Origin of the sequence: Cellulosimicrobium sp. CpK407, assembly GCF_051844275.1 — a bacterium.
GTDB lineage: Bacteria > Actinomycetota > Actinomycetes > Actinomycetales > Cellulomonadaceae > Cellulosimicrobium > Cellulosimicrobium cellulans_G.
In genome coordinates this window covers 1-112,743 of record NZ_JBGNYC010000003.1, presented here as the reverse complement: position 1 = coordinate 112,743, position 112,743 = coordinate 1, and the positions used below count along the sequence as shown (strand labels likewise).

103 protein-coding genes, 4 tRNA genes and 4 riboswitches (1 of these 111 only partly in view) are annotated in these 112,743 nt (G+C 74.1%); of the genes, 68 read left to right on the top strand and 39 right to left on the bottom strand.

The features are described 5' to 3' along the window. Window positions 1-551, top strand: the 3' portion of a protein-coding gene (locus ABWU78_RS02500) for an ABC transporter permease (protein ID WP_253055175.1). The gene continues 238 nt to the left of window position 1, outside the view; 551 of the gene's 789 nt are visible here — the last part of the coding sequence; the start codon falls outside the window, past its left edge; it ends in the stop codon at window positions 549-551. A gap of 52 nt (window positions 552-603) precedes the next feature. Here ABWU78_RS02500 and ABWU78_RS02495 read toward each other — a convergent pair whose 3' ends face one another. Next, window positions 604-2,088, bottom strand: a complete 1,485-nt coding sequence (locus ABWU78_RS02495; protein ID WP_253055176.1) for an APC family permease — start codon at window positions 2,086-2,088, stop codon at window positions 604-606. A 62-nt stretch (window positions 2,089-2,150) separates the two neighbouring features. Next, window positions 2,151-3,290 carry an EamA family transporter gene (locus ABWU78_RS02490; protein ID WP_439157467.1) on the bottom strand — a complete coding sequence of 380 codons (1,140 nt, stop codon included), beginning with the start codon at window positions 3,288-3,290 and terminating at the stop codon, window positions 2,151-2,153. 90 nt (window positions 3,291-3,380) lie between these two features. Between ABWU78_RS02490 and ABWU78_RS02485 the strand changes: the two genes are divergently transcribed. The 5 genes from ABWU78_RS02485 to ABWU78_RS02465 all read left to right on the top strand — a co-directional run bounded on the left by ABWU78_RS02485 (window position 3,381) and on the right by ABWU78_RS02465 (window position 9,281). After that, window positions 3,381-4,277 carry a LysR family transcriptional regulator gene (locus ABWU78_RS02485; protein ID WP_439157466.1) on the top strand — a complete coding sequence of 299 codons (897 nt, stop codon included), beginning with the start codon at window positions 3,381-3,383 and terminating at the stop codon, window positions 4,275-4,277. Between the two features lie 167 nt (window positions 4,278-4,444). Beyond that, window positions 4,445-5,020: a hypothetical protein gene (locus ABWU78_RS02480; protein WP_439157465.1), complete on the top strand. Its 576-nt coding sequence runs from the start codon at window positions 4,445-4,447 to the stop codon at window positions 5,018-5,020. A 73-nt stretch (window positions 5,021-5,093) separates the two neighbouring features. Continuing rightward, complete coding sequence (locus ABWU78_RS02475) at window positions 5,094-5,480, top strand: DUF1304 domain-containing protein (protein WP_439157464.1); 387 nt, start codon at window positions 5,094-5,096, stop codon at window positions 5,478-5,480. 171 nt (window positions 5,481-5,651) lie between these two features. Beyond that, the gene (gene purL, locus ABWU78_RS02470) at window positions 5,652-8,027 is read left to right on the top strand and encodes a phosphoribosylformylglycinamidine synthase subunit PurL (protein WP_439157463.1); all 2,376 of its coding nucleotides are present in this window, start codon (window positions 5,652-5,654) and stop codon (window positions 8,025-8,027) included. Window positions 8,028-8,273: 246 nt separating this feature from the next. Continuing rightward, complete coding sequence (locus ABWU78_RS02465; protein WP_439157462.1) at window positions 8,274-9,281, top strand: endonuclease/exonuclease/phosphatase family protein; 1,008 nt, start codon at window positions 8,274-8,276, stop codon at window positions 9,279-9,281. 72 nt (window positions 9,282-9,353) lie between these two features. Here the strand turns inward: ABWU78_RS02465 and ABWU78_RS02460 are convergent, their stop codons facing one another. After that, window positions 9,354-11,978 (bottom strand): MMPL family transporter, encoded by a 2,625-nt coding sequence (locus ABWU78_RS02460; protein ID WP_439157461.1) that lies wholly within the window; start codon window positions 11,976-11,978, stop codon window positions 9,354-9,356. Window positions 11,979-12,077: 99 nt separating this feature from the next. After that, on the bottom strand, window positions 12,078-12,776 hold the full coding sequence (locus ABWU78_RS02455) for a TetR/AcrR family transcriptional regulator (protein ID WP_353707479.1): 699 nt from the start codon (window positions 12,774-12,776) through the stop codon (window positions 12,078-12,080). A gap of 171 nt (window positions 12,777-12,947) precedes the next feature. Beyond that, window positions 12,948-13,057, top strand: a riboswitch (SAM riboswitch). A 344-nt stretch (window positions 13,058-13,401) separates the two neighbouring features. Here ABWU78_RS02455 and ABWU78_RS02450 point away from each other — a divergent pair. The 19 genes from ABWU78_RS02450 to ABWU78_RS02360 all read left to right on the top strand — a co-directional run bounded on the left by ABWU78_RS02450 (window position 13,402) and on the right by ABWU78_RS02360 (window position 36,037). Continuing rightward, window positions 13,402-14,556 (top strand): LLM class flavin-dependent oxidoreductase, encoded by a 1,155-nt coding sequence (locus ABWU78_RS02450; protein ID WP_353707480.1) that lies wholly within the window; start codon window positions 13,402-13,404, stop codon window positions 14,554-14,556. Window positions 14,557-14,575: 19 nt separating this feature from the next. Then, entirely contained in the window at window positions 14,576-15,982 is a 1,407-nt protein-coding gene (locus ABWU78_RS02445) for an NtaA/DmoA family FMN-dependent monooxygenase (protein ID WP_439157460.1), read from the top strand. A gap of 55 nt (window positions 15,983-16,037) precedes the next feature. Continuing rightward, complete coding sequence (locus ABWU78_RS02440) at window positions 16,038-16,952, top strand: DUF1684 domain-containing protein (RefSeq protein WP_439157459.1); 915 nt, start codon at window positions 16,038-16,040, stop codon at window positions 16,950-16,952. Continuing rightward, the gene (locus tag ABWU78_RS02435; protein ID WP_439157458.1) at window positions 16,949-17,542 is read left to right on the top strand and encodes a GNAT family N-acetyltransferase; all 594 of its coding nucleotides are present in this window, start codon (window positions 16,949-16,951) and stop codon (window positions 17,540-17,542) included. The genes ABWU78_RS02440 and ABWU78_RS02435 overlap by 4 nt, the downstream gene beginning before the upstream one ends. Next, window positions 17,539-18,630 (top strand): amino acid ABC transporter permease, encoded by a 1,092-nt coding sequence (locus ABWU78_RS02430; protein WP_353707483.1) that lies wholly within the window; start codon window positions 17,539-17,541, stop codon window positions 18,628-18,630. The genes ABWU78_RS02435 and ABWU78_RS02430 overlap by 4 nt, the downstream gene beginning before the upstream one ends. Then, on the top strand, window positions 18,627-19,421 hold the full coding sequence (locus ABWU78_RS02425; protein WP_253055189.1) for an amino acid ABC transporter ATP-binding protein: 795 nt from the start codon (window positions 18,627-18,629) through the stop codon (window positions 19,419-19,421). The genes ABWU78_RS02430 and ABWU78_RS02425 overlap by 4 nt, the downstream gene beginning before the upstream one ends. Before the next feature lie 151 nt (window positions 19,422-19,572). After that, a complete protein-coding gene (locus ABWU78_RS02420; protein WP_439157457.1) occupies window positions 19,573-20,595 on the top strand; it encodes an ABC transporter substrate-binding protein in 1,023 nt (340 codons plus the stop codon). 7 nt (window positions 20,596-20,602) lie between these two features. Further along, entirely contained in the window at window positions 20,603-21,784 is a 1,182-nt protein-coding gene (locus ABWU78_RS02415) for an FAD-dependent oxidoreductase (RefSeq protein ID WP_353707484.1), read from the top strand. Next, on the top strand, window positions 21,781-22,797 hold the full coding sequence (locus ABWU78_RS02410; RefSeq protein ID WP_353707485.1) for an NADPH-dependent oxidoreductase: 1,017 nt from the start codon (window positions 21,781-21,783) through the stop codon (window positions 22,795-22,797). Before ABWU78_RS02415 ends, ABWU78_RS02410 begins: the two co-directional genes overlap by 4 nt. A 110-nt stretch (window positions 22,798-22,907) precedes the next feature. After that, on the top strand, window positions 22,908-24,161 hold the full coding sequence (locus tag ABWU78_RS02405) for an LLM class flavin-dependent oxidoreductase (RefSeq protein WP_353707486.1): 1,254 nt from the start codon (window positions 22,908-22,910) through the stop codon (window positions 24,159-24,161). Window positions 24,162-24,256: 95 nt separating this feature from the next. Continuing rightward, window positions 24,257-24,664 (top strand): rhodanese-like domain-containing protein, encoded by a 408-nt coding sequence (locus ABWU78_RS02400; protein ID WP_253055194.1) that lies wholly within the window; start codon window positions 24,257-24,259, stop codon window positions 24,662-24,664. A 100-nt stretch (window positions 24,665-24,764) separates the two neighbouring features. Beyond that, entirely contained in the window at window positions 24,765-25,880 is a 1,116-nt protein-coding gene (locus ABWU78_RS02395) for an LLM class flavin-dependent oxidoreductase (protein ID WP_439157456.1), read from the top strand. A gap of 151 nt (window positions 25,881-26,031) precedes the next feature. Then, window positions 26,032-27,129 carry an LLM class flavin-dependent oxidoreductase gene (locus tag ABWU78_RS02390; RefSeq protein ID WP_439157455.1) on the top strand — a complete coding sequence of 366 codons (1,098 nt, stop codon included), beginning with the start codon at window positions 26,032-26,034 and terminating at the stop codon, window positions 27,127-27,129. Window positions 27,130-27,309: 180 nt separating this feature from the next. Continuing rightward, window positions 27,310-27,423, top strand: a riboswitch (SAM riboswitch). Window positions 27,424-27,524: 101 nt separating this feature from the next. Beyond that, the gene (locus ABWU78_RS02385) at window positions 27,525-29,150 is read left to right on the top strand and encodes an ABC transporter substrate-binding protein (protein WP_439157454.1); all 1,626 of its coding nucleotides are present in this window, start codon (window positions 27,525-27,527) and stop codon (window positions 29,148-29,150) included. A 70-nt stretch (window positions 29,151-29,220) separates the two neighbouring features. Then, a complete protein-coding gene (locus ABWU78_RS02380; RefSeq protein ID WP_439157453.1) occupies window positions 29,221-30,174 on the top strand; it encodes an ABC transporter permease in 954 nt (317 codons plus the stop codon). Then, window positions 30,171-31,244 carry an ABC transporter permease gene (locus ABWU78_RS02375; RefSeq protein WP_253055199.1) on the top strand — a complete coding sequence of 358 codons (1,074 nt, stop codon included), beginning with the start codon at window positions 30,171-30,173 and terminating at the stop codon, window positions 31,242-31,244. Before ABWU78_RS02380 ends, ABWU78_RS02375 begins: the two co-directional genes overlap by 4 nt. After that, complete coding sequence (locus tag ABWU78_RS02370) at window positions 31,241-33,058, top strand: dipeptide ABC transporter ATP-binding protein (RefSeq protein ID WP_439157452.1); 1,818 nt, start codon at window positions 31,241-31,243, stop codon at window positions 33,056-33,058. The genes ABWU78_RS02375 and ABWU78_RS02370 overlap by 4 nt, the downstream gene beginning before the upstream one ends. Next, window positions 33,055-34,473 carry a M20/M25/M40 family metallo-hydrolase gene (locus ABWU78_RS02365; protein ID WP_439157451.1) on the top strand — a complete coding sequence of 473 codons (1,419 nt, stop codon included), beginning with the start codon at window positions 33,055-33,057 and terminating at the stop codon, window positions 34,471-34,473. The genes ABWU78_RS02370 and ABWU78_RS02365 overlap by 4 nt, the downstream gene beginning before the upstream one ends. 25 nt (window positions 34,474-34,498) lie before the next feature. Next, on the top strand, window positions 34,499-36,037 hold the full coding sequence (locus ABWU78_RS02360; RefSeq protein WP_439157450.1) for an MFS transporter: 1,539 nt from the start codon (window positions 34,499-34,501) through the stop codon (window positions 36,035-36,037). A 78-nt stretch (window positions 36,038-36,115) separates the two neighbouring features. Here the strand turns inward: ABWU78_RS02360 and ABWU78_RS02355 are convergent, their stop codons facing one another. Then, window positions 36,116-36,601 (bottom strand): Dps family protein, encoded by a 486-nt coding sequence (locus ABWU78_RS02355; RefSeq protein WP_253055203.1) that lies wholly within the window; start codon window positions 36,599-36,601, stop codon window positions 36,116-36,118. A gap of 260 nt (window positions 36,602-36,861) precedes the next feature. On the opposite strand from ABWU78_RS02355, the gene ABWU78_RS02350 reads away from it, so the two are divergent. The 8 genes from ABWU78_RS02350 to ABWU78_RS02315 all read left to right on the top strand — a co-directional run bounded on the left by ABWU78_RS02350 (window position 36,862) and on the right by ABWU78_RS02315 (window position 45,955). Next, window positions 36,862-37,893 (top strand): aldo/keto reductase, encoded by a 1,032-nt coding sequence (locus ABWU78_RS02350; RefSeq protein WP_439157449.1) that lies wholly within the window; start codon window positions 36,862-36,864, stop codon window positions 37,891-37,893. After that, the gene (locus tag ABWU78_RS02345; RefSeq protein WP_439157448.1) at window positions 37,890-39,122 is read left to right on the top strand and encodes an LLM class flavin-dependent oxidoreductase; all 1,233 of its coding nucleotides are present in this window, start codon (window positions 37,890-37,892) and stop codon (window positions 39,120-39,122) included. Before ABWU78_RS02350 ends, ABWU78_RS02345 begins: the two co-directional genes overlap by 4 nt. A gap of 176 nt (window positions 39,123-39,298) precedes the next feature. Next, a riboswitch (SAM riboswitch) is annotated at window positions 39,299-39,424 on the top strand. Window positions 39,425-39,497: 73 nt separating this feature from the next. After that, window positions 39,498-40,655, top strand: coding sequence for an ABC transporter substrate-binding protein (locus ABWU78_RS02340; RefSeq protein ID WP_439157447.1), 1,158 nt, complete (start codon window positions 39,498-39,500; stop codon window positions 40,653-40,655). Then, a complete protein-coding gene (locus ABWU78_RS02335) occupies window positions 40,652-41,764 on the top strand; it encodes a FecCD family ABC transporter permease (RefSeq protein WP_439157446.1) in 1,113 nt (370 codons plus the stop codon). The genes ABWU78_RS02340 and ABWU78_RS02335 overlap by 4 nt, the downstream gene beginning before the upstream one ends. Then, on the top strand, window positions 41,761-42,570 hold the full coding sequence (locus tag ABWU78_RS02330; RefSeq protein ID WP_439157445.1) for an ABC transporter ATP-binding protein: 810 nt from the start codon (window positions 41,761-41,763) through the stop codon (window positions 42,568-42,570). The genes ABWU78_RS02335 and ABWU78_RS02330 overlap by 4 nt, the downstream gene beginning before the upstream one ends. 36 nt (window positions 42,571-42,606) lie before the next feature. After that, entirely contained in the window at window positions 42,607-43,941 is a 1,335-nt protein-coding gene (locus ABWU78_RS02325) for an NtaA/DmoA family FMN-dependent monooxygenase (RefSeq protein ID WP_439157444.1), read from the top strand. After that, window positions 43,938-44,717, top strand: coding sequence for a class II aldolase/adducin family protein (locus tag ABWU78_RS02320; protein ID WP_439157443.1), 780 nt, complete (start codon window positions 43,938-43,940; stop codon window positions 44,715-44,717). The genes ABWU78_RS02325 and ABWU78_RS02320 overlap by 4 nt, the downstream gene beginning before the upstream one ends. After that, entirely contained in the window at window positions 44,714-45,955 is a 1,242-nt protein-coding gene (locus ABWU78_RS02315) for a PLP-dependent aminotransferase family protein (protein WP_439157442.1), read from the top strand. The genes ABWU78_RS02320 and ABWU78_RS02315 overlap by 4 nt, the downstream gene beginning before the upstream one ends. A gap of 28 nt (window positions 45,956-45,983) precedes the next feature. On the opposite strand, the gene ABWU78_RS02310 is transcribed toward ABWU78_RS02315, so the two are convergent. After that, on the bottom strand, window positions 45,984-46,445 hold the full coding sequence (locus tag ABWU78_RS02310) for a hypothetical protein (protein WP_439157441.1): 462 nt from the start codon (window positions 46,443-46,445) through the stop codon (window positions 45,984-45,986). Window positions 46,446-46,608: 163 nt separating this feature from the next. Between ABWU78_RS02310 and ABWU78_RS02305 the strand changes: the two genes are divergently transcribed. Further along, the gene (locus tag ABWU78_RS02305) at window positions 46,609-47,013 is read left to right on the top strand and encodes a hypothetical protein (protein ID WP_439157440.1); all 405 of its coding nucleotides are present in this window, start codon (window positions 46,609-46,611) and stop codon (window positions 47,011-47,013) included. A gap of 55 nt (window positions 47,014-47,068) precedes the next feature. Here the strand turns inward: ABWU78_RS02305 and ABWU78_RS02300 are convergent, their stop codons facing one another. Together ABWU78_RS02300 and ABWU78_RS02295 are read right to left on the bottom strand one after the other, a co-directional pair. Next, on the bottom strand, window positions 47,069-47,641 hold the full coding sequence (locus tag ABWU78_RS02300; RefSeq protein ID WP_253055214.1) for a flavin reductase family protein: 573 nt from the start codon (window positions 47,639-47,641) through the stop codon (window positions 47,069-47,071). Further along, window positions 47,638-48,228, bottom strand: a complete 591-nt coding sequence (locus ABWU78_RS02295; protein ID WP_253055215.1) for an NADPH-dependent FMN reductase — start codon at window positions 48,226-48,228, stop codon at window positions 47,638-47,640. Before ABWU78_RS02295 ends, ABWU78_RS02300 begins: the two co-directional genes overlap by 4 nt. Before the next feature lie 20 nt (window positions 48,229-48,248). After that, window positions 48,249-48,382, bottom strand: a riboswitch (SAM riboswitch). A 273-nt stretch (window positions 48,383-48,655) separates the two neighbouring features. Between ABWU78_RS02295 and gdhA the strand changes: the two genes are divergently transcribed. The 11 genes from gdhA (at window position 48,656) to ABWU78_RS02240 (ending at window position 64,728) form a co-directional block, all read left to right on the top strand. Continuing rightward, window positions 48,656-49,993: an NADP-specific glutamate dehydrogenase gene (gene gdhA / locus ABWU78_RS02290; RefSeq protein ID WP_353707498.1), complete on the top strand. Its 1,338-nt coding sequence runs from the start codon at window positions 48,656-48,658 to the stop codon at window positions 49,991-49,993. Window positions 49,994-50,075: 82 nt separating this feature from the next. Next, the gene (locus ABWU78_RS02285) at window positions 50,076-50,870 is read left to right on the top strand and encodes a copper homeostasis protein CutC (RefSeq protein ID WP_439157439.1); all 795 of its coding nucleotides are present in this window, start codon (window positions 50,076-50,078) and stop codon (window positions 50,868-50,870) included. A gap of 252 nt (window positions 50,871-51,122) precedes the next feature. Then, window positions 51,123-52,802 carry an ABC transporter substrate-binding protein gene (locus ABWU78_RS02280; RefSeq protein ID WP_353707500.1) on the top strand — a complete coding sequence of 560 codons (1,680 nt, stop codon included), beginning with the start codon at window positions 51,123-51,125 and terminating at the stop codon, window positions 52,800-52,802. Between the two features lie 46 nt (window positions 52,803-52,848). Beyond that, complete coding sequence (locus ABWU78_RS02275; RefSeq protein WP_047231353.1) at window positions 52,849-53,847, top strand: ABC transporter permease; 999 nt, start codon at window positions 52,849-52,851, stop codon at window positions 53,845-53,847. Further along, a complete protein-coding gene (locus ABWU78_RS02270; protein ID WP_439157438.1) occupies window positions 53,840-55,006 on the top strand; it encodes an ABC transporter permease in 1,167 nt (388 codons plus the stop codon). The genes ABWU78_RS02275 and ABWU78_RS02270 overlap by 8 nt, the downstream gene beginning before the upstream one ends. After that, window positions 55,003-55,932 (top strand): ABC transporter ATP-binding protein, encoded by a 930-nt coding sequence (locus tag ABWU78_RS02265; RefSeq protein ID WP_439157437.1) that lies wholly within the window; start codon window positions 55,003-55,005, stop codon window positions 55,930-55,932. The genes ABWU78_RS02270 and ABWU78_RS02265 overlap by 4 nt, the downstream gene beginning before the upstream one ends. Continuing rightward, a complete protein-coding gene (locus ABWU78_RS02260) occupies window positions 55,929-56,813 on the top strand; it encodes an ABC transporter ATP-binding protein (protein WP_253055221.1) in 885 nt (294 codons plus the stop codon). The genes ABWU78_RS02265 and ABWU78_RS02260 overlap by 4 nt, the downstream gene beginning before the upstream one ends. 216 nt (window positions 56,814-57,029) lie before the next feature. Beyond that, on the top strand, window positions 57,030-58,604 hold the full coding sequence (locus ABWU78_RS02255; RefSeq protein WP_439157436.1) for an RNB domain-containing ribonuclease: 1,575 nt from the start codon (window positions 57,030-57,032) through the stop codon (window positions 58,602-58,604). A 29-nt stretch (window positions 58,605-58,633) separates the two neighbouring features. Then, on the top strand, window positions 58,634-59,005 hold the full coding sequence (locus tag ABWU78_RS02250; RefSeq protein WP_253055222.1) for a sterol carrier family protein: 372 nt from the start codon (window positions 58,634-58,636) through the stop codon (window positions 59,003-59,005). A gap of 300 nt (window positions 59,006-59,305) precedes the next feature. Beyond that, entirely contained in the window at window positions 59,306-64,066 is a 4,761-nt protein-coding gene (locus tag ABWU78_RS02245) for an ExeM/NucH family extracellular endonuclease (protein WP_439157435.1), read from the top strand. 176 nt (window positions 64,067-64,242) lie between these two features. Beyond that, window positions 64,243-64,728, top strand: a complete 486-nt coding sequence (locus tag ABWU78_RS02240; protein WP_439157434.1) for a hypothetical protein — start codon at window positions 64,243-64,245, stop codon at window positions 64,726-64,728. A gap of 32 nt (window positions 64,729-64,760) precedes the next feature. Here the strand turns inward: ABWU78_RS02240 and ABWU78_RS02235 are convergent, their stop codons facing one another. Genes ABWU78_RS02235 through ABWU78_RS02215 form a run of 5 tightly spaced genes read right to left on the bottom strand, consistent with a single transcriptional unit; the run spans window position 64,761 to window position 69,989 of the window. Further along, on the bottom strand, window positions 64,761-66,083 hold the full coding sequence (locus tag ABWU78_RS02235) for a hypothetical protein (protein ID WP_439157433.1): 1,323 nt from the start codon (window positions 66,081-66,083) through the stop codon (window positions 64,761-64,763). Window positions 66,084-66,143: 60 nt separating this feature from the next. Further along, window positions 66,144-67,175, bottom strand: coding sequence for a sulfate/molybdate ABC transporter ATP-binding protein (locus ABWU78_RS02230; protein ID WP_353707506.1), 1,032 nt, complete (start codon window positions 67,173-67,175; stop codon window positions 66,144-66,146). Next, window positions 67,172-68,032 (bottom strand): sulfate ABC transporter permease, encoded by an 861-nt coding sequence (locus tag ABWU78_RS02225; RefSeq protein ID WP_253055227.1) that lies wholly within the window; start codon window positions 68,030-68,032, stop codon window positions 67,172-67,174. The genes ABWU78_RS02230 and ABWU78_RS02225 overlap by 4 nt, the downstream gene beginning before the upstream one ends. Next, window positions 68,025-68,924 carry a sulfate ABC transporter permease subunit CysT gene (gene cysT / locus ABWU78_RS02220; protein WP_253055228.1) on the bottom strand — a complete coding sequence of 300 codons (900 nt, stop codon included), beginning with the start codon at window positions 68,922-68,924 and terminating at the stop codon, window positions 68,025-68,027. Before cysT ends, ABWU78_RS02225 begins: the two co-directional genes overlap by 8 nt. A gap of 3 nt (window positions 68,925-68,927) precedes the next feature. Continuing rightward, a complete protein-coding gene (locus tag ABWU78_RS02215; RefSeq protein ID WP_253055229.1) occupies window positions 68,928-69,989 on the bottom strand; it encodes a sulfate ABC transporter substrate-binding protein in 1,062 nt (353 codons plus the stop codon). Between the two features lie 309 nt (window positions 69,990-70,298). Here ABWU78_RS02215 and purF point away from each other — a divergent pair, with 309 nt between their 5' ends. Together purF and purM are read left to right on the top strand one after the other, a co-directional pair. Then, entirely contained in the window at window positions 70,299-71,846 is a 1,548-nt protein-coding gene (gene purF / locus ABWU78_RS02210; RefSeq protein WP_253055230.1) for an amidophosphoribosyltransferase, read from the top strand. 82 nt (window positions 71,847-71,928) lie between these two features. After that, window positions 71,929-73,062: a phosphoribosylformylglycinamidine cyclo-ligase gene (purM, locus tag ABWU78_RS02205; protein ID WP_253055231.1), complete on the top strand. Its 1,134-nt coding sequence runs from the start codon at window positions 71,929-71,931 to the stop codon at window positions 73,060-73,062. Between the two features lie 279 nt (window positions 73,063-73,341). Here purM and ABWU78_RS02200 read toward each other — a convergent pair whose 3' ends face one another. Further along, entirely contained in the window at window positions 73,342-73,551 is a 210-nt protein-coding gene (locus tag ABWU78_RS02200) for a DUF3073 domain-containing protein (RefSeq protein WP_047231363.1), read from the bottom strand. Window positions 73,552-73,948: 397 nt separating this feature from the next. Between ABWU78_RS02200 and ABWU78_RS02195 the strand changes: the two genes are divergently transcribed. Continuing rightward, window positions 73,949-74,161, top strand: coding sequence for a BldC family transcriptional regulator (locus ABWU78_RS02195; RefSeq protein WP_024839011.1), 213 nt, complete (start codon window positions 73,949-73,951; stop codon window positions 74,159-74,161). A 100-nt stretch (window positions 74,162-74,261) separates the two neighbouring features. Here the strand turns inward: ABWU78_RS02195 and ABWU78_RS02190 are convergent, their stop codons facing one another. The 5 genes from ABWU78_RS02190 to ABWU78_RS02170 all read right to left on the bottom strand — a co-directional run bounded on the left by ABWU78_RS02190 (window position 74,262) and on the right by ABWU78_RS02170 (window position 75,581). Next, complete coding sequence (locus ABWU78_RS02190) at window positions 74,262-74,570, bottom strand: DUF3618 domain-containing protein (protein WP_353707508.1); 309 nt, start codon at window positions 74,568-74,570, stop codon at window positions 74,262-74,264. Continuing rightward, complete coding sequence (locus ABWU78_RS02185) at window positions 74,567-74,989, bottom strand: phage holin family protein (RefSeq protein ID WP_353707509.1); 423 nt, start codon at window positions 74,987-74,989, stop codon at window positions 74,567-74,569. Before ABWU78_RS02185 ends, ABWU78_RS02190 begins: the two co-directional genes overlap by 4 nt. Before the next feature lie 159 nt (window positions 74,990-75,148). Then, a tRNA-Phe gene (locus ABWU78_RS02180) sits at window positions 75,149-75,221 on the bottom strand. Window positions 75,222-75,271: 50 nt separating this feature from the next. Next, window positions 75,272-75,345: transfer RNA gene (locus ABWU78_RS02175), tRNA-Asp, on the bottom strand. Between the two features lie 163 nt (window positions 75,346-75,508). Further along, a tRNA-Glu gene (locus ABWU78_RS02170) sits at window positions 75,509-75,581 on the bottom strand. A 186-nt stretch (window positions 75,582-75,767) separates the two neighbouring features. Here ABWU78_RS02170 and ABWU78_RS02165 point away from each other — a divergent pair. The 9 genes from ABWU78_RS02165 to ABWU78_RS02125 all read left to right on the top strand — a co-directional run bounded on the left by ABWU78_RS02165 (window position 75,768) and on the right by ABWU78_RS02125 (window position 82,784). After that, window positions 75,768-76,112: a metallopeptidase family protein gene (locus ABWU78_RS02165; RefSeq protein ID WP_170227325.1), complete on the top strand. Its 345-nt coding sequence runs from the start codon at window positions 75,768-75,770 to the stop codon at window positions 76,110-76,112. Window positions 76,113-76,152: 40 nt separating this feature from the next. After that, window positions 76,153-76,470 carry an ArsR/SmtB family transcription factor gene (locus tag ABWU78_RS02160; RefSeq protein ID WP_204539642.1) on the top strand — a complete coding sequence of 106 codons (318 nt, stop codon included), beginning with the start codon at window positions 76,153-76,155 and terminating at the stop codon, window positions 76,468-76,470. A gap of 92 nt (window positions 76,471-76,562) precedes the next feature. Next, complete coding sequence (locus ABWU78_RS02155) at window positions 76,563-77,486, top strand: cation diffusion facilitator family transporter (RefSeq protein ID WP_353707510.1); 924 nt, start codon at window positions 76,563-76,565, stop codon at window positions 77,484-77,486. Window positions 77,487-77,552: 66 nt separating this feature from the next. Next, window positions 77,553-78,572 (top strand): UDP-glucose 4-epimerase GalE, encoded by a 1,020-nt coding sequence (galE, locus tag ABWU78_RS02150; RefSeq protein WP_439157432.1) that lies wholly within the window; start codon window positions 77,553-77,555, stop codon window positions 78,570-78,572. Window positions 78,573-78,660: 88 nt separating this feature from the next. After that, window positions 78,661-79,575, top strand: a complete 915-nt coding sequence (locus tag ABWU78_RS02145; protein ID WP_353707511.1) for a phytoene/squalene synthase family protein — start codon at window positions 78,661-78,663, stop codon at window positions 79,573-79,575. Further along, window positions 79,572-81,248, top strand: coding sequence for a phytoene desaturase family protein (gene crtI, locus ABWU78_RS02140; RefSeq protein WP_439157431.1), 1,677 nt, complete (start codon window positions 79,572-79,574; stop codon window positions 81,246-81,248). The genes ABWU78_RS02145 and crtI overlap by 4 nt, the downstream gene beginning before the upstream one ends. Continuing rightward, entirely contained in the window at window positions 81,245-81,586 is a 342-nt protein-coding gene (locus ABWU78_RS02135; protein ID WP_253055238.1) for a lycopene cyclase domain-containing protein, read from the top strand. The genes crtI and ABWU78_RS02135 overlap by 4 nt, the downstream gene beginning before the upstream one ends. Next, the gene (locus ABWU78_RS02130; RefSeq protein WP_439157430.1) at window positions 81,583-81,918 is read left to right on the top strand and encodes a lycopene cyclase domain-containing protein; all 336 of its coding nucleotides are present in this window, start codon (window positions 81,583-81,585) and stop codon (window positions 81,916-81,918) included. The genes ABWU78_RS02135 and ABWU78_RS02130 overlap by 4 nt, the downstream gene beginning before the upstream one ends. Further along, complete coding sequence (locus ABWU78_RS02125; protein ID WP_439157429.1) at window positions 81,915-82,784, top strand: prenyltransferase; 870 nt, start codon at window positions 81,915-81,917, stop codon at window positions 82,782-82,784. Before ABWU78_RS02130 ends, ABWU78_RS02125 begins: the two co-directional genes overlap by 4 nt. Before the next feature lie 87 nt (window positions 82,785-82,871). Here ABWU78_RS02125 and ABWU78_RS02120 read toward each other — a convergent pair whose 3' ends face one another. The 3 genes from ABWU78_RS02120 to ABWU78_RS02110 form a co-directional block, all read right to left on the bottom strand. Further along, window positions 82,872-84,335, bottom strand: a complete 1,464-nt coding sequence (locus tag ABWU78_RS02120; RefSeq protein WP_439157428.1) for a M15 family metallopeptidase — start codon at window positions 84,333-84,335, stop codon at window positions 82,872-82,874. A gap of 357 nt (window positions 84,336-84,692) precedes the next feature. After that, complete coding sequence (locus ABWU78_RS02115) at window positions 84,693-85,994, bottom strand: threonine/serine ThrE exporter family protein (RefSeq protein WP_353707517.1); 1,302 nt, start codon at window positions 85,992-85,994, stop codon at window positions 84,693-84,695. A 32-nt stretch (window positions 85,995-86,026) separates the two neighbouring features. Beyond that, the gene (locus tag ABWU78_RS02110) at window positions 86,027-86,443 is read right to left on the bottom strand and encodes a hypothetical protein (RefSeq protein ID WP_353707518.1); all 417 of its coding nucleotides are present in this window, start codon (window positions 86,441-86,443) and stop codon (window positions 86,027-86,029) included. An 85-nt stretch (window positions 86,444-86,528) separates the two neighbouring features. On the opposite strand from ABWU78_RS02110, the gene ABWU78_RS02105 reads away from it, so the two are divergent. Then, window positions 86,529-88,184, top strand: a complete 1,656-nt coding sequence (locus ABWU78_RS02105; protein ID WP_353707519.1) for a mechanosensitive ion channel domain-containing protein — start codon at window positions 86,529-86,531, stop codon at window positions 88,182-88,184. 45 nt (window positions 88,185-88,229) lie between these two features. Here the strand turns inward: ABWU78_RS02105 and surE are convergent, their stop codons facing one another. The 5 genes from surE to ABWU78_RS02080 all read right to left on the bottom strand — a co-directional run bounded on the left by surE (window position 88,230) and on the right by ABWU78_RS02080 (window position 92,807). Next, window positions 88,230-88,997 carry a 5'/3'-nucleotidase SurE gene (gene surE, locus ABWU78_RS02100; protein WP_353707520.1) on the bottom strand — a complete coding sequence of 256 codons (768 nt, stop codon included), beginning with the start codon at window positions 88,995-88,997 and terminating at the stop codon, window positions 88,230-88,232. Window positions 88,998-89,069: 72 nt separating this feature from the next. Further along, entirely contained in the window at window positions 89,070-90,080 is a 1,011-nt protein-coding gene (locus ABWU78_RS02095) for a 1-phosphofructokinase family hexose kinase (RefSeq protein ID WP_353707521.1), read from the bottom strand. 9 nt (window positions 90,081-90,089) lie between these two features. Beyond that, window positions 90,090-90,953: a glycerophosphodiester phosphodiesterase gene (locus tag ABWU78_RS02090; RefSeq protein WP_439157427.1), complete on the bottom strand. Its 864-nt coding sequence runs from the start codon at window positions 90,951-90,953 to the stop codon at window positions 90,090-90,092. 91 nt (window positions 90,954-91,044) lie between these two features. Then, on the bottom strand, window positions 91,045-91,608 hold the full coding sequence (locus ABWU78_RS02085) for a TIGR03086 family metal-binding protein (protein ID WP_353707523.1): 564 nt from the start codon (window positions 91,606-91,608) through the stop codon (window positions 91,045-91,047). Window positions 91,609-91,748: 140 nt separating this feature from the next. Then, entirely contained in the window at window positions 91,749-92,807 is a 1,059-nt protein-coding gene (locus ABWU78_RS02080; protein ID WP_353707524.1) for a 2,3-butanediol dehydrogenase, read from the bottom strand. A gap of 307 nt (window positions 92,808-93,114) precedes the next feature. Between ABWU78_RS02080 and ABWU78_RS02075 the strand changes: the two genes are divergently transcribed. Then, complete coding sequence (locus ABWU78_RS02075) at window positions 93,115-94,260, top strand: VanZ family protein (RefSeq protein ID WP_353707525.1); 1,146 nt, start codon at window positions 93,115-93,117, stop codon at window positions 94,258-94,260. On the opposite strand, the gene ABWU78_RS02070 is transcribed toward ABWU78_RS02075, so the two are convergent. Beyond that, window positions 94,247-94,429: a hypothetical protein gene (locus ABWU78_RS02070; protein WP_353707526.1), complete on the bottom strand. Its 183-nt coding sequence runs from the start codon at window positions 94,427-94,429 to the stop codon at window positions 94,247-94,249. The genes ABWU78_RS02075 and ABWU78_RS02070 overlap by 14 nt on opposite strands. Before the next feature lie 211 nt (window positions 94,430-94,640). Between ABWU78_RS02070 and ABWU78_RS02065 the strand changes: the two genes are divergently transcribed. Together ABWU78_RS02065 and ABWU78_RS02060 are read left to right on the top strand one after the other, a co-directional pair. Then, window positions 94,641-96,251, top strand: a complete 1,611-nt coding sequence (locus ABWU78_RS02065; RefSeq protein WP_439157426.1) for a class I SAM-dependent methyltransferase — start codon at window positions 94,641-94,643, stop codon at window positions 96,249-96,251. Window positions 96,252-96,410: 159 nt separating this feature from the next. Next, the gene (locus tag ABWU78_RS02060) at window positions 96,411-97,007 is read left to right on the top strand and encodes an ASCH domain-containing protein (RefSeq protein WP_353707528.1); all 597 of its coding nucleotides are present in this window, start codon (window positions 96,411-96,413) and stop codon (window positions 97,005-97,007) included. Between the two features lie 43 nt (window positions 97,008-97,050). Here ABWU78_RS02060 and ABWU78_RS02055 read toward each other — a convergent pair whose 3' ends face one another. Further along, window positions 97,051-97,677, bottom strand: coding sequence for a pyridoxamine 5'-phosphate oxidase family protein (locus ABWU78_RS02055; protein ID WP_353707529.1), 627 nt, complete (start codon window positions 97,675-97,677; stop codon window positions 97,051-97,053). Between the two features lie 48 nt (window positions 97,678-97,725). Here ABWU78_RS02055 and ABWU78_RS02050 point away from each other — a divergent pair, with 48 nt between their 5' ends. Then, window positions 97,726-98,340 (top strand): DinB family protein, encoded by a 615-nt coding sequence (locus ABWU78_RS02050; protein ID WP_353707530.1) that lies wholly within the window; start codon window positions 97,726-97,728, stop codon window positions 98,338-98,340. A 107-nt stretch (window positions 98,341-98,447) separates the two neighbouring features. On the opposite strand, the gene rlmC is transcribed toward ABWU78_RS02050, so the two are convergent. Continuing rightward, window positions 98,448-99,572 carry a 23S rRNA (uracil(747)-C(5))-methyltransferase RlmC gene (rlmC, locus tag ABWU78_RS02045; RefSeq protein WP_439157425.1) on the bottom strand — a complete coding sequence of 375 codons (1,125 nt, stop codon included), beginning with the start codon at window positions 99,570-99,572 and terminating at the stop codon, window positions 98,448-98,450. A 197-nt stretch (window positions 99,573-99,769) separates the two neighbouring features. On the opposite strand from rlmC, the gene ABWU78_RS02040 reads away from it, so the two are divergent. Next, a complete protein-coding gene (locus ABWU78_RS02040; protein WP_439157424.1) occupies window positions 99,770-101,419 on the top strand; it encodes a glycoside hydrolase family 64 protein in 1,650 nt (549 codons plus the stop codon). Between the two features lie 171 nt (window positions 101,420-101,590). Here the strand turns inward: ABWU78_RS02040 and ABWU78_RS02035 are convergent, their stop codons facing one another. Beyond that, a complete protein-coding gene (locus ABWU78_RS02035; protein WP_353707533.1) occupies window positions 101,591-101,878 on the bottom strand; it encodes a DUF4287 domain-containing protein in 288 nt (95 codons plus the stop codon). A 73-nt stretch (window positions 101,879-101,951) separates the two neighbouring features. After that, window positions 101,952-102,191, bottom strand: a complete 240-nt coding sequence (locus ABWU78_RS02030) for a three-helix bundle dimerization domain-containing protein (protein WP_439157423.1) — start codon at window positions 102,189-102,191, stop codon at window positions 101,952-101,954. A 114-nt stretch (window positions 102,192-102,305) separates the two neighbouring features. On the opposite strand from ABWU78_RS02030, the gene ABWU78_RS02025 reads away from it, so the two are divergent. Continuing rightward, a complete protein-coding gene (locus tag ABWU78_RS02025) occupies window positions 102,306-102,656 on the top strand; it encodes a hypothetical protein (protein WP_253055259.1) in 351 nt (116 codons plus the stop codon). Window positions 102,657-102,694: 38 nt separating this feature from the next. On the opposite strand, the gene ABWU78_RS02020 is transcribed toward ABWU78_RS02025, so the two are convergent. Beyond that, window positions 102,695-102,767, bottom strand: a tRNA-Lys gene (locus ABWU78_RS02020). A 368-nt stretch (window positions 102,768-103,135) separates the two neighbouring features. On the opposite strand from ABWU78_RS02020, the gene ABWU78_RS02015 reads away from it, so the two are divergent. Next, entirely contained in the window at window positions 103,136-103,417 is a 282-nt protein-coding gene (locus tag ABWU78_RS02015) for a HesB/IscA family protein (protein ID WP_253055260.1), read from the top strand. Window positions 103,418-103,564: 147 nt separating this feature from the next. Here ABWU78_RS02015 and ABWU78_RS02010 read toward each other — a convergent pair whose 3' ends face one another. Beyond that, on the bottom strand, window positions 103,565-104,281 hold the full coding sequence (locus ABWU78_RS02010) for a M50 family metallopeptidase (protein WP_439157493.1): 717 nt from the start codon (window positions 104,279-104,281) through the stop codon (window positions 103,565-103,567). Window positions 104,282-104,656: 375 nt separating this feature from the next. Here ABWU78_RS02010 and ABWU78_RS02005 point away from each other — a divergent pair, with 375 nt between their 5' ends. Together ABWU78_RS02005 and msrB are read left to right on the top strand one after the other, a co-directional pair. Beyond that, on the top strand, window positions 104,657-106,168 hold the full coding sequence (locus ABWU78_RS02005; RefSeq protein ID WP_439157422.1) for a DEAD/DEAH box helicase: 1,512 nt from the start codon (window positions 104,657-104,659) through the stop codon (window positions 106,166-106,168). Window positions 106,169-106,305: 137 nt separating this feature from the next. Next, a complete protein-coding gene (gene msrB / locus ABWU78_RS02000) occupies window positions 106,306-106,734 on the top strand; it encodes a peptide-methionine (R)-S-oxide reductase MsrB (RefSeq protein WP_253055262.1) in 429 nt (142 codons plus the stop codon). On the opposite strand, the gene ABWU78_RS01995 is transcribed toward msrB, so the two are convergent. From ABWU78_RS01995 to ABWU78_RS01975, 5 genes are all read right to left on the bottom strand, one after another. Beyond that, on the bottom strand, window positions 106,703-107,167 hold the full coding sequence (locus tag ABWU78_RS01995) for a DUF2809 domain-containing protein (RefSeq protein WP_353707548.1): 465 nt from the start codon (window positions 107,165-107,167) through the stop codon (window positions 106,703-106,705). The genes msrB and ABWU78_RS01995 overlap by 32 nt on opposite strands. A 19-nt stretch (window positions 107,168-107,186) precedes the next feature. Continuing rightward, window positions 107,187-107,690: a MarR family winged helix-turn-helix transcriptional regulator gene (locus tag ABWU78_RS01990; RefSeq protein ID WP_253055264.1), complete on the bottom strand. Its 504-nt coding sequence runs from the start codon at window positions 107,688-107,690 to the stop codon at window positions 107,187-107,189. A gap of 151 nt (window positions 107,691-107,841) precedes the next feature. Then, window positions 107,842-109,551: an MDR family MFS transporter gene (locus ABWU78_RS01985; protein ID WP_439157421.1), complete on the bottom strand. Its 1,710-nt coding sequence runs from the start codon at window positions 109,549-109,551 to the stop codon at window positions 107,842-107,844. 151 nt (window positions 109,552-109,702) lie between these two features. After that, window positions 109,703-110,203: a MarR family winged helix-turn-helix transcriptional regulator gene (locus tag ABWU78_RS01980; RefSeq protein WP_439157420.1), complete on the bottom strand. Its 501-nt coding sequence runs from the start codon at window positions 110,201-110,203 to the stop codon at window positions 109,703-109,705. A 172-nt stretch (window positions 110,204-110,375) separates the two neighbouring features. Next, the gene (locus ABWU78_RS01975) at window positions 110,376-111,830 is read right to left on the bottom strand and encodes a sugar porter family MFS transporter (RefSeq protein WP_439157419.1); all 1,455 of its coding nucleotides are present in this window, start codon (window positions 111,828-111,830) and stop codon (window positions 110,376-110,378) included. A 265-nt stretch (window positions 111,831-112,095) separates the two neighbouring features. Between ABWU78_RS01975 and ABWU78_RS01970 the strand changes: the two genes are divergently transcribed. Then, window positions 112,096-112,695, top strand: coding sequence for a hypothetical protein (locus tag ABWU78_RS01970; RefSeq protein ID WP_253055328.1), 600 nt, complete (start codon window positions 112,096-112,098; stop codon window positions 112,693-112,695). Window positions 112,696-112,743: the final 48 nt, after the last annotated feature.

The following is a 112,743-nucleotide window of genomic DNA, read 5'->3' as shown; positions in this document are numbered from 1 at the left end:
CGTCGTACGTGCAGGACATGGACCGCGGCGTCATGGACCGCTTCCTCACGTCGCCGGCGTCGCGCGGCGCGCTCATGGCGTCGACGATGATCTACCAGGCCGTCATCGCGGTCGGGCAGGCGCTCGTCGTGCTCGCGGTCGCGTGGCTGTGCGGCGCGCGGTTCGGCAGCACGCCCGGCGAGACGACGCTCGGCGTCCTCGCGTTGCTGCTCGCCGTCGTGCTGCTCACGGCCCTCTTCTCGGCCCTGAGCAACGCCATGGCCCTGCTCACCGGGCAGCAGGAGGCGCTCATCGGCATCTCGCAGCTCATCACGCTGCCGCTCATGTTCCTGTCGTCCGCCGTGATGGACACGCGTCTGTCCGCGGACTGGGTGGCCGACGTCGCGCGGTACAACCCGTTCGACTGGGCCGTCGTCGCGGGGCGCGAGGCGCTCGCCGCCTCGCCGGACTGGGGCGTGGTGTGGGGTCGGCTCGGGCTGCTCGCGCTCGCGGCGGTCGTCATGGGCTGGCTCGCGACGCAGGCCTTCCGCACCCGCCAGCGCTCGGCCTGACGCCGCGCACGACGTCCGCCCGAGGCCCACGGCCCCGGGCGGACGTCGTCGCTCACCGGGAGCCGTCGTCGTCGGACTCGTCCGGGACCTCGTCCTCCAGGCGCGACACGTCGGAGAACGCGATCTGGCGGTGCCGCACCGAGCGGTTGTACAGCCACGTGACGAACGAGAGCAGGACCCCCAGGCCGACGAGCGCGCCCGCGATGACGTACTGCTCCTGCTGCTCGGCGCTGCGCGCCCACGGGCCGGCGAGGTACGCGCACGTGAGCGCGCCGAGGACCGCGAGCCACGTGCGGGTGCGGAAGTGCTGGTGGTCGACGCGGTCGCGGCGCAGCACGAGGAGCGCGACGTTGACGATCGTGAACACGACGAGCAGGAGCAGCGACGTCGTGCCGCCGAGCAGCGCGATCGCGTTGGTGCCCGCCTCGGTCCCCGACTGCCGCACGACGTACACGATGAGCGCGAACGCGATGGCCGTCGTCACGAGGATCGACACCCACGGCGTCCGGCGGAACGGGTGCACCTGGCCGAACGCGCGAGGCAGCACGCCCTGGTTCGCCATGCCGTAGAGCAGGCGCGACGCCATGAGCATGTTGATGAGCGCCGAGTTCGCGACCGCGAACATGCCGATGAACGGGAAGATCGTGTCGAACGGCAGGTTCGGCGCCCCCGCCGCGACGACCTGCGTGAGCGCGGACCCCTTCGAGTCGTCCACGAGGTCGCCGACGGGCACGAGCGCGACGGCCGTGATCGCGACGAGCACGTAGATCGCGCCCGTGATCGACAGCCCGGTGAGCATCATGCGCGGGAAGTCGCGCACGGGGTTCTTGCACTCCTCGGCCATGTTCACCGAGTCCTCGAAGCCCACCATGGCGAAGAACGCGAGCGTCGTCGCGGCCGTCACGGCGAGGAACACGCTCTTGTCGTCCGCGCTCTCGAACACCACGACGCGGGAGAAGTCGGCGCGGCCCTGCGTCGTCGCCCACAGCCCGACGAAGATCACGAGCAGCAGGCCGGACAGCTCGACGAGCGACAGCACGACGTTCGCCCGGACGCTCTCGCCGACGCCCCGGAAGTTGACGAGCGCGACGAGGGCCATGAAGCCGAGCGCGATGAGGAGCCTGCCGTCGCCGCCCGTCGGGAGGGCCAGCCCGAAGCCGTCGGAGACGAACCCGGCGAACGCGTTGGACGCCGTCGACGCCGACGTGATGCCCGAGCTCATGACCATGAACGCGACCACGAACGTCAGCAGGTGGATGCCGAACGCCTTGTGCGTGTAGAGCGCCGCGCCGGCGGCGCTCGGGTACTTGGTGACGAGCTCGAGGTAGGAGAACGCGGTGATCGTCGCGACGACGAACGCGAGCAGGAACGGCAGCCACGCCGCCCCGCCGACCTCGCCCGCGACCTGGCCCGTGAGCGCGTACACGCCCGTGCCGAGGATGTCCCCGACGATGAACAGGAGCAGGAGCCTGGGCCCCATGACCCGCTTGAGCTCCGGCTGCTGCCGTTCCTCCGTGCGACCCGCGGTCTGGCTCATGAGAGGCTCCCTCGCGTCTCGACGTCCCGAACCTCCATGGAACCCCCGGCCGCGGCCTCGTGTCAGCGCGAACGCGCGCGTGTCGCCTCCGGCCCGCCGAACCCGGGGTCGCTCCCCAGGTCGGCCGGCGGGTGGGGAGTGATCCCGGGCTCGGCGGACGTCGGGCGTGCGCTGGTGGCGTGACGCGGACGTCGGCGCAGGACGCCCGTCGTCGTCGCGACGCCCAGCAGGAGCACGACGCCGCCCAGCAGCTCGGCCGCGTTCGGCACCTCGTCGAGCACGACCCACGCCGCGAGCATCCCCACGGGCGGCACGAGCATCGTGAACGGCACCACCGCCGACGCCGGATACCGGGCGAGCAGCGTGTTCCAGATCCCGTAGCCCACGAGGCTCGCGAGCCACGCGGTGTACAGGGTCGACAGGACCGGCGCGAGCGTGAGGTGCGTGAGCGCGTGCCCGACGGCGTCCGGCCCGTCGAGCGCGAGCGACAGCCCGAGCATGGGGACCGGGACGACGAGCGCCGACCACACCGTCATCGACAACCCGTCCAGCCCGGGCCGCGAGGAAACGCCCCGGCCCGCCGAGGTAGAACCCTGGTCGGCCGAGGTAGAGCCCTGGTCGGCCGGGGTGGAGCCCTGGTCTCGCGAGGTAGAGCCCTGGTCGGCCGGGGTGGAGCCCTGGTCTCGCGAGGTAGAGCCGTGGTCGCGTCGGCCGGCCCGGCGCGCGACGACGTTGCCCACCGCCCACGACGCCGCGGCGGCGAGGGTCACGACGAACGCGAGCGCCGGCGTCGACGCGCTGCGCCCCGCGCCGACGACGACGAGCCCGGCGGCACCCACCAGGACGCCGACGAGCTGCGAGCGCGTCGGCACCTCGCGCAGTGCGGCGGCGGCGAACAGGACGGTGAGCCCGACCTGCGCCTGGAGCACGAGCGACGCGAGCCCGGCGGGCATGCCGAGCGCGAGCGCGGTGTAGAGCAGGCCGAACTGGCCGAGGCTCATGAACGTGCCGACGAGCAGCACGTCCCGCCAGCGCGCGCGGGGCCGGGGGACGAGGAAGATCGCCGGGACGAGCACGACGAGGAAGCGCAGGGCGACGAACAGCGTGGGCGGCACGTCGCCCAGGCCGAGGTCGATGACGACGAAGTTCACGCCCCACAGGACGGCGACGAGGACGGCGAGAAGGGACGAGCGCAGGGGCATGGGTACGAGGGTGCGCCGTGGTCATCGTGCACGTCCAGCGCACGGTCGTGCACAGTTCTCGGTAGCTCTGCTAACCGATAGCCTGGGGTCATGATCGACCTCGCCGCCGTGGACGCGCTGCTCGCCGTCGAACGCACCGGGACCGTGCACGCCGCGGCGCGCGACCTCGGGTACACGCCGTCCGCCGTCTCGCAGCAGGTCAAGCGCCTGGAGCGCGACCTCGGCGCGCGCCTGCTCGACCGCGAGGGGCGCGGCGTCGTCCTCACGGCCGCCGGCCGGCGCGTGGTCGAGGAGGGACGCGCGCTGCGCGAGCAGGTCGAGTCGCTGCGGGCCCGCCTGCACGACGCCGGCGCCCGCCCCACGGGGACCGTGCGCCTCGGGTCGTTCTCGACGGCGGTGCGCGGCGTCGTTGCGCCGCTCGTCGCGCGCGTGCGGGACGACGTCCCGGACCTGCGGCTCGTCGTCGAGGAGACCGAGCCGTGGGACGCGGTCGCGGCCGTCGCGGCGGGGACCCTCGACCTCGCGCTCGTGCACCACTGGGAGGGCGTCGGCCTCGCGCTCCCGCCGAGCCTGCGCGCCGAGGAGCTGTTCCGCGACGAGGCCGACGTCCTGGTGCACGCGTCGAGCCCGCTCGCGGGCCGGGCCGCGCTCACGCCGTCGGACCTGCTCGACGAGACGTGGGTCTGCACGCCCGACGGCACCATCTGCTACGAGTGGTTCTGCCACATGTTCGCGCGCGAGCCGCGCGTCCCGCGCATCGACTTCCGGTGCCTCGAGTTCGCGTCGCAGGTCGAGGTCGTCGCGCAGGACCTCGCCGTCGCGCTCGTCCCGCGACTGGGCCGGGGACCTCTGCCGTCCGACGTCGTCGCGGTGCCCGTGCGCGAGCCCGTCCCGACCCGCCCGGTGACGGTCGTGTGGCGCGCGACCATGACCGACGCCCCCGCGGTCCGCTACCTCCGCGAGCGCCTGCGCGCCGTCGCGCCCTGACCAGGCGCCGAGCCCGGGATCGCTCCTCACCCTCGGCCGTGCGTGGGGAGAGACCCCGGGTTCGGCGGCACCAAGGGCGAGGGGTCCGCCGCCGGAACTTCGTGGGCGCGTGGTCCGTTGAGGTCGGCGAGCGCGTCAGCGCCGCACCCGTCCGACGAAGGGGCCCGATGACCGAGCACGAGCCGACCCGGCGGTCCGCCGACCCGCGCGCCGTGGCGATCGCGGGCCTGATGACCGTCGCCTGGTACGCCGTGCCCGACGTCGTCCGGCCGCGCTGGGCCCGTGCGCTCGCCAAGACCGCGGTCGCGACGGCGGGTGCCGTGCTCACGGTGACCTCGACCGCGGAGGGTCGCGACGCGCGCGAGGGCGTCCGGTCGCTGCGCGACGCCGTCCGGTCGCCCGACGACGCCGGCGACCTTGTCGCGGCGGCGAGCACCGGGACGACCGGCGGGCCCGGGGCCGAGCCGGCGGACGGCGCCGCGCGCGAGGACAACACGTACGTGCCGGACCGCGAGGAGCCGACACCGGTCCCGCCCGGCGTCGTCGCGGCCGGAACGATCGGGGGAGTCGCGCTCGCGACGACGCTCGCCGTCGCCGGGGAGAAGTGGGTCTACCGCCGCGGGGAGCGGCTGCGCGCACGGGGCGTCCGGCTCCCGCACACGCGCGTCGGGCTCGTGCTCGGCGCGCTGGCCGTGGCGCTCGCGGCGGCGGAGCCGCTCCTGTGGAACGCTGAGGACCGCTGAGGCAGCGACCCGGGCCGGCCCGCCGGCGGGAGGTCGTGCACCGTGCGGCCTCGCGGACCGGGAGGGGCCGAGGATGATCGGGTTCGGGCTGGCGCTCGCGGGGGTCGCCGCGGCGATCCACGGGTACATCTTCGTCATGGAGTCGCTCACGTGGACGAGCGCGCGCACGCGCGCGACCTTCGGCACGTCGCGCGAGGAGGCCGCGGCGACGAAGGAGCTCGCGTTCAACCAGGGCTTCTACAACCTGTTCCTCGCGGTGCTCGTCGTGCTCGGGATCGTCCTGTACGCGACGGGCCGGCACGACGTGGGCCTCACGCTCGTCCTCGCGGGCGTCGGGTCGATGGTCGCCGCCGGGCTCGTGCTGATCCTCTCGTCGCCGTCCAAGGCGCGCGCCGCGCTGGTGCAGCTCGTCCCGCCGCTGCTGGGCGTCGTGGGGGTCGTCGTCGGCCTCGTCTCCTGACACCCGCCTGCTGGGGCCACCCACGTGGTCGGCCCCGGGCGGGACCGGGACGGGGGACGACGGGGACGCCGACCGGAGGGCGGACGGGACCACGAGGCCCGGCGACCCGCCGGTAGACTGGGCCCCGCGCCGTCGTGCGCTCCCCGCATCAGCGCCCACCCGAGGGAAACGATGACCGCCCCCGCACCCCAGGCTTCCGCACGCTCCGACGCTCGTCCCGCCGCAGGACCGACGCTGGACACCGTCGAGCACGCCGCCGCCACCCCCGACGAGGTCCAGCCGTACGCCGAGCTCGGCCTCAAGCCCGACGAGTACCAGCGCATCCGCGACATCCTGGGGCGCCGCCCCACGGCCGCGGAGCTCGCGATGTACTCGGTCATGTGGTCCGAGCACTGCTCGTACAAGTCGTCCAAGGTCCACCTGTCGAAGTTCGGCGCGGCCACCACGGACGAGATGAAGAAGCACCTGCTCGTCGGCATCGGCGAGAACGCGGGCGTCGTCGACATCGGCGACGGCTGGGCCGTGACGTTCAAGGTCGAGTCGCACAACCACCCGTCGTTCGTCGAGCCCTACCAGGGCGCCGCGACGGGTGTCGGCGGCATCGTGCGCGACATCATCTCGATGGGCGCGCGCCCCGTCGCCGTCATGGACCAGCTCCGCTTCGGCGCCGTCGACCACCCGGACACGGCGCGCGTCGTGCACGGCGTCGTGAGCGGCGTCGGCGGCTACGGCAACAGCCTCGGCCTGCCGAACATCGGCGGCGAGCTCGTCTTCGACTCCTCGTACCAGGGCAACCCCCTCGTCAACGCGCTGTGCCTCGGCGTGCTGCGCCACGAGGACATCCACCTCGCCAACGCCTCGGGCGTCGGCAACAAGGTCGTGCTGTTCGGCGCCCGCACGGGCGGCGACGGCATCGGCGGCGCCTCGATCCTCGCCTCGGAGACGTTCGAGGACGGCGTGCCCGCCAAGCGCCCGAGCGTCCAGGTGGGCGACCCCTTCATGGAGAAGGTCCTCATCGAGTGCTGCCTCGAGCTGTACGCGGCGCAGGTCGTGGAGGGCATCCAGGACCTCGGCGCCGCCGGCATCTCGTGCGCGACGTCGGAGCTCGCCTCGAACGGCGACGGCGGCATGCACGTGTGGCTCGACGACGTCCTGCTGCGCGACCCGACGCTCAACGCGGGCGAGATCCTCATGTCCGAGTCGCAGGAGCGCATGATGGCGGTCGTCGCGCCGGAGAAGCTCGACGAGTTCCTCGCGATCACCCGCAAGTGGGACGTCGAGACCGCCGTGATCGGCGAGGTCAACGACTCCGGGCGCCTGACGATCGACCACCACGGCGAGCGCATCGTCGACGTCGACCCCCGGACGGTCGCGCACGAGGGCCCGGTCTACCACCGCCCGTACGCGCGCCCGTCGTGGCAGGACGGGCTCAACGCCCGCACCGTCGAGGCCGACGCGCTCGCCCGCCCCGAGAGCGGGGACGAGCTCCGCGCGACGGCCCTGCGCCTCCTCGCGTCGCCCAACCTCGCGTCCAAGGAGTGGGTGACGAACCAGTACGACCGGTTCGTCCAGGGCAACACCGCGCTCGCGCAGCCCGACGACTCGGGCGTGGTCCGCGTCGACGAGTCCACCGGCCTCGGCGTCGCGCTCGCGACGGACGCGAACGGCCGCTACGGCAAGCTCGACCCGCGCACGGGCGCCCGCCTCGCGCTCGCCGAGGCGTACCGCAACGTCGCGACGACGGGCGCCCGCCCGCTCGCCGTGACCGACTGCCTCAACTTCGGCTCGCCCGAGGACCCCGACTCGATGTGGCAGCTCGTCGAGGCGATCGAGGGCCTCGCGGACGCGTGCCGCGAGCTCGGCGTGCCGGTGACGGGCGGCAACGTGTCGCTCTACAACGGGACCGGCGAGCCGGGCCAGATCGACTCCTCCATCCACCCGACCCCGGTCGTGGGCGTGCTCGGCGTGCTCGACGACGTCGCGCACGCCACGCCGTCGGGCTGGCGCGAGACGGGGGAGAGCATCTACCTCCTCGGCACCACGCGTGCGGAGCTCGACGGGTCGGCGTGGGCCGACGTCGAGCACGGCCACCTGGGCGGCGTGCCCCCGCAGGTCGACCTCGCGGCCGAGAAGGCGCTCGCCGGCGTCCTCGTCAACGCGAGCCGCGACGACCTCGTGTCGGCCGCGCACGACCTCTCCGAGGGCGGGCTCGCGCAGGCGCTCCTCGAGGCGTCGCTGCGCTTCGGCGTCGGGGCCACCGTGTCGCTCGACGCGCTGACCGAGCGCGACGGCGTCACCCCGTTCGAGGCGCTGTTCTCCGAGTCGACGGCCCGCGCGCTCGTCGCGGTGCCCCGCGGCGAGGAGTCCAAGCTCGTCGACGCGTGCGTCGCGCGCGGCGTCCCCGTCCTGAAGATCGGCGAGACGGGCACCGAGCCCGGCGCCGTCGCCGAGTCGGGCGAGGCGCTCGACGTCGCGGGCCTGTTCACCGTCCCGCTCAGCGAGGCGGACGCGGCCTTCCGCGGCACGCTGCCGTCCATCTTCGGCTGACACCCGCACCACCGACGCCCCGGTCACCGCACAGGTGACCGGGGCGTCGTCGTCTCCTGACCCCCGCCGCCCGGACCGGGCCGCCGAGCACGACCCTCCGCGCGGTCGACCACGGGGTCGCTGTCGGAAAGAGCCCGAGAACGACAGCAACGTCGTGTTCGGCGGGTGGGCGGGTTCGGTGGAGGTCGGCGGGCGAGGTGGTGCGGCGGGTCGCGGTGCGTGCCGCGACGGTGTCAGAGTCCGGGCATGACCTCGGCGACCACGAGCCTCCCGCCCGCGCGCGTCACCGCCCGACGGCGGCTCGGCGGTCCGGTGCTCACGGTGCTGCTCTCCGTCGGGACCGTGGTGGGCGTCCTGCTGACGCTCGTGCGGGCGGTGCCGTACGACGCGGTGACGCCGCTCGCACAGGTCGTCGGGTTCACGCCGTTCGTCGCGGCGGCGACCGTCGTCGGCCTCGTGGTCACGCTCGTCGCGCGCCGGTGGGTCCTCGCGGCGCTGCTCGCTGTGTGCGTCGCCGCGCAGGCGGTGTGGCTCGTGCCGGCGTTCGTGCCCGGTCCGGCGCCGCCCGACGACGCGGCCTCCATGCGTGTGATGGGCGCCAACGCGTGGCTCGGGTCGGCGGACGCCGAGGCGCTGGTCGACCTCGTGCGCGAGCAGGACGTCCAGGTGCTCGCGGTGCTGGAGCTGACGACCGACCTGCGCGAGCGCCTCGTCGCGGCGGGCATCGAGGACGTGCTCCCGTACAGCGCCGACGCGAAGGTCGGGTCCGGGGCGCTCGGCAGCGGGCTGTGGAGCGCGCTGCCGCTCGACGACGTCGACCTCGAGCCGTTCTCCAACGACGCGATGCCGTCCGCGACCGTCGAGGTCGACGGCGTGCCCGTGCGGGTCACCGCCGTGCACCCGATCCCGCCGATCCCGGAGTACGTGCGGGTCTGGGGCGAGGAGACGGCCGCGCTCGCCGAGCGGGCGGCGGCGGACCCCCTCCCGCAGGTGCTCGTCGGCGACTTCAACGCGACCCACGACCACGCGACGTTCCGGCGGCTCCTGGGCGACCGGTTCCACGACGCGAGCCGCGCGTCGGGCGGCGGGCTCGACCTGTCGTGGTCGCCGCGCCCGGGCACCGTCCCGCCGGTGCTCAACCTCGACCACGTGGTGACGGATCGGGAGAACGTCGTGACCGACGTCGACTCCCTGCACGTGCCCGGCAGCGACCACCGCGCGATCGTCGCGACGGTCCACGTGCCCCGCCCCTGACGTCGAACCCGGGGTCGTTCCCCACGCGTGGCTCACGGTGGGGAACGACCCCGGGTTCGACGCCGGAAAGGGTCAGCCGCGCGCGGGCTCCGGGGTATCGACGGAGGTCTCGTGGTGCGGGTGGCGGCGCTCCAGGGCGGCGCCCTCGACGTCGACGTCGGGCAGGATGCGGTCGAGCCAGCGGGGGAGCCACCACGCCTTGTCGCCCACGAGGTGCATGAGCGCCGGGACGAGCAGCATGCGCACGACGAACGCGTCGACCAGCACGCCGAACGCGAGCGCGAACCCGATGGGCCGGATCATCGCGCTGTGCGAGAAGACGAACCCGCCGAAGACGGAGATCATGATGATCGCCGCGGCCGTCACCACGGCCCGGCCCGCGCGCACGCCCTGGACGATCGCGACGCGCGCCGGGGCGCCGTGCGCGTACGCCTCGCGCATCCCCGAGCCGAGGAAGAGCTGGTAGTCCATCGCGAGGCCGAACAGGATGCCGACGAGGATCGTGGGCAGGAAGTTGAGGATCGGGCCCGGCGTCTCGACGCCGAACACCCCCGAGAGCCAGCCCCACTGGTAGATCGCGACGACCCCGCCGAGCGCGGCGAAGTAGGACAGGATGAACCCGAGCGTCGCGACGACCGGCACGAAGATCGACCGGAACACCAGCACGAGGATGACGAGCGACAGCCCGACGACGACCGCGAGGTAGATCGGCAGCGCCTGCGCCAGCTTGTCGGAGATGTCGATGTTGCCGCTGGCCGAGCCGGCGACGCCCAGCGTCACGTCCCCGTGGAGGGGCTCGAGGGCGCGCAGGTCGTGCACGAGCTCCTCCGTCGACGCGCTCGTGGGCCCCTCGGCGGGGATCACCTGGAACGCGGCGACCGTACGGTCCGCGGAGGTCCCGACCGGGGCGACCGCGACGACGTCGTCGAGCGCGAAGAGCGACCGCGCGACCTGCACCTGGTACTCCAGCGCCTCCGCCTCGGTGGGCTCGCCCGGGAGGTCGGCGACGACGAGCAGCGGGCCGTTGGTGCCCTCGCCGAACTGCTCGGCGATCGTCGAGTACGCGCGGTACTGCGTGGAGTCGTGCGCCTCCGACGACCCGTCGGGCAGGTTGGTCCGCAGGTCGAGCGCGGGGAGCGCGATCACCCCGAGCGCCACGACGGCGAGGATCGCCGTGCCCACGGCGCGCAGCGTGGACATCGGGCGGACGGGCTTCGTCCCGTCCAGAGCGGTCGTGCCCGACGGCGCGGCGTCGGTCGCGGCGCCCGGCTCGCCCGGAGCCTGGGTCTCGGCGAGCGCGGCGCGCTCGCGGCGGCTGAGGATGCGCGTCCCGATCATGCTCAGCAGGGCGGGCGTGAGGGTGACGGCGATGAGCACGGCGATCGCGACGCAGAGCGCGCCGACGGTCCCCATGAGGCCGAGGAACGGGATGCCGGTGACGTTGAGCGCGAGGAGTGCGATGAGCACCGTGGCGCCGGCGAACACCACGGCGTTGCCCGACGTGCCGTTCGCGAGCGCGATCGACTCCTGGACGTCGTCGCCCTGCTTGAGCTGGCGGCGGTGCCGGTTGACGATGAACAGCGAGTAGTCGATCCCGACCGCGAGCCCGAGCATGAGGCCGAGCACGGGGGTCACCGACGACATCTCGACCACGCCGGAGAGCGACATCGCGGCGAGCGCACCGATGCCGACCCCGATGAGCGCGGTGAGGATCGGGAGCCCGGCGCCGACGAGCGTGCCGAGCATGACGACCAGCACGATCGCCGCGACGACGAGGCCGATCGCCTCGCCCACGCCGAAGACCTGGGGGACGCCCTGCGTGATGTCGGACGAGAAGTCCGTCTGGACACCCTCGACCGGGTCGTCGGTGAAGACCGCGACGAGGTCGTCCTTGGTCTGCTGCTCGATGCTCATGTTCGGCTCGGTGAACGCGACGCTCGCGACGGCGGCGCTCCCGTCCTCGGACACCATGCGGATCTCCGACGCCATCTCGAGCAGCGGCGCGGAGGCCTCGAGCTGGGCGGACTGCTCCTCGAGCGTCGTGCTCTGGTCCTCCAGCGCGGTCATTTGCTTGTCGAGCGCCGCGGCCTGGGCGTCGAGCTCGGCGCGCCCGGCGTCGAGCTCGGCCTGCTGCGCGTCGAGCTGGGGCGCCACCTGGTCGAGCGCGCCCGCGGCCTGGGCCTGCGCGCGTGCCGCGTCGAGCTGGGCCTGGCCCTCGTCGAGCTGGGTCCGCGCGGCGTCGAGCTGCTCCTGGCCCGCGGCGAGCTGCGTGCGACCGTCCTCGAGCTGCGTGCGCCCGGCCTCGATCTGGGTGCGGCCGTCCTCGACCTGCTGACGCTGGTCCGCGAGCTCGGCCTGCGTGGCGAACGGGTCGACGGCCGTCTCGACGCCGTCGACCTCCTCGGCCGCGGCGAGGCGGTCGGAGATCGCCGCCTCCTGCTCGGGCGTGAACGCCGAGCCGTCCTCCGTGGCGAAGACGACGGTGCCGCTCCCGCCCGATGCCTCCGGGAGCGCCGTCTGCAGGCGCTCCGTCACCTCGGCGGTCGGGGTGCCGGGGATGGAGAAGCTGCTCGCGAGCGAGCCGCCGAACGCGACGAACGCCGCGCCGGCCAGCACGAGCACCGCGAGCCACGCGGCGAGGACGGTCCGCGCCCGGCGCGCGCACGCGCGCCCGAGGCGGTAGAGGAGTTCAGCCATGAGGATCCTTCGGGTGGGAGTCCGGTGCGGTCCGGGAGGCGGTCCGGGTGGGGTGGTCGGTGCCGGCGGCCGGGTGGCCGGGCGGGGAGGTGGCAGGCGTCAGGCGGGGCTCGCCCAGCCCGCGCGCACGCGGTCGACGAGGCGGTCGAGGAGGTCGGCCCACACGCGGCGCGAGGCGTCGTCGTCGGTGGCGCCGGTCGCGGCCCACCAGCGGCGCTGGATCACCAGGACGCCGGCCATGAGCGCGCCGACGAGCATCTCGATCTCGAGCGGGTCGACGTCGGGGTGCCGCCGCGTGGTCTCGGCGACCAGGCGCTCGGCGAGGTGGGTGAACGTGCGCACGACCATCGTCGTGACACGCGGGGTGGGCTCGGTCGCGGTGCCGCCGAGGGCGCGCGTGAGGTAGGCCATCGGGCCGACGAGGTCCGTGCCGCGGAGCGCCGCGGTGACGTCGTCGAGCGGGGTCGTGCGGTCGGTCCCGGGATCGGCCGCGCTCGCCCCGAGCGCGTCGACCACGGTGCCCAGCACGTCCTCGCACACCTCGACGACGACGTCGTCCAAGGAGGCGAAGTGGTTGAAGATCGTGCGCCGCGCGACGTCGGCGCGTGCGGCCAGGTCGTCGACCGTGAACCGGGCGCCCCCGTTCTCCTCCATGAGCGACGCGGCGGCATCGACGATCGCGCGGCGGTGCCGCGCGCGCAGCGCGGCGCGGCGATCGGTCGCGGGGCCGGTCGCAGGGTCGGTCGCCAGGTCGGGCGCGGGCACGCCCGACGGCTCGGTCGCGGAGGGGAGGGGCACGTCATGACACTAAGTGCATCGATGCACTCGGTGCAAACAGCGTCGTGGGTGCTCAAAGTTGACCGATCGAGTCCAGTATGTGGGAAGGTCTCCTCGGTGCGTTGACACCCCGCGGTGGCCGCTCGTAAGTTCCCGCGCAACCGAGGTCGACGCACCCCGGTCACAGGACATGGTCATGAGCTCCGACGCCAAGCCCCGGCTCGTCGGACGGCAACCCTCCCGCGCGGTGGGGTGCCCCGGGTGAGGACCAGGTCCCGCGTCGCGCGGACCACGCGCGGCGCGGGGCAACGACGCGGAGCCCGGCGACGGGCACGAAGGAGACGGACGATGGATCGGCGAATGTCGAGCACCGCGGTGAGCACCGCGCACGTGTCGACGTGCCCCTGTCCGTTCGCGGGCGCCCCCGGCGCCCCCGCCCTCGGGGCCACGGGTCCCGCGCGCGTCGCCTGTTGTCGCTGACGACGACCCGTCCCTGACACCCCGCGCCACCCGCGCGCGGTCCGGGTCCCTCCCGGCTTCCCCAGCCCGTCCTGCCGCCGCGCGCGGCCGGACCGCCCTGCCCACCCTCCGGCACCCCGCCGCGCCCTGAGCGCGCCGTCGGCTCAACTGAGAACGGATCCTCGCGATGTCCGACCCCCGCCCCGCCCGCACCCTCCACCTCGGCGTCGACCTCACCGACGCCGGCGCGCACCCCGCCGCCTGGCGGACCGTGGGCTCCCAGGCCCAGCGACTCTTCGACGCCAAGCGCCTCGTCGAGCTCGTGGCCACGGCCCAGCGCGGCCAGCTCGACCTCGTCACGCTCGACGACGCGTTCACGCTCCAGCCGAGCCGCAACGGGTCCGTGCGGGGCCGCCTCGACGCCGCGCTCGTCGCGTCCCGGCTCGCGCCCCGCAGCGCGGGCATCGGCCTCGTCCCGACCGTCACCACCACGCACACCGAGCCGTTCCACGTGTCCAAGGCGATCGCGACGATCGACCACGTGAGCTCCGGGCGCGCGGGGTGGCAGGTCGGGTGGTCCACGACCCCGGCCGAGGCCGCGGCCTTCGGGCGCAAGGGCGCCCAGGACGAGCCCGACGCCGTGGCCGAGGCGGACGAGGCGGTCGAGGTCGTCACGCGCCTCTGGGACTCGTGGGAGGACGACGCCGAGATCCGCGACGTCGCGACGGGCCGGTTCGTGGACCGCGAGAAGCTCCACTACGTCGACCACGAGGGCATCCGGTTCGCCGTCAAGGGGCCGTCGATCACGCCGCGCCCGCCGCAGGGCCAGCCGCCCGTCGTCGTGCGGGCGGACACGCCCGCGTCGCTCGACCTCGCGGCCCGCCGGGCCGACGTCGTCCGGGTCCGCGCGGCGACCCGCGACGAGGCCGTCGCGCTCCGGTCGCAGGTGCGCGACGCGGCCGCGGACGCCGGGCGCGACCCCGACGCGCTGCGGGTCCTCGTCGACGCCTACGTCGTCGTCGGCGACACGCGCGCGAGCGCGCAGGCCCGCCTCGACCTGCTCGAGGACCTCGAGGGCGTCTCGTGGGACACCGACTCGCTCACGCACGTCGGCACGGCGCGCGACCTCGCCGTCACGGTCGAGGAGTGGGTGCACGCCGGTGCCGCCGACGGCTTCCTGCTGCGGCCGTCGTCGCTGAGCACGGACCTCGACGCGATCGTCGACGGCGTGGTGCCGCTGCTCCAGGGCGCGGGCCTGTTCCGCACCGCCTACCCCGGGACGACGCTGCGCGACACGCTCGGCCTCCCGCTCCCCGCCAACCGCTACGCGGCGATCGCCTGACCCCGGACGGACCGACGACATGAGCACGCGCCCCCGCAAGCAGATCCACCTCGGCGCCCACTTCCCGGGCGTCAACAACACCACCGTCTGGAGCGACCCCCGCTCGCGCAGCCAGATCGACTTCGCCTCGTTCGAGCACCTCGCCCGCCGCGCCGAGGACGCCAAGCTCGACTTCTTCTTCCTCGCCGAGGGCCTGCGCCTGCGCGAGCACAAGGGCCGCATCCACGACCTCGACGTCGTGGGTCGCCCCGACACGCTGCCCGTGCTCGCCGCGCTCGCGGCCGTCACGGACCGCCTCGGCCTCGCGGGCACGATCAACACGACCTTCAACGAGCCGTGGGAGCTCGCGAAGCAGTTCGCGACGCTCGACCTGCTCTCCGAGGGTCGTGCGGCATGGAACCTCGTGACGAGCCCCGACGCCTTCACGGGCGCCAACTTCCGCCGCGGCGGGTACCTGCCCTACCCCGAGCGCTACGCCCGGGCGGCCGAGGTCGTCGAGGTCGCGCGCGCCCTGTGGGACTCGTGGGACGACGGCGCCGTGCTGGCCGACCGGATCGCGGGCGAGTTCCTGCGCCCCGGGTCGGTGCGGCCGGTCGCGCACCACGGCACGTACGCGGACGTCGTCGGGCTGTTCGAGACGCCGCGCGGACCGCAGGGGCACCCCGTCCTGTTCCAGGCCGGCGACTCCGCCGACGGGCGCGACTTCGCCGCCGCGACCGCCGACGTCGTGTTCTCCGCGCACTCGACGTTCGACGCCGGGCGCGCGTTCTACGAGGACGTCAAGGGACGGCTCGCGGCCCACGGGCGCGAGCGCGACTCCCTGAAGATCCTGCCCGCGACCGTCGTTGTGCTGGGCGACACGCCCGCCGAGGCCGAGGAGCGCGCTCGCGAGATCCGGCTCCAGCAGGTCTCCGGGCCGACGGCCATCGCGTTCCTCGAGCAGGTCTGGGGCCGCGACCTCGAGGCGTACGACCCCGAGGGGCCGCTGCCCGACGTCGAGCCCGACACGGAGAACCTGTCGATCACGCGGGGCCGCGTGCGGCACGCGAAGGACCCGGCGGCGGTCGCCGCGGCGTGGCGCGAGCAGGCCGAGGCGAACGGCTGGTCGATCCGCGAGCTCGTCATCCAGGTGACGTCGCGCGGCGGGTTCGTCGGCACGCCGCAGCAGGTCGCGGACGACATCGACCGCCACGTCCAGGAGGACGCGTCCGACGGCTTCATCCTCGTCCCGCACCTCACGCCGGGCGGGCTCGACGACGTGTTCGACCAGGTCGTCCCGCTGCTCCAGGAGCGCGGCTCGTTCCGCACCGAGTACGAGGGCACGACCCTGCGCGAGCACCTCGGCCTCGCGCGGCCCGGCACCGCGCCGCGCGCCGCCGACCCCGAGCCCTCGGCGGCCTCCGCCGAGCTCGTCGGCCGACCGTAGCCGTCCCGCACGCACCCGCACCGCAGACCTGCACCGTACCGACCTCGGAGGACCCATGAGCCAGAGCACGCTGACCGCCACGGGCACCGTGGCCGACGACCCCGCCGCCCCCGGGACGGCGGACGAGGCGCACGAGGCCGCCGCGTGGGCGGCATGGCACGCCGAGCGCGAGGAGGGGCTCCGGCCGCCGCACGGCTGGCTGAGCCTCGTCGCGTACCACTGGCTCCCGGCCGAGCCCGCCGCGCTGCCCGGCGTGCCCGGGCTCTGGTGGGCCGACGCCGACGGCGCGCACCACCGCGCGGACGAGGGCGGCGCCGTCCGGGCGACGACGGGCGACTCCGTCGGGACCGTGGTCGTCACGGAGGGTGGGTCCTCGGTCGCGGGCACGTTCCTGCCGGACGGCCGGGACGCGGGCGACCCGGCGGACGGGGGCGAGACGCGCGAGGTCGCGGTGGAGGTCGTGCGCCGCACGGGCCGGTACGCCGTCCGGCTGCGCGACCCGCTCGCTCCGGCCCGGACGGGGTTCGACGGCGTCCCGACGTTCGCCTACGACCCCGCCTGGGTCGTGGACGCGGCGGTGCGCTGGTACGACGCGCCGCGGCCCGTCGTCGTCGGCGCCGCGCGCCCCGGGCTGGTGCACCACGTGAGCACGGTCGGCGAGGTCGACCTCGTGGTCGAGCGTGACGGGGTCTCCCACCGCGCGACGCTCGTCCTCACGGGCAAGGCCGGCGGCGCGGTGACGCTGCTGTTCAGCGACGAGGCCCTGCACCTCGACGAGGCCGTCGCGCCCTGGCGCGTGCTGTGGGTGGACGCCGACGTGGCGCCCGGCGCCGAGGGGCGCGTGCGCCTCGACCTCAACCGGGCGATCAACCTCCCGTACGCGTTCAGCGACTTCGGGACCTGCCCGGCGCCGGTCGAGGGCAACCACGTGCCGTTCGCCGTCACCGCGGGCGAGAGGGCACCCCGGTGACCGCGGTCGCCGCGCGCCCCACCGGGCGGGGAACGCGCGAGGTCCGGTCCGTCGCGATGCACGACCCGCTCGTGCGGCCGCTGCTCGACGAGCTCTCCCACGAGTACTGGACGCGGTACCAGCGCGTGCTGAGCGCCGAGGAGCTCCGCGCCGAGATGGAGCACTACCCCGCGCAGGACTTCGCGGCGCCGCACGGCGAGCTCGTGCTGGTGCTGGAGGACGGCGAGCCGGTCGCGGGCGGCGCGTTCCGCCGTCGGACCGAGCAGGAGCTCGGTGACCCGGCACGCCTCGCCCGGCAGTCCGCGCGGCGCAGCGACGGGTCGCCCGCCGTGCGCACCGCCGAGCTCAAGCGGATCTGGACGCACTCGGCGCACCGGCGCCGCGGGCTGGCGCGCCTCGTGCTGGCGGAGCTGGAGCGCCGCGCCGTCGAGCGCGGCTACCGGCGCGTGTACCTCACGACGGGCCCGCGCCAGCCCGAGGCCGCCGGCCTGTACCTCGCGACCGGCTACACGCCCCTGTTCGACACCGGGACCGATCCCGAGGAGATCGGCCCGCTCGCCTTCGAGAAGTGGTTGGAGGTCGCGTCATGAGCACCGTGTCGCTCCCGCAGGACGAGTCCCGGCAGCTCGCGCCGCCGTCGGGCCGGCACCCCGCCGACCGGAGCGGCGGTGTCGAGGACGCGCTGCCGCTCGAGAGCCTGCGCATCGTCCCCGCGCGGCACCCGGGCCGCTGGGCCGCGACGGCCGGCGTCGCGGTGCTGCTCGCCATGGTCGTCAGCTCGCTCGTGACGAACGACCGCTGGGAGTGGGGCGTCGTCGCGCAGTACCTCACGTGGCCGTCGATCCTCGAGGGCGCGTGGGCGACGATCCGGCTCACGCTCGTCGCGTCGGTCGTCGGGTTCGCGCTCGGCACGGTCCTCGCGCTCATGCGCCTCTCGCGCTCGCCGCTCCTCCAGTCGGTGTCGTGGACGTACACGTGGGTGTTCCGGTCGGTGCCGCTGCTGCTGCAGCTCCTGCTCTGGTACAACCTCGCGTACCTCTACCCGTACCTCAGCGTCGGCATCCCCTTCGGGCCCGAGTTCCTGTACTTCGACACGCTGTCCGTGATCGACAAGTTCTGGGCCGCGATCCTCGGGCTCGGGCTCTCGCAGGCCGCGTACTCGGCGGAGATCGTGCGGGCCGGGATCCTCTCGGTCGACCAGGGGCAGCAGGAGGCCGCCGCGTCGCTCGGCATCCCCAAGCGGCGCCAGGTGAGCCGCATCATCCTGCCGCAGGCGATGCGCTCCATCATCCCGACGGCCGTCAACGAGGTGATCGGGCTGCTCAAGGGCACGTCGATCGTCTACGTGCTGGCGTACGGCGAGCTGTTCTACATCGTCAGCGTCATCTACGGCCGCAACGGCCGCGTCGTGCCGCTGCTCATCGTCGCGTCGATCTGGTACCTCGTGCTCACCACGCTCATCACGGTCGTCCAGTACTACGTCGAGCGGCACTACGCGAAGGGTGCCGTACGCACGCTGCCGCCGACGCCGCTGCAGAAGGCGCGCTGGACCGTCCTGGTCTGGGCGTCGCGGCTCTCCGGCCGGCCCGTGCCCGACTCCGTCCCGCCCGCGTACGCGGCCCGCGCCCGCGTGGGCGTGCTGACGCGCACCGCGCGCACGGCGGGAGGTGCGGCATGAGCGCCGTCGTCGCGACCACCGACGTCGCGACCGCCGGGCTCGTCGAGATCCACGGCGTCCACAAGAGCTTCGGCACCCTCGAGGTGCTGCGCGACGTGTCGCTCACCGTCCCGCCCGGGTCCGTGACGGTCGTGCTCGGCCCGTCCGGCTCCGGGAAGTCGACGCTGCTGCGCGCGATCAACCACCTGGAGAAGGTCGACAAGGGGTTCATCTCGCTCGACGGCGAGCTCATCGGGTACCGCCGCAAGGGCAACACCCTGCGCGAGCTCAAGGAGCGCGAGATCCTCGGCCAGCGCACCCAGATCGGGTTCGTCTTCCAGAGCTTCAACCTGTTCCCGCACCTCACCGCGCTCGAGAACGTCGTCGAGGCGCCGGTCTCGGCGCAGCGGCGCCGCCGCGAGGACGTCGAGCCCGAGGCCCGCGCGCTGCTCGAGCGCGTCGGGCTCGCGGACAAGGCCGACGCGCGGCCGCGCCAGCTCTCCGGCGGGCAACAGCAGCGCGTCGCCATCGCCCGCGCGCTCGCGCTGCGGCCCAAGGTGCTGCTGTTCGACGAGCCGACCTCGGCGCTCGACCCCGAGCTCGTGGGGGAGGTGCTCGAGGTCATCAAGGACGTCGCGAGCACCGGCACGACGCTCGTCGTCGTCACGCACGAGATCGGCTTCGCCCGCGAGGTCGCCGACACCGTCGTGTTCATGGACGACGGCGTCGTCGTGGAGCAGGGCACGCCCGCCGAGGTGCTCGACCACCCGCGCCACGACCGCACCCGGGCCTTCCTCCAGAAGGTCCTCTGACCCGGGGCGAGCCGGGGTCCTCGACCCGCAGCCGCCCCGCGTACCGCGCCCACCACCGCTTCCCGACGTCGTCACCCGCGACCGGCCGCCCGGCCGTCCCGCACCGCACTCCCGCGTCACCCCGACGCACCACCCGAGAGGTAGGACACCCGTGACCGCAACGACCACCCGCGCCCGCGCCCCCCGCGCGCTCGCCGCCCTCGCCGTCGTGCCCCTGCTGGCGCTCGCGGCCTGCTCCGGGGTGAGCACCGAGGCCCCGGCCGCCGCGGAGGAGGACGCGGCCACCGAGGAGAGCACGACGTCCGTGTCGGACGCCCTCGACGTGAGCACGAGCCCGGACCAGGACCGCATCCGCACCACCGAGTCGGCCGAGGCCGTCGCGCTCCTCCCGGACGCCTGGAAGGACAAGGACGAGCTCGTCGTCGCGATCTCCGCGGGCGCGGCGCCGCCGCTCGGCTTCCTCGCCGACGACGACGAGACGCCCATCGGCAACGAGACCGACATCGCGCAGCTCGTCGCCGACGCGCTCGGCAAGGACCTACGCCTGGAGGTCAAGGCCTGGGCGGACTGGCCGCTCGCGCTCGGCTCAGGCGACGTCGACGCCGTGATCTCCAACGTCACGGTGACCGAGGAGCGCAAGGAGACCATCGACTTCTCCACGTACCGCAACGACGAGCTCGGCTGGCTCGTGGGCGCCGACTCCGACATCACGTCGATCACGAAGCGCGAGGACATCGCGGGCAAGGTCGTCGCCGTCGGCTCCGGGACGAACCAGGAGAAGATCGTGCTCGAGTGGGACCGCCTCAACCAGGAGGACGGCCTCGAGCCCATCCAGGGCCCCGAGTACTACGAGCAGTTCTCCGACGTCCTGCTCGCGCTCCAGTCCGGGCGCATCGAGACGTACGTCGGGCCCAACGCGTCGCTCGCGTACCAGGCGGCGATCTCCCCGCAGGACTTCAGGGTCGTCGGCACGCTCAACGGCGGCTGGCCCGACACCGCGCAGATCGCCGTCGCCACGAAGAAGGGCAACGAGGTGGCCCCGGCCATCACCGCCGCGATCAACCACGCCATCGAGGACGGCACGTACCTCCAGGTGCTGCAGCGGTGGGGCCTGGAGTCCGAGGCCGTCGAGGAGTCGCAGACCAACCCGCCCGGCCTCCCGAAGACGGAGTGACCCGCGCATGACCACCAGCACCCAGCACGTCGACCACCTCGTGGTCGGGGGCGGCGTCATGGGCTCGGCCGCCGCGTGGCAGCTCGCCCGGCGCGGGCGCGACGTCCTGCTGCTCGAGCGCTTCGCCCCCGGGCACGCGCACGGTGCCTCCCACGGGACGTCGCGCATCTACCGCACGACGTACGCCGAGCCCGAGTACCTCGACCTCGCGCAGGAGGCGCTCCGCCTGTGGCGCGAGGTCGAGGACGAGACCGGGACCGAGCTGCTCACGGTCACGGGCGGCGTCAGCCACGGGCGGCGCGACGGCGCGGCCGAGCGCCGCGCGGACGCGATCGGTGCGGCGTTCGCGGCCCGCGGGATCGAGCACGAGTGGCTCGACCCCGCGGCCGCGGCCGAGCGCTGGCCGGGGCTGCGGTTCGAGGGCCGGGTGCTGCACGAGGTCGCGACGGCCGGGCGGCTCCACGCCGACCGCGCCGTCGCGGCCCTCCAGGGCGCGGCCGCCGCGAGCGGCGCCGACGTCCGCCACGAGACCGCCGTCCGGCACGTCGAGCGCGTCCCGGAGGGCGTGCGCGTCGTCACCGACGGCGGCGACGTCGTCGCGCGGGTCGTCGTCGTGACGGTCGGGGCGTGGAGCGCCGGCCTGCTCGGCGGTCCCACCGGCGGGCTGCTGGGGCAGGAGCTCCCGCTCGTCGTCACGCAGGAGCAGCCCGCGCACTTCGCGCTCGCCCTGGGCGCGTCCCCGCAGGGGTGGCCGGCGTTCACGCACGACGTCGGTCCCGGCACCGCGTGGCCGAGCGGCGTCTACGGGCTCGCGACCCCGGGCGAGGGCGTCAAGGTCGGCTTCCACGGGGTCGGGCCCGTCGTCGACCCCGACCGGCGCTCCTACCGGCCCGAGCCGGGTCAGCTCGCCGCGCTGCGCGACTACGTCCGCACGTGGCTGCCCGGCCTCGACCCCGACGCCTACGTCCCCGTGAGCTGCACCTACACGACGACGCCGGACCACGACTTCGTGCTCGACCGGCGCGGTCCGGTCGTCGTCGGCGCCGGGTTCTCCGGCCACGGCTTCAAGTTCGCCCCGGCGGTCGGCCGCGTGCTCGCCGACCTCGCCACCCGTCCCGACGACGCGCTCGCGGCCGAGCGGTTCGCGCTCGCCCGCCTCTCCGCACTCCCCGAGAGGACCGCCTCATGACGTCCACACCCGTCACCGTCCCGGCCGTCGTGCGTCCGGCCCGCCGCGACGGCGACCCGCGCGACCTGGAGAGCGACCTGACCGACGTGCCCACCGGTGCCCGGCCCGACGCCGTCGTGCCCGACGGTGCGGTGCTCGACGGCGCGCGCGCCGCGGTCGGGGCGCGCTACGGCGTCGCGCCGGACGTCGCGGACGTCGCCGCGCCCGGTGCCGCCGTCGGGCTGGCACGCCGTGCCGCGGCCGGCCGGGCGCGCGACGCGGGCCGCCCCGCGGACGTGCTCGGCACCGTGCTCGGGCACCGCAGCGTGCGTCGCTACCGCACCGACCCGCTCGCCGACCACGTCGTCCCGACGCTCGTCGCCGCCGCGCAGTCCGCACCGACGTCGTCGAACCTCCAGCTCTGGAGCGTCGTCGCCGTCACCGACGCCGCGCGCAAGGACCGGCTCGCGGCGCTCGCGGGCGACCAGGAGCACGTCCGCACCGCGCCGCTGCTGCTCGTCTGGCTCGCCGACGTCGCCCGGGCGCGCGCCCTCGGCGAGCGCGAGGGCGTCCGGCTCGAGGCGACCGACTACCTCGAGACGACGGTCGTGGCGTTCCTCGACGCCGCGCTCGCCGCGCAGAACGCGGTCGTCGCCGCCGAGTCGCTCGGGCTCGGCACCGTGTACATCGGCGCGCTGCGCAACCACCCGGCCCAGGTCGCGGCCGAGCTCGGCCTGCCCGAGGGCGTCGTCGCGGTCGTGGGGCTCGTCGTCGGGCACCCCGACCCTGCGGGCGGCGAGCGCGTCAAGCCCCGGCTGCCGCAGGCGGCGGTGCTGCACCCCGAGCGCTACCACGGCGACCAGGCGGAGCACGTCGCGGCGTACGAGCAGCGCATCGCGCCCTTCTACCGCGAGGAGGGGCTCGACGGCGGCTGGCGCGACCGCGTCGTCGACCGCCTGCGCGTCCCCGGCGCGCTGCGCGGGCGCGCCCACCTGCGACCCACGCTCGCTGCGCTCGGGTTCCCGTCCAAGTAGGAGCCCCGGTCCCGTCCCGCCGCCGGGAGCAGTCGGGACCCACCGCTCCACCGGCCGCTGCGCCGCCACCGGCCGCCGCACCACGACCAGTCGCACCACCGAAGGAAGCCATGTCCTCCCACCCGCACCCGACCGCCACCCCCGGCGGTCCGCGACCGGCGTCCGGCCGCGTCCCGCTGTCCGTCCTCGACCTCGCGATCGTTCCCGAGGGGGCGACGGGCCAGGACGCGGTGCGCCGCGCCGTCGGGCTCGCGCGCGACCTCGACCGGCTCGGCTACCACCGCGTCTGGTACGCCGAGCACCACCTGTCGCCCGGTGTCGGCTCCGCATCGCCCGCCGTGCTCGCCGCGGCCGTCGCGGCCCGGACCGAGCGCATCCGCGTCGGCAGCGGCGCGGTGCTGCTGAGCACGACGAGCCCGCTCGTCGCCGCCGAGCAGTTCGGGACGATCGCCGCGCTGCACCCGGGCCGGGTCGACCTCGGGCTGGGCCGGGCGTTCACCCCGCCGAAGGACGCGACGGGTTCGCAGGGCAGCACGCAGGGCACGGACGGCCCGCTGCGCGCCGCGCGGTCCGGCGCGACCGGGCCGCGCGTCGTCGAGGGGCTCTACGTCCCCGGCGCGCCGCCGTCGAACCTCAACGACTCCGTGCTGCGCGAGCGGATCCTCGCGCAGAAGCGGATCGTCGGGGCGTCGCGCACGCCCGTCAGCTTCCGCGACGAGCTGGACCTCGTGCTCGGCCTGCGTGCCGGGACGTACCGCGACGAGCACGGGACGCCGTACGTGAGCCCGCCCGTCGAGGGTGCCGACTGGGACCTGTGGGTCCTCGCGTCGAGCCCCGGCGAGAGCGCGCGCGTCGCGGGCGAGCTCGGGCTGCCGATCGCCGCGAACTACCACGTGGCGCCGTCGGCGACGATCGACACCGTCGCCGCCTACCGCGCGGCGTTCCGGCCGGGCGTGCTCGACGAGCCGTACGTCGTCGTGTCCGCCGACGTGCTCGTCGCCGACACGATCGAGCGCGCCCGGGAGCTCGCGACACCGTTCGCGGACTGGGTGCTCTCCATCCGCCGCGGCGCCGACGGCGCGATCGCATACCCCGAGCCGGGTACGTCGCCCGCGTGGGAGGACCGCCCGGAGGCCGAGCGCGCGCTCGTCGCGGACCGCGTCGACACGCGCATCGTCGGCGACCCGGAGACGGTCGTGCAGCGGCTCGAGACGCTGCGCCGCGCGACGGGTGCCGACGAGCTGCTCGTCACCACCGCGACCCACGACGCCGACGACGCCCGTCGCTCGTTCGAGCTGCTCGCCGAGCACTGGTTCGCGGGAAGCCCCGCCCCCGCCACACCCGCACTCGCCACCACCCCCTAACGCGAGATCGACCCGCGCGTCGCCAGATCGACCTCCTGAGGGTCGATCTCGGACGTGCGGGTCGATCTCGCGACGACCCCTCGAAGGAGAAACCCATGACGACCACCCCACCCCTCCAGGCCGCGACCGACGCCGCGGCCAAGGTCGCCGACGGCGCGCTGCTCATCGACGTGCGCTCCGCCGGCGGCCGCGCCGCGCACGGCGAGATCCCCGGCGCCACGCTCGCCGACCGCCACGACCTCGACGCCCTGTTCGGTCCCGCCGAGAACCCGGCGATCTCGCTCGACACGCCCGTCGTCGTCGTGTGCGGGTCGCCGAACGGCTCCGGACCCGTCGCCGAGGCGCTCGCCGAGCGCGGGTACACGAACGTCTCGCACGTCGACGGCGGCTTCCCGGCCTGGAAGGACGCCGGCCTCCCGGCGTCGGAGCCGGTCGAGGCGTCGCCCGCGACGTCTCCGGAGTCGACGGCGTCCCCGGACCCGACGGCGCCCGCCCGGTCCTGAGCGGCCGACCGGACCGCACCACGTCCGCCCGGCTCGCGCAGCACCGGCACCGCGAACCCGCACCCGCGCACCATCCACGACGACACCCACGGAGATCCTCATGCCCGTCGAGTTCCTCGGCATCGCCACGACCAACGACGCGTCGGAGACCACCGAGCGCACGACCGCCGCGTTCGACCCTGCCTACCTCGAGCGCCTCGTGCGTGCGCACGAGGACAACGGCTGGACGCGCGTCCTCTTCGCGTACGGCTCCTCCGGCCCGGAGCCCGCCGCGCTCGCTGCCTACACCGCCGCTCGCCTGCAGTCGATCGAGCTGCTGCTCGCGCACCGGCCCAACGTGTCCTACCCGACGTACGCCGCCAAGACGTTCGCGACGCTCGACCAGCTCTCCGGCGGGCGGCTCTCCGTGCACTTCATCACCGGCGGCAACGACCACGAGCAGGGCCGCGAGGGCGACACGCTGACCAAGGACGAGCGGTACGCGCGCACCCACGAGTACATCCAGATCGTCAAGCAGGCCTGGTCGAGCGCCGAGCCGTTCGACCACCACGGGCCGTTCTACGACTTCGACGACTTCGTGCTCGACGCCAAGCCGTTCGAGGGCCGCACCCCGACCATCTCGTTCGGCGGGTCGTCGGACGCCGCGTTCCGCGTCGGCGCGGCCGAGGCCGACATCTACGCCGTCTGGGGCGAGCCGCTCGACCGCACGGCCGAGCAGATCGCGCGCGTGCACGCCGAGGCCGCCGCCGCGGGCCGGGCCACCCCGCCGCGCATCCACGCCGCGTTCCGGCCGATCGTCGCGCCGACCGAGGAGCTCGCCTGGGAGAAGGCGCACCGCATCCTCGACCGGATCGAGGCGCGCAAGGCCGCCGCGGGTGGACAGCTCAGCCGTCGGCACCCGATCGACAAGCCCGAGAACGCGGGTTCCCAGCGCCTGCTCGAGATCGCCGCCCAGGGCGAGCGCTTCGACACCGCCCTGTGGACAGCGACCGCGAAGGCGACCGGCGGCGCCGGCAACTCCAACGCGCTCGTCGGCACGCCCGAGCAGGTCGCCGAGGCGCTGCTCGCGTACTACGACCTCGGCGTCCGCGTCATCTCGGCCCGCGGCTACGACCTGCTCGACGACGCGATCGACTTCGGCCGGTACGTCATCCCGATCGTCCGCGAGGAGGTCGCGAAGCGCGACGCCGCGACCGCGGAGGCCGCCGCGGCCTGACGGGCCCGGGACCGAGATCGGCAGAGAAGGACGAGATCGGCAGCCCCGGCCGAGATCGGCGCGTGCAGGTGCCGACCTCGGCCGGCGCTGCCGATCTCGCTGGCGGGCCCGCCCGGCCCGACCACGGACGACGACAGCAAGGAGCAGGACCGTGCGGTTCCAGGTACTCGACATCGTGTTCAACCCGCCCCACCCCGTGACCGGGGAGGCGGTCGCGCCGTCCGACCGGTTGAACCGGGTGGTGGAGACGGCGGTGCTGGCGGAGGAGCTCGGCTTCGACTCGTTCGCGTTGGGGGAGCGGCACGCGGGGGAGGTGCTGTCGTCGGCGCCGACGGTGATCCTCGGTGCGGTCGCGGCGCGGACGTCGCGCATCCTGCTGAGCACGGGCGTCACCGTGCTGTCGCTGCTCGACCCGATCCGGGTCGCCGAGGACCTCGCGACGGTGGACCAGCTCAGCCGCGGGCGGCTGGAGATCGTCATCGGCAAGGGCAACGAGGTGCTCCAGTACCCGCTGCTGGGGCTCGACATCGACAAGCAGTACGAGTACCTCCAGGAGAACTACGAGCTGCTGCGCCTGCTGCTGTCGGAGGAGGACGTGAGCTGGAGCGGGCGGCACCGGCACGCCCTGGAGCACGCGACGACGCTGCCGCGGCCGTTCGCGGGGCCGTTCCGCATCTGGCACGGGTCGGCGACGTCGCGCTTCGCGGTGGACCTCGCGGCCCGGTACGGGGACCCGATCGTCAGCGCCAACGCGTTGCAGCCGCGCGAGAACTACCAGGTGCTCATCGACCGGTACCGCGAGCAGTACGCGGCGCACGGGCACGACCCGGCGTACGGGTTCGTCGGGTCGGGCTCGGGCGGGCTGTTCCTCGCCGACACGACGGAGGAGGCTATCGAGCAGTACCGCCCGATCTACGAGGGCCAGGTCGCGGCGGCGGCGCGTCGGGGCTACGGGCCGGACGCCGTCGGGAAGGCGCCGAGCTTCCGGACGGTCGAGGACGCCGTCGAGCGCGGTCCGGCGCTGGTGGGCTCGCCGGAGCGCGTCGCGGAGAAGATCCTCGACTATCACGCGTCCTACGGGCACGACCTCCAGTCCGTCTCGGTCAACCATCTGATCCCCGCGGCGCAGCAGGAGGACGTGCTGCGCCGGTTCGCGGAGGAGGTCGTGCCCGTCGTGCAGGCCGAGGTGAAGACCGACCTGTGGAGCCCGGCCGACGCCCGCCGCGCGGCGGGGTTCACCGCGGCCTGAGCGATCCCGCCGGACCGGAGGGGAGGGCCCCGTCTCGCCCGGCGAGGCGGGCCCTCGCCGTGCTCGTGGCAGCCCCGCCGACGGGTCACGACGTCGCGGAGCAGGAAACAACCGTCCGCCTGGCGGGACGACCGTCTCGATACTTGACTCAACCGGTCGAGATTGTCTTTCCTGCTCCCAGGTGACGAGCGTCAGCACGCAGGCCCGGCTCGCTGACCAGCAACCCTTCGACGTGACGGGGTGCTCCGGGAACGACCTGACCGCGTGGCTCCCGCCGCGCGGTAAGCACGGCACCCCGGTGGGTTCCCCCGCCGCGCCGGCCCTCGGCCCGGCGCGGACGACCACCGGCGCCGGACGACCGCCGGTCCTCAGCCGGCACACGAGGAGAGCACGACATGATCCCCACACCTCACCGACGCCGGTCCCTGACCGCCGCCGCGGCCGCCGCCGCGACGGGTCTCCTGCTCGCCGCGTGCGGTGGCGGCACCGGCACCTCCGACGACGACGGGTCGCCCAGCCCGTCCGGCGAGCCGGTCGCGGGCGGCGACCTGACCTTCGCGATCACCGTCGACTCGCACTGCATCGACCCGCAGCAGGTCGGCAACAACGACGCCATCGCGGCGGCCCGCCAGACCGTCGCCTCCCTCACCGCGCAGGACCCGGAGACGGGCGAGATCCTGCCGTGGCTCGCGGAGAGCTGGGAGGTGAACGAGGACGCGTCGAGCTACACGTTCCACCTGCGCGACGACGCGACCTACGCCGACGGCACGCCGATCGACGCCGAGTCGGTCAAGACGAACTTCGACGCGATCGTCGCGCTCGGCGCGACGGCGTCGCTCGGGTCGCAGTACCTCGTCGGCTACGAGGGCACGACGGTCACGGACCCGCAGACCCTCACGGTCGACTTCGCGGCGCCGAGCGCCCAGTTCCTCCAGGCGACCTCGACGTTCTCGCTCGGCCTCCTCGCGCCGTCGTCGGCCGACCTGAGCGTCGAGGACCGCTGCGCCGGCAAGTTCGTCGGGTCCGGCCCGTTCTCCGTCAAGTCCTACACGCAGGACCAGGAGATCGTGCTCGAGAAGGTCGCGGGCTACGCGTGGGGCTCGGAGGCCAACGACCACCAGGGCGAGGCCTACCTCGACACGGTGACGTTCAAGGTCATCCCCGAGGCGAGCGTGCGCAGCGGCAGCCTGCAGTCCGGGCAGATCGACGCCACGGCCGCGATCTCGACCGTCGACCTCCCGCAGTTCGACGGGAACGGGTTCTGGCTCGAGTACCGCGCCAACCCGGGCGTCGTGTTCAACCTCTTCCCCAACGAGTCGAGCCCGCTCGCGGGCGACGAGGCCGTGCGGACGGCGATCCTCAAGGGCATCGACCGCGAGCAGATCGCGGACACCGTGCTCAGCGAGCAGGACGAGCCGGCCACGAGCGTGCTCTCGCACTCGACGCCGCTCTACGAGAGCGTCGCGGACGAGCTCGCCTACGACCCCGAGGGCGCGAAGAAGATCCTCGACGACGCGGGCTGGGTCGAGGGCGCCGACGGCGTGCGGGAGAAGGACGGCCAGAAGCTCTCCACGACCGTGACGTTCTGGCAGGTGCCGGAGCCGCTCGAGCTGGTCCAGCAGCAGCTCGCGCAGATCGGCGTGGACCTCCAGCTCCAGCACGTGACCGTCGCCGAGTCGCAGGCGATCAAGGAGAGCGGCGACTTCGACTTCGACTACTACAACCTCACACGCTCCGACCCGGACGTGCTGCGCACGATCTTCTCGGCGAATGCGCGCAACATCAACCAGCGCGACGCGGAGGAGGTCGACGACCTGCTCGACGCGTCGGCCGCGGCGACCGACCCGGCCGAGCGCCAGGAGCTCGTCACGGAGGCGTCGCGCCTGCTCGTGCAGAAGGGGCACGCGATCCCGGTCTACGAGCTCTCGACGACCATCGCGGCCGCCGACACGGTCCACGGCCTGACGTTCGAGGCGTCGTCGCGCCTCGACTTCTACGACGCCTGGGTCACCCAGGGCTGACCCGCCGGGCCCGCCTGCCCGACATCGCGGCGTCGGGCAGGCGGGCATCCCCCACGGAAGGAGGCCGACCATGGGCTGGTACGTCCTGCGTCGCGCCGGGCAGGGCCTGTTCGTGCTCTGGGCGGCGTTCACCATCTCGTTCTTCGTCCTCTACCTGCTGCCCAGCGACCCGGCCGCGCTCATGGCGAGCGGCGGGGGCGAGGCGGACCAGGTGGACCCCGCGCTGCTCGACGCCCTGCGCGCCCAGTACGGCCTCGACCGGCCCGTGCTCGTGCAGTACGCCGACGCGCTGTGGCACGCGCTGCGGCTCGACTTCGGGACGTCGTACGCGTCGGGCGCGCCTGCGACCCAGCTCGTGCTCCAGGCGCTCCCCGAGACGCTCCGGCTCACGGCCGCGGCGCTCGTCCTCGCCGTCGTGGCGGGCGCCGGCATCGCGATCGCGAGCACGTTCCCGCGCGCGGCGTGGCTGCGCCACGCGCTCGCGTCGCTCCCGCCGCTCGGCGTCGCCCTGCCGCCGTTCTGGCTGGGCCTGCTCCTGCTGCAGTGGTTCTCCTTCCAGCTCCCGCTGTTCCCCGCGATCGGCAACGAGGGCGCGATCAGCCTCGTGCTGCCGGCGATCACGCTCGCCGTCCCGGCGAGCGCCGCGCTCGCCCAGGTGCTCGCGCGGAGCCTGCGCGGGACGCTCGGTGAGCCGTACGTCGAGACGGCGCGCGCGAAGGGCGCGAGCCGGGCGCGCGTGCACTTCGGCCACGCGCTGCGCAACGCCGCGATCCCCGCGCTGACCGTCCTGGGGGTCGTCGTGGGCGGGCTGCTCGGCGGCACGGTCGTCACGGAGACGGTGTTCTCGCGCGCGGGCCTCGGGCGACTCACGGTCACGTCCGTGGACGCGCAGGACATCCCCGTCGTGCAAGCGGTCGTCGTGCTCTCCGCGCTCGTGTTCGTGGTCGTCACGCTCGTGGTCGACCTGCTCTACCCCCTGCTCGACCCCCGGATCGACGCACGACAGAAGGCGGTGGCTGCATGAGCACCAGGCCAGGGGTGCGCATCGTGCTCCGCGACGCGGTCGAGGTCCCGACGACCGCGAGCGACCGCGCGACCGCTCCGACGCGAGACGTCCCGCGGACGGACGTCCCGCCGTCGGGCGACGCGCGGCCGGGGAGCCCGGAGGTCCCCGAGCCGCGGGCGCCCGAGGAGATCGAGGTCGAGGACCGCGAGGACGCGCGCGCGATCCTCCGGCACGGCCGCGTGCGGACCCAGGGCACGGCGGGCCGGTGGCGGCGCGGGGTGCGGTACGCCGTGCGGCGTCCCGGGCTGGTCGTCGCCGTGCTCGTCGTCCTGCTCGTCACGGCGTGGGCGGTCGTCCCACAGCTCTTCACGGCGTACGACCCGCTGACGGGCGTGCCCGCGGACCGGCTCCAGCCGCCGTCCGGCGCGCACCTGTTCGGCACCGATCACCTGGGGCGCGACGTGTACGCGCGCGTCGTCCACGGCGCGTCGGCGTCGCTCAGCGCGACCGTCATCGCGGTCGCGGTCGGGCTCGTCGCCGGGTCGTTGCTCGGCCTGCTCGCGGGGTTCGTGCGCGGGTGGGTGGACGACGTCGTCGGCCGGTTCGTCGACGTGCTGCTCGCGATCCCGAGCATCCTGCTCTCGCTCGCGATCATCACGGCGCTCGGGTTCGGGACGGTCAAGGTCGCGATCGCCGTCGGCATCACGAGCGTCGCGACGTTCGCACGCGTCATGCGGGCCGAGGTCCTGCGGACCTCGACGTCGGTGTACGTCGAGGCGGCCCGTGCGTCGGGCGTGCGCTGGTACGGCGTGCTCGGACGCCACGTGCTGCCCAACTCGACGGGACCGGTGCTCGCGCTCGTCGCGCTCGAGCTCGGGACGGCCGTGCTCGCCATCTCGGCGCTGAGCTTCCTCGGCTACGGGACGCCGCCGCCCGCGCCCGAGTGGGGGTCGCTCGTCTCGGGCGGGCGCGACTACCTGGCCACCGCGTGGTGGCTCACGACCATGCCGGGCCTCGTGATCGTCGCCGTCGTGCTGTCGGCGAACCGCATCGCGCGGGCCCTGGAACGGACCGGAGGGGACGCATGACCGCCACGACGCCGACCACCCAGGAGCGTCCCGGCCCGACGTCGGGCGAGGCGCCCGCACTCGAGATCCGCGGGCTCGAGGTCGCCTACCGCACGCGCGACGGCGGCTCGTACGCCGCCGTCCGCGGCGTCGACCTCACGGTCGGTGCGGGCGAGGTCGTCGCGCTCGTGGGCGAGTCCGGGTCGGGCAAGAGCACGACGGCCCACGCGGCGCTGCACCTGCTCTCGCGCGGGGGAGCGGTGACGGGCGGGACCATCCGGCTCGGCGGGCGCGACGTCGGACGCCTCTCCGAGAAGGAGTGGCAGCAGGTGCGGGGCCGCGACGTCGGGCTCGTGCCGCAGGACCCGACGGTGTCGCTCAACCCCGTCACGCGCGTGGGCGACCAGGTCGCGGAGGTGCTCGTCATCCACGGGCTCGCGCGGCGCAAGGAGGCGCGCGAGCGCGCGGTCGAGCTGCTGCGCCAGGCCGGGATCGACGACCCGGAGGCCCGAGCGCGGCAGTACCCGTCGCAGCTCTCCGGCGGGATGCGCCAGCGCGTGCTCATCGCGATCGCCGTCGCGGCGCGGCCGCGCCTCGTCGTCGCGGACGAGCCCACGAGTGCGCTCGACGTGACGGTCCAGCGCCGCATCCTCGACCACCTCGACGGCCTCGTGCGCGACCTGGGCACCGCGGTCCTGCTCATCACGCACGACCTCGGCGTCGCGGCGGACCGCGCCGACCGGATCGTCGTGCTCGAGCGCGGGGTCGTCGTCGAGGAGGGCACCGCGGACCAGGTGCTGCACGACCCGCGCCACCCCTACACCCAGCAGCTCATCGCCGCGGCGCCGAGCCTCGCGAGCTCGCGCCTCGTCGCGGGCGGCACGCCGGAGACGGCGCCGGACGACGGCGTCGTCCCGCGCGCCGACGCGAGCCGCGCCGCGGTCGCGAGCCGCGCCGACGGTCAGGGGACCGCGGTGCCCGACGGCGCCGGCCCGGACACCGCGAGCGTGCCCGTCCTCGCGGTGCGGGACCTGCGCAAGGAGTTCACGCTGCCGCGCGGGTCGGCGCACCGGACGCTCGTCGCCGTGGACGGCGTGAGCTTCGCCGTCGGGCGCGGCGAGACGTACGCGCTCGTGGGGGAGTCGGGGTCGGGCAAGAGCACGACGGCGCGCCTCGCCCTCCGGCTCGAGCGGCCCACCGCGGGCACGGTGGAGTTCGCGGGCGAGGACATCACGACGGCGCGCGGCGAGCGGCTGCGGTCGCTGCGGCGCGGGTTCCAGGTCGTCTACCAGTCCCCGTACGCGTCGCTCGACCCGCGGTTCACCGTCGAGCAGATCGTCACCGAGCCGCTCCGGGCGTACCGGGTCGGGTCGCCGTCCGAGCGGGCGGACCGGGCACGTGCGCTCGTCGAGGACGTCGCGCTCCCGCCCGACGTGCTCCGACGGGGACCGCGCGAGCTCTCGGGCGGGCAGCGCCAGCGCGTCGCCATCGCGCGGGCGCTCGCCCTGAACCCGGCGCTCGTCGTCCTCGACGAGCCCGTCTCGGCGCTCGACGTGTCCGTGCAGGCGCAGATCCTCGAGCTGCTCGTGCGGCTCCAGGCCGAGCACGGGCTCGCGTACCTGTTCATCTCGCACGACCTCGCGGTCGTGCGGCAGGTGTCCGACCACGTCGGCGTCATGCACCGCGGGCGCGTCGTCGAGCAGGGCCCGGCCGAGCAGATCCTGCTCGACCCGCAGGAGGAGTACACGCGCGAGCTCGTCGCGGCCATCCCCGGCCGCCGCGCGCTCCAGGACGCGCCCCGGGCGTCGTCCACGACAGCAGGGAGGGCACGATGACCGTCACCGCACGACCCGCAGCACCCGGCGCCCGGCCCGGGACCAGGGCGACGCCCGGGCCGCGCGTGCTCGCGGAGCCCGCCCCCGCGCCGTCGCGCACCGAGCTCGCGGGCCGCACCACCGAGCTGCTCCAGGCGATGATCCGCAACGCGTGCGTCAACGACGGCACCGTCGGCTCGGGGCAGGAAGTGCGCAACGCGCGCGCCGTCGCCGACGCGCTCGACGGCCTCGACCTCGAGGTCGAGTGGGTCGAGCCGCGCCCCGGCCGCACGTCGCTCGTCGCGCGCCTGCGCGGCACGGACCCGGAGGCGCCCTCGCTCGCGCTCGTCGGGCACACCGACGTCGTGCCCGTCGAGCCGGAGGGGTGGACGCGCGACCCGTTCGGCGGCGAGCTCGTCGACGGCTGGGTCTGGGGTCGGGGCGCGATCGACATGCTCGGGCTCACGTCCGCGTTCACGGTCGTCACGCGCGCGATCGCGGAGAGCGGGCGGCGGCTGCGCGGCGACCTCGTGCTCGCCGCCGTCGCCGACGAGGAGCACGGCAGCACGTGGGGCGTCGACTGGATCACCCAGCACCGGTACGACCTCGTGGACGTCGACGCGGTGCTCACGGAGTCGGGTGGGGTCCCGCTCGGCTCCCGCGGGAGCCGCACGATCGCGGTCGGGGAGAAGGGCGGCGCCGGGCGCCGGCTGCGTGTCGTCGGGCGGCCCGGGCACGGGTCGGGGCCGTACGGGTCGCTCAACGCGATCGTGCTCGCGGCCGAGGCCGTGCGGCGGATCACCGCGCACCGCGGGCCGGTCGTCATCGGCCACCTGTGGCGCCGCTACGTCGACGCGCTCGACCTCGCGCCCGACGTGCGGGCCGCGCTGCTCGACCCCGCCCGGATCGACGACGCGCTGCCCGCGCTCGGCGCGCTCGCGTCCGTCGCGCACGCCACGACGCACACGACCGTCGCGCCGACCGTGCTGCACGCCGGGTCGAAGCCCAACGTCATCCCCGGGCTCGCGGAGGTCACGCTCGACATCCGCGTCCTCCCGGGCGCGACCCCGCAGGACGTGGCCGACCTGCTCGACGACGCGCTCGGCGACCTGCGCGAGCACGTGCACGTCGAGGGTGACTGGTTCGGCGAGGCGTCGCAGTCGCCCACCGACGGCGCGGCGTACGCGGCGATCGAGCGGGCAGTGCGCGCGCACGCGGGCGCCGACGTCGTGCCGGTCCTCGGGACCGGCGGCACGGACGGGCGCTTCTTCCGTCGCCGCGGCGTGCCGGCCTACGGGTTCGGCCTGCTCAGCGAGCAGTGGGACCCGGGGGTGTTCCGTTCGCTGTTCCACGGGAACGACGAGCGCGTCGACGTCGAGTCGCTCGGGCTCACCGCCACCGCGCTGCACGACGTCGTCACGAGCTACCTCGGGTGAACGGTCATCCGGATGACGGCTTGCCGTGGCGGTGACGACGGACGGTCGGGCGTCGCGGGCCGTTCTGCGGGTCTGCCTCGCGACCGGGTTCGTCACGCTGCTGGACTCGGCGATCCTCACCGTCGCGGCACCGGCGCTGCGCAGCGAGCTCGGGGCGACGACCGCGCAGCTCCAGTGGATCCTCGCCGGGTACTCCCTGACCTTCGGGCTCGCGCTCGTCCCGGCGGGCCGCCTCGGCGACCGGCTCGGGCGCGGTGGCCCGCTCGCCATCGGGCTCGCGCTGTTCGCCGTGGGGAGCCTCGTCGGCGCGACGGCCTCCGACGCCGACGTGCTCGTCACCGCGCGACTGCTCCAAGGAGTCGGCGCCGGGACCGCGAACCCGCAGGTCATCGGCCTGCTCCAGGACCACTACGCCGGGCCGGCCCGCGCGCGTGCGCTCGGGGCGTACGCCTCGACGGGCGCGTTCGCCATGGTCGTGTCCCCGCTCGTCGGCGGCGGGATCCTGTCCCTCCTCGGGCCGGCGGCGGGGTGGCGCGCCGCCGTCGGGCTCGCCGCGCCCCTGGGGCTCGCCGTGGCCGTCGTCGCCCTGCGCGTGCTGCGTCGCGGCTCGACGCGAGCGGGTGGCCTGACCCCGCGCGGCGCGCCCGGTCGCGACGGCGGTGCCGGGGAGGGCCGGGCAGCAGGCCGTCCGGCCGGCGAGGGCCTGTCCGCGAGCCGCGCCCGCGGTGGCCGCGTCGGCGGCGGGTTCGACGCCGTCGGGCTGGTGCTCGTCACGCTCGTGACGCTCGGGCTGCTCGTCCCGTTCGTCGCCGAGGGGCCGCGAGCCGTCGTGCTGCCGCTGTCGCTCGGGGTGCTCGTGGCCGCCGTCGGGGCGCTCGTCGTGTGGGAACCGCGCTACGCACGGCGCGGTCGGACGCCCGTTCTCGCCCCGGCGCTCCTGCGTTCCCCGACCTACGTGCTCGGCTGCGTCGTCGCGGCCTTCAGCTTCGGGGCGGCGCTCGGGTACTCCGCCGTCCTCATGCTCTTCCTCCAGGACGGCGCGGGCCTCAGCCCGGTCCAGGCAGGCCTGGTTACGACGCCGGGCGCGATCGCCTCGGTCGTGGCGGCGAACCTCTCGTGGCGGCTGTTCCGCCGGTTCGGCCGCCGCGGCGTGACCGTGGCCGTCGGCGCGAAGGCGCTCGTCGCCGCCGGCACGGCCCTCGCGGTGGCGGTCGCGCCCACGGCCACGGTGGTCGCCGTGCTCGTCCTGTCGCAGGTGCTGACGGGCGTCGTCGCGGGACTGACGATCTCGCCCAACCAGACGCTCACGCTCGAGGGTGCCCCCGGCACGGAGCGCGGCGTCGCCGGCGCGGCGCTCCAGCTCGTGCAGCGCGTCGCCGCGACGGTCTGCATCGCCGCGATGACGGGCACGTTCGTGGGCCGGACCGACGGCGCGGTCCCGGGCGTCCTCGACGCCCATCGCGACGGACTCGTCGTCGTGAGCGCCGCCGTCGCGGCACTGGCGCTCGTCGCGTGGGCGGCGTCCCTGCTCGACGAACGGCTCGCCCGCCCCGCCGCGAGGTAGAGCCGCAGGTCGCGAGGTAGAACACCAGGGGTTCTACCTCGCGACCTGCGGCTCTCCCTCGCGGCGGGGCGGGCTGGATCAGGCCTCGCGGTTCTCCGACGAGAGGAACCAGGCCTGCTTCTCCAGGTCGGCGATGATCTCGTGCAGGATGTCGGCGGTCGTCGGGTCCTCGGCGTCGACGGCGTCGTGCACCTCGCGCACGACCTCGACGGTCTGGGCGATGCGCTCGACGATCGCGTCGACCGTGTCGCCGACGGACACGAGGCCGGCCGGGTACGGGGAGAGGTCCGTCGTGGTCGCGACGGTCTCGGTGCGGCCGTCGGGCACGACCTGGAGCGCGCGCATGCGCTCGGCGACGGTGTCGCTGTGCTCGCGCGCGACGTCCACGACGTCGTCGAGCTGGAGGTGCAGGTCGCGGAACCCGCGGCCCGTGACGTTCCAGTGGGCCTGCTTGCCCTGGACGTGCAGGTCGACGAGCGCGACGAGCACGCGCTGGAGGTGCGAGCGGAGCGCCTCCGACGCCTCGAAGCGTGCGGTGGCGCGGTGGATGGTGGGTGCGGACATGGTGCTCCTCGCTCTCTCGGGGGTCTCCCGGAACGTGCGGCGGTCACCCGGCTTCCGTCGGTGCCGACTCGTGACTCGTTCTCTTGAACGATTCCAGACTAGGCACCATTCCGCGTCCCCGCCAGCAAGGACAGGCGTGCCTGACCTGCGGTGACACGTCGGCGGCACCCGCCGCGACGAGACCCGTCACGTTCGCTCGCCAGGTGAGAGGACCGGCCCTCGCTCTTGCCGCGGGGCGCTCGCGGTGGTCCGCTGGCGGCATGACCGACGACCGTCACCCCGCCGCTCCCGCCCCCGCACGCCCGACCGCACGCACGCTCGGTACGGGCGACGCCGCGCTCACCGTCTCCGCCCTCGGGTTCGGCGGCATGTCCGTCACGGACGCGTACGGACCCGCGGACGTCGGCGAGGCGGAGGCCGTGCTGCGCCGGGCGCTCGAGCTCGGCGTCACGCTCGTCGACACCGCCGACGTCTACGGCCACGGGCGCAACGAGGAGCTCATCGGTCGCGTGCTGGGCGCCCACCGGGACGAGATCGTCCTCGCGTCGAAGTTCGGGCTCCCGCCCGCGGGCGGCCACCCCGACGGCCGCCGGGTCGACGGGCGCCCCGAGTACGTGCGCTCGGCGGTCGACGCGAGCCTGCGCCGACTCGGCACCGACCGGCTCGACCTGTACTACCTGCACCGCATCGACCCGCAGGTCCCGATCGAGGAGACCGTCGGGGCGCTCGCGGAGCTCGTCGAGGCGGGCAAGGTCCGGACGATCGGGCTCTCGGAGCCCTCGGCGGCCACCGTGAGCCGCGCGCACACGGTGCACCCGATCACCGCCGTGCAGAGCGAGTACTCGCTGTGGACGCGCGACCCGGAGGACGAGGTGCTGCCCGTGCTGCGCGAGCTCGGCATCGGGTTCGTGCCCTTCTCGCCCTTGGGCCGCGGCATCCTCACGGGCACCGTGGACGCGACCGACGGCTTCGCCGAGGACGACGTGCGCCGTTCCCACGCGCGCTACGCCGGCGAGGCGTTCGAGCACAACCGCGGCCTGGTCCGCTCGCTCGAGCAGCTCGCCGCCGAGCGTGGCGTCACGACGGCGCAGCTCGCGCTCGCGTGGCTCCTCGCCCAAGGTGACGACATCGTCCCGATCCCCGGCACCAAGCGCCTCGCGTACCTCGAGCAGAACGTCGCGGCCGCCTCGGTCGAGCTCACCCCGGACGACGTCGCGGCGATCGGAGCGGCCATCCCGCGCGGGGCCGTGCAGGGCGTCCGCCACCCGCAGCCGGACCTGCTCGCGGGATGAGCGCCGACGCAGCGGCCGAGCCCGCGACACCTGCGTCCCCGCCCGACGAGGCGGCCGCCCGCCGCCCGCTCGCCGTGCACTGGTTCCTGCCGACGTCGGGCGACGCACGCGGGATCGTCGACGGCGCGCACGCGAAGGACACGCCCGGCCGGGCGACCGGGTTCCGCGCGCCGTCGCTCGACTACCTGGAGCAGGTCGCGGTCGCTGCCGACCGCCTCGGCTACGAGGGCGTGCTCACACCGACGGGGACGTGGTGCGAGGACGCGTGGCTCGTCACGTCCGCGCTGATCCGCAGCACGGAGCGGCTGAAGTTCCTCGTCGCGTTCCGCCCGGGCCTCGTCTCGCCGACGCTCGCGGCGCAGATGGCCGCGACCTTCCAGCGCCTGTCCGGTGGACGGCTGCTCCTCAACGTCGTCACGGGCGGCGACGAGAACGAGATGCGCAGGTTCGGCGACTGGCTCGAGCACGACGAGCGGTACGACCGCACGCGCGAGTTCCTCGAGGTCGTGCGCGGCGTGTGGGAGGAGGCGCCGCTCTCGTACGAGGGCACGCACTACCGGATCGCCGACGCCCGGACGTCCGCGCCGCCGGACCCGCGCCCCGAGATCTTCTTCGGCGGATCGTCGGAGGCCGCGCTGCCCGTCGCGGCGGCCCAGGCCGACGTCTACCTCACGTGGGGCGAGCCGCCCGCGCAGGCGCGCGAGAAGATCGAGCGCGTGCGCGAGCTCGCCGTCGCGCAGGGACGCACGATCCGCTTCGGGGTGCGCCTGCACGTCATCACGCGCGACCGGTCGGCCGACGCGTGGGACGTCGCGCAGCGGTTCCTCGACGACCTCACGCCCGAGCAGATCGCGGGCGCCCAGCGGCTCCTGGGCTCGTCCGGGTCGGTCGGGCAGCAGCGCATGGTCGCGCTCCACGGCGGCGGTGACCTCGCGGCCACCCGGCGCGCGCGGGACCTCGAGATCCACCCCGGGCTGTGGGCAGGCGTGGGGCTCGTGCGCGGCGGCGCCGGGACGGCGCTCGTCGGCAGCCACGAAGAGGTCGCCGACCTGGTCGAGGAGTACCGCGCGGCCGGGTTCGACGAGCTCGTCCTCTCGGGTTACCCGCACCTCGAGGAGGCGTACTGGTTCGCGGAGGGCGTCCGCCCGCTCCTCGACGCGCGGGGGCTCACGGCGCCCGCCGCCCGCCACGGCGCGAGCACGGCTCGCACGCACGCCGTGCCCTTCTGACGGGCGCTCGCCCGAAGGCCTCTGCGGCCGACGCTCGCCCACGCCGCACGACGCGTACGGGCGGCGCTGCCGCGCGCCCTCTCGGCGACGTATCCCTGAGACACATTGTCTCGGGATGAGAGATTTCTGCGCGGACCGTTCCCACCCGTCGGCGGGCCTCGGTAGACATCTCGCACGGTCAAGAGCACCAGCGCCAAGCCCCGGCTCGCTGGTCAGCAACCCCCTCGTCACGGCGGGGTGCTCCGGGAGATGACCTGGCCTACCGGCACGGAGACGTCCTGCCGGAACGGCAAGCGTGTACGACCTTCCGCCCGGCGACCCGGTGCGCCTCAGAGCGCCCGCGTCCGGGCACCGAGAAACAAGGAGCGTCTCCCCATGGCTTCGTCGAAGCTTCGATCTCTCGCTGCCGCGGGCCTCGTGCTCGCCGCGCTCGCGTTGTCCGCGTGCGCGGGGACCGCGGACGCGAAACCACCGGATCCTGACAGCACGGCGTCGGGCGGAGAGCGGGAGACCGTCACCGTCACGGACGAGCTCGGGCGCGAGGTGGAGCTCACCGTCCCGGTCCAGTCGGTCGCCATCGGCTACAACTGGTACAACATCGAGCTCGTCCGCGGGGTCGGGGCCGGTGACCGCGTCGTCGGTGTGAGCGCCGAGGGCGTCGAGGACACCCCGGGCAACGCTCCCTACTGGGAGTCCGTGCCGGGTACCGAGACCATCGTCTCGCGAGCCGCCGAGTTCAACTACGACGAGATCATCGCCGCCGGGCCCGAGCTCTTCATCACGCTCAGCAACTCTCCTTACGAGGAGGCGATCGAGAAGCTCGAGCCGTTCGGCATCCCCGTCCTCGTCGTGACGGCGTGGGAGCCGCGGCTCTTCGAGCAGAACGTCGAGCTGCTCGGCACGGTGTTCGGCACCGAGGAGCGTGCCGCGGAGTTCGCGGGGCTGTACCGCGAGGTGGCCGACCTCCTCGACGAGCGGACCGCTCACCTCCCCGACGACCAGCGCAAGAGCGTCTACTTCGAGAACGGCGAGGCGAACGTCACGGGCGTCCCCGGGTCGGGCTGGCACGACATCATCGAGATCGCCGGAGGCACCAACGTCTTCGGGGACATCGACTTCGCCTCCGACCCCAACCGCGGGGGCACCGTCCACACGACTCCTGTCGACCCCGCCGACGTCCTCGAGCGGGATCCCGACCTGGTCCTGCGGCACGGCATCGACGGGCTCGTCGCCGGCTACGAGCCGTTCCCCGAGGACGCCGCCGCGACTCTCGCCGACGAGCTCGTCGCCCGCCCCGGCTGGTCCGAGCTGACCGCGGTGCGCAACGGCGACGTCTTCGTGGCGAACAACTTCTGGACGAGCGCGCTCGCGAAGGAGATCGGCGCCCTGGGGCTCGCCACCTGGCTGCACCCCGAGCTCTTCGAGGACGTGGACACGGAGGAGTTCTTCCGTCGCTGGGTGGAGGACTTCCAGCAGACGCCCTACGAGCACACCGCGGACGAGTACGTCTACCGGTGGGGTGACCACCGATGAGCGCGCCCGCACTCGACGACGCGGAGATCGAGCAGATCGCGGAGATCGAGCGAGGCCTCGCCCGAGGACGTCGTCGCCACGGGCTGGGAAAGCTGCTCGTGCTGGGAGGCGCGGTGGCGGTGACCCTCGTGGTCACGGTCCTCACCCTCCAGATCGGTGCCGGCGGCATCACCCCGCAGGTCGTCGTCGACGCCCTCGTCGCGAAGGCGACCGGTGTCGCGCCGTCCGACGCGCAGGAGCTGCGGCTGTTCACGACCGTGTGGGAGCTGCGCGTCCCCCGTGCGGGCCTCGCCCTGCTCGGCGGTGGTGCGCTGGCGATCGCCGGCGTCCTGTTCCAGGGTCTCCTGCGCAACCCGCTCGTCAGCCCTTTCACGCTGGGCATCGCCCCTGCTGCCGCGTTCGGCGCCGCGCTCGCGCTCCTCTTCGTCCAGGGGCAGGGCGCCTCCACGACGTCGGCGCTCGTCGGCGGTGCGCTCGTGACCGGGCTCGGCTGCGCGGCGATCGTCCTGGGTCTGGCGGCGACGAAGAAGATGCAGCCCACGACCCTGATCCTCCTGGGCATCGCGCTCACCCAGCTCTTCACCGCGCTCACCGCCGGGCTCCAGTACATCGCGAACGAGGAGACGCTGGCGGCGATCGTGCGCTGGACCTGGGGAACGGTGAACGGGGCGGTCTGGTACCAGGTCGTGACGCTCGCGGTCCTGCTGGTCGTCGCCGTCCCGTACGTGCAGTGGCGCAGCTCCGCGGTCAACGCGATCGCCTTCGCCGGCGACGACGCCGCTCGGAGCCTCGGTGTCCCCGTCAGCCGGGTGCGGATCGAGCTGATCTTCGTCGCCGTGCTCATCACCTCGGTGACGATCAGCTTCACGGGCATCATCGGCTTCGTCGGTCTCGTCGGGCCGCACATCGCGCGTCTCGTGATCGGCGCGGACCACCGGTTCCTCCTGCCGTTCTCGGCGCTCGTCGGGGGACTCCTGCTCGTCGTGGCCGACGCCGTGGGCCGGATCGTCCTCGCGCCGGCCCTCGTGCCGGTGGGCATCGTCGACGCTCTCGTCGGTGCTCCCGTGTTCCTCTACCTGATCCTCGCGCGGAAGAGGTCGTTCGGATGAGCCTCCAGATCACCGGCCTGGACGTCGGCTACGGGCGACGACAGGTGCTCAGCGGCCTGGACCTGTCGGTCGCCCGGGGCAGCGTCCTCGGTCTGCTCGGCCCGAACGGCTCGGGCAAGTCGACGCTCATCAAGTCGGTCAGCCGGATCGTCCGGCCGTCGGGCGGGCGGATCACGTGGGACGGCGCCGATCTGGCGGCGCTGTCGCGGCGGGACCTCGCGCGCGTCGTCGCGTACGTCCCCCAGTCCATCGAGCTCTCGTTCTCGCTCTCGGTGCGCGAGGCGGTCCTGCTCGGCCGGACGCCGCACTTCGGGTCGCGTCCGCGGCGAGCCGACTGGGAGCGCGTCGAGGAGGCGATCGTGCGCCTCGGGCTGACCGAGCTCGCCGACCGGAGCGTCACGGAGCTCTCCGGCGGCCAGGCCCAGCGGGTCCTCATCGCACGAGCGCTCGCGCAGGAGCCGCAGGTGCTGCTTCTCGACGAGCCCACGTCGGCGCTCGACCTGCGCTACCAGCTGCAGACCCTGCACCTCGCGCACCAGGTGGCTCGCACCCGCGGGATCGCGGTCGTGGTCTCGATCCACGACCTGAACCACGCGGCGCGGTTCTGCGACGAGGTCGCCTTCCTGCTCGACGGGCGCATCCTGCGGCACGGCACCGCGCACGAGGTCTACGACCCCGAGCTCATCCGACGCGTCTACGACGTCGACGTGGACCTCACCGAGCACGACGGCATCGTCGAGGTGCGCCCCCGCCTGCGGGCGGAACGCCTGGTCCTCGCGGCCCCGGCGGTCGCCGGACGCTCCTGAGACTCGCACGACCAACCCGGACACGAGGAGAGACACATGACGACCGGACGGACGACGGAGAGCCGAGGCGGAGGGCTCCTGCTCGGGCTCCTGCTCGGCGGCGCAGCCCGCGCGTGGCGCAAACCGTGGAGCAGAGCGGACGAGGTCGTCGACCTCGCCCTGTACTCCGACCTCACGCAGCAGGCCGAGGCGGCGAAGCTCCACACGATCTTCCTGGCGGACGGCGTCGCGACCGACGTCGCCGACCCGCAGCCCGGGCTCGAGCCCGTGACGTTGCTCAGCGCGCTGGCCGCCCGGACGGAGCGGATCGGGCTGGTCGGCTCGGTGTCGACGTCGTTCTCCGCGCCGTACAACGTGGCGCGGCAGATCGCCTCGCTCGACCACATCTCCCGTGGTCGCGCAGGGTGGAACATCGTGACGTCCGCGTGGGGCGGGGAGAACTTCGGCATCGAGCTGCCGCCGCACGACGAGCGCTACGCGATCGCCGAGGAGTTCACGCGGGTCGTCGAGGAGCTGTGGTCCTCCTGGGAGCCGGGCGCGATCGTGCGAGACCTCGAGCGCAACCTCTTCGTCGACCCCGCGAAGGTCCGGCAGATCGACTGGACGTCCGAGCACTTCTCGGTCCGTGGTCCCCTCAACGTGCCGCGCACGCCGCAGGGGCGTCCGATCCTCGCGCAGGCGGGCTCGTCCGAGGCCGGCAAGGCCTTCGGCGCGCGGCACGCAGACCTGATCTTCACGACCGGGCTCGTCGACCTCGCGGAGTCGCAGGAGCTGTACGACGACGTGCGCAAGCGCGCCGCCGACGCGGGGCGGCACCCCGGGAGCATCAAGATCCTCCCGGGCGTCGCCCCCGTCATCGGGTCCTCCGACGCGGAGGCGCGACGCATCTGGGAGGAGTCGCACGAGCACCTCGACCTCGTGCGGGCCCGTGGGTCCTTGTCGAAGCAGTTCGGCGGCATCGATCTCTCGGGGTACGAGTGGGACCAGCCGGTCCTGGTCTCGGAGCTGCCCGAGGAAGAGGCCGTCGAGGGCCGACGCTCGCGCTACGGCGTCCTGCGGAGGCTGCTGGCCACCGGGGAGCTCACGACGCTCCGCGACCTGGTGCTGTATCACGCGAGCGCCGCGGGGCACTGGTTCCCGGTGGGATCGGTCGAGCGTGTCGCGGACGCGCTCCAGGAGCGCTACGAGAGCGGTGCGGCGGACGGCTTCAACATCCTGCCCTTCTTCCTCGAGTATCCCGGCGGTCTGGACGCCGTGACGGAGGGCCTCGTCCCGGAGCTGCAGCGCCGCGGACTCTTCCACACCGAGTACGAGCACGAGACGCTGCGCGAGAACCTCGGTCTCGCGCCCATCGACGAGGAGACGGCATGAGCATCACCACGAGCACCTCACCGCAGGTCGGCGCGGAGCCCTCGGCACGCACGACGGGAACCCTCGACCCCCTGCCGGACGTCCCCGAGCCGCCGGCGCGTGACGTGCGCTGGGAGCTGGCTGCGGCCCTGCGCACCTTCGGGCGTGCCGGCTACGAGTTCGGCTTCAACGGACACGTGTCCGCACGCGCGCCCGAGGTGCCGGGCCACTACTGGGTCAACCCGTTCGGTCTCTCCATCTCGTCGGTCACGCCTCGCGACCTCGTCCTCGTGGACGACGACGGGCAGGTCGTGGACCCCCGGGTCTCGGCCGCCATCAACGGCTTCGCGGGGAACCTCCGGCTGCACCGCGAGATCGACGACGCCGCGGTCGTCGTCCACCTGCACACGCCGAGCGGTTTCGCGTGGTCGTCTCTCGGACGGCCGCTCGAGCCGGTGACCACCGACGCGGCGCTCGTCGCGGGCCTCCAGGGCCTGACGACGTCGATCTGGGACGGGGCCACCTCGCCGTCGGCCGTCGAGCACGCGCGGGCAGGTGCCCGCGTGATCCTGCAGCGCGGGCACGGCTTCGTCACGCTCGGTCGCTCCGTCGGCGAGGCGGCGTTCTACCTCCTCGCCGCGGAGCGCGCGGCCGCGGCGAACCTCGCCCTCGTGGGGGTGCCTGACAAGGGCGTGCTCCCACCGGAGGTGGTCGAGCGGTGGACCCTTCGCCCGGAGCTCGCGCGGGCGCACTTCGAGAACGCCTTCACCCTCGTCGAGGCGGAGGGGCTGCGATGACCGCCACCGAGCTCGTGCGCGGTCGCGCGGCCGGGACCGGTCCGGCCGAGCCGCTCACCCTGTCCACGCTCGCCGCCGCGCTGACGGCACCCCGGGGCTTCGGGGACCAGAGCCTGCTCTCGCCGCGGCCGGACTCGATCCGTCTCCTGGGAGGAATCCCCGATCCCGGCGCGCTGCCGGTCGACGAGCTGCGCGACGCGCTCGGCGAGGTGTGGGACGCGGGCGGCGGCGTCGCCTCGCTGCAGTACTCCGGGACCCAGGGTCTCGCCGGGCTCCGGGAATGGACCGCGGAGCGCGAGGGCGTCGACGCGTCGCGGGTCGTCATCACGAGCGGCGGGCTGCACGGCCTGTCGCTCACCGTGCAGGCGCTGGTCGAGCGGGGCGCGACGGTTGCCGTCGACAACCCCGTCTTCCCGATCTTCCTCCGGGTGCTCGAGCTCGTGGACGCCCGGACGCTCCCCGTCCCGGTCGAGGCGGACGGGCTCGACGTCGCGCATCTCGCGCGGCGTCTCGCCGACGGTGAACGCGTCGCGGCCGTGTACACGGTTCCCGACTTCCACAACCCGACCCAGGGCACCCTCTCCGCGGACAAGCGAGCTGCCCTCGTGGCGCTCGCGGAGCGGTACGGCTTCGTGGTCATCGCGGACGACCCCTACCGCGAGCTGCGCTTCGCCGGGGTGGACCAGGGCCGCCGCACCTTCTTCGACTCGGAGCACGTGGTGCACGTCAACACGTTCACCAAGACGCTGGGCCCGGGCCTGCGGCTCGGGTGGCTCGTCCTCCCGGAGTCGCTCGTCACGCCGGTCGTCCGGTTGCGCAACAGGCAGGACTCCCACTCGTCGACGTTCGTCCAGACGCTCGTCGAGCACCTCCTCCTCTCCCGCGCCGGCTGGTTCGACGACACTCTCGCCCGGGCGAACGCGCTCTACGAGCACCGGGCCCGAGTGCTCGTCGACGAGCTCGAGGACCAGCTCCCCGGCGCGTTCGAGATCACCGCGCCGGAGGGAGGGTTCTTCCTGTGGCCACGCCTGGTCGACGACTCCGTGGACACGCACGAGCTGCACCGGCACGCGACGGCTGAAGGGGTCGACTACCAGCAGGGCGAGTTCTTCGCGACGGGCCCGGGGACCGACTCGGCCCGGCGCCTGCGCCTGGCCTACGGGGACCGCACCGACGCCGAGCTGCGCGCCGCCGTCGGGCGGTTGTCCGTCGCGTACCGTGCGGCGACGAGGGTCTGAGGGCGACGTCAGGGCCCAGGGCCGCGGGTCACGCCTCCGCAGGAGTCGGCGCCGCGGCCCTGCGGCGTGCTCGCACGCCGGTGAGCGCCAGGGTCAGCTGCGCGACCCAGAGCACGAGGACCGCGGGCACGACGACGGCGCTCGCGACCTCAGCGGCGTGATAGCCGCGCGGGACCGGGACGGCCACCGGTATCGGCTGGGTGTACGTCAGGAGGAACCCGACGGGGATCGCCACGATCCACAGCGCGACGGTCACGACGGCGTAGGGGAGCGGGACGTCGTCGGCGGATCGCATGCGCCCGACCCACGTCCCTAGCAGGGGAGCGAGCGCGAGCAGGCCGGCGACCGGGATCGCCGCGACCACGAACCCTGCCAGGAGCAGTCCGCCGCCCGCAGCGACGGCCCCGGCCACGAAGCACAGCGGGAGCACGAGCGCTGCCCAGAGCTGGCCGCGGAACGCGGTCCTCCGCAGCCGTCGTGCTGTCGCCATCGGTCGCCCCCTCGTCGCCCTGACCCGCGTCGTCGCGCGCCGTCGTCGGCATCGTACGGCGGCGCGGTCGTCCAGGGGATGGTGCGCGCGACCCATGGCTCGCGGCGGCGTGCGGACCTAGACTGGAGGTGTCTTGTGGTCTCTCGCGCAGAGGTCGGCTCCGATGTCGTGGCTGCTGATGGTCTGGTGCGCGGCGGCGTGCACGGTCGCCGCCGTGCGGTGGGTGCTGCGCCGCGCCGGCCGACCCCCGAGCCACCGGACGACCGGCCGACCGCACCTGCTGCGCCGCCGCCCGACGCCCCCCGACCCGCTCGCCACGCTCGCGCTCCAGGTGCGGCTGAGCGAGCTCGCGGCGGAGATGCGGCGCATCGAGGCGGACCCGGACGTCTACGCCCGTGCCCACCACTACCTCGCGGTCCAGGGCGCCTACGACGCCTTGCTCCGGGAGGCGTGCCGGCTCACGGGTCTCTCGGTCGAGGACGCTCCGCTGCGGGCCGGCTTCCGCACGGGCGACGACGAGCGGTTCCGCGAGGAGCTCGAGCTGAGCGCGCGCGGCTGGAGCTGGTGACCGGTCCACCCGTGAGGGGCGGCACGGGACGGGCGAGGGGCTGCTGGGTTCGCTCTCAGAGCGCCGAGTGGTCCCCGATCCGGTGGTACGTGCGGTCGTGGTAGACGAGCGGCGACGGGGTGCCGGCCACCTCGTCGCGCCGGGGGCCCGCACCCGTGCCGACGCTCGACGCGAGCGCTCGCAGCGAGACGAGGTAGGAGTCGCCCACCGGCGTGCGCTGTACCACGCGGCCCCGGACCCACGAGAGGGCCCCGTCGATGACGGGTTCCCCGGTGCCGAGGCGCGACCAGCCGCCGTCGGCGAACCGGTCGATGCCGCTCGTGGCGAAGCGCGCCGAGACGTCGTCCTGGTGGTCGGCGAGGAAGCTCACCGCGAGCGTCCGTGCCGCCGACACGGCGGGCCACGACGACGACGTCGACGCGAGCGAGAACGCGAGCAGCGGCGGTGCGGCCGAGACGGAGATGACCGACGTCGCGGTGAACCCGACGAGGCGGCCGTCGTGCTCGAGCGCGATCACGGCGACGCCCGCGGGGTGGCCGCGGAACACGGCCTTGTACTCGTCGGGGGAGAGCTGCGGCTCGTCCTGCTCCGCCAGGAGGGCCTCCAGGTGGGTGAGCTCGGCGGTCATCGGGCCACCCCCGCGAACGCGTCGGCGACGGCGTGGTCGGCGGGCGCCGGGCCGTCCGCGGGGAGGGGCGTCGCGGCGCGACGGAGGGTGTCGCCCTCGCGGGCGAGCCACGCGTCCACGACCGGGCCCAGGTCCGCGAGCTGTGGCTCGGTGACCGTGAGGGAGCGGGTCGGGACGACGGCGCCGAGCTCGACGAGCACGGGCCGCAGGTGCACCTCGCCGACGAGCGCGTGGGCGGGGTTGCCCGACACGACGAGCGGCACGACGACGACGCCCGCGAGCCCGTCCGGGCCGTAGAGGTCGAGGAACGCCTTGAGGAGCCCGGTGTACGACGCCTTGTAGACCGGCGTCGCCACGACGGCGACGGTCGCCGTGGCCAGCCGGTCGCGCGCGGCGTCCGCCGCGGGGCGCTCGGGACCGAGGATCTCGGCGGCGAAGGCCGCGAGGTCGATCGTCGCGACGTCGGTCGTGCCGAGGAGGCTCGCGACACGGTGCGCCACGGTCTCGGCCGCGTCCAGCGTCCGTGAGCCGGGGCGCGGGTTGCCGGAGACGGCGAGGACCGTCGAGGAGGGGGAGCGGTGGGTCATGTGTACCTCGCAGTAGTCGTCGATCACGCTTGCCGCGCGGCCGTCCCGCGGGTGCGGGGCCGGTCGCGCGCGGCCTGGTCATCTCCCGGAGCACCCCGCCGTGACAGGGGGTTGCCGACCAGCGAGCCGGGGCTTGGCGCTGGTGCTCGTGACCTGGGGACGGGTATAACAACGGCTCCGCGAAAACCGCACCGAAGTAGTCGGATTTCTCAGTGGGTGGACGGTTGTGTCGTCCGGGGGTGCCTGCGGCCGTGCCCACGACGGGCCCACGACGTGCCCGGGGAGGCGTGCCGGAGCCCGGGGGCGACCGGTGCGAGGCCCGTGCGAGGCCCGACGAGATGCGCAGGGAGTGAGACGGCGGTACGGGAACTTCTGGCACAGGCGTACCGTCAGCAGGAGTTTCCGTCCGCCCAGACGAGGAGAGCCCATGGACAGCCGACTGCAGTCCGTCTACGACGAGGTCCTGCGTCGCAACCCCGGCGAGGCCGAGTTCCACCAGGCCGTGCGCGAGGTCTTCGACTCGCTCGGCCCCGTGCTGCGCAAGCACCCGCGCTACGTCGAGGCGGCCGTCCTCGAGCGTGTCTGCGAGCCCGAGCGCCAGATCATCTTCCGGGTCCCGTGGGTGGACGACACGGGCCGCGTGCAGATCAACCGCGGCTTCCGCGTCGAGTTCAACTCCGCGCTCGGCCCGTACAAGGGCGGCCTGCGGTTCCACCCGTCGGTCTACCTCGGGATCGTGAAGTTCCTCGGCTTCGAGCAGATCTTCAAGAACTCGCTCACGGGCATGCCGATCGGCGGCGGCAAGGGCGGGTCGGACTTCGACCCCCGCGGCCGCTCCGACGGCGAGGTCATGCGGTTCTGCCAGTCGTTCATGACCGAGCTCTACCGGCACATCGGCGAGAACACCGACGTCCCGGCCGGCGACATCGGCGTGGGCGGTCGTGAGATCGGGTACCTGTTCGGGCAGTACAAGCGCATCACCAACCGCTACGAGTCCGGCGTCCTCACGGGCAAGGGCATCTCCTGGGGCGGTTCGCTCGTGCGCACCGAGGCGACGGGCTACGGCACCGTGCTCTTCGCGCAGAGCATGCTGGAGACGCGCGGGCAGGACCTCGACGGCCGGCGCGTCGTGGTCTCGGGCTCGGGCAACGTCGCGATCTACGCGACCGCCAAGGCGCAGCAGCTCGGCGCGAACGTCGTCGCCTTCTCCGACTCCTCCGGCTACGTCGTCGACGAGGCGGGTGTCGACCTCGACCTGCTGCGCCAGATCAAGGAGGTCGAGCGCGGCCGCGTCGCCGACTACGCGGCTCGTCGACCCGGGGCGCGCGTCGTCACCGACGGGTCCATCTGGGACGTGCCGTGCGACGTCGCGCTGCCGTGCGCGACGCAGAACGAGCTCGACGAGGGTGCGGCCAAGCAGCTCGTCGCGAACGGCGTCGTCGCGGTCGCCGAGGGCGCCAACATGCCGACGACGCCCTCCGCCGTCGCGCTCCTCCAGGAGGCGGGCGTGCTGTTCGCGCCCGGCAAGGCCGCGAACGCGGGCGGCGTCGCGACCTCGGCGCTCGAGATGCAGCAGAACGCGTCGCGCGACGCGTGGTCGTTCGAGTACACGGAGGAGCGGCTCGCGCAGATCATGGCGGGGATCCACGACCGGTGCGTCGAGACGGCCGACGAGTACGGCGCGCCCGGCAACTACGTGCTCGGCGCCAACATCGCGGGCTTCACCAAGGTCGCCGACGCGATCCTCGCGCTCGGCGTCATCTGACCGTCGTCTACCCTGGCCGACGGCCGCCGTCGCGCACGCCGCGCGACGCGACGGCCGTCGGACCGGACGACGGGAGAACGCAGTGACGACCACCGACCCCGAGGGCCCCGCCGTGCGCGCGAGCCGTGACGTCGTGCTCGAGCTCGCGGTGCAGGATCCCGAGGGCGTGCGGGTGGCCGCGTCCGTGGGCGCTCGGCGGGTCGAGCTGTGCGTCGGACTGGGCGCGACCGGCGGGCTCACGCCGAGCGCCGGTCTCGTCGAGGCGGCCGTCGTGGCGGCCGCCGACGCCGCAGGACGTGCACCCGTGGAGGTGCACGTCCTCGTGCGTCCGCGCCCGGGAGGGTTCGTCCTCTCGGCAGCCGACCTCGACGTGCAGGTCCGCGACGTCCGGGCCGCGGTCGCGGCGGGTGCAGCGGGCGTCGTGGTGGGCGCCCTGACCCCGGACGGCGTCGTGGACGTCGCCGCCGTGCGCGCCCTCGTCGAGGCCGCCGACGGCCGCGAGGTGACGTTCCACCGCGCGGTCGACGTCGTGGCCGACCCGCTCGCAGCGCTCGACGCGCTCGCGGGCGTCGGCGTGCGGCGCGTGCTCACGTCGGGCGGCGCCTCCCGCAGCATCGACGGCGTCGATCGCCTGCGCAACATGTCCGTGCACGCCCGCGGACCCCTGGGCGGCCGCGTCGAGGTCATGGCGGGTGGGGGCGTGCGGCCCCAGGACGTCGGCGCGCTCGTGGCCGCCGGCGTGGACGCCGTGCACCTCTCCGCGAAGCGGGTCGTCGCGGACGACGCCGGGCCCGGGGGCGGCGGGGACGCCGGCTACGAGGTCACGGACCCGGAGGTCGCCGCGGCCGCGCGCGCGGCGCTCGACGCCACGCGCTGACGGCCCGGCTCGCCCCGCGCTCCGGCGCGCGCGAGCCGTCCACGGTACGGCGTCTCGACGGCCGGCCCCTGCCCACGCGGGGGTCGGCCGTCGTCGTCTCAGGTGCGCGTCGATGGCTCATGTCTCAGTTAGGTAACTTTCCTGTCGTATTAGGGAGCGGCGCGGGATCGATTAGTTAGTGTTCCTGCCACACGCCTCCGGGCGCCACGACGAACGACGCGACGACGCGTCGTCCACGCGAAAGGACCGATGATGATTCGAAGCACGGCGCGCAAGCGTCTGCTCACGGCGGTTGCGCTCGTGACCGGCGTGACCCTGATGGCGACGGGCTGCTCCGGCTCCGGGAACGGCGACGGCGACGAGACCGCCGACGGTGGGCGCACGCTCAACGTGTGGGCCGGTACGCAGACGCCGATCGTCGCGAACTTCAACCCGTACTCGCCGAACCCGCTGCACGCGGCCAACGGCGCGATCTACGAGCCGCTCTTCTACTACAACAAGGCGCAGGCCAGCGACCCCGAGCCCCGTCTCGGCGAGTCCTTCGAGTGGTCCGAGGACGGCACCGAGCTCACGGTGAAGCTCCGCGAGGGCGTCAAGTGGACCGACGGCGAGGACTTCGACGCCGACGACGTCGTGTTCTCGCACACCAACGAGGCCGCCAAGCGCGACTTCGTCGTCTCGGTCGAGGCCGTCGACCCGTACACCGTGAAGTGGACGTTCGACTCCCCGCAGTTCACGTCCGAGGTCCAGCTTCTCGGTACGTCGCTCGTCGTGCCGGAGCACATCTGGTCCGAGGTCGACGACCTCGTGACGTTCGCCAACGAGAACCCGGTCGGCACCGGTCCGTACAAGGCCGACGCGGTCACCGAGGCGGCCTACACGGTCGTCGCGAACGAGGACTACTGGGCCGGCGCGCCCAAGGTCAAGAAGGTCCGCTACCTCGGCATCGACCAGAACCAGAGCGCCGAGGACCTCATGACGACGGGCAAGGTCGACTGGACGGCCATGTTCGTGGCCGACCCCGACCGCATCACCGCGGACGGGCGCCTGAGCATGATCAACACGCCGCAGGACCCGACGACGATCTACACCTGCGTGTCGGTCGACCTCGGCTGCACCGGCCCGCAGACCGACGTCGCGGTGCGCCAGGCGATCAACCTCGCCATGGACCGCACCGAGATCAACGAGAAGGCGTTCGCCGGCCTCGCCGCGACCGCGTCCCCGACGTTCGCGCTGCTCGGCCGCGACGACCGCTGGATCTCGCCCGACGTCGAGGCGGAGAGCCCGCAGACGGCCGACGCCGCGGCCGCGTCGAAGGTCCTCGAGGACGCCGGCTACACCAAGGGCGCGGACGGCATCTACGAGAAGGACGGCCAGAAGGTCGAGATGACCCTCATCACGGTCGACGGCTGGAACGACTACAACGCGGTCGGCGACCTGCTCGTCGAGCAGGCGAAGGCCGCCGGCATCTCGATCGTCCACAACAAGATCACGCAGCAGGAGATGTCGGACGCGCGCGTCGCGGGCACCTACCAGCTCATGGTCGGGGGCATCACGGGCCCGTCGCTGGACGACCCGTTCAGCATCTACCGCCAGTGGATGACGACGGACTACACGCGTCCGGTCGGCGAGGTCATGGAGTCCGGCCTCTTCAACTACGTGCGCTACACCAACCCCACGGTCGACGCCGCGGTCGAGGCGGCCGCCTCGACGAACGACGAGGCCGCGAAGCAGGAGCAGTACGCGATCATCCAGGAGGAGATCGTCCGTGACCTGCCCTACATCCCGGTGGTCGTGAACGCCTCGCAGACGTTCATGGACACGAAGGACTTCACGGGCTGGCCGACCGAGGACGACCTCTACGCCTTCCCGCCGTCGTGGAGCACGGTCTCGCTGGGCGTCGTGCTCTCGAAGCTCGAGCCGGCGAGCTGATGCGGCCGCGCCGAGGAGGAGGAACGGGGAACGAGGGACACGCATCATGAGGTACTACGCACGACGGATCACGTTCTACGTGATCACCCTCTGGGCAGCGGTCTCGCTGAACTTCCTCATCCCGAAGCTCATGCCTGGTGACCCCAAGCAGATCTTCATCGACAAGTTCCTGCGCAAGGGCGGCGAGCTGACGCCCCAGATGCAGAACAGCATCGACCTCCTCTTCGGCGCGGACGGCGACGCCTCCCTGTGGGACCAGTACGTGGACTACTGGGGGCGCCTGTTCCAGGGAGATCTCGGGATCTCCATCACGTACTACCCCCAGCCCGTCACCGAGCTGATCGGCCAGGCCCTCCCCTGGACGGTCGGGCTCGTGGGACTCGCGACGATCATCTCGTTCGTCCTGGGTGTCGGGCTGGGGGCGTGGGCCGGCTGGAAGCGCGGCACGTGGGTGGACAGCATCATCCCCGCGTCGACCCTGCTCCAGGCGGTGCCCTACTTCTGGCTCGCCCTCATCCTCGTCTCGGTCTTCTCGGTCTCGACCGGATGGTTCCCGCGGATCGGCAGCTACGACATCTTCGGCTTCGACAACGGACCGGAGTGGTCGTGGGCGTTCGTCGGCAGCGTGATCTACCACGGGTTCCTGCCCGCGCTGACGATCGTGCTCTCGTCGGTGGGGGGCTGGCTGCTCGGGATGCGCAACATGATGGTGTCCACGCTGTCCGAGGACTACGTCACGACGGCCGAGGCCAAGGGCCTGCGCCGCATGCGCGTGGCGATCACCTACGCGACCCGCAACGCCGCGCTCCCGTCGTTCGCCGGGTTCGGCGTCGCGCTCGGGTTCGTCGTGGCCGGGTCGGTCGTCATGGAGCAGGTCTTCAGCTACCCGGGCCTGGGCAAGCTCCTGTTCAACGCGGTCCAGGCGAGCGACTTCGCGCTCATGCAGGGCACGTTCCTCGTCATCACGCTCGCCGTGCTCGCCGCGAACTTCCTCATGGACATCATCTACGGATTCATCGACCCGAGGGCGCGCGCCAATGTCTGACAACACCCGCGACACGGAGATCGTGACCCCCGCCGCGGACGCGGCACCCGTGGCCACGGTCGTCGCCGACGGCCTCGCGCCGGCGACGACGACCGAGGGGATCGTCCCGGACGTGCGGGACGTCCCCGCGGCGCTCGACCAGGACGCCCCTGCCGCGCCCGCCCGCCGTGGCCTGCGCGCGATGCTCCCGCGCCGGTCCGGCAAGCTCACCGCGGGGATCGTCCTCGTGGCCGGCATCCTGCTGTTCACGTTCGTCGCGCCGCTCTTCACGCAGGACCCGCGCTCGACGGCGAACGCGCGGTTCCTGCCGCCGAGCGCCGAGCACCTGCTCGGCACCAACCACATCGGCAACGACATCTTCGCCCAGGTGGCGTACGGCGGGCAGGGCTCGCTCATGGTCGGCCTCGTCGCCGGCGCGATCGCGCTCGTGCTGTCGATCGTGTTCGGCATCGTCGCGGGGTACCGCGGGCGGTTCACCGACGAGGCCCTCTCGCTCGTCACGAACATCATGCTCGTCATCCCGGGCCTGCCGCTGATCATCGTCATCTCGGCGTACCTGCAGACGCGCTCGCTCCTCATCGTCGCGGTGATCCTCGGGCTGACGGCGTGGCCGGGAGCGGCGATCGTGCTCCGGATGCAGGCGAAGTCGCTGCGTGCCCGCGACTACGTGTCCGCGGCACGCGTCGCGGGGGAGAAGACGCCGCGGATCATCCTCGTGGAGATCTTCCCCAACCTCCTGCCGCTCCTCACGGCCCAGTTCCTCGGCGCGGTGCTGCTCGCGATCCTCGCGGAGGCGGGGCTCTCGTTCCTCGGGCTGGGACCCTCCGGCTCGATCACGTGGGGCACGATCCTCAACCAGGCGAGCGCCAACAACGCGCTGAGCCTCGGCATGTGGTGGTGGTTCGTCCCGCCCGGCCTGCTCATCGCCCTCTTCGGCTGCGGGCTCGCGCTCATCAACTTCAGCCTCGACGAGATCATCAACCCCCGCCTGCGCCTGGGGCCGGCGGCCGTGAAGAGCGTGCGCAAGGCCCGCAAGGCCGGCCTCGCCGTGGACGCGGACCCCGCCGGCACCGGACCGGACACCGCCGGCGGCACCGACAGCGACCCTGACGGCACGGACACCGACACCGACGACGCGAAGGAGACGGTGGGCGCATGACCGCCACGACCACGGCCGCCGAGCCGCTCACCAGCGAGCGCCACACCGCCTACCTCGTCGGCAAGGAGCCGGTGCTCACCGCGCGGAACGTCTCGATCGACTACGAGGTCGAGCCGGTCGTCCATGCCGTGAAGGACGTGTCGCTCACGCTGCACCGTGGCGAGATCCTCGGTCTCGCCGGGGAGTCGGGCTGCGGCAAGACCACGCTCGCCTACGGGCTCAACCGCCTCCTCAAGCCCCCGGCCCTCCTCACGTCCGGGACGGTGACGTTCCACGACCAGGGCGGCGACGACGTCGACGTCGTCGCGCTCTCGGGGGACGCGTTGCGCGCGTTCCGCTGGGACAAGGTCTCGATGGTGTTCCAGGGCGCGATGAACTCGCTCAACCCCGTCATCAGCGTGCGCGACCAGCTCGGGGACGTGCTCAAGACCCACCGGCCGGAGATGGCGCGCAAGGAGCGGGCGACCCGTTCCGCCGAGCTCCTCGAGCTCGTGGGCGTCGACCCGCTGCGTCTCGACAGCTACGCGCACGAGCTCTCGGGCGGCATGCGGCAGCGCGTCATGATCGCCATGGCGCTTGCGCTCAACCCGCAGGTCATGATCATGGACGAACCGACGACGGCGCTCGACGTCGTCGTCCAGCGCGGGATCCTGCGGGAGATCATGCGGCTGCGCGAGCAGCTCGGGTTCGCCGTCGTCTTCATCACGCACGACCTCCCGCTCCTGCTGGAGATCAGCGACCGCATCGCGGTGATGCTGCGCGGCGAGATCGTCGAGATCGACACGGCGGAGTCGATCTACGAGGACGCCCAGCACCCCTACACGCGGCGCCTGCTGGGCTCGTTCCCGAGCCTCACGGGCGACCGTGGCTCGTTCGTCCGCACGGGCGAGGGCACCGGCGAGAACCAGGAAGGACCGCACGCATGAGCACCCTCGAGGTCCGCAACCTGGTCAAGGACTTCTCGATCCGCAAGGGGCTGCGCCGCACGCGCCTGCGCGCGGTGAACGACGTGTCGTTCACGCTGGAGCCCGGCAAGACGATCGCGGTCGTCGGCGAGTCCGGCTCGGGCAAGTCGACGGTGGCGCGCATGATCGCCCAGCTCGAGACGCCGACGTCGGGCGAGATCCTGCTGGACGGCACGCCGTCCGCGACCCGCGGACGCGGGCTCGACGCCTACCGGCACGACGTGCAGATGGTGTTCCAGGACCCGTTCGCCTCGCTCAACCCGTTCCACACGGTGGCCCACCACCTCGAGCGGCCGCTGCGCCTGCACAAGGTCGCCCGCGGGCGTCAGGCGATCGACGCGCGGGTCCACGAGCTCCTGGAGCGCGTGAACCTCACCCCGGCGCCGGTGTTCGCGGCCAAGCAGCCGCACGAGATGTCGGGCGGGCAGCGCCAGCGCGTCGCGATCGCCCGGGCCCTCGCGCCGGGTGCACGGTTCCTCGTGGCGGACGAGCCGGTGTCGATGCTCGACGTGTCGATCCGGCTCGGGGTGCTCAACCTGCTCGCGCGGCTGCAGCGTGAGGAGAACCTGGGGGTCCTCTACATCACGCACGACCTCGCGACCGCACGGCACTTCAGCGACGAGATCCTCGTGATGTTCCGGGGGAACGTCGTCGAGCGCGGGCCGTCGGACCAGGTGATCCTCGACCCGCAGCACGACTACACCAAGCTGCTCCTCGGCGCGGCGCCGGAACCCCGGAACCACGGCAAGCTCCGTGAGGAGGTGCGCCGCGAGCTCGCGGCGGCCGCGGCGGGCTCGGGCGACGACGCCGCGCGCGACCGGTTCGGGACGCGCGGGATGTGAGACCGGCGCACCCGTCGCCCGCTCGATCCGGGCGGCGGGTGCTGCCTCCAGCCGTACGCGTCGGTGGTGACGCGTACCCGTCGCGCGGGCCAGGTCTGTCGGACGCCCTGGCCCGCGCGCCCTCCTGCGCACGCCGCCGACCGCGGTCGGAGGTCGTGGCGGTCCGGGAGACGGTCGGGCGGCGGGCGGCCGCGGCGGATGGGTAGGGTCAGGCTCGTGCCCGCCCGTCAGCTGCGCCTGGTGCGCCCCGCCGAGCCCCCCGCCCCGATGCCCCCCGTGGACCCGGTCGCCACGGTGACCGACGCGCTCGCGGCGCTGCGCCGTGAGATGGAGGTCCCGGAGTCGTTCCCCGTCGAGGTGCTCGCCGAGGCGGAGGCGGTCGTCCGGGACGGCGGCGCCGTCCTCGGCGACGGCCGCGTCGACCTGCGCGACGTCCCGTTCGTGACGATCGACCCGCCCGGGTCGATGGACCTCGACCAGGCGCTCCACCTCGAGCGCGCCGGGGACGACCCGGCGGATCCCGCCGGCGCGGCGTTCGTCGTGCACTACGCCATCGCCGACGTCGGCGCGTTCGTCGCGCCGGGCGGGGCGATCGACGCCGAGGTGCACGAGCGCGGGACGACGCTCTACGCGCCCGACGGCCGCACCCCGCTCCACCCCGCCGTGCTCTCCGAGGGCGCGGCGAGCCTCCTGCCGGACCAGGAGCGCCCCGCGGCGGCGTGGCGCGTCGTGCTCGACGCGCGCGGCGAGATCCTCGACGCGACGGTGCGCCGCGCCGTCGTGCGGTCGACGCGACGCCTCACCTACGACGAGGCCCAGGCCGCGATCGACGCGGGCGGGGCCGAGGACGCGGTGGGTGCCGCGCTCCTGCTGCTCCGCGAGGTGGGCGAGCTGCGGCTCGCGCTCGAGCGGGAGCGCGGGGGAGTGTCGCTCGAGGTCCCGGAGCAGGAGATCGTCACGCGCGACGACGGGTCGTTCGGCCTCGAGTTCCGCTCGACCCTCCCGGCGGAGGGCTGGAACGCCCAGATCTCGCTGCTCACGGGGATCGCGGCGGCGCGCCTCATGCGCGCGGGCGGGGTCGGCGTCTTCCGGGCGCTGCCCGAGGCCGACCCGCGCGACCTCGCGCGCCTGCGCCGCACGGCGCGCGCGCTCGGCATCGACTGGCCGCGCGAGACGGCGTACGCCGACCTCGTGCCGACCCTCGACTCGCGCGTGCCGCGCCACGCGGCCTTCCTCAACGAGGCGACGTCGCTCTTCCGCGGCGCGTCGTACGAGGCGTTCGGAGGGACGGGGCAGGAGCCCGGGGTGCCCGACGACGCCGCGCACGCCGCGATCGGCGCGGAGTACGCCCACGTCACGGCGCCGCTGCGCCGGCTCGTGGACCGCTACGGCACGGAGGTCTGCCTCGCCCTGTGCGCGGGCGAGGACGTGCCGCGCTGGGTGCTCGACGCGCTGCCCGGCCTGCCCCGCACGATGGCGCGGACGGGCCAGCGCGCGGGCTCGTACGAGCGCGCGATCGTGGACGTCGTCGAGGCGGCGCTGCTCAGCGGGCGCGAGGGGGAGCAGTTCGACGGCGTCGTCGTCGACGTCGAGGACGACCGGGAGCGCGGGCGGCGCGTCGAGCGGGAGGGCGGCGACGCTGCGGGTGCGCGGCGCGGGCAGGTCGTCCTCTCCGACCCCGCGGTCCGGGCTCCGGTCGAGGGTGCGGACCTCCCGCTCGGCGACCCGGTGCGCGCGACGCTGCGCGAGGCGTCGGTGGCGGAGCGTCGGGTCCGGTTCACCGTCGGCTGAGGACGCGCGCGCCGTCCTAGGCTGTCCTCGTGCCTGCCCGACGACGCACCGACCCCGCCGCCGGCCGCCTCGCCCTGGCGGCGTGGCGCGCCGACCCCGCCGACCGCGCGGCCGTGACGACCGCGGTGCGGTTCACGCTCGAGGAGCTCGCGGACGTCGCGCCCGGGCACACCGTGGAGGTGCGGGTCCCCCCGGCCGGCGCGGTCCAGGCGGTCGAGGGCCCCCGGCACACCCGGGGGACGCCGCCCAACGTCGTGGAGACGGACCCGCAGACGTGGCTCGGCCTGGTGACCGGCGCGGTCGCGTGGGCCGACGCGGTCGCCGACGGGCGCGTCCGTGCCTCCGGCGAGCGGTCCGACATCTCGTGGCTCCTGCCGCTCCAGGCGGCCCGCCCGCGCTGAGCGCGTCGCGCTGCCCGGCGGCGCGTGTTACTGCTGCGTAACGTTCTCGGCTCCAGGTCTGGCGGCGCGGGACGTGGAGGGCTAGCGTCCGATGATGATCGGCCGCCGTCCGCGCGGGCGCTCGCAGCACGACGACGTGCGGCGACGTTCTCGCGGCGGTGACGTGGCAGCAACCGCCCGTTCATCCAGGTGGGGTGCGATGTCCTGCGGAGGCAGGGCGTCGACCCGTCCCGAGTCGTGGACTCGATCGATGGACGCGCGACTGCTGCCCGGCCGTCCGCACGAGATGAAGGAGTCAGCGTGACCGACCACCAGCACCTGCGGCGACGGAGGGTGGTGGCGGGCACGTTGACCGTGGCGCTCGCCGCACCGCTGTCCGTCGCCGCGGCCACCGCCGCGAGCGCGGCGCCCGACGGGTCGGGCCTCGTCATCAACGAGGCCTACCTGAGCGGCGGCAGCGCCAACGCCCCCTACACCCACAAGTTCGTCGAGCTGTACAACCCCACGCAGGCGGCGATCGACCTCTCCGGCATGTCGCTCCAGTACCGCTCGGCGACGGGGACGGGCGCCTTCACCGGCGTCACGCCGCTGACGGGGACGGTCGCGCCCGGGGGCTACTTCCTCGTGCAGGGCGGCTCCAACGGCTCGAACGGTGCGGCCCTGCCGACGCCGGACGCGACCGGGGGCCTCAACCCGTCGGGCACGACGGGCACCCTCGCCCTCGTGCGCTCCACGTCGGCGGTCACGCTGCCCGCGGGGAACGCCGCGGGCGCCGCGAACGTCGTGGACCTCGTCGGGTACGGGACGTCGAACACGTTCGAGACCGCCGTGAGCCCCGCGCCGTCGGCCAACAACGTGCCCGCGTCGATCAACCGGACCGGCTTCGCGGACACCGACGACAACAGCAAGGACTTCACGCTCTCCAGCACCGTCACCCCGCAGAACAGCGGCGACGACGGCGGCGGCCCCGGCCCCGAGCCGGGCGAGGTCGTCCCGATCGCGGAGATCCAGGGGACGGGCGCGGCGAGCCCGCTCGTCGGCCAGACCGTCACGACGCGCGGCGTCGTCACCGCCACCTACCCCACCGGCGGCTACGACGGCTTCTACCTGCAGACCGAGGGCACGGGCGGCGACCTCGACGCGTCGCACACGGCGTCGGACGCGATCTTCGTCTACTCCAAGGCCGGTGCCGCGGCCGTGCAGGTCGGCGACCACGTCGAGGTCACGGGCGCGGTGTCCGAGTACTTCACGCTGACCCAGATCACGCCCGCCGCGGGCGGCTGGACGGTCCTCGACGAGGCGGCCGAGGCGGTCAAGCCCGCGAACGTCGCGTTCCCCGCGACCGACGCGGCGCGCGAGGTGCTCGAGGGCATGCTCGTGCAGCCCGCGGGCGACTACGTCGTCGCGGACAACTACGACACGAACTTCTACGGCTCGTTCCTGCTCGCCGCGGGTACGGACCCGTTCGTCCAGCCGACGTCGGCCGGGCGCCCGGGCAGCGCGGAGGCCGCGGCCGCCGTCGCGGACCGCGCGGCGCGGGCCGTCGTGCTCGACGACGGGGCGACGACCAACTTCAACAACACGGCGAACAAGGGCATCCCGCTCCCGTACCTCACGGGCGGGGTGCCGGCGCGCGTCGGCGCGGGCGTGTCCTTCACGACGCCCGTCATCCTCGACTACCGGTTCGACGCGTGGACGTTCCAGCCGCTGACGCAGCTCACCGCCGGTGACGGCGGGAACGCCGCCACCGTGCAGCCGGCCACGTTCGCGAACACGCGCGAGGAGGCCCCGGCCGAGGTCGGGGGCGACCTGTCGGTCGCGACGTTCAACGTGCTCAACTACTTCACGACGACGGGCGACCAGCTCACGGGCTGCACCTACTACACGGACCGCGCCGGCAACCCCATCACGGTCAACCGTGGCTGCGACGCCCGGGGCGCCGCGAACGCGGAGAACCTCGAGCGTCAGGAGACCAAGATCGTCGCGGCGATCGACGCGCTCGACGCCGACGTCGTCGCGCTCATGGAGATCGAGAACTCGACGCCGTTCGGCAAGGACCGCGACCAGGCGCTGTCCGACCTCGTCGACGCGCTCAACGACGCCGCGGGCGCCGACGAGTGGGCGTTCGTGCCGTCGCCGACCGCGCTGCCGGACGACGAGGACGTGATCCGGCTCGCGTACATCTACCAGGTGGACGCGGCCGAGCCGGTCGGGGAGTCGCGGATCCTGCTCGACGACGCGGCCTTCGTCAACGCGCGCGAGCCGCTCGCGCAGGTGTTCCAGCCGGTCGGCGGGATCTCCGAGGGCGACGACGCCGCGAGCGACGACGTGCTCGTCGTCGCGAACCACTTCAAGTCGAAGGGCTCCGGCACGCCCGTGCTGCCGGGCGACGAGGACTCGGGCGACGGCCAGGGCTCGTTCAACGCGTCGCGCGTCGCGCAGGCGACGGCGCTCGTCGGCTTCGCCGAGGACGTCGCGGCGGACGCGGGCACGGACACGATCCTGCTCGCGGGCGACTTCAACTCGTACTCGCAGGAGGACCCGCTCGAGGTCCTCAAGGACGCGGGCTACACGGACCTCGGCGAGACGACCGGCGAGCACACCTACCTGTTCGACGGGTACGTCGGCTCGCTCGACCACGTGTTCGCCTCGGCGGGCGCGGCCAGCGCCGTCACCGGCACGGACGTGTGGAACATCAACTCGGTCGAGCCGATCGCCAACGAGTACAGCCGGTACAACTACAACGCGTCGATCCTCTACGACACGACGCCGTTCCGGTCGTCCGACCACGACCCGGTGCTCGTCGGCCTCCAGCTCGGCGACGCCACGCCGGGCACGACGCAGCTCGACCTGCTGGCGATCAACGACTTCCACGGTCGGATCGACGCCAACACCGTGAAGTTCGCGGGCACGATCGAGCAGCTGCGCGCCGTGAACCCCGACGGGACGGCCTTCGTCTCGGCGGGCGACAACATCGGCGCGTCGCTGTTCGCGTCGGCGCTCCAGCAGGACCAGCCGACGATCGACGTGCTGAACGCGCTCGACCTCGCGGCCTCCGCCGTGGGCAACCACGAGTTCGACCAGGGCTTCGCGGACCTCACGGGCCGTGTCAGCGACGAGGCCGACTGGGCCTACCTGGGCGCGAACGTGTACGACAAGGGCACGACGAACCCGGCGCTGCCGGAGTACCAGGTCGTCGAGATCGACGGGCTCGACGTCGGGTTCGTGGGCGTCGTGACGGAGGAGACCCCGACGCTCGTCACGCCGTCCGGCATCGCGGACCTCGACTTCGGGGACCCGGTCGAGGCGCTCAACCGCGTCACCGCCCAGCTCCAGGACGGCGACCCGGCGAACGGCGAGGCCGACGTGGTCGTGGGTCTCGTCCACGAGGGCGCGTCCGCGGGCACGCCCGACGGCGCGACGCTCGAGGAGGAGGTCGCCGCGGGCGGCGCCTTCGCGGACATCGTCAACGAGACCGACGCGCGCGTCGCGGCGATCTTCACGGGCCACACCCACAAGCAGTACGCGTGGGACGCGCCCGTCCCGGGCGTCCCGGGCAAGACCCGCCCGATCGTCCAGACCGGCAACTACGGCGAGTTCATCGGGCACGTCTCCCTCACCGTGGACACCACGACCCACGAGGTCACGGCGTACACGGCGCAGAACGTGGCCCGCACGACGACGGACGACGCGACGCTCGTCGCGACGTACCCGCGGGTCGCGGCGGTCAAGACGATCGTCGACGCGGCGCTCCAGCAGGCCGAGATCATCGGTGCGCAGCCGATCGGCGAGGTGACCGCTGACATCACGACCGCGTTCGCGGGTGGCTCGTACACGGGTCCCGGCGGGACGTACGTGGGCCCCGGCCCGAACCCGACGTCCGGTCGTGACGACCGCGCGTCGGAGTCGACGCTCGGCAACCTCGTCGCCGACTCGCTCCTCGCGACGCTGTCCGACCCGGCGCGCGGCGGTGCGGACATCGGTGTCGTCAACCCGGGCGGGCTCCGCAGCGAGCTCTTCCACGACGGCGACGGCGTCATCACCTATGCCGAGGCCAACGCGGTGCTCCCGTTCGTCAACAACCTGTGGACCGTGACCCTCACGGGCGAGCAGGTCGTCGAGATGCTCGAGCAGCAGTGGCAGACGAACCTGGACGGCACGCGTCCCTCGCGTCCGTACCTCGCCCTGGGGCTCTCGGACAACGTGTCGTGGACGGCGAGCACCGCCGACCCGCTCGCGACGCCCGGGAGCAACGTCTCGTCCGTGACGATCAACGGCGAGCCGATCGACCTCGCGGGCGAGTACCGCGTGGCGACGTTCTCGTTCCTCGCCACCGGCGGCGACAACTTCCGGGTGTTCACCGAGGGCACGGACCCGCGCGACTCCGGTCTGGTCGACCGGGACGCGTGGATCGCCTACCTGAAGGACAGCTCGCCGGTGTCGCCGTCGTTCGACCGCTCGCGCGTGGTGGTCGACGAGCTGCCCGGCACGGTGACCGCAGGCGACGACGTGAGCGTGGCCCTCTCGCATCTCGACCTCACCTCGCTCGGCTCCCCGCTGAACACCTCGGTGGACGGCTACCTCGTCGCGGCGGACGCCACGTTCGACCCGGCGAACCCGGGCACCCCGGCGGGTACCGCCGCGGTGACGGGCGGGGCGGCCACGCTGACGGCGACGGTCCCGGCCGACGCCGCGGCGGGGGAGTACGACCTGTGGGTCGTCGCGTCGCCGAGCGGCACGACCGCCCGGATCCCGGTCACGGTCGAGGCCGCGGCCCCGACCGTGGTGCTCGAGAACGTCGAGGCCTCTGCCCGCTGCATGGGGAAGTTCGTCCACGTCGCGGTCCGGGCGACCAACGGCGAGGACGTCCCGGTCGAGGTCGTCGTCGAGACGCCCTACGGGTCCAAGCGGTTCCCGAACCTCCAGCCGGGCAAGAACGCGTACCAGTCGTTCAACACCCGGGCCACGTCGGTCGAGGGCGGGACGGTGACCTTCACCGCCACGCTGGACGGCGTGACGCAGGAGTACGAGGTCCCGTTCGAGGGCCAGACCTGCGGCTGACGGTTCGCTGACGCCGTGCGGCGCCGCCGACGAGGCGGCACCGCGTCCCGCGACCCGGGTCCCGTCCGACGGGCCCGGGTCGCGGTGCGTCCGGGCCCGGCGGGCGAGACGTCCGAGCCCGCCCGCCCGTGCGCGGGCGCACGGGGCTCTCAGCAACCGCGGGTAGGGTCGTGGTCGTGAGCCCCGAGCAGTCCCCCGTGCCCGACGCCGACGCCCCCGACGGGTCGGCGGCACCCGACGCGGTGCGCGGCACAGCGCCCGACGTGGAGCCCGACGCAGCGCCGTCGGCGCCCCTGGCGTCCGCAGGTGCCGACGGCGCCGTGCCCGCGGGTGCGGCCGGGACGGGCCGCGCCGAGCGCGAGGCCGAGGCCGAGGACGCGACCGAGGCGGCGGACGAGGTCGAGATCGAAACCGTCGTGGATCCGGCGACGGTCCGCCGCGCGCCGCGCTACGGGGCGTTCTTCACCGTCGGCGTGGTGCTGGGCACGGTGCTCGGCCTCGGGATCGGCGGCGCCTGGCTGCAGTCGCCGGCCGCCGCCCCGGTCTTCAAGCCGGGCGTCTACTTCACCGTCATCGTCGTCACGTGCGCCGCGCTCGGCGCGGCCGTCGCCGGCCTGTGGGCGGTCCTCGCGGACCGGCGGAGCCTGCGCGGGCGTCGCTGAGCGACCTCGCCGGAGCTGACGCCGGCTCGGCGTCAGCCGGGTCCGTCGTCGCCCACGTGCCAGCGCTCGCGCACCAGGGCGCGGTATCGCGCGGCCCTGGTCACACCGACCACCACGACGCACAGCGCCGCGAGGGTCGCGGCGGCCAGGGCCGCCGCCGTGGCGGCGACCGGCACCCCGTCGACCAGGAGCGCGACGCCGCTGCCCGCCAGACCGGCCAGGACGGAGGGCACGAGCATCCCGGAACCGGCCAGGAGCACGAGGGCGACCGTCGTGGACGCCGACCAGGGGGACAGGAGCTCCCGGACGACGTCGTCGGCGGGCGGCGCGGACGGCTCCGGGGAGCGCAGGAGGGCGAGCCCCGCACGGCGCTGGCGTCCCTGTCGTGACACCGGGAGCAGGAGCCACGTCGCGCCGAGGAGGAGCGTCGCCCCGACCAGCGTGCCGCCCACGCCGACGAGGACGTCGATCGACACCTCGCCCACCGGTCCGAAGTGCCGGTCCGGGCTGAACTTGCCCGGGTGCCGCATCCACAGACCGATCAGGAACAGGACGAAGCCGACCATGCCGGCGCCGCCCAGCACCGCGGCCGCCCGGTCGTTCCGGCGCGCGACCCGCCCGTCGGGGCGCGCGGGGGCCGGCGGCCCGAGCGCTGCGCGCCGCCGCCGCTCGGCCTCCTCGGCGTAGCGGACCTCGTTCGGTCCCCACGTCGTCCGCACGACGTCCTGCCAGGCGGACCAGCGCGCGCGCAGCCCGGGCAGGAGCAGCAGGCCGGCCGCGGCCACCACCCCGACGACCGCGGAGACCGCGACGGTCGGCGTGCGCTCCGCGTCGTCACGGTCCATCGCGAAGAGCCCGACCGCCCCGGCGAGGAGCGCGAGCACGAGGTACGTCCAGGCGAGTCCGGCCAGCGCGCCCGCCGGGCTCGACTCCGCCACGCGCTTGCGCACCGAGTGCGGCGGGACGTCGGTGCGGGGGCGGCCCTCGCCCAGCAGGGCGCGGGTGACCGCGAGCGTCGCCGCGGCGTGCACCGGCACGAAGACCGGCACGGCGACCGCGAGGGTCAGGATCCACCAGCCCGTCGTCGAGCGCAGGACCTCGTCGACCTCGTACCGCACGTCGGGGACGAGCTCACCGCCGACGAGCGCGAGACCGAGGAGGACGAGGAAACCGAGGACCACGCCGACGAGGAACGCCCCGCCGCCCGCCGTGAGGGCATCGAGCCGGGCCGGGCCCGCGGCGGCGCGGACCTCCACGAACCGGTAGGCCGCCCGCTCGCGGCGGTGCCGCGGCCGGTCGTCGCGGCCCCGGTCGCCACGGCCTCGGGGGGAGCGGTCGACGCGGGAGGGAGGCACGCGGGCAGGATAGCGAGCGGTGCCCCGTGGTCGGGACAGCCCCGTCGCGGCGGTGCCGGGTCAGCCGGGGACCGGCGCGCCGACCGGCCGGGGAGCGGCGGACGTCGGCGCGCCCTCAGCCGGGGCGAGCCGCACGGCGACCCCCGGCGCGAGACCCAGCGTCCGGGCCTCCGCGCGGGTCACGACGACGGACACCACCTCGTCCGCGGTCGCCACCTCGGCACGCACCTCGAAGCCGACGCGCGTCGTGCGGGTCACGACGCCCGGCACGGGGCCGCCGGGGCGGGAGGGCGCGGCGTCGTCGGCGCTGCCGTCCGGCGTGCCGTCGCCCAGCACCTCGACGTGGACGTCGTGCGGGCGCACGAGGACGCCGCCGAGCCGGGTCACCGGCCCGAGGAAGCCCATGACGAAGTCGTTCGCGGGGCGGTCGTAGAGGTCGTCGGGCGTGCCGACCTGCTCGATGCGGCCCTCGTTGACGACGACGATCTCGTCCGCGACCTCCAGCGCCTCCTCCTGGTCGTGCGTGACGAACACCGTGGTCACGGGGATCTCGTCGTGCAGGCGGCGCAGCCAGTCGCGGAGCTCCTTGCGGACCTTGGCGTCGAGCGCGCCGAACGGCTCGTCGAGCAGCAGCACGCTCGGCCGGATCGCGAGGGCGCGCGCGAGCGCCATGCGCTGTCGCTGCCCGCCCGAGAGCTGCGAGGGCAGGCGGTGCGCGAAGCTCTCCAGGTGCACGAGGCGCAGGAGCTCGTCGACGCGCTCGGCGATCTCGGCCTTCGGGGTGCGGCGGATCTCGAGCCCGAACGCGACGTTCCGCGCGACGCTCAGGTGCTTGAACGCCGCGTAGTGCTGGAAGACGAAGCCCACGTTGCGTCGTCGGGCCGGGAGGTTCGTGGCGTCGCGACCCTCGATCTCGATCTCGCCGGAGTCGGGGACCTCGAGGCCGGCGACGACGCGCAGGAGCGTGGACTTGCCCCCGCCGCTCGGGCCGAGCAGCGCGGTGAGGCGACCGGTCGGCACGGAGACGGAGACGTCGTCGAGCGCGACGAAGTCGCCGAAGGTCTTGCGGACGTTGCGGATCTCGATGCTCATGCGTCGGCCTCCGTGGGGGCGGCGGTTCGGGGGGCGGTGCGGCGGGTGCGGGTGCCGGCGGCGTCGTCGGAACGAAGGAAGGTCACCGCGACGATGCACGCGACGGACACCGACGCGAGCAGGAAGGCGACCGCGTAGGCCGTGCCCTGCTCGAAGTCCTGGTAGCGCTGCTCGACGAGGAGCGTGGAGGTCTGGGTGCGGCCCTCGAAGTTGCCGGACACGACCTTGACGGCGCCGAACTCGCCGAGCGCCCGGGCGAGCGTGAGCACGACGCCGTAGACGACCGCCCACTTGATCGCGGGCAGGGTGATGCGCCGGAAGGTCTGGAACCAGCTCGCCCCGAGGCTCGTCGCGGCGAGCTCCTCGTCCGTGCCGAGCTCCGTGAGGACGGGTACGACCTCCCGGATGACGAGCGGGAGGCACACGAACGCCGTCGCGAGGACGATGCCCGGCGGCGCGAAGATCACCTGGAGCCCGGCGTCCTCGAGCGCTCCGCCGAACCAGCCGTTCTTGCCGTACACGAGGACGAGCGAGAGCCCGACGACGATGGGGGAGACCGACAGCGGGAGGTCGAGCAGGGCGTTGAGGAGGGCCTTGCCGGGGAAGTCGTACCGCACGATGAGCATCGAGATCCCGACGCCGAAGACCGTGTTGATCAGCACGACCTGCACCGCGACGGCGGCGGTGAGCTGGAGGGCGAAGACGACGGACGGGTCGGCGAGCGCGCGCTGGAACGTCTCGAGGCCGTCCGCGAACGCGCCCCGCACGACGAGGGAGACGGGCCACCCGACGAGCAGCACCAGGTAGACGACCACGACGGCGCGCAGCGTGCGCCGTACCCAGGGGGAGCTATCCACGGCGGGCCACCCTTCGCTGGAGGAGCTGGATCGTCGCGATGACGAGGAGGGACACGAGCAGGAGCACCGAGGCCACGGCCGCGGCCTGCTCGGGCTGGCCGTTCTCCAGGTAGGCCAGGATCCGCACGGAGCCGACCTCGGTGCGCATCGGCAGGTTGCCGGAGAGCAGCACGAGCGCGCCGTACTCGCTGATCGCGCGCGCGAACGACAGCGCCGCTCCCGCGGTGATCGCGGGCGCGAGCGCGGGGAGGACCACGCGGCGGAACGTCGTGGACCGCGTCGCGCCGAGGGACGCGGCGGCCTCCTCGACGTCGCGGTCGAGCTCGGCGAGCACGGGCTGCACGCTGCGGACCACGAAGGGCAGCGTGACGAAGAGGAACGCGAGGAAGACGGCGGCGCGCGTGTTCGCGACGTCGATCCCCAACGGCCCCGACGGCCCGTACAGCGCGAGCAGCACGAGGCCGGCGACGATCGTGGGGAGCGCGAACGGGATGTCGATGAGCACCTCGAGGAGCCGCTTGCCGGGGAACCGGTCGCGCACGAGGACCCACGCGATCAGCGTGCCCATGACGACGTTGACGGCGGTCACGGCGAGCGCCTGCGTGACCGTGAGCGTGAGCGCCGCCGCCGTCTGCGGCTGGGTGATCGCGGCGACGAACGCGGGCCACCCGCCGGCGGACGTCTCGACGAGCACCGCGATCAGCGGCACGAGGGCGAGCGCCGAGAACCACACGAGCGCGACGCCGAGGCCGAGCCCCGAGGCCGCGGTCAGGCGGTAGGGGCCGTTGGGCGTCCGACGTGCCCGGCGGACCCGGGGCGGCCGGGACGCGGCCGGGGCCGGGCGGCGCTCGCGCGCCGCCCGGCCCGGTCGTTCAGCGAGGGTCGAGGCCACGGGTCACTGCTTCCCGGTCTCGGCCTGGATCTTCGTCACGAGGCCCTCGTCGCCGAAGAACTTGTCGTTCGTGGCCGACCACCCGCCGAAGTCGTCGGCGATGGTGAGGAGCGTCGGGACGGCCGGGAACGGGTCGCTCGGGTCGTTCGCGCCCTCGACCTCGAAGTCGACGTCGTCGCCGGTCAGGGGCCGGAAGCCCACGTGCGCGAACGCCTCCTGGCCCTCGGGCGTGAGGACGAAGTCGAGGTAGCTCTGCGCCTTGGGGTCGGCGTCGACCGTCACCGCGGCCGGGTTCTCGATGAGGAGCGTCTGGTCGGGGACCACGTAGTCGAACGTCTCGCCGTTCTGCCGCGCGAGGATCGCCTCGTTCTCGTAGGAGAGGAGGACGTCGCCGGTCCCGGACGTGAAGGCGGTCGTCGCGTCGCGGCCGCTCCCCGGGAGCGCGACGGCGTTGGTGAAGAACTTCCGCAGGTACTCCGTCGCGTCCTCCTCGGAGCCGCCGTTCGCGATGACGCTGCCCCAGCCGGCAAGGATGTTCCAGCGCGCCGAGCCCGACGATCCGGGGTTCGGGGTCACGATCTCGACGCCGGGCTGGACGATGTCCTCCCAGCTCTGGATGTTCTTCGGGTTGCCCTCGCGGACCACGAGCACGACGACCGACTGGCTGACGATGCCCTTGTTCTCGCCCGCGTTCCAGTCGTCCGCCACGAGGCCCGCGTCGACGAGGCGCGTCACGTCGCCCTCGAGCGAGAAGTGCACGTAGTCGGCCTTCAGCCCGTCGGCGACGGCGCGGCTCTGGTCGCCGGAGGCGCCGTACGACGTCTCCCACGTGACGCCCTGGCCGTCCTCGGTCTGGCCCCACAGCTCCTGCGCGGCGTCGTTGCCCGCCTTCGGGACGGCGAATCCGACGAGGGAGAGCGTCGTGGGCTCGACGTCGGAGCTCCCGTCGCCGCTCGCGTCGCCGCCGCCCGACCCGTCGACGGCGGTCGGCGCGCAGGCGGTGAGGACCAGGGCGGTGGCTGCCGCGGCAGCCGCGAGGGTGATCGTCGTCCGGAGGCGTCGCATGGTGTCGTCCTTCGTCGGGGTCCCGGGAGACCGGGAGCGGGTGGTCGAGCAGGAGGTCGAGCGGGTGGTCGATCAGGTGACCGAGCGGCACGGCCGGCACGGCCGGTGTGATACTCGACTGCCGCGGTCGAGTAAGTCGAGATTGAAGCGCGCCGTTCCCACGCAGCGAAACCCCTGCCCGACAGGTGGGACGACGTAACGCCACCGTGAACGACGGTCCGTGCGTCGCCGCGCGGCCTGCGCCGCCCAGGTCGTCCGCATGACCTCGCGCTTCGGTCCCGACGCGCCTGCTGTGGGACACTGAGGTACGTGGCCCCCCGCGGAGATGGACTTCTCAACCACGACCTCATGCCCGGCGAGAAAGGCCCCCAGGACGCCTGCGGCGTCTTCGGTGTCTGGGCGCCCGGCGAAGAGGTCGCCAAGCTCGCCTACTTCGGGCTGTACGCGCTGCAGCACCGAGGCCAGGAGTCGGCCGGCATCGCCACCAGCAACGGTGAGCAGATCCTGGTCTACAAGGACATGGGACTCGTCTCCCAGGTGTTCGACGAGACGGCCCTCAACGCCCTGACGGGGCACATCGCCGTCGGGCACTGCCGGTACTCGACCACCGGTGGCGTGACGTGGGAGAACGCCCAGCCGACGCTCGGCGCCACCGCGTCCGGGACCGTCGCGCTCGGGCACAACGGCAACCTCACCAACTCGGCCGAGCTCGTCAACCTCGTCGCGGAGCGCTACGGCAGCCAGCGCCGCGGCGAGCTCGCGCGCGGCAACACCACGGACACCGCGCTCGTCACCGCGCTCCTCGCCGGGGACGCCGACCACACGCTCGAGGCCACGGCGCTCGAGGTGCTCCCGCGGCTGCGCGGTGCGTTCTCGCTCGTCTTCATGGACGAGCGCACCCTCTACGCCGCGCGCGACCCGCAGGGCGTGCGCCCGCTCGTCCTCGGCCGTCTCGAGCGGGGCTGGGTCGTCGCGAGCGAGACGCCGGCGCTCGACATCGTCGGCGCGTCGTTCGTGCGCGAGGTCGAGCCGGGCGAGCTCATCGCGATCGACGCGGACGGCCTGCGCTCGCAGCGCTTCGCGCCGGCCGAGCGTGCGGGCTGCGTCTTCGAGTACGTCTACCTCGCGCGCCCGGACACCTCGATCAACGGCCGCTCGGTGCACGCCGCCCGCGTCGAGATGGGCCGCCAGCTCGCGCGCGAGCACTCCGTCGAGGCCGACCTCGTCATCCCGGTCCCCGAGTCCGGCACGCCCGCGGCGGTCGGCTACGCCGCCGAGTCCGGCATCCCGTTCGGCCAGGGCCTGACCAAGAACGCCTACGTGGGACGCACGTTCATCCAGCCGTCCGACACGCTGCGCCAGCTCGGCATCCGGCTCAAGCTCAACCCGCTGCGCGACGTCATCCGGGGCAAGCGCCTCGTCGTCGTCGACGACTCGATCGTGCGCGGCAACACGCAGCGCGCGCTCATCCGCATGCTGCGCGAGGCCGGCGCGGCCGAGGTGCACGTGCGCATCAGCTCCCCGCCCGTGAAGTGGCCGTGCTTCTACGGCATCGACTTCGCGTCCCGCGCCGAGCTCATCGCGAACGGCCTCTCGCCGGACGAGATCGGGCAGTCGCTCGGCGCCGACAGCCTGGGCTACATCTCGACCGAGGGGATGATCGCGGCGACCGAGCAGCCGTCGTCGCAGCTCTGCACGGCGTGCTTCACGGGGAAGTATCCCATCGAGCTGCCGCCGGACGACCAGCTCGGCAAGCACCTCCTCGAGCAGGCCGAGCTCCCGCTCGGCGCGCCCGAGGACGGGCTGCGCAGCCTGTCGGTGACCGCCGGCGGTGCCGGCGCGCTGCAGCACCCGTGAGACCACCCCTGCGCCCGAACCCGAGACCCCAGCACCCGCACCACCGGCGCGTGCGCCGCACGACCTCCTTGGAGCCGACACCGTGACTGCCGACTCGCCCCAGACGGGCCTCACCTACGCCGCCGCGGGCGTCGACACCGAGGCCGGTGACAAGGCCGTCGAGCTCATGAAGGACGCGGTGCGCCGGACCCACGGGCCGCAGGTCCTCGGCGGCGTCGGCGGCTTCGCGGGGCTCTACGACTTCTCCGAGGTCGCGACGTACCGCCGCCCCCTGCTCGCGACGTCGACCGACGGCGTGGGCACCAAGGTCGCGATCGCCCAGGCGCTCGACGTCCACGACACGATCGGGTTCGACCTCGTCGGCATGGTCGTCGACGACATCGTCGTGGTCGGCGCCAAGCCGCTGTTCATGACGGACTACATCGCGTGCGGCAAGGTCGTGCCCGAGCGCATCGCGGGCATCGTCCGCGGCATCGCGGCGGCCTGCGAGGTCGCGGGCACCGCGCTCGTGGGCGGCGAGACCGCCGAGCACCCGGGTCTTCTCGGCGCGGACGAGTACGACGTCGCCGGCGCGGCGACGGGCGTCGTCGAGGCCGACCGGCTGCTCGGCCCCGAGCGGGTGCGCGAGGGCGACGTGCTCGTCGCCATGGCCTCGTCGGGCCTGCACTCGAACGGCTACTCGCTCGTGCGTGCCGTGCTCAAGCACGCGGGCTGGGGCCTCGAGCGGCACGTCGACGAGCTCGGGCGCACGGTCGGCGAGGAGCTCCTGGAGCCGACGCGCGTCTACGCGAGCGACTGCCTCGCGCTGGCCGCCGACGACGCCGCGCAGGTCCACGCGTTCACGCACGTCACGGGCGGCGGGCTCGCCGCGAACCTCGCGCGCGTCCTGCCCGCCGGGCTCGTCGGGGTCGTGGACCGCGCGAGCTGGGACGTCCCGCCGGTCTTCCGGCTCGTGCGCGAGCTGGGCGGCGTCCCGCGCGGCGATCTCGAGAACACGCTCAACCTCGGCGTCGGCATGGTCGCGGTGGTCGGCGCGGACGGCGTCGACGCCGCGCTCGCTCGCTGCGCCGCGCTCGGCGTCCCCGCGTGGGTGCTCGGCTCGGTCGAGGCCTTTGACCCGGCGGCGGCCCGGGACGTCGCGGACGGCGACCTCGTCGCGGGTACCAAGGGCGTCCAGGCGGGCGCCGTGCGGCTCGTCGGCGACTACCGCGCCTGACCGACGGTGCCCCCGGGCGGGTGGGCTCCTGCCGATCCGCTCGGGGGAGGCCGCTCTCGCGGCGGGCACGACGACGTCAGGGTGCGGCGGCGGTCATGGGTGCCGAGGCCTCGGGGCCAACGGGGCCCGGCGGAGGCCTCGGGCGAACGAGGCGCGGTGGGCCGGTGCACAGGTCACGAACGACCGCGCCGTCGCCTACCGGGGGGGGCAGGCGACGGCGCAGTCGAGGTCGAGACGCTTCCGCGGAAGACCGCGGCGATCAAAGGAGGTCGACGACCGTCAGCGGTCGTCGGACCAGTCGTTGTAGCGCTGGTCGTAGCGCTCGAGGTCGTCCGACGACTCGGCGCCGAAGCGCGAGTCCGTCACGACATCCGTGTGGCTGTGACCGGTGAGCTCTTGCTCGAGCGCACTGTAGTTCGTCTCGGGGCTGTAGTACTTCAGCGCGCGAGCGACCTTGGTCTGCTTTGCCTTCTGACGGCCGCGGCCCATGGCTCCGACCCCCTCAACGTAGAAGCGGGGCGGCTACGTGCTCAGACGTGCGGCCCCGGGGTGTAGTTTCGTCTGTTCAGGGTCCAACGGTACATGCTCGGGGCCTATTCCATCCACTCAGAAGGCCGTGACGGACCGCGGACGTGCCTACCGTCACACACTCTCCACGAGCGGGGGAGCGGGCCCGCCTCAGGCGAGGCCGGGCAGGGCACGGGGAGCACGCCCCGTAAGCCGCACGAGCGCCTATCCGGCCGATACGACCATAGGCGGCCTAATTCACCCGTCCGTCAAGTCGCCCGAAATCCGCATGCTGCGACAATGGAGGGTACTGGCGTCGTGCTGTCGTCGTGATCCGGGGTATCTGCCGGACCAGCGCGTACCAGGAGGAGGTGTCGTGATGTCCATGCACGGAGAGTCCGAGGTTCTGCTCACGCCCGCCGAGGTCGCCAGCCTGTTTCGCGTCGATCCCAAGACGGTCACCCGGTGGGCGAAGGCGGGCAAGCTCTCGTCGATCCGCACGCTCGGGGGGCACCGCCGCTACCGCGAGTCCGAGGTCCGGGCGCTGCTCGGCGCCGCCAGCGAGCCCGCGGAGGGCACCGACAAGTCCTGAGCCGACCGCGCGCCGCGCCGCCGGCACGGTCGGCGCGTCGGATCGGCAGGCAGAAAAAACGCCCCGGCGAGAACGCACCGGGGCGAGCGCTCGTCGGAGACTACGAGCGCCGGCGCAGGATCGCCGCCGTGACGAGCGCGACGCCGGCCACCACGGCACCCAGCAGCAGCTTGACGTTGCGCGACCGGTCGGGGTCCTCCTCCGGCAACCCGCCACCGGTGAGGAACGCGCGCGTGTCCGAGGCCGCCTGCTTCGCCTGCTGCGCCGCGGCCTTCGCCTGGACGCGCGGGTCCAGGCGGGTCGTGAGCTCGTCGATCGTCCCCGCGAGCTCGGCGCGCGTGCGCGCGATCTCGTCCTCGAGCTGGGACTGGGACAGCGGGGGCACCGGGGCCCCGTCGGTTCCGCTCACGGGCGCAGTCCTTCCTTGATCGTCGCGACGTCTTCCTTGATGCTGTCGACCGCCCCGGTCGGGCTCGGCGGGACGCCGCGCTGGAGCTGCTTGACGCCGACGAACGCGAGCGTACCGGCGACGAGCACGAGGGCCAGGCCGACGATCAGCGCGGCGAGCCACAGCGGCATCACGGTCGCGAGCCCCTCCATGGCGGAGTGGAAGAGGAAGCCCAGCCCGTAGAGGACGAGCACCCCGCCCACGACGAGCAGGCCGATGCCGATGCCGGCGTGCTTGGCCTTCGTCGTGAGCTCGGCCTTCGCGAGCGCGATCTCGGACCGGACGAGGCGGGTCGCCTGCTCGGACAGCCGCTCGACGAGCTGCCCGACCGTCGGCTTCTGCTCCTCGGGCGGGATGCGCCCGTCGATCCAGTCGCTCATCTCTCCGCCTTTCCGCAGGTGACCCCACCACTCAACCGGCACCCGGGGCGGTGCGCAACTCCCCGCGGGCCTGGGAGGTGCCGGAGAGGGAGGGCCGGACGGCACCGCCGCCGCGACGAGAAAGACCCCCGCCCGGATCCCGGGCGGGGGTCTCTTCGGTGGCTCCGACCGGCGTCGATCCGGTGACCTTTCGATTTTCAGTCGAACGCTCTACCAACTGAGCTACAGAGCCATGGGGGAAGAGCCCGGCCGGCCGATGCCGACCGGGCTCTTCGCCTCACGCGACCCTGACGGGACTTGAACCCGCGACCTCCGCCGTGACAGGGCGGCGCGCTAACCAACTGCGCTACAGGGCCTTGCTGTTCTTCGCGAGACACACCTTAACACCAGGGGACCCGGTGATTTTCACCAGTGAACCTGGTGGTGTGGTGGCCCGCTTTCGAACCGAGAGGATCGTACCGTACCGATGAGCCGATCCGTAAATCCGCTGGTGGCCACCGGTCCCGGTGCGATCTCGCGTACCCCCAACGGGATTCGAACCCGTGCTACCGCCGTGAAAGGGCGGGGTCCTAGGCCGCTAGACGATGGGGGCTCAGGAACGTGCGCCAGTGTACAGCGGCGGGACCGTGACCTCCTGGTCGGGTCGTGGTCGACCCGTGGTCGCCTCCTCGGCCGGGCCTGCCCGCGGACGGTGCCGCGGGACGGTGCAGCGGGACGGTGCAGCGGGACGACGCCACGGGCGGTGCCCGCGACGGGGGAGGATGGTCGCGTGGTGGAGATGACGCGGGCCGAGTTCGAGGACGCCGTGCGCGACGGGCTGGACCTGGTCCCCGAGGACCTCGCGGCGCAGATGGACAACGTGGTGGTGCTCGTCGAGGACGACGCGCCCGCCGACGACCCCGACCTCCTCGGGCTCTACGAGGGCGTCCCCCTCACCGAGCGGGACCACATGTGGGCGGCGGGGGCGCTGCCCGACCGCATCACGATCTTCCGCAACCCCACCCTCGCGATCTGCGAGACGCGCGAGGACGTGGTGGAGGAGGTCGCGGTGACGGTCGTCCACGAGATCGCGCACCACTTCGGCATCGACGACGACCGCCTGCACGAGCTCGGCTGGGACTGAGGTCGCACGGCGCGGGGGCGCCGATCGCTACGATCGGCTGGTGACGACGAGCGCCGCGAGCGACCCCCGGCACGACGGCGCGCACGACCACGAGGCGGTCGCGCGCCTGCTCCACGCGCTCGCGGACCCGAGCCGGCTCGCCATCGTGCACCTGCTCACCGGCGCGGAGCGGCGCGTCGTCGACCTCACGCGCGAGCTGGGGCTCGCGCAGTCCACGGTCTCCGCGCACCTGACCACCCTGCGCGACGTCGGGGTCGTGGCGGTCCGCCGCGAGGGGCGCTCGTCCTGGTACCGGCTCGTGCGGCCCGAGGTGGCGCACCTGCTCGCCGACGCGGAGCACGTCGCGCTCGCTCCCTGACCCCGCGCGGTGACGCGCCTCACGGCGCAGCCGGTCTGGTATTCATCGTCGATCACCGATATCATCGGTAACTGACGATGAATGGAGGGTTCATGGGAGCCGGACACGACCACGGCGCGGGGGGTGCCGCGCCCGACCACCGCGCGCGGCTCGCGGTCGCCTTCGGGATCACCGCGACGATCCTCGTCGCGCAGGCCGTCGGCGCGGTCCTCACGGGGAGCCTCGCGCTCCTCACGGACACGGCGCACATGCTCACCGACGCGACGGGGCTGGCCGTGGCGCTCGTCGCGGCGTCGCTCGTGCTGCGGCCCGCGACCAAGCGCCGGACCTGGGGATTCCGCCGCGTCGAGGTGCTCGCCGCCCTCGCGCAGGCGGCGCTCCTCCTCGCGGTCGGCGCGTACGCCGTCGTCGAGGGCGTCCGACGGCTGTTCTCGCCGCCGGAGGTCCCCTCGTCCGAGCTGCTGGTCTTCGGGATCGTCGGCCTCGTCGGCAACGTCGTCGCGATCGCCGTCCTCGCGTCCGGGCGCCGCGCCAACCTCAACCTGCGCGCGGCGTTCCTGGAGGTCGTCAACGACGCCCTGGGGTCGGTCGGGGTGATCGTGGCCGCCGTCGTCATCGCGACGACCGGGTACCAGCAGGCCGACGCGATCGCCGGGCTCTTCATCGCGCTGCTCATCGTCCCGCGCGCCTTCCGCCTCCTGCGCGAGGCGACGGCCGTGCTCATGGAGTTCACGCCGGAGGGGCTGGACCTCGACGACGTCCGGGCGCACATCCTCTCGCTCGACCACGTCGAGGACGTGCACGACCTCCACGCGTCGACCGTCGCGACAGGGCTGCCGACCATCTCCGCGCACGTCGTCGTCGACGCCGCGTGCTTCCGGGACGGTCACGCGCTCGAGATCACGGAGCGCGTCCGTGCGTGCGTCGCGCACCACTTCCCGGTCTCCGTCGAGCACTCGACGTTCCAGCTCGAGACGGCGGCCCTGCGCGACCGCGAGGCCCACGGCCACGCGTAGGGCGGCGGCCACCACGGGTCCGGCAGCTCGGCGGGGGAGCGGGGCGGCCCCACTAGGGTGGGTGCCATGACGATCCTCGTGACCGGCGGAGCCGGGTACATCGGCGCGCACGTGGTGCGCCTCCTGCAGGAGCGCGGCGAGAAGGTGGTCGTGGTCGACGACCTCAGCACCGGTCGCGCGGACCGTGTCGGCGACGCGACGCTCGTCGAGGTCGACGTCGCGTCCCCGGAGGCGGTGGACGTGCTGACGCGCGCCCTCACCGAGCACGACGTCCGCGCGGTGATCCACTTCGCGGCGCGCAAGCAGGTGGGGGAGTCGGTCGAGAAGCCGGCCTGGTACTACCAGCAGAACGTCGGCGGGTTCACGAACCTCGTGACCGCGATGCAGGCGGCCGGCGTCGACCGCCTCGTGTTCTCGTCCTCGGCGGCGACGTACGGGATGCCCTCGGTCTCGCTCGTCGAGGAGAAGCTGCACGCCGAGCCGATCAACCCCTACGGCGAGACCAAGCTCGTCGGCGAGTGGCTGGGTCGCGCGGCCGGCCGCGCCTGGGGCCTGCGGTTCGTCGCGCTGCGCTACTTCAACGTCGCCGGCGCCGGCTGGCCCGACCTCGGCGACCCCGCCGTGCTCAACCTCGTCCCCATGGTGCTCGACCGCCTGGAGCGCGGCGAGCAGCCCAAGATCTTCGGCGACGACTACCCGACGCCGGACGGCACGTGCATCCGTGACTACATCCACGTCCTGGACCTCGCGCACGCGCACCTCGCGGCGCTCGGGTACCTCGACGTCGCGGAGCGCCCCTTCGACGTGTTCAACGTCGGGACGGGGCAGGGGTCGTCGGTGCGCGAGGTCATCGACGAGATCGGGCGCGTGAGCGGGCTCGACGTCACGCCGGAGGTCCTGCCGCGGCGCGCGGGCGACCCGCCGCAGCTCGTCGGCGACCCGCGCCGGATCAACGAGCTCTTCGGCTGGACGGCGACGAACGGGCTGCCCGAGATCATCGCGTCGGCGTGGGAGGCCTGGCAGGCGGGCCCGCGGCGCATCGAGGTCGCGGCGCGCGACGCGGCGGAGGGCGCTCCCGAGGTGTGAGTCTGCGCGTCCCGTGCGACCCTACATTCCTCAGCATGCTGAGGAATGTCCGGGGAGGGGCCCCGGCGACGGGAGACGGGACGAGGACGTGGGCGACCAGAACGACCCGGCACGGCTGTACGACCTGACCGCCGCGCGCACGAGCCGGGTCGTGCTCGCGTCCTACTCGACCTCGTTCGGGCTGGGCGCGCGCCTGCTCGACGTCCCGACGCGCGACGGGATCGACGCCGTCTACGGACTCGTCCGCATCGCCGACGAGGTCGTGGACACGCGCCGCGGCGACGGTGCGGCCGACCTCCTCGACGAGCTGGAGGCGGAGACGGCGAAGGCGCTCGACCGCGGGTGGTCGACGAACCTCGTCGTGCACTCGTTCGCCCTGACCGCTCGCCGGTGCGGCATCGGCCACGGCGAGGTCGACCCCTTCTTCGCGTCGATGCGCACCGACCTCACGGTGCGCGTGCATGACCGCGAGAGCTACGAGCGGTACGTGTACGGCTCGGCGGAGGTCGTCGGCCTCATGTGCCTCGCGGTCTTCCTCAACGCGCGCCGTCGCCCCGGGGAGCCCCTGCGGGTCGCGGACCCGGTCCTCGTCCGCGGGGCACGTGCGCTCGGCGCCGCGTTCCAGAAGATCAACTTCCTGCGCGACCTGCGCACCGACCACGACGAGCTCGGGCGCGCCTACCTGCCCGGCGTCGTCCCGGGCCGGTTGCGCCGTCGCGACGTCGAGGCGTTCTGCCGGGAGGTCGAGGGGGACCTCGCGGCGGCGCGGGCGGCGCTCCCGGGGCTCCCGGTGCGACCCCGCGTCGCGGTCGCCGCGACCGTCGCCGTGTACGAGCGGCTGCTCGCCCGGCTCGCGGCGACGCCGCCCGAGGACATCCTGCGGGCGCGCGTGCGCGTCCCCGACACCGTGAAGGTCGCGCTGGCCGCGCGGGCGGCGGGCGGCCAGCTCCTCGGGCAGATGGCGTCGGGCCGACCCGCGCGCCCGCGGAAGGTGCTCGCGTGAGGGCACCGCGCGTCGTCGTGGTCGGAGGCGGGATCTCCGGGCTCGCCACCGCGGCGCTGCTCGCGCGCGGGGGCGCGGCCGTCACGCTGCTGGAGCGCCACGCGGACCTGGGCGGCCGAGCCGGCACGCTCGAGCTGGACGGGTTCCGCTTCGACACCGGGCCGTCCTGGTACTTCATGCCGGAGGTGGTCGAGCACTTCTTCGCGCTCCTCGGCGCGCGCGTCGAGGACCACCTCGACCTCGTGCCGCTCGACCCGGCCTACCGCGTGTTCTTCGAGCCCGACGCACCGGGCGGCGCGGCGTCCACGTTCGAGCTCTCGGCGAGCCCGGGCGTGAACCGCGCCCGGCTCGACGCGATCGAGCCCGGGGCCGGCGACCGCGTGGCCGCGTACGCGGCCGCGGCGAGCGAGGCCTACGGGCTCGCGCTCGACCACTTCCTCTACACCACGTTCGAGCGGCCCGACCGCGCGCTCGCGCCGGAGGTGCTGCGCCGTCTCCCGCGCCTCGCCGCGCTGCTGCGCGAGCCGCTCGCCGACCGTGCCGCGCGCGCGGTGGAGGACCCGCGGCTCCGCCAGCTCCTGGGGTACCACGCCGTCTTCCTCGGCTCCTCGCCCTACCGCGCGCCCGCGCTGTACTCCCTCATGAGCCACCTCGACCTCGTCGACGGCGTCCGGTACCCCCGCGGCGGGATGCACACGCTGATCGAGGCCGTGGCGCGGCTCGCGCGCGCGGAGGGGGCCGAGCTCCGGACCGGCGCGGACGTCGCCGGGATCGAGGTGGCCCCCGGTGCCCGACGGCGCGGGCGCGTCACGGGCGTCCACCTCGCCTCGGGCGAGCTCGTCGAGGCGGACCTCGTCGTGTCGGCCGCCGACCGGCACCACACGGAGACCGCGCTCCTCGCCCCGCGGTGGGCGGACCTGCCCGCCGCGGCGTGGGACGACAAGGGGCCGGGGATCTCGGCCCTGCTCGTGCTCGCGGGAGTGCGGGGCGCGCTGCCCGAGCTCGCGCACCACTCCCTCTTCTTCACGCGCGACTGGCCCGCGAACTTCGACGCCGTGCTCGGCGCCGACCGGCGCAGCGACCCCGCGGGGCTGCGCGTCCCCGACCCCGCCTCCCTCTACGTGTCGCGCACCTCCGCGACCGACGGGCCGTCGTCGTCCGCGCCCGCGGCCCCGCCCGGGCACGAGAACCTCTTCCTCCTCGTCCCGTTCCCCGCCGACCCGACGCTCGGCGCCGACGCCGCGTCGCGCCGCGCGCTCGACGCGCTCGCGGACCGCTACCTCGCGCAGGTCGGGCGCTGGGCCGGGATCGAGGACCTCCCGGGTCGGGTCGTCACGCGGCGCGTGCTCGGGCCCGCCCACTTCGCGACCGAGCTCTCGTCGTGGCGCGGCGGCGCGCTCGGCATGGAGCACACCCTCCGGCAGTCGGCTCTGTGGCGGCCCGGCACGGCGGCCCGCCGTGTCGACGGGCTCTACCACGCCGGGGGTGGGAGCATCCCGGGCGTGGGACTGCCGATGTGCCTCATCAGCGCCGAGCTCGTCGCGAAGCGCCTGCTCGGCGAGACGTCGGCACGCCCGCTGCCGACGCCGTTGCGCCCCGGCTACCTCGCGGCGAGCCGTCGGCCCGAGCGGATCCGGCCGTCGGGTGCGCGACCGGTCGAGGTCCGCCGGTGACGGGTCTGGTCTACCTCGGCGCGCTCGCGGTCTCGCTCGGCGGCCTCGCCGTGCTCGACCGGCGCTTCCGCCTCGCGTTCTGGGCGGAGCGGCGCCGTGCCGCGCTCACGGTCGGTCTCGGCGTCGTCGGCTTCCTCGCGTGGGACGTCGCGGGCCTCGCGCTCGGGATCTTCGCGCGCGGGGAGAGCCCGTGGATGACGGGGCTCCTGCTCGCGCCCGACCTCCCCGTCGAGGAGGCGGTCTTCCTGACGCTCCTGTGCTACACCGCGCTGCTGGGCTGGCGCGGCGCGGAGCGCGTGCTCGCCGCGCGACGGAGCCGGGCGGAGGGCGACGCGTGACGAACCTCGTGCTCAACGTCGTCGTCCTCGCGGTGCTCGTCGCGGTGTCGTGGCGCGTGCTGCGCCGGCTGCGACCCGGGCCGCTCGTGTGGACGGCCGTCGTGATGTGCGTGCTCACCCTCGTGTTCGACACGCTGATGATCGCCGCCGACCTGTACGTCTACCACCCGGACAAGATCCTCGGTATCTACCTGTGGGGGGCGCCGCTCGAGGACTTCGCGTACGCGTTCGCCGCCGCGCTCGGGATGCCGGTGCTGTGGACGGTGCTCGGAGCCCGCGGTCGCGAGCGCACCGGGTCCGAGCACGGTCGTGCCGCGGAGGACGAGCGGTGAAGGACGTGCTCGCCGCGTCGCGGCCCTTCTCCTGGATCAACACCGCGTACCCCTTCGCCGCGGGGTACCTCGTGGCGACCGGCGGGCGCGTCGACCTCGCGCTCGTGGTCGGGACGCTGTACTTCCTCGTCCCGTACAACCTGCTCATGTACGGCGTGAACGACGTCTTCGACTACGCGAGCGACCTGCGCAACCCGCGCAAGGGCGGGATCGAGGGCGCGCTGGCCGACCCGGCGACGGCCCGCGTCACGCACCGCCGCATCCTGCGCGCGTGCGTCGCGACCAACGTGCCGTTCCTCGTCGCGCTCCTGCTCCTCGGCGACCCGCTCGCGGGCGCGGTCCTCGCGCTCGTGGTGTTCGGCGTCGTCGCGTACTCGGCGCCGCGGCTGCGGTTCAAGGAGCGCCCGTTCCTCGACTCGTTCACGTCGGCGATGCACTTCGTCGGGCCGTTGCTGTACGCGCTCGTGCTCGTCGACGCGGACCTCTCCGCGCGGTCCGTCTGGCCCGTGCTCGTCGGCTTCGTGCTCTGGGGCATGGCGTCGCACGCGTTCGGCGCGGTGCAGGACGTGCGCGCGGACCGCGAGGGCGGCATCGCGTCCGTCGCGACGGCGATCGGCGCGCACGCGACCGTGCTCGCCGCCGCGGCGGCGTACGTCGCGGCGGCCGTCGTGCTCGCGGTGCTCCCGTGGCCCGGCGTCCTCGCCGCGCTGCTCCCGCTGCCGTACGCCGTCAACGTGCTGCGGTTCCGCGACGTGCGCGACGACGACTGCGAGCGCGCCAACGCGGGCTGGCGCGCGTTCCTGTGGCTCAACCTCGTCACCGGGTTCCTCGTGACGATGCTGCTCCTCGCGGACGCCCTCACCTGACGCGCCCCGCGTCGCCGGGCACGGACGACGAGGCCCCGGTCCGCGAGGTCGTCGCGGTGCCGGGGCCGTCGTCGCGGGAGCGGCTCGTCAGGAGAGGTCGCCGTACTCCCAGTGCCAGGGCTCGTTCTTCGAGCCGCCGGCGCGGGCCCACTCGGGGTTGTCCCAGCCGTAGGCCGGCGCGTTGGCGCGCATCCACTCGTACTGCGCGGTGCCGTAGCCCTGGATGCCGCCGCCGAGGTCGAGCGCGAGCGCCCAGCCGTGGTTCGACATGCCCGGGGGCGCGGCGAAGTAGCCGCGCGACGCCTTGACCGCGACCTGCGAGGCGTAGGAGCGGTACGAGTCCGTCACGGAGAGGTCCGCGCCGAACGTCTCGCGGAACTTCTGGTTGAGTGCCTCGATCTGGTGGGCGGCGTCGCAGCGGAGCTGCTCGCCCGGCGCGAACGACAGCTCGCACAGGGCGCTCGCGGGGATCTGCCCGTTGCCGAAGCCCGCCGTGGAGGCGGCCCACTGGTCGAGCTGTGCCGCGATCTCCTCGGCCGACGGCGGACCGGGCACGACCTGCACGGTCACGCCCGAGCCGGCCGCGTCGAGCAGCGTGGAGAGCTCGGCCGTCAGCGCGGCGATCTCCTCGGTGGACCCCGCGGGCGCCGGCGTCTCGGCGGCGTCGGTGGTGGCGTCCGTCGCCGTCCCGGTGGTGAGGTCGGGCGACGCGGTCGCCGCCTCGGAGGCCGCCGCGTCCTCCTCGGGGGACTCGGTCGAGGTGTCAGCGCTCGTCGCGGCGTCGGGTGCCGCCGCGGTCTCCGCCTCGTCCGACGACTCGTCCGACGCCGTGGCCAGGTCCGGCACGGTCGGCTCGAGCGTCGGGAGGGCGGCGAGGTCCTCGAGGGACGTGCGGGCCGAGGATCGGCTCGCACGGTCGGAGCCGCGCTCGGCGAGGTGAGGCACGCTCGATTCGAGGGTGTCGGACGCGGTCAGCAGCGTGTCGCCCTCGGTGTCGACCGCGGCGTTGTCGTCGGCGGACCCGTCGTCGGCGGTGTCGGCTGCCGTGTCGTCGGCGGTCCCTCCCAGCCCGGAGTCGGCGAGCGAGGGCAGGCCGGCGAACGCCGACGAGCCGTCGGTCGGGGAGGCCGCGGTGACGGCCGTGCTGAGCCGGGTGCGCGCGTCCTCGATCTGGGCGATCTGCTCGGGAGTCAGCCCGGCGGCGCCCTCCCCGGTGAGGAACTGTGCCCGCACGAGGGCGTCGCTCGCCGCGTCGACGGTGGCGGGGTCGGCCGCGATCGCGCCCAGGGTCACCGGCGCCGTGCCGGCAGCGGTCGACGTGGTCGGTGCCGCGGACGAGGAGTCGGCGGGCACATCCGCCGACGGCGCACCGCCGTCGGCGAAGGCGGCCGCGGCGGTGCTCGCGGTGAGCGCGACGGCCGCCACGGCGGCACCGGTCCCGAGGGTCCGGCGACGGCCGGGAGCGACGCGGGCAGCGCCCTGCGCGCCGCGGCGCGCGGCGGAGGCGAGGGCTGCGGGGAGCGAGGCCCGGCTCGCGGTGTGGCGGCCCATCTAGCGTGCCTCGCCGGGGGCGGCGGGGCACGCGCCGGTGGTGCTGGACGTGTGCGGTGCGGTCTTCTGGTGCTGGGCAGTGGTCAAGCGAGCGATCCGATCATCGGGTCGTGGTCGCGGGCGGTCGAACGCGGAAGCGCTCCCATCCCTGGTGCACCTGCGCAGGACGGAGCGCTGGGTGACCACGACGGCGTGCGGTCGGGGCGGGACGCGTGCGCCCTCTCACCACGACGCCGGCTGGTCTGGTCGCAGGGTGGACCACGGAGACCGGTCGGCTGTTCCATCTTCAACTAGACGTGCGTCCAGCGGGACCCTCTGACGGGGGGAAGCCTCGGGAATGGGGTGCCGACCGTGTGGTCAGGATGTGAAGAGGGTACGTGTCACCCGTCCCGCGTCCCGCGTGACGGCCGACCCGACGAGCGTGCCGAGGGCGATCCCGAACACGGCGACGACCGCGTTGGCGATCTCCTGTGCCGCCTCCGGGCCGCCGTTCACCAGGTCCGAGAGGCCCAGCAGGCTGAGCGCCCCGGGCACGAGGAGCCAGAACGCCGGGAGGGTCGTGACGGCGGCGGGCGGTCCGTGCGGCGTCCGCTCGACCAGCGCGGCGAGCGGCGCGATGACGAGGGCACCCACGAACCCCGCGAGCGGGGCGGCGGCGAGCGCCCCGGCGAGCTGGGCCGCGTACGCGCCGAGCAGGACGAGCAGCACCCAGGGCAGCGAGCCCCGCGGCGACGACGCGAAGTACATCTGCCCGAGCCCGACGGCGAGGATCCCCACCCACGGCGCCCACCACCCGAGCTGGTCCGCGGCGGGGGCGGCGACGAGCGGGCCCGCGACCGCGGCCCCCGCGACGACGCCGAACACGAGCAGCAGGAGCTGCGCGACCCCGTAGACGAGCCGGCTCGCGCCGGCGACGATCTGGTTGCCCGTCAGCTCGATCGCGGCGACCGTGAGCACCGAGCCGGGCAGGAACGACACGAGGGGCGGCACGAGCACGCTGAGCGGGTCGTCGCCGAGCCAGGGGTGGACGACGTCGACCGCCAGGAGCGTCACGACGAACGCCGCGACGACGGGCAGGGCGGTGGCGAGCGTCGGCCACCGCGTCCCGAGCCAGCGCAGGGCGCCGACGAGGATCCCGAGCGCGAGGTAGACCGGCAGGAGCCGGGCGGTGGGGTTGAGCACGAGGCCGAACCCGACCGTGAGCAGCCCGTGGCCGACGATCGTGAGCACCGCGCCGAAGCGGGGCGGCCGCTCCACGATCGCGCGCAGCTCGGCCCGCGCGTCGGCGAGCGGGACGTCGGTCGTGCGCAGGCGGCGCACGAGGGTGGTGAGCGCCCCGATCTGGTCGAGGTTGAGACCGCTCGCGGCAGCACCCGCGAAGTCGGCGACCGTGCCGCCCGCCGTGCTCACCCGGACGAAGACACCCGTGGGGAGGACGAGCGTGCCCACGGTGGACGTGCCCGAGCGTCGCGCGACGGCCTCCAGGTCGTCCTCGACGTCGGTCACGGAGCGTCCGGAGTCGAGCAGCGCCGTCCCCAGCTCGCGCAGGAGCGGGACGAGGTCGGGGGACACCTCGGGCGGCTCGGGATCGACCGCGGGGGGCGGCTCGTCGCCCAGCGCGCGCAGCACGCGGCGCACGACGGACGGGGCGCGTCGCACGTCGTCGAGCCAGCTCGCCCTGCGCCCGCGGGTCAGGGCGGGTCCTCGGTGCTCGCGGCGACGAGCGCGAGCAGGGCCCGCGCGTACGCGTCGGCGGCGTCCGCCGCGGCGAACGTGCCGAGGTCGTGGAGCACCTCGGTGCGGACGACGTACCCGGCGTCCGACCGTTCGAGCGCGCGGAAGGTGCCCCCGAGGAGCTCCCGGAGCTGCTCCTCGAGCGGGTGCCACAGCGCGTCCTCGAGCGCGACCGAGTCGAGCGCCCACTCGGTCGTCCCGTTGAAGCCGAGCACGACGCCGGTGTCGAACTCGTGCGGCTCGATCGTCATGTCGCTCACGGTGAAGACGTCGCCGTCGCCGCCCGTGGCGAGGAGGCGGAAGCGGTCGCCCGACGCCGGCGACCACCGCACGCCCGCGTCGCGCAGCGCGAGCGCGAGCTCCCACGAGATCATGCCTGCCACGGTAGGCCCGGCCCGCACGCCCCGCACGAGCGACGGCCCGGAGGTGACCGCCGGGCGCCCTGCCTAGCCTGAGGTGATGGACACCGAGCTGGAGAACACGACCGACGTGCTCGTCACCCTGGGCGCGGTCGCGGCGGGAGTCCTTGTCGCGTTCGTCCTGGGGACCGTGATCTCTGCCGTCGTGCGCCGGGCCGGCCGGCGCAGCGAGCTCGCGCGCGACCTCTCGCGGCGGCTGCGCCGACCGGACCGCGCGGTCCTGACCGTCGTCGCGGTGTGGGTGGCAGTCCGTCTGACGACCGACGCTTCGACGCCCTGGCGCCCGGCGGTCGAGCACCTCCTGCTCATCGCGCTCATCCTGGCCGGTGCGTGGTGGGTGGGCGCCATCGCGTTCGTGCTCGAGGACTCCGCGCTGCAGCGCTACCGCATGGACACCGCGGACAATCGGCACGCGCGCCGCGTCCGGACGCAGATCACGGTGCTGCGCCGGCTCACCGTGGCGGTGATCGTGGTGTGCGCGGTCGCGGGCATCCTGCTCACGTTCCCCGCCGCGCGCGCCGCCGGGGCGAGCCTGCTCGCGTCGGCGGGGCTCATCTCGATCGTCGCGGGCCTCGCCGCGCAGACGTCGCTCGCGAACGTGTTCGCGGGCATGCAGATCGCGTTCACCGACGCCATCCGCGTGGACGACGTCGTGGTGCTCGAGGGCGAGTGGGGGCGGATCGAGGAGATCACCATGACGTACGTCGTGGTGCACCTCTGGGACGACCGCCGCCTCATCATGCCGTCCACGTACTTCACGACGACGCCGTTCCAGAACTGGACCCGCCGCGCCGCCGACCTGCTGGGCACGGTCGAGCTCGACCTCGACTTCGAGGTGCCGGTCGGGCCGATGCGGGCCGAGCTGCGGCGTCTCCTCGCGCTCACCGACCTGTGGGACGGGCGCGTCGGCATCCTCCAGGTGACCGACGCTGTCGGGGGCCTCGTGCGGGTCCGCGCCCTCGTCAGCGCGCACGACGCCCCGACGCTGTTCGACCTGCGGTGCTTCGTCCGGGAGGGCCTGGTCGACTGGCTGCAGCGCGCCGCCCCGCAGGGCCTGCCCCGGACCCGGCTCGAGCGCGCCGCGGACGCCGCCGACCTCCTGCCGGGGGAGCCGGGCGAGCCCGCCGCGGCGGACGCCGAGCGGCCCGACGGGACCGGCACGGGCGGCGACGGGGTCCCCGTGGCCCCGGCGCGACCGCCGCGCCTCCCCGCGGAGCGCGGGTCGCGGCGGGCCGACGCGCCCGTGGTCCTCGGGACGATCCGGCGTGCGGGGAAGGGCGCCGGCGCGGCGCCGAGCGAGGACCCGACACGGCTCGTCGGGGTCGTGCCCGGCCCGGCGGGGCGCCCGGACGAGCGGGACGTCGACGCCGGCGCCGGTCACGACCGCGCCGGTCACGACGCCGAGGTGCCGGGCGGGACCCGGCCGCTCCCCGCCGTCGGGCACGACGTGCACGGCGACGCGACGCCCGAGGCCGCGGAGTCCGCCTTCTTCAGCGGGACGCCCGAGGGAGAGGAGCGGTCGCGCGCCTTCGCGGGACCGGGCCAGGACGTCATCGACGAGCGCGAGCGCACGGCCGAGCACGGCGCCGTGCCGGACCACGACGCGCCGGGCGACGCGCCCGACGCGGGGGCGCCGCGCGACCCCGCCGACGACGGGGACGGCGTCCGCGAGGACGACCGCCGACCCGGTACCTGAGGACGGGACCCGGACGCGTCCCCGGCGCGCCCGACGGCGAGCGGATCAGGTCAGGCCGGGGACCTCGACCGTCACGTCGGCGTACGGCGCGACGAGGAGAGTCGCGGTCGCCCACCCGCGCGTGAGCAGGCCGGTGTCGGAGTCGGGCTCGGAGTGCCGCTCCGTGCCGGAGTACTGGAGCACCAGGTGCCGGTCGCCGTCCTCGTGGATGTTCGCCTGGACGAGCCCGAACGTCGCGAGCGGCGCCTGGCGCAGACCGCGCAGCCGGTCCGGCGGGACGTCGGGGACGTTGACGTTGAGCGTGCGGCGGTCGAGCGGGACGTCCCGCGACGCGGCGTCGTCCATCCACGCGAGCACGTGGTCGGTGACGAGGCGCGCGGTGTCCCAGTGCTGCGGCTCCGCCGCGTCGACCGAGACGGCGAGCGACCGGATCCCGTGCGTCATCGCGGACAGCGCCGCGCCGACCGTCCCGGAGTGCAGGATCGCGTTGCCGGTGTTGGCGCCCTTGTTCGCCCCCGAGAGCAGGAGGTCCGGCCGGGGTCCGAACCCGCCGTAGGCGGCGACGAAGGCGATGAGCGCGGGGGCGGCGCGGACGGCGTAGGAGGTCACGTCGTCGGGCAGGCCCGGCGCGCGGCGCGGCTCGACGGCGAGCCGCCCGTCGCGCTCGGCGCCGAGCAGGGACGCGCTGGCGCCCGACGACTCGCGGGCGGGGGCCGCGACGACGACCTCGTAGCCGGCGTCGAGCGCCGCCCCGGCGAGGACCGCCAGGCCGGGGGAGTCGATCCCGTCGTCGTTGGTCACGAGGGCGCGCACGGTGGTTCTCCTCTGTCGTCGGGGTCGGGGTCGGGGGGGTGGGGGTGGGGGTAGCCGGCCCGGCGGCCGGGTTCAGGTGCGGGCCTCGCGCACCGTGATGCGGCGCGCGAGGCGCTCGATCTGGTCGCGCCGGCCCGTGCCGAGCCCGCGCCGCGTGACGTTGAGCGCGCCCGCCGCGGCGCCCAGGCGCACGGCGTCCGGGAGCTCGAGGCCGCGGCCCAGCCCGACGGCGATGCCCGCCGTCATGGAGTCGCCCGCGCCGCGGTGGTCGACGGTCGTGATGCGCGGCGTGCGCACGGTGTACGTGTGCTCGCGCGTCACGAGCAGCGAGGGGTCGTGCGCGCGCGACACGACGACCGCGCGCGGCCCGGCGTCGACCATGCCGCGCGCGGCGGCGAGCAGGGCCGCCTCGGTGTCGTCGTCGGCGAACCCGCCGTCGACCATCTCCTCGTGGCTGATCTTGAGCACCGCGCCGGGCGCGTCGGCCACGGCGCGCGCCTGCTCCCCGGAGAGGTCGGCGACCACCTGGCGCTCCGAGGCGTGCAGGTCGCGCGCGAGCCGCCCGAAGAACGACGCCGGGACCCCGATCGCGGTCTCCGACCCGGTGAGGATGGTCACCGCCGCGTCGAGACCGGACACGAGGACGGTGCCGTAGAGGTCGTCGACCTCGTGCCGGTTGAGCGGGAACGGGTCCATCGTCACGACCTCCTCCCGGTGGCCGCTGCGCCGGTCGTGGACGTACGCGCCGTTGCCGCCGGTCGTCGTCGCGCGCAGGTCGAGGTGCTCGGCGCGCGCGAGGTGCGCCGCGACCGTGCCCGTCTCCCCGCCGAACGGGCCGCAGACCACGACCTGCGCACCGAGCGAGTACGCCATGCGCGCGAGCCACAGCCCCTGGCCGCCGGGGTGGACGTGCACCTCGGGCGAGGTCTCGTACGGCCCGGCGGGCTCGATCTCCACCGTGAGCAGCGGCGTCAGCGCGAGCACGCACACCGCCGGGGCGCGCGCGGGTCCCGGGCCGGACGGGTCGGACGGGTCGGGCGGGGTGGGGAGCGGACCGGGCGAGGGCGTCGGGGTGGCGCTCATCCGTCCACGCTAGGGGCGCGGCGGCCGGTTCACCCGCCGAGGATCCTCGAACCGCGCGTCGAGCCAGCCGGCGAGCCGGTCCGGCCGGTCCGTCATGATGCCGTCGACGCCCTGCGCGAGGAGGTCGTCCCACTCGTCCGTCGTGTTCGCGGTCCAGGCGTGCACGCGCAGCCCCGCGCCGCGGAGCGTGTCCACGAGGCCCGGCTCGTGCGCGAGGAGCGCGACCTCCGGGTTGCAGGCCACGACCCCCAGGTCCGCGCACGCGCTGACGAGCTCGGCGAGGCTGTCGGGGTGCAGCGCGAGCAGGAGCGCGCGGTCGAGGTGACCGGCGGCGTCGCGCAGCGCGGCGACCGTGGGGGGCCAGAACGACTGGACGAGCACCCGGTCCGCGAGCCCGGCGTCGTCGACCTGCTTGGTCACGAGCAGGACGTCCTCGACCGACCAGACGCCCTTGAGCTCGACGAGGAGCCCGACACCCGGGTGCGCGACGGCGAACCGCGCGACCTCCGCGAACGTCGGGACGCGCTGGCCCGCGTACGCGCGCGAGAACGACGAGCCGGCGTCGAGCGCGCGCACCTCGGCGAGCGTGAGCCCGTCCACGCGGCCGGTCCCGTCCGTCGTCTCGTCCACGACGTCGTCGTGCAGCACGACGACCTGCCGGTCGGCCGTGAGGTGCACGTCGAGCTCGATCGCGTCGGCGCCCGCGCGCACCGCGGCCTCGAACGCCGCGAGCGTGTTCTGCGGCGCGACGGACGAGTTGCCGCGGTGCCCGACGACGAGGGGACGGCCCCCGCGGTCGGCCGCGGCCCGGAGCAGGGGCGGCGCGTGCGTCGTGCGCTGGTCCGGGGTGCGACCCGGAGCGGTGGGTGGCATGGGGTCAGTCTCGCGCGCGACCCGCGCGCCCGTCCTGCCGGGGCCGCCTCCGGGCAGACCGTTCCGCGAACGTTCACCCGGCGTGCGACCGTCAGCGGCGGCGGCCCGTGAGCGCGAGGAGGTGCGTGAGGTCGTCGGCGCCGTCGTCGACGTCGAGCGGGCCGCGGAACAGCGGGCCCGGCTCGAGGAACGTCGAGCGCGACTCCGCGTAGTGCAGCGCCCACGCGACCAGCGCGGGCTCGCCCGTCTCGTCCGCCCCGACGGCGCGGGCCAGGTCCCAGGCGTGCACCACGAGGTCGAACGTCATCTGGGCGCAGTACTCCGCGCCCGACTCGTCGCCGTAGGACAGGTGCACGCGGCGGTCCAGGGCGTCGGGAGCGAGGAACGCCTCGCGGGCCTGGACGGACGCGTCGACCCACCGGTCCACCGGGTCGTCGCCGAGCACGTCGCCCTCGAAGACGGTGCCCACGTCCTCGATCCAGCGCCCGGCGAGCAGCTCCGGGGCCCAGAGCTGCTCGGCGGTGAGGTGGTTGACGAGGTCGCGCACCGTCCAGTCGGCGTCCGGGGTGGGCAGCGCCCACTGGTCGTCGCGCAGCGGGCGGACGAGGGCGTCGAACGCGCCGATCGCGTCGCCGTGGGCGGCGAGGACGTCCATGCGGCACCTCCCGGAGGCCTCGTGAGCCTCCACCGTGGCACGCCGGGCGGCGCGCCGCAGGTCGAGCGCGGCGCGTCGACGAGCACGGGTCGAGCGCGGCCCGCGGCCCCCGGGGACGGGGAGGGCCGCGGGCCGCCGTCTCACACCGACACGACGATCTTCACGTGGTCGTCCTTGTGGTCGATGAGCTCGCGGTACCCCTTCTCCACGACGTCCTCGACGGCGATGCGGCTCGTGACGAACGGGGCGAGGTCGACCTTGCCCTCCTGCACGAGCCGGATGACCGCCGGGTGGTCGTCGGCGTACCCGATGGCGCCCTTGATCGTGAGCTCGCGCAGCAGCACCGTCATGACGTCGAGCGTCGGCGGCGCGGAGAACAGCGCCACGATCTGGAGCGTGCCGCCCGCCTTGAGCGCGTGGGTCAGGGTGTCGAGCACCGGCTGCGCGCCCGAGCACTCGATCGCGACGTCCGCGCCGCGGCCGTCGGTGATCTCGAGCACGCGCGCGGCGACGTCGACCTCGCGCGGGTCGAGCACGACGTCGGCCACGCCCGTCTCCAGCGCCTTGGCCTTGCGGGCCCCGCTCACCTCCGTGACGATCGTCCGCGCCCCGATCGCGTGCAGCACGGCGCACGTCAGCAGGCCGATCGGCCCCGCCCCGCCCACGAGGACGGTGTCGCCCGCCTGAGCCCCGGACAGCCGCACGCCGTGGTACGCGACGGCCAGCGGCTCGATCAGCGCGGCCTGGTCCAGCGGGACGTCGCCCACCGGGTGCACCCACCGGCGCTCGACGACGATGTGCTCGGACAGCCCGCCGCCGCGGCCGGAGATCCCGATGAACCCCATCTTCACGCACGCGTTGTACAGGCCGTCGCGGCATGGCGGGCACTCGCCGCACACCATGAACGGCTCGACCACCACGGCATCCCCGACCGCGAGCCCGTCGACGCCCTCGCCGAGCTCCTCCACGACCCCGGAGAACTCGTGGCCGAACACGACGGGCAGCGTCTCGCCCGACAGCGGGTGCGGCTCGGTCTCCGACGGCGCGGGCGGGAAGGGGCCCTCGAGGTACAGGTGCAGGTCGGACCCGCAGATGCCCGTCCACGCGGGCCGGATCTTCACGGTGCCCGGCCTGGTCTCGGGCTCCGGGACGTCCTCGATCCGGAGGTCTTCCTTGCCGTGGTACCGCGCCGCCTTCATCGTCCTCACCTCGTCCGTCGGGCCGCGCGCACCGGTCGGTGCGCGGCGGGCGGTCCCCGGACCGGTCCTCGGTGAGCCCTCGGCGGGCCGTGGCGACCGACCGCACCTCCACGCTAGGCCGCGGTCCGGCCCGCACGCCGCGCCGAAGGTCCTCGGGGACGAGGCCGGTCGTCGTCGGCGCTCGTCCGGGAGGCGGGCAGCGGGCGCCGGAGGGCAGCGCCGCGGGCGCCGCCGCGATACTGGAGCCCGTGACCACGACCCGCACCCGCGCACGCCGACCCGCCCCTCAGCACGGCGGGAGCCGCGCGTGATCGACAGGTGGACGTGGCCGGCGTACGTCGGCGTCATCGGCGGCGCGCTGGTCTTCGCGGCGGTCCTCGTGCCCGCCCTCGCGTGGCAGTCGCGCCGGTACGGCGGCCTGAGCGGCCGGCGCCTGGTCGGGGCCGCGGCCGTCGCCGTGTACGGGGTGGCGCTCGTCGCGTACACGCTCCTGCCGCTGCCCGCCGGCGACCTCGCCGCGTGGTGCGCCCGGTACGGCGTCGCAGGGGCGGAGCTCGTGCCGTTCCACTCCCTGGCCGACATCCGGCGCGACACCGCCGGCCTCGGCGCCGGCGCGACCCTGCGGAGCGCGGCCGTGCTCCAGGTCGTGTTCAACGTCGTCCTCTTCGTCCCGTGGGGGCTGCTCGTACGGCGCTACCTGGGGCGCGGCGTCGTCGTCGCGACGCTCTCCGGGCTGGCCGCGTCGCTGCTCGTCGAGACCACGCAGTACACGGGGATCTTCGGGCTCATCCCGTGCTCGTACCGCGTCGCCGACGTCGACGACGTCCTGACCAACACGCTCGGCGCGTTGCTCGGGGCGCTCGCAGCGCCGCTCGTGCTGCGGTGGATGCCGCGCGCCGCGGAGCTCGAGGCGCGCCGGGACGAGGCGCGACCCGTGACGGTGTGGCGCCGCTGGCTGGGGATGCTGCTCGACGCGCTGCTCGTCACCGCGCTCGGGGTGGTGCTCCAGGTGGGCTACCGCACGGTGCTCCTCCTGCTCGGGCGTCCGCTGCCCGACGGGACGGACTGGCCGCAGTGGCTGCTCGGCACGCTCGTCCCGTTCGCGCTCGTGTTCGTCGTGCCGACGTTCCTCGGCAGCGGCGCGTCCTGGGGGCAGCGGACCGTGTGGCTCGCGCCGCGCTGGGCGGGCCGGCCCGGCACGACGGCGCAGCGCGTCGCCCGCGCGGCGGCCGGGGGCGCGCTGTGGGGGGCGCTGGGCCTGCTCGCCGACCTGCCGACGGGCGTCCCGGCGGCGCTCGCGGTGGTGGGCGACGTGGCCGCGCCGGTCGCGTGGCTGTTCGCCGTGGTGTCGGTCGCCGCGGTCCCGTTCACGCGCGGACGGCGCGGGCTCTCCGGGGCGGTGACCGGGGCGGAGGTCGTCGACGCGCGGGAGGCAGCGCTCAGTCGTGCGTGAGGAGCCCGACGGTCAGGGCGATCGCGCCCCAGATCACGAGTCCGCCGCCGACGGCGATCGCCATCCCGTTCGCCCCGGTCGACCCGGCTCGGCGCGCGCCGCGGGCGGCCGTCGCGGCGATCGCGAGGCCGGACACGACGAGCACAGCCCCTGCCACGATCCAGAACATCGCGAACACCGTCCCATACGTCCCCTGTGCTCCGCATCGTGGACGGGCGTCCAGGCCAGCCGGATCGGGGAGCGCTCAGGGGCGGGCGCCCCGGCGACCAGCGGGTTTCCCCGCTGGGCGGCCTTCACGGAGAGCGAACACGCGGTCGCCGAGGGGGACCGAGCGGTGAGACGGGTTGCGTCGAGGGGGTGACGCCCCGCACGGTGTGCGCGTGCACCCTCCTGCGTCCCCGCCGGTCCGTCGCGTCCTCTTCCCGGGGCGTCACCACGTCGTCACGCGCTACCAGGTCGACTACCTCCGGGCGCTGCGCGCCGGGCTCGTGCGCGACCTCGACGGGCACCGCGTGCGGTGCGCGCCCGACGTCGAGGTGGTCTGGGTCGTCACGTCCGCGAACCACGCGGGCACGCGCCGCAACCCGCTGCCGGGCCACCGGCGGGAGGCGCTCGTCGAGAACGTGACGACCCGGGAGGGGCTCCGGTCCGTCGTCGTGCCGGTGCCCGACGTCGCGCCGGACGACCGGTTCGCGCACCTCGTCGTCACGAGCGTCGCCACGGCGACGGGTGTCGCGCCCGACCCCGCCGACACCGTCGTCGCGTGCTCGACGCCCGCGCTCGTCGACGCGTACCGCGCGCTCGGCTACCGCGTCGCGGGCGTGGAGCTCGACGCCGCCGAGCCGGGCGGTGAGCTGCCCGCCCGCCCGTGGGACGTCGTCGAGCAGATCGCCGCGGGCGACGAGCGCTGGCGCGACGTCGCGCACCCGGCCGTCCCGGAGTTCTACGCGCGCTACCGGTTCGTGGAGGACGTGCGGCGGATCTTCGCCGACCCCGTCGTCTCGGGCGACGGCGACCTCACCTCGACGCGCGACTACCGCACGTACGCCGCCGCGTTCGAGGACGCGTCCGCGCGCAAGTGGGCCCAGGTGGCGCCGCACGTGCGGCCCGGGCGGATCGTCGACATCGGCTGCGCGACCGGCGGCCTCCTGGAGCACGTCGCGCGCGAGCCGCGCCTGCACGAGTCCGACCTGTTCGGGGTCGACGTCGCGCGGCACCTCGTGGCCGAGGCCGAGCACAAGAAGGCCCAGGGCGCGTTCGCGAACCCGCACGTGTGGTTCGTGCAGGCCAACATCCTCGACCGGTCCGTGATGCCCGACGCGACCGTCGACACGACCCTGACGATCGCCCTCACGCACGAGGTCTCGTCGTACGGGGACGGCGTGCGCGACGTCGAGACGTTCGCGCGCCGCGTCCACGCCCACACCCGGCCCGGCGGGGTGTGGATCAACTCCGACGTGTGCGGCCCGGCCGAGCCGGACCGCGTCGTCGTGCTCACCCTGCGGACCGACGACGGCGCAGCCGCCACCGGGGACGGGCCGGGCGGGGCGCGGGCCGACCTCGACGGCCTCGCGCGCGCGGACGTCGCCGCGTGGGTCGGCGCGCTGTCCACCGACGCGCGCCTGGTCCAGTTCGCGCACGACTTCCCGCGCCTGTCCGGCGCCGCGTTCGCGCCCGAGCGCCTGGCGCCGGGGTCGTGGCGGCTCACGCTGCGCCAGGCGATGGAGTTCCTGACCCGCAAGGACTACGTCGACAACTGGCTGTCCGAGTGCCACGAGCGGTTCTGCGACCTCAGCGGCCCGCGGTGGGCCGACCTGCTCGCCGACGCCGGCTTCGAGCTCGAGCCGGGCAGCGGCGCGTGGCGCAACGAGTGGGTCGTCCAGCACGCCCTCGCGCCCGTCGCCGCGCTGCACGACGCCGCGACCGGCGAGCCCGTCGACTGGCCCGACACCCACGTCCTCACCGTCGCCCGCCGCCCCGAGCTCGCCTGACCCGGCCCCGGGCCCGACCCCGCCGAGGGAGAGCCCTGGTGCGCCCAGGTAGAGCCCTGGTCACGCGAGGTAGAGCCCTGGTCACGCGAGGTAGAGCCCTGGTCATGACCAGGGCTCTACCTCGGGAGATCGGGGCGGCGGCGTCGTACGCTCGGAGACGTGCTCCTCGACGCCCGCACGCTGCGCGGCCTCCAGGACGGGACGGTGACGCTCGCGTTCCGCCGCTGGACGACGCCGCGCGTGAAGGTGGGGACGCTCCAGCGGACGCGGATCGGGGTCGTCGAGGTGACGTCCGTCGAGCGCGTCGCGGTCGGGCCGGACGGCGCACCGCTCGTGTCCGACGACGAGGCGCGCCTCGCGGGGATGGCCTCACCGGAGCGCGTGCTCGCCCGGGGAGCCGCGCGCGAGGGCGACCTCTACCGTGTGGGCATCCGCCTGGCGGGTCCCGACCCGCGCGTCGCGCTGCGCGAGGACGCCGACCTGGACGCGGCCGCCGTCGAGCAGATCCGCGCGGCGCTGGACCGCAAGGACCGCGCCGCCGCCGCGCCGTGGACCCGGCAGTACCTCGAGCTGGTCGCGGCGAACGAGGGCGTCGTCGCGCGCGAGCTCGCCGCCGGCCTCGGGATGGCGCGCGACGACTTCAAGGTACGCGTGCGCCGGCTCAAGGAGCTCGGCCTCACCGAGAGCCTGGACGTCGGCTACCGTCTCTCCCCGCGCGGCCGGGCCTACCTCGACGCGACCTCGACCGGCTCCTGACGAGCCGGTGGGCCGTCAGCCTCTGTCGCGCCGTCGCGCGACGTCAGGTGGCGGACGCCTCGACCGGTCGGCGAGGGGTCGCGCTCGACGGCGACGACGGGCCGACAGGTTCGGCGGGCTCGCCGATCGCGGGGAGGCCGTCGATGCTCGTCGAGTTCTTGGTGACCCGGTAGTCGTCGAGCTGCTCGGGCGTCTTGCGACCCGCCCAGCGGTCGAGCAGGTCGCGGTCCTCGACGAGCTCGAGGTGCGGGACGGAGAACCCGCACGAGTCGGAGACGCGCGTGACGTCCACGACGACGACGCCGCGCTGCCCGGCGGTCTCCGTCTTGGCGAAGTGCCCGCGCAGCGCGTCGAACTCCGCGCTCCCGGCCTCGACGTACCGTCCGGTGCCGTGGAACCGGACGATGGTGGGCGGCCCGGAGAACGCGCAGAACATCACGACGATGCGCCCGTTCTCCCGCAGGTGCGCGGGAGCCTCCGCGCCCGACCCGGTGTAGTCGAGGTAGGCGACGCGGTGCGGCGAGAGCACGGCGAACGTGCCCGCCATGCCCTTGGGCGAGACGTTGACGTGGCCGTCCGCCGCGAGCGGGGCGGTCCCGACGAAGAACACCGGCTGCGCGAGGACGAACGCCGCCAGCCGGTCGGTGATCTCTGCGTGCACGGTGCCCATGGGGCGAGTCTGGCACCGGCGTGGGAGGGCGTCGGTAACGTCCGGTGGATGAGCACGAGGACAGCACCAGACCACGACCCCAAGGCGACGCTGCTGCGGTACCTCGGCCGGGAGCGGGACGCGCTGCTGGCCAAGGCGGAGGGGCTGAGCGAGTACGACGTCCGCCGTCCGCTCACGCGCACCGGCACGAACGTCCTGGGACTCGTGAAGCACGTGGGCAGCGTGCAGCTCGGCTATCTCCACGAGGCGTTCGGCGGCACGCACGACCTGGAGCTGCCCTGGTTCGCCGACGACGCGGAGGTGAACGCCGACATGTGGGCCACGGCGGACGAGAGCCGGGAGGAGATCCTGGAGCTCTTCCGCCGGTCGTCGGAGCTGTGCGACGCGACCGTGGCGTCGCTCGACCTCGACGCGCCCGGGCACGTGCCGTGGTGGCGTCCGGAGAACCGCGACGTCACGCTCCACCAGGTGCTCGTGCACGTGCTCGCGGAGGTGGCGCACCACGCCGGCCACGCGGACATCGTGCGGGAGCTCGTCGACGGCGCGGCGGGGGACGGCCGGGGCAACCTGCCCGCGCTCGACGAGGCCGAGTGGGCGGCCTACCGGGAGCGGCTGGAGGCGTCCGCCGTCGAGGCTGCGCGGCGCGCGGGCGAGCGCCCCTGACCGCGAGATCGACCCGCCCGTCGCCAGATCGGCCCTCGGAGGGTCGATCTCGGCCGCTCGGGTCGACCTCGGCGCCGGGGTGAACGGCAGCCGCACGAGCGGAGCGGTCAGGCGCGCTCGAGCAGGACCGCGACCTCGTAGTGCGACGTCTGCGGGAACATGTCGAGCACCCGGGCGGCGCGCGGGCGCAGCGACGGCATGAGCGCGAGGTCGCGCGCGAGCGTCGTCGCGTTGCAGCTCGAGTAGACGACGTGGCCGACGCCGGACTCCTCGAGCCACGTGCTGAGCGTCTCCCCGATGCCGCGCCGCGGCGGGTTGACGACGACGAGGTCCGGCACGTCCTGCCGGGACAGCGCGAACGCCGTCGCGTCCTGGGCGAGGAACGTCGTGCGATCGAGGCCCGCGTCGCGAGCGGTGAGCCGCGCGCTCGCGACGGCCTCGGCGCTCGTCTCGACGCCGACGACGTCCCGGTCCGGACCGGCGACGTGCAGCGCGAACCCGCCCACCCCGCAGTAGAGGTCCCAGACCGTGGCGGGCGCGGCGTCGTCCACCCACTCGCGGCCCTGGCGGTAGAGCGCGGCGGCGACGTCGGTGTTGGTCTGGAAGAAGCTCTGCGGGCGCAGGTGCAGGTCGATCCCGTTGACGCGCATGCGCAGCGTCTCGGCGTCCGTGAGGAGGATCTCCGTCTCGCCCTCGACCACGGCCTTGTGCTCCGGGTGCAGGTTCACCGAGACGACGCGCAGCGACGGCAGCGCGTCGAGCAGGCTCGGCAGGTGCTTGCGGACCCGGGGGAGCGACTCGGTGGACCGCAGGACGAACCGCGCCATGAGGTCGCCGTCGGGGGACAGCGTCACCAGCACGTACTTGAGCTCGCCGCGACGGGCGCGCACGTCGTAGGGGACGAGCCGCGCGCGGGTCACGAAGTCCGCGAACGCCGGGAACGACGCCTGGAGCGCGGCCGGGTAGAGCGGGCAGTCGGTGAGGTCGACGCCGCCGCCCTCGCCGAGGATGCCGAGCACCGGGGCGTCCGTCGTGCCGGTCACGACCATCTTCGCCTTGTTGCGGAAGCCCGACTCCGCCGACTCGACCGTGGGCAGCCAGGTCAGGTCGGGCGCGAGCGGCGCGAGGAGGTCGGCGCAGTGCTCCTGCTTGCCGGCGAGCTGCGCCGGGTAAGCGAGCTCGAGGAGGCTGCACGACCGGCACCGGCCGGCGTCGTAGTGGTGGCACTGCACTCGTTCGAGTCTAGGTGCCGAGCGGGCACGGGTGCGGTGGGGCCGTGCGCCGACGTCGTGGGAGCGCTCCCTGGCGTGTCGGCGTGCCGTCCGCTACGGTCGTGGCAGCGCTCCCACACCTCGTGCGGCAGTGCCGTCGCCGGGCCGTCCGGCGAGTGCGGTTTCGACGGAGCAACCGAACAAGGAGCAGACCTGGCATGAGTCTCGACAGGCGGAGAAGAAGCAGACGAGCGTGGGCCGCGCTGTGCGCGGCGGTCCTCGCGGTGAGCGGGGCGGTCGTCGGTGCGGCGGCCCCCGCGAGCGCGGTCCCGGCGACCATCCCGCTCACGATCACCAACGACTCGGGCAAGGGGCCGATCTACCTGTACGTCCTCGGCGAGCGCGACGGCGTCGCCGGCTGGGCCGACGCGGGCGGCACGTTCCACCCGTGGCCCGGCGGGGTCGGGCCCGTGCCCGTCCCGGCACCCGACGCGTCGATCGCGGGACCCGGCCCCGGCCAGTCCGTGACGATCCGGCTCCCGAAGCTGTCCGGGCGCGTCTACTACTCGTACGGCCAGAAGATGACGTTCCAGATCGTGCTGGACGGGCGCCTCGTGCAGCCCGCGGTCCAGAACGACTCCGACCCCAACCGGAACATCCTCTTCAACTGGACCGAGTACACGCTCAACGACGGCGGGCTGTGGATCAACAGCACGCAGGTGGACCACTGGTCCGCGCCGTACCAGGTGGGCGTCCAGCGCGCCGACGGGCAGGTCCTCAGCACGGGCATGCTCACGCCGAACGGCTACGAGGCGTTCTACACGGCCCTCGAGAGCGCGGGGTGGGGCGGGCTCGTGCAGCGCGCGCCCGACGGGAGCCGGCTGCGCGCGCTCAACCCGTCGCACGGGATCGACGTCGGCAAGGTCTCCTCGGCGTCGATCGACTCGTACGTCACCGAGGTGTGGAACTCCTACCGCACGCGCGACATGGTCGTCACGCCGTTCTCCCACGAGCCCGGCACGCAGTTCCACGGCCGGGTCGACGGCGACTGGTTCCGCTTCAGGAACGCGTCCGGGCAGGAGGTCGCGGCCTTCAAGAAGCCCGACGCGTCGAGCGTGTACGGCTGCCACAAGGACCTCCAGGCGCCCAACGACCACGTCGTCGGGCCGATCGCCCGCACCCTGTGCGCGGCGCTCATCCGCACCACGGCGCTGACGAACCCGAACCAGCCCGACGCGAGCGACGCCGGCTTCTACCAGGACGCGCGCACCAACGTCTACGCCAAGCTCGCGCACCAGCAGATGGCGAACGGCCGGGCGTACGCCTTCGCGTTCGACGACGTCGGCGCGCACGAGTCGCTCGTCCACGACGGCAACCCTCAGGCTGCCTTCATCAAGCTGGACCCGTTCACGGGCGCCGCGACGCCCATCGGCGACGACGGTGGCGGCACCGAGCAGCCGAACCCCGGCGGCGGCCTGCCGACCGGCACCGGGACGATCCGCGCCGGCGCCGCGCTGTGCCTCGACGTGCCGTGGGCCGACCCGACCGACACCAACCAGGTCCAGCTCGCGAACTGCAGCGGCAACGCGGCGCAGCAGTGGACCCGCGGGCCCGACGGGACCGTGCGAGCGCTGGGCAAGTGCCTCGACGTCGCCCGCAGCGGGACCGCGGACGGCACCGTCGTGTGGATCTACACGTGCAACGGCACGGGCGCCCAGCAGTGGGTCTACGACGCCGGCACCCAGGCCCTGCGCAACCCGCAGTCCGGCAAGTGCCTCGACGCCCAGGGCGGGGCGCCGCTCCACGACGGCCAGAAGGTCCAGCTCTGGACCTGCAACCAGACCGAGGCCCAGCGCTGGTCGTTCTGACGCCGCCCGGTCCCTGACCCGGCAGCACGCCCGGTGCCCGACGCCGCCCGCTCGCGGGACGTCGTCGGGCACCCGGGGCTTCGTCGAGCGTGCACCGGGGCCGGCGACGGGCGACCCCGAGGTCTCCCTGCCCGCGGTGCGCGGGGCGACCCGGGCGGCGTTCGCGGTGCGTCAGGCGGGCTTGGTCGCCTTGCCGTCGAGCCACAGGGTGTCGGACTCGTCGCGGTGCGTGCCGTCGGACCCCACGTGCTTCGACGAGATCCGCGGGCCCTTGGTAATGACGTGCACGATCGCCATGCCGTGGCCCCGACCGAGCCCGTAGTCGTCCTTCAGCCACTCGAGGATCGGCGTCGCCTTCGTGGACTCGTCGAACCCGCGCTCGTGCGCCAGGTCGACGAGCTGGCGCGGGGTGAGGCCGGTCTTGTCCTCGACCGCGTCGAGATAGGCCTGGAAGGACATGCGTGCTCCTCGTCGTCGGGGGCGGGCCGCTCGACCCGCCGGTGAACCTACCGACGGTCACCCACACCCGGACTCATCGGTCCGGTCGCGGCGTCCTCCGCGCCGGGCGGGCCGGCCGGGTGCCCGACCGCAGCACGGCCGTCACCGCGTTCTCGACGAGCACAGGCACGAAGTCGCGCACGTGCGCGGTCTGGTACCGCCCGAGCTCCGCGAGCACCTGGTCGCGGACGTCGTCCACCGGCACCTCCGGGAAGCGCGCACTGATCCGCTCGACCACGACGTCGATCTCGCGGTCCTCGTCGTCCATCGCCATGACCCGACGTTCCGGCCCTACGGTGCGGGGCACAACCAACAGCGGATGAACACGAGGCGCACACGCCGCGCCGCCCGCATGCGGTCCTCGGATCCCGGTACGCTCGGGCAACCGATGTGGACGATCCTCGTGCTGTGCGCGTTCCTCGCACTCCTGGCCGCCGCGGTGTGGCCGGCGGTGCGGCGCCGTGGTGCCCCGGGTCGTCGGTTCCGTGCCGTCCTCGCAGCCACGACCGCGACGCTCGTCCTGGGCCTGATGCTCGTGACCGTGGCGCCTCGCGACGTCACCGACGACGGACAGCGGTACACGTGCATCGAGGAGCCGCTCGGCGGGCTGAACCCACTGTCGTCCGACGCGACCGACGCGTGCGTCCAGGCGAGCTGGACGACGATCGCCGTCGTGCTGCTCGGGTGCGCGGCACTGGTGGCAGCGGAGCACGTCGTGGTCCGCCGTCGTGCACGCTGACCGCGGTCGCTCGCTCGCGGGGCGGCGCGCGCGGAGAGTGGGCCCCGTGGGGTTCGAACCCACAACCTACGGATTAAAAGTCCGCAGCTCTGCCAATTGAGCTAGAGGCCCTGGACGCCCGGCGGCGTCCAGGCACAGGCTACCCGCGCGCCAGGTTCGGTAGTTCGCCACGACGTCGGCGGTCCCTGCCGAGATCGGCAACCGGGAGCGCCGATCTCGGCAGGAGCTGCCGAACTCGGGTGTAGCGGGCGCGCGGGCGCGGACCCTACGCGCGTCGTCGGGCGCTGTCACGCGCGGTCTTGGTCCGTGAGAAATTCGGTGAGAATCGGGCGATTCGCTTGCGAGTCGAGCCCGTTCTTGTTTCGGTGGAGTGGACCGAGGGGCCCGCGGGAGGGTGCACCGACGGCAGGTCACGCCGGCCAGGCGTGAGCCGCACGGACGTGTCCCGCAGGCCCCGCCCGGCGACGAGAGGAGCTCTCGTGCTCACCCTGACCGACAACGCCCGTACCGCTGTCCACGACCTGCAGACCCAGGCCGGTGTCCCGGAGGGAGGCGGTCTGCGGATCGCCGAGTCCGCGGACCAGGCGGGCAGCTTCGAGCTCGCGCTCGTGCCCGGCCCGCAGCCTGACGACACGGTGGTCGAGGACGGTGAGGCGAAGGTGTTCGTGGAGTCCGCCACGGCCCCGACCCTCGCGAACCTCACGCTCGACACGGACCCGAACGCGCAGGGCCCGGCGTTCGTCCTGACTCCTCAGGGCTGACACCACCAGTTCTCCCGGCGCCCGCGCCGGACGATCTCGACGACGCGTCCTCCTCCTCCAGGCGCGTCTCTGGTCGCACGACGGGCCGTCCGCTCCGGCGGGCGGCCCGTCGTCGTGCCGGGCGGCGGCAGCCTCTTCGCGCCGTCCTCAGGCCGCCGGCCCCACGATCCACGAGCCGCCGAGCACGGCGGCGCCCAGCGTGACGACGAGGAACACCCCGACCCAGAACAGCCCGGGCAGGTGCGTGAGGCGCGCGAGGATGTCGGCGTCGGAGGTCGCCGCCCGTCCGCGTGACCGCTCGCTCTGCAGCTCCAGCACGGGCCGGACCGCCCCGAGCAGCAGGAACCACGTGACGGCGTAGGCGACGGCGCTCTGCACGTCGGGCGACGCCCACCACGACACGCCCACGAGGGCGGCGCCCGTGACGAGCACGGACCACAGCCCGAACCAGTTGCGGATCTGCAGCAGCATGAGGGCGAGCAGCACGACGAGCAGCCACAGCAGCCCGACGGCGTAGCCCTGGCGCAGGAGCGCGGCGGCCCCGAGCCCGATGAGGCCTGGTCCGATGTACCCCAGGAACGCGGTGAGGATCATGCCGAACCCGCGCGGCCGGCCCGACGACACGGTGAGGCCGGAGGTGTCGGAGTGCAGCCGGATGCCCGACAGGCGCCGTCCGGTGAGCAGCGCGGCGAGCGCGTGCGAGGCCTCGTGCGCGATCGTCACGACGTGCCGCGCGACGCGCCAGACCGGCGTGACCAGCACGACCGCCAGGGCGAGCACGCCCATCGCCACGACGACGGCGGTCGCCGGGGGCGCGACGGGCGTCGTCGCGGCCTCCCACACCTGCCCGACGACGTCCCCCACGGAGGAGGCGACGTCGCCTCCGGAGGTGGTCCCGCCGTCGGACAGCACGGCTCGGGCTACGGCGAGGGAGGGCGTCGGCGCGTGCACGCGCGCCATTCCACCACAGACGGCTCGGAGCCCGCCGAGAACGACTCCGCGCGCGGTCGAGCACGACATGGCGGTCGCGAAGACGCCGTCGACGTCCTCCATGTCGTGTTCGGCGGCGGACCCGGCGCGTGCCACCGGCGACGAGACGCACCTCACCCGTGCTCCGGCGTCCGGCATGAGACACTGGAGGTTCGAGGGCAGCGCGATCCCGCGCGCCCCGCGTCGTGGAGATCCCCCCGGATTGCGTGCGGCGGACCCCGACCTTGAGCCCCGAGAGGCCCATCACCTGTGACTTCCTTTGCCGACTTCGGCCTGCCCACCCCCGTCGTGCGCGAGCTCTCGCGCCAGGGCATCGACTCCCCGTTCCCCATCCAGACCGCCACGCTGCCCGACTCGCTGAAGGGTCGTGACGTCCTCGGCCGCGGGCGCACGGGCTCCGGCAAGACCCTCGCGTTCTCGCTGCCGACCGTCTCGCGCCTGTCGTGGGCCAAGTCGTCGCGTCAGCCGCGTCGCCCCCGCGCGCTCGTGCTGTGCCCGACGCGCGAGCTCGCCAACCAGATCAACGCCACGATGGAGCCGGTCGCGAAGGCGCTCGGCCTCGTGACGACGACGATCTTCGGCGGCGTCGCGCAGTCGCGGCAGGTCGCCGCGCTCGACAAGGGCGTGGACATCGTCATCGCGTGCCCCGGCCGCCTCGAGGACCTCCTCAACCAGCGCCTGCTCACGCTCGACGGCGTCGAGATCACGGTGCTCGACGAGGCCGACCACATGGCCGACCTCGGGTTCCTGCCCGGCGTGAAGCGCATCATGGACAAGACGCCGAAGCAGGGTCAGCGCATGCTGTTCTCCGCGACGCTCGACAACGGCGTGGACCAGCTCGTCAAGCGCTACCTCAGCAACCCGGTGCGCCACTCGGTGGACGACGCCGCGGCGGCGCCCCCGCAGATGACGCACCACATCCTCGCGGTGCGCGACGCGGACGCGAAGAAGCAGATCGTGCACGAGCTCGCGTCCGGCACGGGCCGCCGCGTGCTGTTCATGCGCACCAAGCACCAGGCGAAGAAGCTCGCGAAGCAGCTCACCGCGAACGGCGTCCCGGCCGTCGACCTGCACGGCAACCTCGGCCAGGGCGCGCGCGAGCGCAACCTCGAGGCGTTCTCGTCGGGCGCGGTCAAGGTGCTCGTCGCGACGGACATCGCGGCGCGCGGCATCCACGTCGACGACGTCGAGCTCGTCGTGCACGTCGACCCGCCGGCCGAGCACAAGGCGTACCTGCACCGCTCGGGCCGCACCGCGCGCGCCGGGTCGGAGGGCGTCGTCGTCACCGTCATGCTCCCGGAGCAGCGCGGCGACGTGCGCGACCTCACGCGCAAGGCGAAGATCACCGCCCAGCCGAAGCCGGTCGCGCCCGGCGACGCGACGATCAAGGGCCTCGTCGGCGAGGTCGCGGAGTACGTGCGCCCGGCGGACATCACGCCGCCGCAGACGCAGGCGAAGCGCGGCACCACGTCCACCAACGGCGGGTCGCGCGCGTCGCGCCGCAACCGCGGCGGCCAGGGCGGCGGCCGTCCCGCGGCCCAGGGCGCCGGTCAGGGCACGACGACGCAGCGCGGCCAGGGCGGCCAGCGCGCGTCGGGTGCGGGTCGCCCCGAGGGCGCTGGCAGGGACGGACGCGGCGCCTCGGGCACCGGGAACGGCTCGACGGGCCAGTCCGCAGGTCGCCGCCGCGGCGGCCGCGGCCGCGCGCAGCGCCCGGCCGGCGGCTCGAGCACCGTCTACTCGACGTCCAGCCCGCGCTGACTCGTCGCGCACCCGGTTGTGGGCATGAGATGGGCCCGGTCTCCTCGTCGAGACCGGGCCCATTTCATGCCCACAGCGGTGGGGGAAGGCGGGAACACTGGGGTGGGGCGCGCGGTTGGGATGGTCGGAGGTGGATCATGACCAGCCAGACCCACGAGAACCAGCCCTACGAGGTCGTCAAGACCGACGACGAGTGGCGCGCCGAGCTGTCACCGCAGGAGTTCGCCGTGCTGCGGCAGGCGGGGACGGAGCGCGCCTGGACGGGCGAGCTGCTCGACGAGAAGCGCGTCGGCGTCTACGCGTGTCGCGCGTGCGGCAACGAGCTGTTCCGGTCGGACACCAAGTTCGACTCGCACTGCGGGTGGCCGAGCTTCTTCAGCCCGCTCGCGGGAGACCGCGTCGAGCTCCTCACCGACCGCAGCCTCGGCATGGTGCGCACGGAGGTGCGCTGCGCGCGCTGCGGGTCGCACCTGGGCCACGTGTTCGACGACGCGCCCCAGACCCCGACGGGCGACCGGTTCTGCATGAACTCGGTCAGCCTGACCTTCCAGGCCGCGTCGGAGTAGCCGACCGGGCGCCGGCCCCCGTGTCGACCGCGCACGCGAGGCCGACGCCCACCAGATAGCAGACCAGGTCCCGCACCGCGAACGTGCTGCCCAGCAGCCACGCCGCGGGCGGGACCGCGTCGTTCACGGCCGCGGCCAGGCCCGTCGCCTGCAGCGCCTCGACCGCCCAGCACCAGCCGAGCGCGACGGCGCCCGCGACGACGGGGCGGACGCGCGCGAGGACCAGGACCACCAGGACGTACGTCGCGACGGCGTACAGGACGTCACCGCCGACGTCCCCCCACGGGTCGGGCACGCGCGTCGCGACGACGAGCCCCGCGAGCACGACCAGCCCGAGGACGAGGGCGACGAGGATCCGACGCCGTCGCCGAGGCCCTGAGATCGCGGGCGCGACGAGGCCGCGGGCCGGACGGTCGCCGTCGGGCACGGTCACGCCGCGGGGGTGCGAGCCGTCACCGGTTCGCGGACCAGCGCACGACGTCCTCGGAGTAGCGGTGCAGGAGCGACGCGAGCGTCGCGACGTCGCGCCGGTCCCACCCCTCCAGCGCCTCGGTGATCGAGGTGACCCGACCGCTGTGCGCGGCGTGGAGCCGCGTCTCGCCGTCGGGCGTGAGGGTGATGAGCTGTCCGCGCGAGTCGTCGGGGTCGACCTCGCGCGCGACGAGGCCCAGGGCGTGGAGCCGGCTGAGCTGGCGCGAGATCGTCGCCCGCCCGACGCCGAAGTGCGCGGCGAGCTCCGAGCCGCGGACGCCCGGGTGGTCGGCGATGTGCGCGAGCAGCGGGTAGGCGCTGGCCTCCAGGTCCGGGTGGATCCGGCGTGCCATGGCGGTCGCGGCCGCCCCGCCGCGGCGCAGGAGGACCCGCAGCTCACGTTCGAGGTCGACGTACGCGACGTCCGGCTCTGCGTCGCGCGTGGCGTCGGGAACGGTGCGGGTGGGAGCGGTCTCGGCGGGCACACGCCCATCATGACGCCCGGGACGGCAAACGGTCACGCCCGTCCGAAAACCTCACCCGCTGGACGGCCGACCAACACGCCGAGTGCAGGAAATATGCGGCCCCGAACCGATTCGAGACCGCACATTCCCTGCACTCAGCGTGCGGGGTGGGTCAGCGGGACGAGCGGGCCGTCCGCTCGTCGTCGACCACGCCCGCCGGCTCGAACGCCTCGAGGAGGGTGGACTCCGTCTCCTCGGTGAGGGTCACGCGGTCCGGGGTCGCGTCGACCGGGGCCTCGCTGCCGGCGAGCGCAGCCTCCTTCTCGAGGCGCTCCTGCAGGCCGGTCTTGGTCCCGAGCGGCACCTCCTTGAGGAACGCCACGGCGATCAGCGCGATCAGCGCGAGCGGCACCGCGACGAGGAAGATCTCGGCGATCCCGTCGCCGTAGGACTTCTCGACGAGGTCCTTGATCGGCGCCGGCAGGGTCGAGACGTCGGGCACGGCGTTGCCGCCGCCCATCGAGTCGGCCGGGATGCCGAGCTTCGTCAGGCCGTCCTGGATCGACGTCGTGACCTTGGTCGCGAGCACCGCGCCGAGCACGGACACGCCGATCGCGCCGCCGAGGCTGCGGAAGAACGCCACGGTCGAGGTGCCGGCGCCCATCTCGTCGACGTCGAGCGTGTTCTGCACGGCCAGCACGAGGTTCTGCATGAGCATGCCCATGCTGACGCCGAGGAAGAACAGGTAGACGCTGATGAGCGTGAAGCTCGTGTGGTAGTCGATCGTCGACAGGGCGAACAGCGACGCCACGAGGACCGCGCCACCCGTGACCATGAAGGCCTTGTAGCGGCCGTACCGCGTGATGAGCTGGCCGAACAGGGTCGACGCGACGAACGTGCCGATGATCATCGGGACCGTCAGGAGACCCGACTCGGTCGGCGTCTTGCCGCGCGCCACCTGCATGTACTGGCTGAGGAACACGGCGGTGCCGAACATCGCGACGCCGACCGCGACCGAGGCGACGACCGCGAGGACGAACGTGCGGTTCTTGAAGAGGTGCAGCGGGATGAGGGGCTCGGGGGTCACGCGCTCGACGAGCACGGCACCGACGAGCGCGAGGACCGCGCCGCCGACCATGGCGAAGGTCTGCCACGAGAGCCACTCGAAGTTCTGCCCGGCGAACGTCACCCACAGCAGGAGCGAGGACACGCCGGCGCTGATGAGGATCGCGCCCCAGTAGTCGATCCGGACGACGCGGCGCGCGACCTTCGGCAGGTGCAGCGTGCGCTGGAGCACGATGATCGCGGCGATCGCGAACGGCAGGCCGACGAAGAAGTTGAGGCGCCAGCTCACGGCGTCGGTGAGGACGCCGCCCAGGAGCGGTCCGCCGATCTGGCTCACGGCCATGATGCCGCCCATGAGCCCCATGAACTTGCCGCGCTCGCGCGGCGAGATGATGTCCGTGATGAGCACGGTGGCGAGGGCCATGAGGCCGCCCGCGCCGATGCCCTGGAAGGCGCGGAGCGCGATGAGCGTCCCGACGTTCTGCGACAGGCCGGCGAGCGCGGAGGACACGACCGCGACGACGAGCGCGACCTGGATGAGGACCTTGCGGTTGGTGAGGTCGGCGAGCTTGCCCCAGATCGGGGTCGAGATCGTCATGGCGAGCAGGGTCGAGGTGACGACCCAGGTGTAGGACGACTGCGAGCCGTCGAGGTCGCTGACGATCTTGGGGAGCGAGCTGGAGACGATCGAGCTCGCGAGGATCGCGACGAACATGCCGAGGAGGATCCCGGAGAGGGACTCCATGACCTCGCGACGGGTCATGGACGACTCGACGCCGCCGGGCGGGGCGGTGCGTTCTGGGGTGGTGCTGGTCATGAGGCGCTGAGGTTCCTTGCTCACGGGGCCGTGTCGGAGGGCCGGCGTGTCGTGGGGCGGTGTCAGGTGGTCTGGTGGCCGGTCCGCGCGGCGGCGCGGTCGGCGGTCGGGGGACGTGCCCGACGGCGGTGGTGCCGCCGGGCGCCGTCGGTCACCCGGTCGTGCGGGGTGCGGCGTGGCCGGCGACGACCGCGGAGGCCACGCGCTCGATCTGGCGCGTGGCCTCGACGATCTCCTCGTCGCGCCACTCGGCGAACGTCGTGGCGGCGAGGGAGTCGATGTGCTCGTACGCCCGCAGGACGAGCCCGCGCCCCGCGTCGGTGAGCTCGACGGTCCGGGCGCGCCGGTCGTCGTCGTCCACCGTGCGGCGGACGAGGCCCTCGTCGACCAGGTGGCTCACCTGGCGGCTGGCCACGGAGAGGTCGACGCGGAGCTTCGCGGCGATGTCCCCGAGCTGGACGGGACCGCACCGCTGGAGCATGCGGAGCAGGCCGAACGACGAACGCGGGATGTCGAGGTCGCGCGCGATGCGGACGGCCGACTCGCGCTGGGCGCGGGCCAGCTCGTCGAGCGCGCGGATGAGGCCCGCCGCGGGGGACGGGTCGGGTGCGAGCTCGGGGTCCGCGGTGGTCGCGGGGGTGATGACGGGCACGGGCACTCCTTGGTTGCTGCAGGCAAGCATACGCCTCGCAGTTGCTTTCAGCAACCATTGTGCGGAGCAAGGAATTCCCGACCGGGCTCACAGGACCCGGACACGGCCGAACCCGGGGTCGCTCCTCAGGTGGCGGACGCCGTGGGGAGCGACCCCGGGTTCGGCAGGAGGGCTAGTGCGCCGTGCGGCCTACGCGTTCGTCGCCCATGTCCTCGAGCTCGACACCCTTCGTCTCCGGGACCTTGCTGAAGACGAAGACGAACGACAGCGCCGCGAAGACCGCGTACATGAGATAGGGGATCGAGGCACCGAACGCCGACAGCATCGGCGGGAACGTGAGGGTGATCGCGAAGTTCGCGAGCCACTGCGCCATGGCCGCGACGCCGAGCGCGGCCGCACGGATGCGGTTCGGGAACATCTCGCCGAGCAGCACCCAGACGAGCGGCCCCCACGACGCCCCGAAGAACACGACGAACGCGTTCGCCGCGACCAGGGCGATGGGGCCCCAGGGGTCGGGCAGGGTGATGTTGTCACCGGTCCCGCTCGACTGCGTGAAGGCGAGCGCCATGATGCCGAGCGACAGCGTCATGCCCGCCGAGCCGATGAGCAGGATCGGACGACGACCCACCTTGTCCACGAGCGCGATCGCGATGAACGTCACCGCGACGTTCGTCACCGACGTGATCGTCGAGACGAGGAACGACTGGCTCTCGTCGAACCCGACCGCCTGCCACAGCGTCGTCGAGTAGTAGAAGATCACGTTGATCCCGACGAACTGCTGGAACACCGACAGCAGGATGCCGACCCACACGATCGGCTTGAGCCCGAACGTCGAGCCCTTGAGCGTCCCCTCCTGGGCGTTCTTCTCGTCGACCGCGATCGAACGGTGGATCTGTGCGATGCGGTCGTCGACGTCCTCGTCCGGGCCCAGGACGGACTCCAGCACGGCGCGCGCCTCGTCGTCGCGACCCTTCGCCACCAGGTAGCGCGGCGACTCCGGGATGCGCATCGCGAGGATGCCGTACACGGCGGCCGGGATCACGCAGACGAGGAACATCCACCGCCACGCCTCCCATCCGAACCACAGCTCGTTGGAGGCGCCGCCCGCCGTCTCGGCGAGGAGCTGGTCGGACAGCAGCGCCGCGAAGATGCCGACCGTGATCGCGAGCTGCTGCAGCGACCCCATGCGACCGCGCAGCCGCGCCGGCGCGATCTCCGCGATGTAGGCCGGGGCGATGACGGACGCGATGCCGATGCCGACACCCGCCATGAAGCGCCAGATCGCGAGGTCGAACGCCGACCACGCGATCGCGGACAGGATCGAGGACGCGAAGAACAGGATCGCGCCGAACACCATGACGCGCGTGCGGCCCCAGCGGTCGGCCAGCCGGCCGCCCGACCACGCGCCGAGCGCGCAGCCGAGGAGCGCGATCGCGACGACGAGCCCCGTGACGGCCGAGTCGAGGTCGAACTGGCCCTCGATCGCGGCGACGGCCCCGTTGATGACCGAGCTGTCGAAGCCGAAGAGGAACCCGCCGACGGCGGCGGCGACGGCCAGACCGATCGCCTTCCGGTGCGCGCTGCGTGCGCTCACGGTCGCGTGACCTGCTGCGTCGCTGCTCGACATCTCGTCCTCCGCTCCGTCCCGGAGCCGGTCGAGGCCCCTCTCGTCACTGTAGGGCGGGGTGCTTTCGGCGGCGCGGCGAACGGGGGTGCCGCCTCGCCGGGGCCTCGGGTCGCTGGTCGTCCGCCACGGCGGGGGTACCGGGACGGTGCGACCGGGCCCCCACCGGGTGGACACTGGGCGCGTGCCCGACGACGTCCCTGCCACCCCCGCAGGCCGGCCCGACCCCGGTCGGTCCGACCGCACGCAACGACCCCGCCGCCCGGCGATGCTCGACCCCCGCGACGCCGACGAGCTCCCCGGCGAGCTCGACCCCGCGCTCCGCGACCAGGTCGCGCACACGACCGCGCACGCGATCGTCCACCGCGCGCGCGACACCGAGGATCCGGAGGTCGTCGAGCGACTGGTCCACCTCGTGGAGACCGAGGGGCTCGACGTCGTCGCCGGCCTGTGGTCCGACGCCGCCCCGAACTCCCTGCCGGGCGCGCTCTGGCGGCTCTACGTGCTGCGCGAGTGGGTCCGCCGCGACCCGCAGACGGTGACGCTGCGGTACCGCCTCGGGGTCGACGCCGCCCCCGTCCACGAGGCCATCGCCGGCGTCCCCCGGCCGCCCGGCCCCCAGGACGTGCGCGACCTCGTCGACGCCGTGCTCTCCGGCGTGTTCACCGGCGACCTCGCCGTCGCGCTCGAGCGGGCGGGGTCGTTCTGCCGCATCCTCGCGACCGGCGCCGCGTTCGACGCCGACGCGCGCGAGGTCGCCGACCCCGACGGCGCGCTCCGCACGACCCGCGGCGCCGGGTCGCTCCTCCGCACCGCCCAAGAGCTCGAGCACGCCGCCGAGCTCTGGCGCGCCGACCGCCTCGACTGAACCGCCGAGGGAGACCGCCGGTCGCGCGAGGTAGAGCCCTGGTCGCGT

Bases quoted from the DNA above. Each gene is read 5' to 3' on its own strand.
- ABWU78_RS02315 (WP_439157442.1), top strand. From the start codon at position 44,714: ATGACCGCCACCGAGCTCGTGCGCGGTCGCGCGGCCGGGACCGGTCCG.
- ABWU78_RS02215 (WP_253055229.1), bottom strand. From the start codon at position 69,989: ATGCGACGCCTCCGGACGACGATCACCCTCGCGGCTGCCGCGGCAGCC.
- ABWU78_RS02405 (WP_353707486.1), top strand. From the start codon at position 22,908: ATGTCCTCCCACCCGCACCCGACCGCCACCCCCGGCGGTCCGCGACCG.
- ABWU78_RS02460 (WP_439157461.1), bottom strand. From the start codon at position 11,978: ATGGCTGAACTCCTCTACCGCCTCGGGCGCGCGTGCGCGCGCCGGGCG.
- ABWU78_RS02370 (WP_439157452.1), top strand. From the start codon at position 31,241: ATGACCGCCACGACGCCGACCACCCAGGAGCGTCCCGGCCCGACGTCG.
- ABWU78_RS02345 (WP_439157448.1), top strand. From the start codon at position 37,890: ATGAGCGCCGACGCAGCGGCCGAGCCCGCGACACCTGCGTCCCCGCCC.
- ABWU78_RS02185 (WP_353707509.1), bottom strand. From the start codon at position 74,989: ATGAGCGACTGGATCGACGGGCGCATCCCGCCCGAGGAGCAGAAGCCG.
- ABWU78_RS02490 (WP_439157467.1), bottom strand. From the start codon at position 3,290: ATGCCCCTGCGCTCGTCCCTTCTCGCCGTCCTCGTCGCCGTCCTGTGG.
- ABWU78_RS02305 (WP_439157440.1), top strand. From the start codon at position 46,609: ATGTCGTGGCTGCTGATGGTCTGGTGCGCGGCGGCGTGCACGGTCGCC.
- ABWU78_RS02050 (WP_353707530.1), top strand. From the start codon at position 97,726: ATGAGCACGAGGACAGCACCAGACCACGACCCCAAGGCGACGCTGCTG.
- ABWU78_RS02195 (WP_024839011.1), top strand. From the start codon at position 73,949: ATGTCCATGCACGGAGAGTCCGAGGTTCTGCTCACGCCCGCCGAGGTC.
- ABWU78_RS02025 (WP_253055259.1), top strand. From the start codon at position 102,306: ATGTGGACGATCCTCGTGCTGTGCGCGTTCCTCGCACTCCTGGCCGCC.
- ABWU78_RS02035 (WP_353707533.1), bottom strand. From the start codon at position 101,878: ATGTCCTTCCAGGCCTATCTCGACGCGGTCGAGGACAAGACCGGCCTC.
- ABWU78_RS02070 (WP_353707526.1), bottom strand. From the start codon at position 94,429: ATGTTCTGGATCGTGGCAGGGGCTGTGCTCGTCGTGTCCGGCCTCGCG.
- ABWU78_RS02105 (WP_353707519.1), top strand. From the start codon at position 86,529: ATGGACACCGAGCTGGAGAACACGACCGACGTGCTCGTCACCCTGGGC.
- ABWU78_RS02335 (WP_439157446.1), top strand. From the start codon at position 40,652: ATGAGCGCGCCCGCACTCGACGACGCGGAGATCGAGCAGATCGCGGAG.
- ABWU78_RS02040 (WP_439157424.1), top strand. From the start codon at position 99,770: ATGAGTCTCGACAGGCGGAGAAGAAGCAGACGAGCGTGGGCCGCGCTG.
- ABWU78_RS02415 (WP_353707484.1), top strand. From the start codon at position 20,603: ATGACCACCAGCACCCAGCACGTCGACCACCTCGTGGTCGGGGGCGGC.
- ABWU78_RS02450 (WP_353707480.1), top strand. From the start codon at position 13,402: ATGTCCGACCCCCGCCCCGCCCGCACCCTCCACCTCGGCGTCGACCTC.
- galE (WP_439157432.1), top strand. From the start codon at position 77,553: ATGACGATCCTCGTGACCGGCGGAGCCGGGTACATCGGCGCGCACGTG.
- ABWU78_RS02475 (WP_439157464.1), top strand. From the start codon at position 5,094: ATGATCGGGTTCGGGCTGGCGCTCGCGGGGGTCGCCGCGGCGATCCAC.
- ABWU78_RS02030 (WP_439157423.1), bottom strand. From the start codon at position 102,191: ATGGCGATGGACGACGAGGACCGCGAGATCGACGTCGTGGTCGAGCGG.
- ABWU78_RS02080 (WP_353707524.1), bottom strand. From the start codon at position 92,807: ATGAAGGCGGCGCGGTACCACGGCAAGGAAGACCTCCGGATCGAGGAC.
- ABWU78_RS02120 (WP_439157428.1), bottom strand. From the start codon at position 84,335: ATGGGCCGCCACACCGCGAGCCGGGCCTCGCTCCCCGCAGCCCTCGCC.
- ABWU78_RS02270 (WP_439157438.1), top strand. From the start codon at position 53,840: ATGTCTGACAACACCCGCGACACGGAGATCGTGACCCCCGCCGCGGAC.
- ABWU78_RS02110 (WP_353707518.1), bottom strand. From the start codon at position 86,443: ATGATCTCGTGGGAGCTCGCGCTCGCGCTGCGCGACGCGGGCGTGCGG.
- ABWU78_RS02465 (WP_439157462.1), top strand. From the start codon at position 8,274: ATGACCTCGGCGACCACGAGCCTCCCGCCCGCGCGCGTCACCGCCCGA.
- purL (WP_439157463.1), top strand. From the start codon at position 5,652: ATGACCGCCCCCGCACCCCAGGCTTCCGCACGCTCCGACGCTCGTCCC.
- ABWU78_RS02350 (WP_439157449.1), top strand. From the start codon at position 36,862: ATGACCGACGACCGTCACCCCGCCGCTCCCGCCCCCGCACGCCCGACC.
- ABWU78_RS02230 (WP_353707506.1), bottom strand. From the start codon at position 67,175: ATGAGCATCGAGATCCGCAACGTCCGCAAGACCTTCGGCGACTTCGTC.
- ABWU78_RS02310 (WP_439157441.1), bottom strand. From the start codon at position 46,445: ATGGCGACAGCACGACGGCTGCGGAGGACCGCGTTCCGCGGCCAGCTC.
- ABWU78_RS02265 (WP_439157437.1), top strand. From the start codon at position 55,003: ATGACCGCCACGACCACGGCCGCCGAGCCGCTCACCAGCGAGCGCCAC.
- ABWU78_RS02155 (WP_353707510.1), top strand. From the start codon at position 76,563: ATGGGAGCCGGACACGACCACGGCGCGGGGGGTGCCGCGCCCGACCAC.
- ABWU78_RS02165 (WP_170227325.1), top strand. From the start codon at position 75,768: ATGACGCGGGCCGAGTTCGAGGACGCCGTGCGCGACGGGCTGGACCTG.
- ABWU78_RS02365 (WP_439157451.1), top strand. From the start codon at position 33,055: ATGACCGTCACCGCACGACCCGCAGCACCCGGCGCCCGGCCCGGGACC.
- ABWU78_RS01970 (WP_253055328.1), top strand. From the start codon at position 112,096: ATGCTCGACCCCCGCGACGCCGACGAGCTCCCCGGCGAGCTCGACCCC.
- ABWU78_RS02295 (WP_253055215.1), bottom strand. From the start codon at position 48,228: ATGACCCACCGCTCCCCCTCCTCGACGGTCCTCGCCGTCTCCGGCAAC.
- ABWU78_RS02300 (WP_253055214.1), bottom strand. From the start codon at position 47,641: ATGACCGCCGAGCTCACCCACCTGGAGGCCCTCCTGGCGGAGCAGGAC.
- ABWU78_RS02495 (WP_253055176.1), bottom strand. From the start codon at position 2,088: ATGAGCCAGACCGCGGGTCGCACGGAGGAACGGCAGCAGCCGGAGCTC.
- ABWU78_RS02430 (WP_353707483.1), top strand. From the start codon at position 17,539: ATGAGCACCGTGTCGCTCCCGCAGGACGAGTCCCGGCAGCTCGCGCCG.
- ABWU78_RS02395 (WP_439157456.1), top strand. From the start codon at position 24,765: ATGCCCGTCGAGTTCCTCGGCATCGCCACGACCAACGACGCGTCGGAG.
- gdhA (WP_353707498.1), top strand. From the start codon at position 48,656: ATGGACAGCCGACTGCAGTCCGTCTACGACGAGGTCCTGCGTCGCAAC.
- ABWU78_RS02375 (WP_253055199.1), top strand. From the start codon at position 30,171: ATGAGCACCAGGCCAGGGGTGCGCATCGTGCTCCGCGACGCGGTCGAG.
- ABWU78_RS02325 (WP_439157444.1), top strand. From the start codon at position 42,607: ATGACGACCGGACGGACGACGGAGAGCCGAGGCGGAGGGCTCCTGCTC.
- ABWU78_RS02340 (WP_439157447.1), top strand. From the start codon at position 39,498: ATGGCTTCGTCGAAGCTTCGATCTCTCGCTGCCGCGGGCCTCGTGCTC.
- ABWU78_RS02425 (WP_253055189.1), top strand. From the start codon at position 18,627: ATGAGCGCCGTCGTCGCGACCACCGACGTCGCGACCGCCGGGCTCGTC.
- ABWU78_RS01985 (WP_439157421.1), bottom strand. From the start codon at position 109,551: ATGACCAGCACCACCCCAGAACGCACCGCCCCGCCCGGCGGCGTCGAG.
- ABWU78_RS02410 (WP_353707485.1), top strand. From the start codon at position 21,781: ATGACGTCCACACCCGTCACCGTCCCGGCCGTCGTGCGTCCGGCCCGC.
- ABWU78_RS02090 (WP_439157427.1), bottom strand. From the start codon at position 90,953: ATGCCACCCACCGCTCCGGGTCGCACCCCGGACCAGCGCACGACGCAC.
- ABWU78_RS02445 (WP_439157460.1), top strand. From the start codon at position 14,576: ATGAGCACGCGCCCCCGCAAGCAGATCCACCTCGGCGCCCACTTCCCG.
- ABWU78_RS02355 (WP_253055203.1), bottom strand. From the start codon at position 36,601: ATGTCCGCACCCACCATCCACCGCGCCACCGCACGCTTCGAGGCGTCG.
- ABWU78_RS02385 (WP_439157454.1), top strand. From the start codon at position 27,525: ATGATCCCCACACCTCACCGACGCCGGTCCCTGACCGCCGCCGCGGCC.
- ABWU78_RS02085 (WP_353707523.1), bottom strand. From the start codon at position 91,608: ATGGACGTCCTCGCCGCCCACGGCGACGCGATCGGCGCGTTCGACGCC.
- ABWU78_RS02200 (WP_047231363.1), bottom strand. From the start codon at position 73,551: ATGGGCCGCGGCCGTCAGAAGGCAAAGCAGACCAAGGTCGCTCGCGCG.
- ABWU78_RS02320 (WP_439157443.1), top strand. From the start codon at position 43,938: ATGAGCATCACCACGAGCACCTCACCGCAGGTCGGCGCGGAGCCCTCG.
- ABWU78_RS02055 (WP_353707529.1), bottom strand. From the start codon at position 97,677: ATGGGCACCGTGCACGCAGAGATCACCGACCGGCTGGCGGCGTTCGTC.
- ABWU78_RS02260 (WP_253055221.1), top strand. From the start codon at position 55,929: ATGAGCACCCTCGAGGTCCGCAACCTGGTCAAGGACTTCTCGATCCGC.
- ABWU78_RS02440 (WP_439157459.1), top strand. From the start codon at position 16,038: ATGAGCCAGAGCACGCTGACCGCCACGGGCACCGTGGCCGACGACCCC.
- ABWU78_RS02275 (WP_047231353.1), top strand. From the start codon at position 52,849: ATGAGGTACTACGCACGACGGATCACGTTCTACGTGATCACCCTCTGG.
- ABWU78_RS02485 (WP_439157466.1), top strand. From the start codon at position 3,381: ATGATCGACCTCGCCGCCGTGGACGCGCTGCTCGCCGTCGAACGCACC.
- ABWU78_RS02330 (WP_439157445.1), top strand. From the start codon at position 41,761: ATGAGCCTCCAGATCACCGGCCTGGACGTCGGCTACGGGCGACGACAG.
- ABWU78_RS02400 (WP_253055194.1), top strand. From the start codon at position 24,257: ATGACGACCACCCCACCCCTCCAGGCCGCGACCGACGCCGCGGCCAAG.
- ABWU78_RS02480 (WP_439157465.1), top strand. From the start codon at position 4,445: ATGACCGAGCACGAGCCGACCCGGCGGTCCGCCGACCCGCGCGCCGTG.
- msrB (WP_253055262.1), top strand. From the start codon at position 106,306: ATGACCAGCCAGACCCACGAGAACCAGCCCTACGAGGTCGTCAAGACC.
- ABWU78_RS02280 (WP_353707500.1), top strand. From the start codon at position 51,123: ATGATTCGAAGCACGGCGCGCAAGCGTCTGCTCACGGCGGTTGCGCTC.
- ABWU78_RS02095 (WP_353707521.1), bottom strand. From the start codon at position 90,080: ATGAGCGCCACCCCGACGCCCTCGCCCGGTCCGCTCCCCACCCCGCCC.
- ABWU78_RS01975 (WP_439157419.1), bottom strand. From the start codon at position 111,830: ATGTCGAGCAGCGACGCAGCAGGTCACGCGACCGTGAGCGCACGCAGC.
- ABWU78_RS02380 (WP_439157453.1), top strand. From the start codon at position 29,221: ATGGGCTGGTACGTCCTGCGTCGCGCCGGGCAGGGCCTGTTCGTGCTC.